Genomic DNA, 109,353 nt, shown 5'->3' with positions numbered 1-109,353 from the left:
CAGGCGGCCGGCCTGTCGCGCATCGGCTTCGTCGCAGAGCGCAAGCCGGCGCGCTGAACCTAAAATCCGGCGGCCGGCCGTAAGCCGCGCGGTTCCCGCCCGTTTTTTGCCCCTTTTCCCGTCTGATCGCGTCGTGCGACGCGCCCAACGCCTCCCCATGCAAGACAAGTACAACCATCTCGAAGTCGAATCCGCCGCCCAGAGCCACTGGCGCGCGCGCGACGCCTACCGCGTGGGCAAGGAGGCCGGCAAGCCCAAGTTCTACGCCTGCTCCATGCTGCCCTACCCCAGCGGCAAGCTGCACATGGGCCACGTGCGCAACTACACCATCAACGACATGCTCACGCGCCAGCTGCGCATGAACGGCCACAACGTGCTGATGCCCATGGGCTGGGACGCCTTCGGCCTGCCGGCGGAGAACGCGGCGCTCAAGAACGGCGTGCCGCCGGCGCAGTGGACCTACGACAACATCGCCTACATGAAGAAGCAGATGCAGGCGATGGGGCTGGCCATCGACTGGTCGCGCGAAGTCGCCACCTGCGATCCGAGCTACTACCAGTGGAACCAGTGGTTGTTCCTCAAGATGCTCGAAAAGGGCATCGCCTACCGCAAGACCCAGGTCGTCAACTGGGACCCGGTGGACCAGACCGTGCTGGCCAACGAGCAGGTGATCGACGGCAAGGGCTGGCGCACCGGCGCCGTGGTCGAGAAGCGTGAGATCCCGGGCTACTACCTCAAGATCACCGACTACGCCGAAGAACTGCTGGACCACGTGGAGAACAAGCTGCCTGGCTGGCCCGAGCGCGTCAAGCTCATGCAGGAGAACTGGATCGGCAAGAGCGAAGGTGTGCGCTTCGCCTTCACGCACGGCATCCACGCGGCCGACGGCCAACTGATCGGCGACGGCCGCATGTACGTGTTCACCACGCGCGCCGACACCATCATGGGCGTGACCTTCTGCGCCGTCGCGCCCGAGCATCCGCTGGCCGCGCACGCCGCCGCCACGAACCCGGCGCTCGCGGACTTCATCGAGCGCTGCAAGCAGGGCGGCACCACCGAGGCCGAACTCGCGCTGCGCGAGAAGGAAGGCATGGCCACCGGCCTGTCCGTCGTGCACCCGATCAGTGGCCAGGACGTGCCGCTGTGGGTCGGCAACTACGTGCTGATGGGCTATGGCGACGGCGCCGTGATGGGCGTGCCGGCGCACGACGAGCGCGACTTCGCGTTCGCGCTCAAGTACCACCTCGCGATCACGCAGGTCGTGCACGTGGATGGCGAGCACTACGACTACCACCAGTGGCACGACTGGTACGGCGACAAGCAGCGCGGCGTGACCATCAACTCCGACATCTTCAGCGGCCTGGAGTACCGCGACGCGGTGGACGCCGTGGCCCGTGCACTGGCTGAGAAAGGCCTGGGCGAGAAGAAGACCACCTGGCGCCTGCGCGACTGGGGCGTGAGCCGCCAGCGCTACTGGGGCACGCCGATCCCCATCATCCACTGCGACGAGCACGGTGCCGTGCCGGTGCCCGAGAAAGACCTGCCGGTGGTGCTGCCGCAGGATTGCGTTCCCGACGGCTCGGGCAACCCGCTGCACAAGCACGTGGGCTTCCACGCCGGCGTGACCTGCCCGGTCTGCGGCCAACCCGCGCGCCGCGAGACCGACACCATGGACACCTTCGTGGATTCGTCCTGGTACTTCATGCGCTACTGCGATCCCAAGCTGGACAGCGCCATGGTCGGCGACGGCACGGCCTACTGGATGCGCGACCAACACCTGCCCACCGGCGGCAGCGGCATGGACCAGTACATCGGCGGCATCGAGCACGCCATCCTGCACCTGCTGTATGCGCGCTTCTGGACCAAGGTCATGCGCGACCTGGGCCTCGTGACCATCGACGAGCCCTTCACCAAGCTGCTGACGCAGGGCATGGTGCTCAACCACATCTACAGCCGGCGCACGGAAAAGGGCGGCAAGGAGTACTTCTGGCCGCACGACGTGGAGCATGTGCTCGACGAGGGCGGCAAGATCGTCGGCGCCAAGCTCAAGAACGCCGTCGGTGACCTGCCCGCGGGCACAGCCATCGACTACGAGGGCGTGGGCACCATGTCCAAGTCCAAGAACAACGGTGTCGATCCGCAGGACCTGATCGAGAAATACGGCGCCGACACCGCCCGGCTCTACACCATGTTCACGGCGCCACCCGAGGCCACGCTGGAGTGGAACGACGCGGCCGTGGAGGGCAGCTACCGCTTCCTGCGCCGGGTCTGGAACTTCGGCGTCAAGCTGGCCGCCAGCGACTTCTCGGCCGCGCTGGAGGCCGCGCACGGCGCCACCAGCCTGAAGGACGTGGCCTTCGGCAAGGAGGCCAAGGCCCTGCGCCTGGAAGTGCACAGCGTGCTCAAGCAGGTCGACTACGACTACCAGCGCATGCAATACAACACCGTGGTGTCCGGCGCCATGAAGCTGCTCAATGCACTGGAGAGCTTCAAGGCCGTGGACGCCGCCGGTGCGCCCATCGCGCTGGCCGAGGGCTTCGGCATCTTGCTGCGCTGCCTGTACCCGGCCACGCCGCACGTCACGCACGCGCTGTGGGCGGAACTGGGCTACGACCAGCGCTTCGGCGAGCTGCTCGACGCGCCCTGGCCGCAGGTCGATGCCGGCGCGCTGGAACAGGACGAGGTCGAACTCATGCTGCAGATCAACGGCAAGCTGCGCGGCGCGATCCGCGTGCCGGCCGGCGCCGACAAGGCCACCATCGAGGCGGCTGCGCTGGCGCACGAGATGTTTGCCAAGTTCGCCGAAGGCGCGACACCCAAGAAGGTGATCGTGGTCCCCGGCCGCCTCGTCAACCTGGTGCTGTGATGGCCAGCCGCCGCCGATTCCTCTCCAGCACGCTCGCCAGTGCCGTCGCCCTGCCGCTGGCCGGCTGCGGCTTCCAGCTGCGCCAGCCACCGGAGTTCGCGTTCAAGACGATCTACGTGGCCATGCCGCCGACCTCGCCCATGGGGCTGGAACTGCGCCGCAACCTGACAGGCACGGGCCGGGTGGAGGTCATCACCGACCCGGTGGCCGGCCAGAAGGCCGACGTGCGCCTGGAGCCGACCATGGACCAGCGCGAGCGCGTGGTCGTGGGCCGCACCTCCTCGGGCCAGGTACGCGAGCTGCAACTGCGCCTGCGCTTTCGCTTCCGGCTGCGCAACGAGCAGGGCACGGAGCTGATCCCGGACACCGAGATCCTGCAGCAGCGCGAACTGAGCTTCAACGAGTCCGTGGTCCTGGCCAAGGACGCCGAGGAGGCCATGCTCTACCGCAACATGCAGTCGGACACCGTGCAGCAGATCCTGCGGCGCCTGGCCGCGGTCAAGGCGATCTGAGCCGGCGTGCGGCCGATGGACCTCGACCGCACCGACCTGCGCCTGCTGGAGCTGCTGCAACGCGATGGCCGCGCCAGCGTGCAATCGCTGTCCGAGCAGGTGCACCTGTCGGCCCGCGCCACGCTGAACCGCGTGCGCAAGCTCGAGCAGCAAGGCCTCATCGACGGCTACCGCGCCGTGCTGAACCGCGGCGCCGTCGGCCCGGCCATCGCCTTCTTCGCGGAGATCGCGCTCAAGGACCAGCGCCAGGCTGCCTCGCGCCAGTTCGAGGCGCGGATGCTGGCCACGCCGCAGGTCGTCGCGTGCTACCTGCTGAGCGGCCGCTACGACTACCTCGTGCGCGTCGCCTGCACCGACCTGGCGCAATACCAGCGGCTGACCAACGGCTGGCTGGAGGACGCAGCGCTGGGCATCGAGAAGATCGTGACCAATACCGAACTGCAGACCGTCAAGGAGTTCGGCGGCTTCCCGCTCGGCTGACGCTCAGCGCAGCACCCAGGCGCCGCGCGCCCAGACCCAGCCGTGCTCGCCCCAGTACCAGTGGCCGCGCACCCAGACGTGCGTCGGCGATGGCGCTGCCGGCACCATCTCCACATAGGGCGGGGGCATCGGCGGCACGGCCGACGCCACGTAGTGGCCGCCCATCCAGCGCCAGTTGCCGTCGCGCCACGCCCAATGGCCCGGCACCCAATGCATGCCGGGACCGGGTGGTCCAGGGATGACTTCCACCAACGGCGCGGGCACCTCGCGCACGACCACCTGCGGGTGCGCGGGCTCCCTGACGACGGTGGTGCAGGCGCCCAGCAAGGCGCTGCCGGCGACGAGCGCGGCCAGGGCCCATCGGCGGGACAGATGCGGTGGGAAGACGCTTGGCATGGCATGGCTCCTGTGATGAAACGCGCCATGCTCGCCAGCGGCCTGCACCGCCGCGTGACGGGCAGCGCCGGGCGTGTTGCAGCTGTAGCGCATCCGGCCACTTCCGAATCGGAAGCGCATGCGCTGGAACTGTGCCGCGCACGGCAGCGCGAAGGCCCTGCATTCACCGCGGTGGCCGCGCGGTTTTCCTACAGTTCTCCATGCGAAAGGAGTACCTGCCATGAACCGCCATCCCATCCGTTCCGAACTGCTGATCGAGGCCGAGCGCCAGCACTGCGCACCCAACTACCAGCCGGTCCCCGTGGTCATCGAGCGCGCGCTCGACTGCCACGTCTGGGATGTGGACGGCAAGCGCTACCTGGACATGATGGGTGCGTATTCCGCCGTCAGCCACGGCCACCTGCACCCGCGCATCGTGGCTGCCGCCCAGCGCCAGCTCGGCCGCGTGGCCGTGACCTCCCGCGCCTACCACGGCGACACGCTGGGCCCCTTCCTCGAAAAGCTCTGCGCGCTCGCCGGCTTCGAGCAGGCGCTGCCGATGAACACCGGCGCCGAGGCAGTGGAGACGGCCATCAAGGCCGCCCGCCGCTGGGGGCACCAGGTGCGCGGCCTGCCGGACGGCACGGCCGAGCTCCTGGTGGCACGGCAGAACTTCCACGGCCGCACCACCACCGCCATCAGCGCCTCCAGCGAACCGTCGTACCGCGCCGGCTTCGGCCCGTTCACGCCGGGCTTTCGCTGGTTCGACTTCGGCGACATGGCCAGCGTGCGCGCCGCCACCACAGCCAGCACCTGCGCCGTGCTGGTCGAGCCGATCCAGGGCGAGGCCGGCATCGTGCTGCCGCCGCCCGGCTTCCTCGCGGGGCTGCGCGCCTGGTGCGACGCCAACCGCATCCTGCTGATCCTGGACGAAGTGCAGTCCGGCCTGGGCCGCACCGGCCGCTGGTTCGCGTTCGAGCACGAAGGCATCCGGCCCGATGCGTTGATCCTGGGCAAGGCGCTGGGCGGCGGCCTGCTGCCGGTCAGCGCCTTCCTGGCCGACCGGTGGCTGATGCAGGTGTTCTCGCCCGGCAGCCACGGCTCCACCTTCGGCGGCAATGCGCTGGCCGCGGCGGTGGCGCATGAAGCCCTGCGCGTGATGGAGGACGAGCAGCTGGTCGCGCGCTCGGCTGCGCTGGGCGCGCACCTGCTGTCGCGCCTGCGCGGCGTGCAGGCGCAGTGGCCAGCGCTGGTGCGTGGCGTGCACGGCCGGGGTCTGTGGGTCGGCGTGGAGCTGGACCCGGCCCGCGCCACCGCACGCGCAGTGGTGGAGCGCATGGCCCAGGCCGGCGTGCTGTCCAAGGAGACGCATGAGACCGTGATCCGGTTCGCGCCGCCACTGACGATCACGCGGGCGCTCATCGACGAAGGCGTGGACCGCTTCGCCGAGGTGCTGGCCGCCCTGCCGGGCGCCGGCGCACCGCACGGCGCCGCTTCGACGCAGGCCGAACCCGCCACGGCGGACATCCACCCGCGCCTGCTGATGAGCGCACCCGCGCATTTCGAGGTCTCCTACGCCATCAACCCGTGGATGGAGCCGGACCGCTGGCGGCCCGACGACGCCACGCTGCGCCAACAGGCACATGCCGGCTGGGACGCGCTGCGCGCCACCTACGAAGGCCTGGGTGCGGTGGTGGAGACCATGCCGCCCGCGGCGGGCCTGCCCGACATGGTGTTCACCGCCAACGCCGCGGTGGTGATCGACCGGCAGGTGCTGCTGGCCCGCTTTCGCCACCCCGAGCGCCAGGGCGAGGAGGCCCACGGCCAGGCGTTGTTCGCGCAACTGCGCGCGCGCAGCCTGGTCGACAGCGTGCACGCGCTGCCCGAAGGCGTCTGCTTCGAAGGCAATGGCGACGCGGTGGTCGACAACACGCGCGGCATCTGCTGGATGGGTTACGGCCCGCGCTCGGACTTGCGTGCGCGCGAGACGCTGCAGGCCGTGGCGCGCCGGCCGGTGCTGGCGCTGGCGCTGGTCGACCCGCGCTTCTACCACCTGGACACCTGCTTGTGCCTGCTGACCGGCGGCGAACTGCTGGCCGTCAAGCGGGCGTTCTCGCCCGAAGGCTGGGCACAGCTGCAGGCCATCGCGGGTCCGCAGCTGGTCGAGGTGCCCGAGGAAGACGCCCTGCAGCTGGCCGCCAACGCGGTCTGCATCGGCCGTGACCTGGTGATGGGTTACTGCAGCGCAACCATGCGCCAGCGCCTGGAAGAGCGCGGCTACCGCGCCCGCGTGGTGCCGCTGGATGCGTTCCGCCGCGCCGGCGGTTCCGCCCGCTGCCTCACCCTGGAACTCGGCACGTAAACTGCCGGCATGCTGCCCCCACGCCCATCGCTCCGCCTACAGCTGCCCCCCGGGGGGGCGTTTCAGCGCCTGCGGGCCGCCGGGCGGCGCTGAAATGCAACTGGCCCCGGCCCAACTCCCGCAGCAGCTGCAGCGCGGCCTGCGTTCGCTCTACACCCTGCATGGCGACGAACCGCTGCTGCTGCAGGAGGCGGCCGACGCCATCCGCGCCGCCGCGCGCGCCCAGGGCCACACCGAGCGCAGCGTCTTCACGGTGGCCGGCGCGCATTTCGACTGGGGCGGCGTGCTGGCCGCGGGCGGCGCCATGAGCCTGTTCGCCGACAAGCAGCTGCTGGACATCCGCATCCCGTCGGGCAAGCCCGGCAAGGACGGCAGCACGGCCTTGCAGCAGCTCGCCGAACAGGCCCAGGGCAACGACAGCACGCTGGTGCTGGTCAGCCTGCCGCGGCTGGACCGCACGACGAAGACCGGCGCCTGGTTCGCCGCGCTGGACGCCAACGGCGTGACGGTGCAGATCGACCCGATCGAGCGCGCCACGCTGCCGGCCTGGATCGCCCAGCGGCTCAAGGCCCAGGGCCAGCAGGTGGCGGCCGGCGAGGAAGGCCAGCGCACGCTGCAGTTCTTCGCCGACCGCGTGGAAGGCAACCTGCTCGCCGCGCACCAGGAGATCAGCAAGCTGGCGCTGCTGCACCCGCCCGGCGAGCTCGGCTTCGAGCAGGTCGAGAGCGCGGTGCTCAACGTGGCGCGCTACGACGTGTTCAAGCTGTCCGAGGCCGTGCTGGGCGGCCAGGTGCTGCGCGTGCAGCGCATGCTGGACGGCCTGCAGGCCGAAGGCGAGGCCGCCGTGCTGGTGCACTACACGCTGGCCGAGGACATCCGCGCACTCAAGCGCGTGAAGGACGCCATGGCCGCCGGCCGCCCGCTGCCCATGGCCCTGCGCGAGCAGCGCGTCTGGGGCATCAAGGAGCGCTTGTTCGAGCGCGTGCTGCCGCGCCTGTCGCCCGCCGCGCTGGCACGGCTGCTGCACGGCGCGCATGCGGTGGACGGCATCGTCAAGGGCCTCAAGGTGCCGGATTGGCCCACCGACGGCTGGCAGGCACTGCACCGCCTGGCGCTGGCGCTGGCGCGCGTGTGCGCGCAGGCGCCGGCACGCTGAACCGGCCCGGCCTGGCCCACCATGGCGGGCAAGCCGGCGGGAAGCCGGCCCAAGGCATCTGCGCGACAATCGCCGCCATGAACGCGTTGAACATCGCCGAATACGCCCAGACGCTGGGCGTGCAGGCCCGCCAGGCCTCTGCCGCCATGGCGCGCGCCAGTGCCGCCACCAAGAACCAGGCCCTGCGCGCACTTGCACGGCTGCTGCGCGAGCACACCGGGCCGCTGCAGGCCGACAACGCCAAGGACATCGCGCGCGCCGAGGCCGCCGGCCTGTCGGCGCCCATGGTGGACCGACTCAAGCTCACGCCCAAGGTGCTGGAGACCGTGGCCCAGGGCTGCGAGCAGCTGGCCGCCATGCCCGACCTGATCGGCGAGATCAGCGGCATGCAGCAGCAGCCCAGCGGCATCCGCGTAGGCCAGATGCGCGTGCCGCTCGGCGTGTTCGCCATGATCTTCGAGAGCCGGCCCAACGTGACCATCGAGGCCGCCAGCCTGTCGGTCAAGAGCGGCAACGCCTGCATCCTGCGCGGCGGCTCCGAGGCCATCGAATCGAACAAGGCGCTGGCCCGGCTGGTGCAGCAGGCGCTGGAAGAAGCCGGCCTGCCGGCCGATGCCGTGCAACTGGTGCAGACCACCGACCGCGAGGCCGTGGGCCACCTGATCGCCATGCCCGAGCATGTGGACGTGGTGATCCCGCGCGGCGGCAAGGGCCTGATCGAGCGCATCAGCCGCGAGGCCAAGGTGCCCGTCATCAAGCACCTGGACGGCAATTGCCACGTGTACGTGGACGACCCCTGCGACATCGCCATGGCCGTGACCGTGGCCGACAACGCCAAGACGCAGAAGTACAGCCCCTGCAACGCGGCCGAGGGCCTTCTGGTGGCGCGCGGCGTGGCGGCCGAGTTCCTGCCGCAGATCGGCGCCGTCTACGCCGCCAAGGGTGTGGAGATGCGCTGCGATGCCGAGGCTGCCGCGATCCTGGCCAGCGTCGGCGATGCCCAGGTCGTGCCTGCCACCGAGCAGGACTGGTCCGAGGAATACCTCGCGCCCGTCATCGCCGTGAAGGTGGTCGAAGGCCTGGACGAGGCCATCGCCCACATCAACCGCTATGGCAGCCACCACACCGACGCCATCCTCACGCGCGACCACATGCACGCGCAGCGCTTCCTGCGCGAGGTGGATTCGGCCAGCGTGATGGTCAACACCAGCACGCGCTTTGCCGACGGCTTCGAATACGGCCTGGGCGCGGAGATCGGCATCAGCACCGACAAGTTCCACGCGCGCGGCCCGGTCGGCCTGCTGGGCCTGACCTCGCTCAAGTACGTGGTGCTGGGCAACGGCGAAACGCGCCGCTGATCCGGTTGCCGGCCAGTTCGGCGCATAGGCCATGAGAGTCATCATCCTGGGCGCCGGGCGCGTCGGCGAGAGCGTCGTGGACAGCCTGGTGTCCGAGAAGAACGACATCACCGTCATCGACACCGATGCGCGCCGCCTGCGCGCGCTGGAAGAGCGCTACGACCTGCGCGGCCTGGTCGGCAGCGGCGTGGACCCGGACGTGCTGGAGGAAGCCGGCGCGCGCGACGCCGACATGCTGATCGCCTGCGCCGCGCTGGACGAGACCAACCTGGTCTGCTGCAAGATCGCGCACCGGCGCTTCAACATCCCCACGCGCATCGCGCGCGTGCGCTCGCAGGCCTTCCGCCACGGCAGCGACCTGGTCGACAAGGAGGGCTTCGCCGTCGACCGCGTGATCTGCCCCGAGGAATCGCTGACGCGCTACATCTTCAAGCTGATCGAGTACCCCGAGGCGCTGCAGGTGCGCGAGTTCGCCGGCGGCCTGGCCTGCCTGGTGTCGGTGCGCGCCGTGGCCGGTGCGCCGCTGGTGGCGCACGACATCGCCGACCTGCGCGACTGCGTGCCGGACGTGCCCATGCGCATCGTGGCGATCTACCGCCGCTTCGAGGACGAGCCCGACCGCTTCATCGCCTGCAGCGGGCGCACCCGCGTGGAGCCGGGCGACGAGGTCTTCGTGCTGGCCGCGCGCGACGACATCCCGCGCGTGCTGCACGCACTGCACCGCGACGAGCACCGCGGCCAGGGCCGGCCCCAGCGCAGCGTGCAGCGCATCATGATCGCCGGCGGCGGCCGCGTGGGCGAGCGGCTGGCGCAGGAGCTGGCCGCGGCCGGCGCGGGCTTCCATGTGAAGGTGATCGACCACGGCGCCGAGCGCTGCATCGAGCTGGCCGGCAAGCTGCCGCACGAGGTGCTGGTGCTGCACGGCGATGCCACCGACGAGAACCTGCTGGAAGACGAAGGCATCGAGACCATCGACCTGTTCCTCGCGCTGACCAACGACGACGAGAACAACATCATGTCCAGCCTGCTGGCCAAGCAGATGGGCGCCAGGCGCGTGCTGGCGCTGATCAACCGGCGCAGCTACGCAGAGCTCATGCACGGCACGCAGATCGACATCGCGCTGTCGCCGGCGCAGGCCATGATCGGCGAGCTGCTGGCCCACGTGCGCCAGGGCGACGTGCAGGCCGTGCACAGCCTGCGCCGCGGCGTGGCCGAGGGGCTGGAGATCGTGGCGCGCGGCGACCGCAAGACCTCGCGCGTGGTCGGCCGCGCGGTGCGCGACCTCAAGCTGCCCGAGCAGGCGCACTTCGGGCTCATCGTGCGCGGTCTGCCCGATGCGCTCGCCGTGGCCGGCGCCGCCGATCCACAGGCCACACCGGTGGAGCCACAGGTCATCATCCCCAGCGCCGACACGGTGATCGAGAGCAACGACCATGTCGTGATCTTCGTGCCGCACAAGCGCCTGATCCGCGATGTGGAGAAGGCCTTCCGCGTCAGCGCGGCGTTCTTCTAGCCCCCTTTTCCATGCGCGACATCTTTCCGATCCTGCGCGTGCTGGGCGTGATGCTCACGTTCATGGCCTTGACCATGGCGCTGCCGCTGGCGGTGTCCTGGTACTGGCAGGACGGCGTGGCCGATGCCTACGTCACCTCGATGCTGCTCACGCTGGCGGCCGGGCTGCTGCTGTGGCGCGGCATGCAGCGCCACCGCCGCGAGTTGCAGCCGCGCCATGGGGTGATGCTGGTCTCGCTGGCCTGGCTGCTGCTGCCGCTGTTCGCGGCGCTGCCGCTGGAGCTGGCGTTCATGAAGATCGACCGGCCGCTGAGCTTCACGCATTCCTACTTCGAGGCCGTGTCGGGGCTCACCACCACCGGCGGCACCGTGCTGACCAAACTCGACACGCTGCCGCTGTCGGTCAACTTCTGGCGCACCTTCCTGCAGTGGGTGGGTGGCATGGGCATCCTGATCCTGGCCGTGGCGGTGCTGCCGCTGCTGGGCGTGGGCGGCAGCCAGCTGTTCAAGGCCGAGGCGGCCGGCCCGATCAAGGACAACAAGCTCACGCCGCGCATGGCGCAGACCGCCAAGGGCCTGTGGGGCGTGTACGCCACGCTCTCGATCGCCTGCGCGCTGGCCTACTGGGCCGGCGGCATGCCGCCGATGGAGGCCGTCATGCACATGTTCGCCACGGTGAGCCTGGGCGGGCTGTCCTCGCACGACGCGAGCTTCGGCTACTTCAACTCGCCGCTGCTGGAGATGACGGCGGTGGTCTTCATGCTGTTCGCCAGCTGCAACTTCGCGCTGTACTTCACGGCCGTGCGCAAGGGGCGGCTCAGCGTGGCGCTGTCCGATCCTGAGCTGCGCGCCACGCTGTCGGTGCTGGTCGGCGGCGGGCTGCTGGCGGCGCTGCTGCTGTGGAGCAAGGGCGTCTACGCGCCGCTGGACGCGCTGCGCCACGGCATGTTCCATGTGGTGTCGGTGGCCACCACCACGGGCTTCGTCACGCAGGACTACCTGCTGTGGCCGGTGTTCCTGCCGGTGTTCATGCTGCTGCTGTCGGGCATCACGACCAGCGCCGGTTCCACCGGCGGCGGCATCAAGATGGTGCGCATGCTGATCCTGCTGCAACAGGCGCGGCGCGAGATCCGCCGGCTGGCGCACCCGCGCGCGGTGCAGCCGGTTCGCCTCGGGCGCGCGGTGGTCGACACGCCGGTGATCTTCGCCGTGCTGGCCTTCATGCTGGTCTACGGCGCCACGGTCATCGTGCTGTCCATGGTGCTGATGCTGACCGACCTGGACCCGGTGACGGCGTTCAGCGCCATCGTCGCCAGCGTCAACTGCATGGGGCCGGGCCTGGGCGCGGTCGGCCCGGCCTCGTCGTTCGCGGTGCTGAGCGATTTCCAGATCTGGGTCTGCACACTGGCCATGCTGATGGGCCGGCTGGAGATGCTGAGCTTCATGGCCCTGCTGATGCCCTCGTTCTGGAAGAACTGATCAGCGCGTCCATCCACCGAAGCGGATGGCCCCTGCGATGACGGCCGCGTACAGCGCCAGGCTGGCCGCCACCACGGCGTAGAACGCACTGGGCGGCGCCTGCAGCCAGCCCACGCAGACCCAGCCGCCCACCGCCACGACCGCGAGACGCGCCAGGCTGCCCACCAGCGGCCACAGCATGCGCCCGGCGCCTTGCGAGGCGAAGAACAGTGCCAGGCCCAGGCCGAACAGCCCATAGCTGGCACCGACGACGCGCAGGTACACGGCCCCCTGGGCGCGCACCTGCGGGTCGGCCGTGAAGGCATCCATCCACAAGCCAGGCGCCACTGCCACGGTCAGGCCGATGGCGCCCGTGATCGCTGCCACCAGGCCGCCGCCCAGCCAGGCCGCGCGCAGTGCGCGGGCGGTCTGGCCGGCGCCCATGTTGGTGGCCACCAAGGTGGTCAGCGCCGTGCCGAAACCGAAGGCAATGGGCACGAGGATGTACTCGAGGCGCGCGGCCACGCCGTAGCCGGCCAGCGCCACCGTGCCGTAGCTGCCGACGACCGCGGTGGCGGCCGCGATCGAGCTGTTGCTGATGACCGGGCTCAGCGAGGCCGGCAAGCCCACGCGCAGGATGCCGGCGAAGGCGGCACGCTCGATGCGCCAGCCCCTGGCCCGCAGCGGCACCGCGCTGCCGGGCCGCAGCAACGCGGCCGCCAGCAGCAGCGCCGACACACCGTTGACCGCAAGCAGGCTGAATGCCGCACCGGCCACGCCGAAGCCCGGCACCGGCCCCCAGCCGAACACCAGCGCCGGGCACAACAGCAGGTGCGCCAGCGTGGCGCCCAGCATGACCGCCGACGGCAGCACCATGTTGCCGGCGCCGCGCACGATGCCCCCGAGCACGTTGACACCCCAGATCGCCAGCGCGCCGCCGAACATCGCGTTCGAGTACGCCATGGCCGCGTCGAGCGCACCGCCGCGCCCGCCCATCGCCGTGTAGACGGTGCGGCCGAAGCCCAGCAGCACCACCATGAACAGCGCCGCCATCGCCAGCCCCACCAACAAGGCATGCCGCGCCAGCTGCCCGGCATCCGCCGTGCGGCCCGCGCCCAGCGCACGCGCCACGGCGGCCGTGGTCGCGCCACCGATGCCACCGGCCGACATCTGCACCATCAGCATCGACAGCGGCAGCACCAGCGCCACGCCGGCCAGCGCCTCGTGCCCCAGACGGCCGAGGATGAAGCCGTCATAGCCGATCTGGATGGTCATGGCGAACAGGCCGATCACGTTCGGCGTGGCCAGGCGCAGCAGCGTGGGCAGCAAGGGCGCATGCAGCAGCTGCTGCGTGCGGCTGGGCGCCTGTGCGGCGGACGCAGGCAGGGCGGCGGCGGCCATGCTCAGCGCGTGATCTCGCCGAGGTAGATGCCCGGCTCGGCCGACAGGCCTTGCTTGACCTGGCGCGTGAGCGCATCGCCCAGGACCTCCTCGGCGCCCGCGGCCAGGCCGTCCAGCGCGGCGCGCACGATCTCTTCGGGGGTGGACTTCGGGCCGTCGATGCCGCGCGTGAGGTCGGTGTCGACGAAGCCCATGTGCAGGCCCAGCACCTGCGTGCCCTGCCCGCGCAGCGCGTGGCGCAGGCCATTGGTGAGCGACCAGGCGGCGGACTTGCTGGAGCCGTAGACCGCCAGCATGGGCGAGCTGATCCAGCTGGCAATCGACAGCACGTTCAGGATGGCGCCGCCGCCGTTGGCCTTGAGCACCGGCGCGAACGCGCGCGCCAGCAGCAGCGGGCCGAAGTAGTTGGCCTCCAGCTGCGTGCGCGCGGCCTCCACGGCGCCATCGGCCAGGAAATCGCCCATCAGCGCGATGCCGGCGTTGTTGACCAGCAGCGTCACGTCGCCGCAGCGTGCTGCCGCCGCAGCCACCTGCTCGGGCCGCGTCACGTCCAGCGCAACGGGTTCCACGCCGGCCAACGTGATGCTGGCCGGATCGCGCGCAGCGGCGTAGACCTTGCGCGCGCCGCGCGCCAGGGCCTCGCGGGCGAAGGCCTGGCCGATGCCGCGGTTGGCGCCAGTGATGAAGACGGTGGCGTTGTCGAGTCGCATGGAAAGCTCCTGGGGGTGATTCATATGACGGTCGTCATATTTCTGGGTGTGCCGATGGGCGGGGTGGACCGGGTGCCGGCTCAGTGCGGGGGCGCGTTGTCGAACTGCGCCAGCACGCTGCGGCGCGTGGCGGCCAGCAGGGCGCGGCCTTCGGCGTTGTCGCCCAGCGCGCGTGCCAGCTGCAATGCGCCGACCAGTTGGCCGGCGACCACGCCCGCCAGCTCGCAGGCATCTTCGGGCAGCACACGCTGCACCGCGGCCACCAGGCGGCGCACGCGCTCGGCGGCGGCCTGGGCCACCTCGGCCGACTGGCGCGGCATTTCGGAAGCCAGGGCGGCCACCGGGCAGCCTTGCGTGGGGGCGCCCAGGTGGCTGTCGGACAGGTAGGCCTCGACCAGCGCACGCAGCGGGCTGGCGCCACGCGCCTGGCGTTGCGCAGTGCTCTTGGCCAGGCGTGCCGCGCTGTCGCGCCCGGCATGCGCGATGGCTTCGCACAGCAGGGCGTCGCGCGAAGCGAAATGGGCATAGAAGCCGCCGTGCGTGAGGCCGGCGCGCTTCATCACGTCGGCCACGCCCACGCCCCAGAAACCGGCCTCGCGCATGACCCCGGCCGCGGTCTCGACGATGCGGTCGTGGGTCAACTGCTTGCGGCTCGGGGCGGTGTCCATGGGCGCGGACGATAGCACGAAATATGATGGTCGTCATATTTGAAGCGCTTGCATCCGGGCCGCTCCACCCCATATCCCTAGAATTCGGTCAAATATTCCATCCGCAAGGATCCCCTTCCATGGTTCCCCACCTCATCACCGCACTGACCGGGCCGATCAACGAGCTCGAGCAGCGCATCCTCGATTCCACGCCGGCCATCGAACGCTGGTTCCGGCTGGAGTGGATGGAACACACGCCGCCGTTCTACTGTTCCGTGGACATCCGCAACGCCGGCTTCAAGCTCGCGCCGGTGGACACCAACCTGTTCCCGGGCGGCTGGAACAACCTCACGCAGCCCATGCTGCCGCTGGCCGTGCAGTCGGCGATGGCAGCCATCGAGAAGATCTGCCCCGAGGCCAAGAACCTGCTGCTGATCCCCGAGAACCACAGCCGCAACACCTTCTACCTGGCCAACGTGGCGCAGCTGCAGCGCATCTTCCACATGGCGGGCCTGAACGTCCGCGTGGGCTCGGTGGACCCGGAAATCAAGGAGACCAAGACCATCCAGTTGCCGAACGGCGAAGAGCTCACGCTGGAACCCGTCGTGCGCGGCAAGCGCCGGCTGGGGCTGAAGGATTTCGACCCCTGCACCATCCTGCTCAACAACGACCTGTCGGCCGGCGCACCCGGCATCCTGGAAGACCTGCACGAGCAATACCTGCTGCCGCCCCTGCACGCGGGCTGGTCGGTGCGGCGCAAGAGCCGGCACTTCCAGAGCTACGAGGAGGTGTCCAAGCGCTTCGGCAAGCTGCTGGGCATCGACCCCTGGCTCATCAACCCGATGTTCGCCAAGTGCGGCGAGGTCGATTTCGCCGAAGGCGCCGGCATGGACTGCCTGCAGACCAACGTCGATGCGCTGCTGACCAAGGTGCGCCGCAAGTACAAGGAGTACGGCATCAACGAGAAGCCGTTCGTGGTCGTCAAGGCGGACAACGGCACTTACGGGATGGGCATCATGACTGTGCACGACGCGGCCGAACTGCAGAGCCTGAACCGCAAGGCGCGCAACAAGATGGCCGTGGTCAAGGACGGCCAGCCGGTGCACGACGTGATCATCCAGGAAGGCGTGCTGACCGCCGAGCGCATGCACGATGCCGTGGCCGAGCCCGTGGTCTACATGATGGACCGCTACGTGGTTGGCGGCTTCTACCGCGTGCATGCCGACCGCGGCACCGACGAGAACCTCAACGCGCCGGGTTCGCGCTTCGTGCCCCTGGCGTTCGCAGAGAGTACGCACTTACCCCAGCACGGCATGAAGCCCGGCGCGAGCGCCCCGAACCGCTTCTACATGTATGGCGTGATCGGCCGGCTGGCGATGGTCGCGGCCAGCTACGAACTTGAAGCCACGGATCCCGAGGCCGAGGTCTACTGAGGCCGTGACAAAAGCAGTTGCTGCGGTGCAACATGCGCACCGCGGCTGCTTGCCGGGCCGGGGCCGAGGCGCACAATAGCTGTCCCGCGAAACACCAGCCGTTGGCCTTGCGGTCGAGCGGCTTGCCTTTGCAACACGCAAAAACCCCGCTCGTGGCGCTCACCTTGGGCGCCATAGGTGTCGTCTACGGCGACATCGGTACCAGCGTCCTGTACGCGGTCAAAGAGATCTTCGGCTCCGGCCATGTGCCGTTCACGGTGGACAACGTCTATGGCGTGCTGTCCATCCTGTTCTGGACGCTGACGGTCATCGTCTCGCTCAAGTACGTCGTGCTCGTGCTGCGCGCCGACAACGCGGGCGAAGGCGGCCTGGTCGCCATGCTGGCGCTGGCCTCGCAGTCGGTGAAGGACAAGCCCAAGCTGCGCCAGGTGCTGCTGCTGGTCGGCATCTTCGGCACCTGCCTGTTCTATGGCGACGGCGTGATCACGCCGGCCATCTCGGTGCTGTCGGCCGTCGAGGGCCTGGAGGTGGTGTCACCCGCCTTCCGCAAGGCCGTGATCCCACTCACCCTGGTCATCCTGTTCGCGTTGTTCGCGGTGCAAAAGCGCGGCACTGCGGGCATCGGCAAGTTCTTCGGGCCGCTCACGCTGCTGTGGTTCATCTCCATCGCGCTGCTCGGCATCTCGCACATCTGGCACCACCCCGAGATCCTGTACGCGTTGAGCCCGCACCATGCGCTGCGCTTCATCTGGAACAACCCGGGCACCACCTTCATCATCCTGGGCGCCGTGGTGCTGGCCGTGACCGGCGCGGAGGCGCTGTACGCCGACCTGGGGCACTTCGGCAAGCGGCCGATCCGGGTTGCCTGGTTCAGCGTGGTCATGCCATCGCTGACGCTGAACTACTTCGGCCAGGGCGCGCTGCTGCTGCGCGAACCCGAGGCCGTGAAGAACCCGTTCTTCATGATGGCGCCGGAATGGGCGCTGCTGCCGCTGGTCGGCATGGCCACGGTGGCCGCCGTGATCGCCTCGCAGGCGCTGATCACGGGTGCGTTCTCGGTCACCAAGCAGGTGATCCAGCTGGGCTACCTGCCGCGTCTGCAGGTCCAGCACACCAGCGTCAAGGCGGCCGGCCAGATCTACATCCCCTTCATCAACTGGGGCCTGTTCCTGGCGATCGTGCTGGCCGTGGTGATGTTCAAGTCGTCCAGCAACCTGGCCGCGGCCTACGGTATCGCCGTGTGCACCGACATGCTGATCACCACCGTGCTGACCTTCTTCGTGGTGCGCTACGGCTGGAAGTACCCGCTGTGGCTGTGCCTGCTGGCCACGGGCTTCTTCTTCATCGTCGACTTCGCGTTCTGGGCGTCCAACCTCATGAAGCTGTTCGACGGCGGCTGGTTCCCGCTGTTCATTGGCGCCACGATGTTCATGATCATGATGACCTGGCACGAGGGCAGGCGCCTGCTCAACGACGCGCTGCGCGCCAACTCCATCGACCTCAAGAGCTTCCTCGAATCGGTGTTCGTGAGCCCGCCCGCGCGCGTGGAGGGCACGGCCGTGTTCCTGACGGCCGAGCCCGGCAGCGTGCCCAACGCGCTGCTGCACAACCTCAAGCACAACAAGGTGCTGCACGAGACCAACCTGTTCGTCACCGTGCGCAGCCACGAGCGCCCCTGGATCGGCATGGACAAGCGCCTGCAGATCGAGGCCCTGGGCCACGACTGCTGGCAGGTGGTGTTGCACTACGGCTTCAAGAACGACCCCGACCTGCCGCGCGCGCTGCAGCAGATGCGCGGGCGCGGCTGCGAGATGGAGGCCATGACGACGAGCTACTTCCTGTCGCGCGACGTGGTGGTGCCCACGCTGGGCACCGGCATGGCGCCCTGGCGCGAGAAGCTGTTCGCGCAGATGCACCTGAACGCGAGCGCCGCGGCCGACTTCCTCAAGCTGCCCAGCAATGCGGTGGTCGAACTGGGCTCCAAGGTCGAGATCTGATCGCCCATGCAAAAAGGCCCGCGCCTTGCGGCGCGGGCCTTTTTCTTTTCGCTGGCAGAGAGGATCAGACTTCGCCGCCGGGCAGGTCGCCGGCGCGCAGCGCACGCACGGCCTCGGCGTGCACGGCTTCGCGGCTCAGCAAGCTCTTGGACGGGCGGTAACCGATGTCGGCACCTTCGCCGGCCGGTGCCAGGCGGTGGTCGCGCGCAGCGGCCAGGTACTCGCCTTGCACTTGCTGGCGCGTCAGCGTGCTGCTGCCGGCGGAGGCCACGTAGCCCGCGTCGGCACCTTCGCCGGTGGCCGGCAGCTGGTGGTTGCGTTGGGCTTGCAGGAATTCGTTGCGCACGGCTTCACGGCTCAGGCCACCCGACGAAGCGGCGGCCACGGGAGGCACGTAGCCGACTTCACCACTGGCGTTGACACCGCCGCCAGCGAATGCGGGCGCTGCGACCAGGCCGGCTGCAGCGAGCAGGGCGGAGGCGAGGATCTTGGTGTTCATGGTGCTTTCCTTCATTGACATTGACGATGGAATGAAGTTTAAAAACGGTGCCCCAGAAGAAAAACCCCGCTCAAGGCAAAGCATCGTTTCCGCTGCAGCAACAGTACGCAGGAACTTTTTGCCCATGCAAAAGGCCCGCGCCGTGCGGCGCGGGCCTTGGTCGGCAGCGGTACCGGAACGATCAGACTTCACCGCCCAGTTGCTGGCCATGGCGCACGGCGTACACGGCTTCGGCACGCACGGCGTCGCGGGTCAGGTTGCTCCTGGCGGTGGCCACCGCGCCGATGTCGGCGCCTTCGCCCACTTCAGGCAGCGTGCCGTTGCGTTCGGCCTGCAGGTATTCGGCGCGCACGGCCTCGCGGGTCAGGCTGCTCTTGGCAGAGCTCACTTGCGGCACGTAACCGACTTCACCGCTGATGTTGTCGCCAGCGAAGCTGGGGGCGGCNACGGCCTCGCGGGTCAGGCTGCTCTTGGCAGAGCTCACTTGCGGCACGTAACCGACTTCACCGCTGATGTTGTCGCCAGCGAAGCTGGGGGCGGCTGCAAAGGCGGCGGCGGCGATCAGGGCGGAGGCGAAAAGCTTGTTCATGATGGTTTCCTTCAAGTGGATGGATGCGACTGCTCATTCGGCGAGGACGGACACCTTTGTCTGCCCCCGTCTCGATGAGTCGTGTGTGCGTCTCATCGATGGCTCCATTGTCGAAGCCGCGACACCAAAGAAAAACCCACGCACGGGCAATGCATCGTTTCTCCCGCAGCAACAGTCGGCGTCTTGATACTTTCCTGATACCGGCGCTGCCAGTCCCTACACCGTCTTGAGGCGCGTCTTCGCACACTGCCTGCCTCGTATTCGATTTGCAGGGAGAGATGCATGGACATCGTCTGGATCGTTGCCACCGCAGGGTTGTGGGTGGCGACCGTGGAGCTGGCCTTCGGGCTGGCCAGGCTCGACAAGGCACGGGAGCCACGGCCATGATCGCGCTCGAAGCCCTGTACGGCCTTGCGGCCCTGATCGCCGTGCTGCTGCTGGCCTACCTGGTCTACGCATTGCTGTGCGCCGAGGAGTTCTGACGCCATGGACTCCCAAGCCTGGACCCTTCTCGCCGTGTTCCTCGTGCTGCTGGGCCTGGCGGCATGGCCGCTCGGCCACTGGCTCGCGGCGCTCTGCGAAGGCCGCCTTCCGGCCTGGCTGCTGCGGCTGGAACGTCCGCTGCTGCGCCTGGCCGGCGTGCAGACCGGTGCCGCCATGGACTGGCGCGGCTACGCGCTGGCACTGCTGGCCTTCAACGCGCTCGGTGCCTTCGCGCTGTACGCGCTGCAGCGCCTGCAAGGCCTGCTGCCGCTGAACCCGGCAGGCATGTCCGCGGTGGCACCGGACTCGGCCTTCAACACCGCCATCAGCTTCGTCAGCAACACCAACTGGCAGGGCTATGGCGGCGAGACCACGATGAGCCACCTCACGCAGATGCTGGGGCTCACGGTACAGAACTTCCTGTCGGCCGCCACCGGCATCGCGGTGGCCTTCGCGCTCGCGCGCGGCTTTGCGGCCCGCCGCGAAGCCGTGGGCCAGGGCATCGGCAACTTCTGGACCGACCTGGTGCGCATCACGCTGTGGCTGCTGCTGCCGCTGTCCTGCGTGCTCGCGCTGTTCTTCGTCGGCCAAGGCGTGGTGCAGAGCCTGGCGGCCAGCATCGAGGTGCACACGCTGCAAGGGGCGGCCACGCAGGCGATCGCGACCGGCCCGGTGGCGTCGCAGGAGGCCATCAAGATGCTGGGCACCAACGGCGGCGGCTTCTTCAACGCCAACTCGGCCCACCCGTTCGAGAACCCCACGGCGCTGGCCAACCTGGTGCAGATGCTGGCGATCTTCTGGATCCCGGCGGCGCTGTGCTTCGCCTTCGGCCGCGTGGTCGGCGACATCCGCCAGGGCTGGGCCTTGCTGGCGGCGATGACGCTGGTCTTCGTGGCGGCCGTCTGGGTCACCACGGCGGCAGAGGCAGCCGGCAATCCGCTGCTGGCCGCGCTGGGCACCGATGGCGCGGCCGGCAACCTGGAGGGCAAGGAACTGCGCTTCGGCATCCATGCCTCGGCGCTGTTCGCGGTCGTCACCACGGCCGCCTCGTGCGGCGCCGTGAACGCCATGCACGACGCCTTCACGCCGATCGGCGGCATGGTGCCGCTCATGCTCATGCAGCTCGGCGAGGTGGTGTTCGGCGGCGTCGGCTCGGGCCTGTACGGCATGCTGGTCTTCGCGGTGCTGGCGGTGTTCATCGCCGGCCTGATGATCGGCCGCACGCCCGAGTACCTGGGCAAGAAGATCGAGGTGCACGAGATGAAGCTGACCTCGGTCGCCATCCTCGTCACGCCGCTGCTGGTGCTGCTGGGCACGGCGCTGGCGGTCAGCCTGGACGCCGGCCGTGCCGGCATCGCCAACCCCGGCGCGCACGGCTTCTCGGAGATCCTGTACGCGCTGAGCTCGGCCGCCAACAACAACGGCAGCGCCTTCGCCGGCCTGTCGGCCAACACGCCCTTCTACAACGCGCTGCTGGGCGTGGCCATGTGGCTGGGCCGCTTCGGCGTGATCGTGCCGGTGCTGGCCCTGGCCGGCGCGCTGGCCAACAAGCAACGCCTGCCCGTCACGGCGGGGACCATGCCCACGCACGGCCCGCTGTTCGTGGTGCTGCTGGTCGGCACCGTGCTGCTGGTGGGCCTCTTGAACTACGTGCCGGCGCTCGCGCTCGGGCCCGTGGTCGAACACCTGATGCTGTGGAAGTGAGAGCCGCCATGTCCAACCCAAGAACCTCTTCGATGTTCGACACGGCGCTGCTCAAGCCGGCGCTGCTGTCGGCCTTCGCCAAGCTCGCCCCGCGTGCGCAGTGGCGCAACCCGGTGATGTTCATCGTCTACGTGGGCAGCATCCTGACCACGCTGCTGTGGCTGCAGGCGCCCGGCGCTGCCGACGCGGGCTTCGTGCTGGCCGTGGCGCTGTGGCTGTGGTTCACGGTGCTGTTCGCCAATTTCGCCGAAGCGCTGGCCGAGGGCCGCAGCAAGGCCCAGGCCGCGGCGCTGCGCGGGCTCAAGCGCGACACCTGGGCCAAGAAGCTGGCCGAGCCACGCCACGGCGCCACCTTCATTCCCGAGCAGGCCAGCAACCTGCGCCTGGGCGACGTGGTGCTGGTCGAGGCCGGCGACACGATCCCGCTGGACGGCGAGGTCATCGAGGGCGTGGCCTCGGTCGACGAGAGCGCCATCACCGGCGAATCGGCCCCCGTGGTGCGCGAGTCCGGCGGCGACTTCTCCTCCGTCACCGGCGGCACGCGCGTGCTGTCGGACTGGCTGGTGGTGCGCATCGCGGTGAACCCGGGCGAATCCTTCCTGGACCGCATGATCGGCATGGTCGAAGGCGCCAAGCGCGGCAAGACGCCCAACGAGACCGCGCTCACGATCCTGCTCGTGGCGCTGACCATCGTGTTCCTCGTCGTCACCGTCACGCTGCTGCCGTTCTCGCAGTTCAGCGTGCAGGCCGCAGGCAGCGGCACCGTGGTCTCGCTGACGGCGCTGGTGGCGCTGCTGGTCTGCCTGATCCCGACCACCATCGGCGGCCTGCTGTCGGCCGTGGGCGTGGCCGGCATGAGCCGCATGCTCAAGGCCAACGTGATCGCCACCTCGGGCCGCGCGGTCGAGGCCGCCGGCGACGTGGACGTGCTGCTGCTCGACAAGACCGGCACCATCACGCACGGCAACCGCCAGGCGAGCAGCTTCCTGCCGGCACCGGGGGTCGCGGCCGACCGGCTGGCACGCGCCGCGCTGCTGGCTTCGCTGGCCGACGAGACGCCCGAGGGCCGCAGCATCGTCGCGCTGGCCCAGCGTCAGCGCATCGACGACCGCGGCGTGGACGCAGCCCAGCCCGTGGCCTTCACCGCGCAGACACGCATGAGCGGGGTCGACCTGCCGGACGGCACGGCGCTGCGCAAGGGCGCCGTCGAAGCCCTGCGCCGCCACGTCGAGGCCCTGGGCGGCCAGCTGCCGCCCGAGGTCGCCCGCAGCGCCGACGAGGTCGCGCGCCGCGGCAGCACCCCGCTGGCCGTGGCCGAGGGCGCACGCGTGCTGGGCATCGTGGAGCTCAAGGACATCGTCAAGACCGGCATCCGCGAGCGCTTCGCCGAACTGCGCCGCATGGGCATCCGCACCGTGATGGTCACGGGCGACAACAAGCTCACGGCCGCCGCCATCGCGGCCGAGGCCGGGGTGGACGACTTCCTCGCCGAGGCCACGCCCGAGGACAAGCTGCGCCTGATCCGCCAGGAGCAATCCGGCGGCAAGCTCGTCGCGATGACCGGCGACGGCACCAACGACGCGCCCGCCCTGGCCCAGGCCGACGTGGCCGTGGCCATGGGCAGCGGCACGCAGGCCGCCAAGGAGGCCGGCAACATGGTCGACCTGGATTCGGACCCGACCAAGCTGCTGGAGGTGGTGGAGACCGGCAAGGCCCTGCTCATGACGCGCGGCGCGCTGACCACCTTCAGCATCGCCAACGATGTGGCCAAGTACTTCGCCATCATCCCGGCCATCTTCGTCGGCACCTACCCGCAGCTGGCGGCGCTGAACGTGATGCGGCTGGAAAGCTCCAGCTCGGCCATCCTGTCGGCCGTGGTGTTCAACGCGCTGGTGATCGTGTTCCTGATCCCGCTGGCGCTCAAGGGCGTGCGCTACCGGCCCGTGGGCGCTGCCGCGCTGCTGCGCCGCAACCTGGCCCTCTACGGCCTGGGCGGGCTCGCCGTGCCCTTCGTGGGCATCAAGCTGATCGACCTCCTGCTGGCCGCACTCGGCCTCGTCTGAAAGCCTTCGCCATGACCAAGATGATCCGCCCCGCACTGGTGCTGTTCGTGCTGCTCAGCGCCATCACCGGCATCCTTTACCCGCTGGCCGTCACGGGCGCAGCGCAGGCCGTGTTCCCTCAGCAAGCCAACGGCAGCCTGGTGCTGCAGGACGGCAAGCCTGTCGGCTCGACGCTGATCGGCCAGGCGTTCAGCGACCCGCGCTACTTCTGGGGCCGCCCCTCCGCCACCGCACCCACGCCCTACAACGCCGCGGCCTCCACCGGTGCCAACCAGGGGCCGCTGAACCCGGCGCTGACCGCGGCCGTGCAGGGGCGCGTGGCGGCGCTGCGCGCGGCCGACCCCGGCAACGCGGCGACGATCCCGCTGGACCTAGTCACCACCTCGGCCAGCGGCCTGGACCCGCACACCAGCTCGGCCGCCGCGCTGTGGCAGGCGGGCCGCGTCGCGCGGCTGCGTGGCCTGCCGCCTGCGCAGGTGCAGCAACTGGTGGCGCGCCACACCGATGCCCGCCTGTGGGGCCTGCTGGGCGAGCCGCGCGTGAACGTGCTGGCGCTGAACCTCGCGCTCGACGGCGCGGCCCGCTGAGGAAACGCCATGGCCTACGCTGCCTACCGGGAACACAGCGGCGCACCGCGGCCGCGCTGCCTGCAGCCTTCGCACGTGCTCGACGTGGTCGTGCCCTGCACCGTGGCCGCCCAGGTGCGCCGTGCGCTGGCGCGCTGCGAAGGCGCAGGCGTGTTGCGCTGCGAACCGCTGCTCGATGCCCAGGCCCAGGCCGACGACGACGTGCTGCGCGTGCGCCTGGTGGTGAGCCTGCCGCTGCCCAGCTATGGGGCGGTGCTGCACGGCGTGCTGTCGGCCGCGCCCTGCGGCGAGATCGGCCGGCTGCTGACCTGGCACGAGCACCTGGCCCGCTGCGGCCTGCGCCATGGCTGAGCTGCTGCAATTCCTGTTCGCGCTGGCCGTGCTGTTCCTGCCGCTGGCCTGCGCGTGGCTCATCGTGCGGCGTGGCGCACGGCACGGCGCGCGCCGCCACCGGCGGCCAATGCGCTAACCTGCCGCGCCGATGACCGCCACCGCCCGCCCCGACCCCGACGCCCTGCTGGCGCAGCTGCAGTCCGATGCCGCGCGCGACCAGCGCGGCCGGTTGCGCATCTACTTCGGCGCCAACGCCGGTGTCGGCAAGACCTGGGCCATGCTGACGGCCGCGCAACGGGCGCTGCAGGCCGGGCGCGACGTGGTGATCGGCGTGGTCGAGACGCACGGGCGCAGCGAGACCGCCGCGCTCGTCGCCGGCCTGCCGGCGCTGGCCCTGCGCAGCGCGCCGCACCGCGGCCACGTGCTGGCCGAGTTCGACCTGGACGCCGCGCTGGCCCGCCGTCCCGCGGTGCTGCTGGTTGACGAACTCGCGCACAGCAACGCGCCCGGCTCGCGCCACGCCAAGCGCTGGCAGGACGTGGAGGAACTGCTGGCCGCCGGCATCGAGGTCTGGTCCGCGCTCAACGTGCAGCACCTGGAGAGCCTGAACGGCACGGTGGGCGCCATCACCGGCATCCGCGTGCACGAGACCGTGCCCGACAGCGTGCTGGACGGCGCCGACGAGGTGGTGCTGGTGGACGCCACGCCCGACGAACTGGCCGCGCGCCTGGCGGCCGGCAAGGTCTACCTGCCACAGCAGGCCGAACGCGCCGCGCAGAACTTTTTCCGCAAGGGCAACCTGATCGCGCTGCGCGAGATCGCCCTGCGCCGCACCGCCGAGCACGTGGAGGACGACGTGCGCGACTGGCGTGTGGAGCAGTCCGGCGCGCCACCGGCCTGGAACACGTCGGGCGCGGTGCTGGCCGCGGTCGGTCCCGGCATGGGCGCGGCGCAGACCGTGCGCGCGGCCGCGCGTCTGGCCGGGCAGCTCAACGTGCGCTGGCATGCCGTGTACGTGGAGACGCCCGCGCTGGCGCGGCTGCCGGCCACGCAGCGCGACCGCATCCTCGCCGTGCTGCGGCTGGCCGACGAGCTGGGCGCCGAGACCGCCGTGCGCACCGGGCAGGACATCGCCGCCGAACTGGCCGCCCAGGCCCGGCAGCTGAACTGCGCCACGCTGCTCTTCGGCCGCAGCGCGGCGCCGGCGTGGTGGCGGCGCTGGCGCATGCCGCTGGCCCTGCAGCTGGCGCGCGCCGCCCCGGGCCTGGACCTGCTCAGCGTGGCCCGCAACGACAGCGCCCGCCGCCTGCCGCACCAGCGCCTGGCGGCCGAACCGGCGGTCGGCGCCGCGCCCTGGCCGGGCTATGCCTGGGCCGGCGCGGCCAGCGTGGCCGTCACCCTTCTCGCCACGCCGCTGTCGGGCGTGCTGGAGCTGACCAACATCGTCATGCTGTTCCTGCTGGGCGTGGTCGGCGTGGCCTGGCGCTTCGGCCGCGGGCCGGCAGCGTTCGCTGCCGCGCTGAACGTGCTGGCCTTCGACTTCTTCTTCGTGCAGCCGGCGTTCTCGTTCGCCGTCAGCGACGTGCAGTACCTGCTGACCTTCGCCGTGATGCTGGGCGTGGGCCTGCTCGTGGGCCAGCTGACGGCCGGCCTGCGCTTCGCGGCCAGCGTCTCGGCCAGCCGCGAGCGCCGCGCGCACTCGCTGTTCGAACTCACGCGGGAACTGTCCGCGGCACTCGAGAGCGGCCAGGTGGCCGCGCTGGGCGCGGCCGCGGTGCAACGCCATTTCGGCGGCGAGGCGCTGGTGCTGGTGGCCGACCAGGCCGAGCGGTTGCGGCTGCCGGCGCAGCCGCCGGCCGGCTTCGACGCGAGTGTGGCCGACTGGACCTGGCGCCAGGCGCAGCCGGCCGGCCTGGCCACCGCCACACTGGCGGCACAGCCCTGGCACTACGTGCCGCTGCAGGCGCCGATGCGTGTGCGCGGCGTGCTGGCGCTGCGGCCGGCGCAGCCCCGCTGGCTGCTGATCCCCGAGCAGGCACAGCAGCTGGACACGCTGGCGCGGCAGATCGCCATTGCCATCGAGCGCGTGCACTACGTGGAGGTGGCGCAGCAGGCCCAGCTGGACATCGAATCCGAGCGCCTGCGCAACGCGCTGCTGAACGCGCTGTCGCACGATGTGCGCACCCCGCTGACGGCCTTGATCGGCCTGGCCGAGTCGCTGCGCAGCCTGCCTGCGGCCGAGCAGGTGCAGGCCGCCGGCGCCATCGTGGCGCAGGCCCACGCACTGCACGCACTGGTCGGCAACCTGCTGGACATGGCGCGGCTGGAGAACGACATGCACCTGCGGCGCGACTGGCAATCGGTCGAGGAGGCCGTGGGCGCGGCGATCCGTGCGGCGCAACCTGCGTTGCAGGGCCTGGCGGTGCAGACGGCGCTGCCGGCCGACCTGCCGCTGGTGGAGTTCGACGCGGTGCTGATGGAGCGCGTGCTGGTGAACCTGCTGGAGAACGCCGCGCGCTACGGTGCGCCGCCCATCGTCATCTCCGCGCAGGCGCTGCCGCAGGCCCTGCAGCTCGCAGTGCGCGACCATGGCCCCGGCCTGCCGCCGGCACTGCGCGGGCGCGAGCAGCAGCTGTTCGACAAGTTCACGCGCGGCCAGGCCGAATCCGCCACGCCCGGCGTGGGCCTGGGCCTGGCGATCTGCAAGGCCATCGTGCAGGCGCACGGCGGCGAGATCGCCGCCAGCGACGCGGCCGGCGGCGGCGCAGAATTCCGCATCACCCTGCCGCGCCGCGAGCCACCCGACCTTCCCGCATGAAAAGCCATCCCGTCGCCGTCGTCGTCGAGGACGAACCGCAGATCCGCCGCTTCGTGCGTGCCGCGCTCGAGGCCGAGGGCTGGCAGGTGCACGAGGCCGGCACGCAGCGCGAAGGGCTGGCAGCGGCCGGCACGCGCCAGCCCGACCTCGTGGTGCTGGACCTGGGCCTGCCCGACGGCGACGGCCTGGCACTGATCCGCGACCTGCGCGGCTGGTCGGGCGTGCCGGTCATCGTGCTGTCGGCCCGCGTGGACGAGGCTGACAAGATCGCCGCGCTGGACGCCGGCGCCGACGACTACCTGACCAAGCCTTTCGGCACCGGCGAGCTGCTCGCGCGCGTGCGCGCCAACCTGCGCCGCCCGCGCGCGCCGGCCGGCGACGGGCCCGCGCAGGACGAAGCCGTGCTGCGCTTCGGCGAGGTGGCGCTGGACCGCGCGGCCCGGCTCGTGCACCGCGCCGGCGCACCGGTGCACCTGACGCCCACCGAGTACCGCCTGCTCGCGGTGCTGGCCGCCAACGCCGGCCGCGTGCTCACGCAGCGCCAGCTGCTGCGCGAGGTCTGGGGCCCCAGCCATGTCGAGCACAGCCACTACCTGCGCGTCTACATGGCGCAGTTGCGGCAGAAGCTGGAGGTGGACCCGGCGCAGCCGCGCCACCTGCTGACCGAAACCGCCGTGGGCTACCGGCTGGTGCCTTGAAAGCAAAAGGCCCGCACCTTGCGGTGCGGGCCTTGCGCGGCCTTCGCGGGCCGCCGGTCAGCGCGTCTGGCGCTCAGACTTCGCCGCCCAGTTGCTGGCCATGGCGCACGGCGTACACGGCTTCTGCACGCACGGCGTCGCGGGTCAGGTTGCTCCTGGCGGTGGCCACGGCGCCGATGTCGGCGCCTTCGCCCACTTCAGGCAGCGTGCCGTTGCGTTCGGCCTGCAGGTACTCGGCGCGCACGGCCTCGCGGGTCAGGCTGCTCTTGGCAGAGCTCACTTGCGGCACGTAACCGACTTCACCGCTGATGTTGTCGCCAGCGAAGCTGGGGGCGGCGGCGAACGTTGCGGCGGCGATCAGNGCGCACGGCCTCGCGGGTCAGGCTGCTCTTGGCAGAGCTCACTTGCGGCACGTAACCGACTTCACCGCTGATGTTGTCGCCAGCGAAGCTGGGGGCGGCTGCGAAAGCGGCGGCGGCGATCAGGGCGGAGGCAAAAAACTTCGTGTTCATGGTGTTCATCCTTGCAAATCGGTGGATCGATCCGGTCGCCAGGCCATCCTGGCGACCGCTTCGATGAACCGTTTTGCGTGTGGCTCATCGATGGGATGAACTGTAGAAGTTGTGCCTCGAAAGAAAAACCGCCCTTCAGACAATGGATCGTTTCGCCAAAGGAAACAGTGAGCGGGTCAACCTGCGCGGTAGAAGGCCTCGACCGCGCCCTTGAGCTTGATCAGCAGCGGCTTGCCCTTGCGGTCCACGGTCTTGCCGGCGGCCACCTTGATCCAGCCTTCGGACAGGCAGTACTCCTCGACATCGTGGCGCTCCTTGCCATTGAAGCGGATGCCGATGTCGTGCTGGAACACGGCCGCGACATGGTGCGGGCTGCGCGGGTCGACGGACAGGTGGTCGGGCAGCGGGGGACGGGTGCTTGCTTCTTGGTTCATGGCCGCAATTAGACCGCAGCCGGCGACCGGTTCAGCCCAGCGTGCGCAGCCCTGCCGGCGTGCGCACCTGCGCGAGCAAGCCGGGCGTGTGCGCCATGCGCACCGACAGGGCAACCGCAGGCTCGGCCACGCCCAGGCGGGCCAGCAAGGCTTGTAAGCGTTGTGGCTCAGGATGCTGCAGTTCGAGTGCCACCAGCGTGCAGCCCAGGTCGGGCAGCGCAGCCGCAGGGTGTGCGGCGGTGTCCCACTGGATCAGCGTGGGCGCGGCGCCGCCCAGCGGCAGGCTGCCATCGGCCGGCACCGTGATGCGCCAGTCGAGCGTGCCGCGCGACATGGGCAGCACCTCGCCCAGAAGCACGGCAGCGGCGGCCTCCACGACGTCGTCGGTGCGCGCCACCCAGCAGGCCAGGCGCGGCGGCGCATCGGCCGCCAGCGCATCGAGCCCGAACCAGCGCGGCCGCGCCGGCGCAGGGGCCTCCGGATCGATGGCGATGACCTCCAGGTACACCGCCTCGCCCAGGCGCAGCAGCAGGTTGTGCGTGCCCATGCGGGCATGCTGGCCTCCCGCCTGCGGGCGCACGCCGAGCTGCGCGTACAGCGCATCGCTGCCGGCCTGCAGCGTGGGCGCCACGATGGCAAGGTGGTCGATGCGGCAGCCGGGCATGTCAGTGGCGCCCGGCCGCCTGAAGCCGCTGACGCACCCCCTCGGGGGGCAGCGGACCTCGCGAAGCGGGGAAGCGTGGGGGCAGTTGCATGTCAGCCGCCCGACGGCCGCAGCAGCACCTTCTCGCCGGTCGCCTGCTTGCCGTACACGCCGATGGCCTCCAGCGTCAGCGCCTCGGCCAGGCCGACCTCGCGCGTGTAGTGGCTCGCGAAGGTGGTCGTGAGTTCGGCCGCCACGCGCGCCTTGAGCTGCTGCACATGGTGCGGGCCGATCTTCTGCAGGAACGGGAACAGCAGCCAGCCGCCCACGCCCCAGGTCATGCCGAAGCCGCGCGCGATCTCGATCGGCCCGCGGTCCAGGCTGCCATAGACGTAGACCTGTTTGTGCACGTTGCTGCCGTAGCGGCTGTAGGCGGCCTGCTCCTTGCGCGCGATGGCGGCCTCCATGGCCACGAGGATCTGGCCTGCCAGCTTGCCGCCGCCGATGGCGTCGAAGGCCAGCGTGGCGCCGGTCGCGGCGATCGCCTCGGTCAGCGCGGCCTGGAAGTCGCCCTGGCTGCTGTCGACCACATGCTGCGCGCCCTGGCTGCGCAACAGCGCGGCCTGCTCGGGCTTGCGCACGACGTTGACGAGCGGCACGCCGTCCTTCAGGCAGATGCGGTTGAGCATCTGCCCCAGATTGGACGCAGCCGCCGTGTGCACCAGCGCATGGTGGCCTTCGCGCCGCATGGTCTCCACCATGCCCAGCGAGGTCAACGGGTTGACGAAGCACGAGGCGCCCTGCGCCGCGCTGGCCCCCTCGGGCAGCGGCAGGCATTGCGCGGCCGGGATGGCGCGGTACTCGGCGTACATGCCGCCGCCCAGCAGCGCGACCTTCTTGCCCAGCAGGGCCTGGGCCGCAGCGGAGGCGCCGGCCGCCACCACGGTGCCCGCGCCCTCGTTGCCCACCACCATGGACTGGCCGACCCGGGCGCCCGCCGCGGCCAGGGCCGCGGGCGACAGGCTGGCCGTGACGACGGGACGCTCGGCCGTGCCCGATACCCGGGCCGTGGCCATGTCGGCACCGCCGAACAGCAGGCCGAGGTCGGAGGGGTTCAGCGGCGCGGCCTCCAGGCGGACCACGACCTCGTCGTCCTGCGCGGGTTGGGGCTGCGGGACTTCGGCCAGCGAAAGTTCCAGCGTGGCATCGGGGCGGATCAGCGAGCGCAGTTGCAAGGGCATGGGCGGTCCTTGGGTGGGTGGTTTCGGTGAGCCGCCCAGTATAGGAACCGCCCCGCAGTGGCGGGATCAGCCGAACCGGACCTTGTCCAGGCCAAAGGCCTTGTCGGCCGCGCCGGGCACGTTGCGAAAGGCCACGCTGAGCCGGTTCCAGGCGTTGATGCCCATCACGTTGTGCGTGAGCTCCACGATCTCCTGCTCCGAGAACTGGGCGCGCACTTCCTCGTACACGGCATCGGGCACGCCGTGGGCCGGCAGGTGCGTGAGCACCTCGGTCCAGGCGAAGGCGGCGCGCTCGCGGGCGCTGAACAGCGGCGACTCGCGCCAGATCGCCACATGGTGCAGGCGCAGCTCGCCCTCGCCGTGCAGCTTGGCCTGCTTGACGTGCATGTCCAGGCAGAAGGCGCAGCCGTTCATCTGCGAGGCGCGGATCTCGACCAGCGCCAGCAGCCTGGCGTCGAGCGGGCCCTTCTTGGCCGCGATGCTGTAGTCGGACAGTTTCTTGTAAAGCTCGGGGGCTTGCTGCAGCGCGTTGAGGCGGGGGGTCATGGTGGTTCCTTTCGGGGTGGATGGATCGGTCTCTTCCCTCCTAGACGGGCCAGCCCGGCGGTTTGTGACAGGCCGGCCGAAAAGATCCGGCGCGTGGGCACAATCCGCCGCCATGCGTTTCCTGAAAGATGTAAGCCTGCCCGCATTCACGGCCGGCTTCGTGGCCGTGCTGGTCGGCTTCACGAGTTCGGTGGCCATCGTGTTCCAGGCCGCGCTGGCCTTCGGCGCCACACCCGAGCTCATCAGCTCCTGGATGTGGGCGCTGGGCCTGGGCATGGGCTTGTGCACCGCCATTCCGTCGCTGCTGTGGCGCATGCCGGCGATGGTGGCCTGGAGCACGCCGGGCGCCGCCGTGCTGGCCGTGGCCGGTGCGGGCTACGGCATGGGCGAGGCCGTGGGCGCGTTCATGCTCAGCGCGCTGGCCATCGCGCTGGCCGGCATGACGGGCTGGTTCGAGCGCGTCATGAACCGCATCCCCGTGGCCATCGCCTCGGCCCTGCTGGCCGGCGTGCTCGCGCGCTTCGGGCTGGACGCATTCCTGGCGGCCAGGACTGCGCTCGGCCTGGTGCTGCTGATGCTGCTGGTCTACCTGCTCGGGCGCCGGCTGCTGCCGCGCTACGCCGTGCCGCTCACGCTGCTGGCCGCCATCGCCTACTGCGGCCTGCGCGGCGAACTGGCCTGGGCCGGCGTGCACCTGGGGCTGGCGGTGCCGCAGTTCACCATGCCGGTCTTCAGCTGGCAGGCCGCCGTGAGCCTGGCGGTGCCGCTCTTCGTGGTCACCATGGCCTCGCAGAACCTGCCCGGCGTGGCCGCCATCCGCGCTGCCGGCTACGGGCGCATGCCGATCTCCAGGCTGCTCAGCATCACCGGCCTGGCCACGCTGGTGCTGGCGCCGTTCGGCGCGTTCGCGCTGAACCTGTCGGCCATCACGGCGGCGATCTGCATGGGCCGCGAGGCGCACGAGGATCCGGACAAGCGCTACACGGCGGCCGTCAGCTGTGGCCTGATCTACGTGCTGATCGGCATCTTCGGCGCCACGGTCACGGGGCTGCTGACGGCCTTCCCGCGCGAGCTGGTCGCGGCCATCGCCGGCCTGGCGTTGCTGGGCACCATCGGCAACGGCCTGGCCACGGCGCTGGCCGACGAGCGCCACCGCGAGCCGGCGCTGATCACCTTCCTGGTCACGCTCTCGGGCGTGGCAATCGCCGGCATCGGCTCGGCCTTTTGGGGCGTGGTGGCCGGCGCCCTGGCGTTGTTTGTGCAACAGTACGCCCCTTCCCGAAAGAGCCAGGCATGAACATCCTTTTCGTCGTCGACCCGCTGGACAGCTTCAAGATCTACAAGGACACCACGTTCTCGATGATGCGCGAGGCCCAGCGCCGCGGCCACCGCATCTGGTCCTGCGAGCCGCGCCACATCGGCTGGCGCACCGGTGGCAAGGTGCAGGCGCAGGTGCAGGCGATCACGCTGACCGGCGATGCCGAAGCCTGGTACCGCACCGACGAGACGCCGCTGCGCGCGCTGGCCGAGTTCGACGCCGTGCTCATGCGCAAGGACCCGCCCTTCGACAGCGAGTTCTTCTACGCCACGCACCTGCTGGAGCAGGCCGAGCGCGAAGGCGCCCGCGTCTTCAACAAACCGGCCGCGCTGCGCGACCACCCGGAGAAGCTGGCCATCATGGAGTTCGCGCAGTTCACCAGCCCCACGCTCGTCACGCGCAGCGCGGCCGAGGTGCGCGCCTTCCATGCCGAGCACCAGGACATCATCCTGAAGCCGCTGGACGGCATGGGCGGCATGGGCATCTTCCGCGTCAAGGCCGACGGATTGAACCTGGGCTCCATCGTCGAGACGCTGAACAAGGACGGCGCCGAGACCATCATGGTGCAGCGCTTCGTTCCCGAGATCGTGCAGGGCGACAAGCGCATCCTGGTCATCGGCGGCAAGCCCGTGCCGTTCTCGCTGGCGCGCATTCCGCAGGGCAGCGAGGTGCGCGGCAACCTGGCGGCCGGCGGCAAGGGCGTGGCGCAGCCGCTGTCGGCGCGCGACCGCGAGATCGCCGAAACGCTGGGCCCGGTGCTGGCCGCACGCGGCCTGCTGCTGGTGGGGCTGGACGCCATCGGCGACTGCCTGACGGAGGTCAACGTGACCAGCCCGACCTGCTTCCAGGAGATCAGCGACCAGACCGGCTTCGACGTGCCGGCGATGTTCATCGACGCGCTGGAGGCGGCGCTGGCGGGCTGACGCTCAGGCGGCCAGCGCCGCCACGGTCTGCTGCAGCACCTCGGCCACGGCCGCCATGCCCGCATCCTCCAGCGTGGTCGCGCGGCACCACAGGTAGATCGGCCGGGGCCGGGGCGGCGCCGGCAGCGCCAGTTCCAGCAGGCCGAAGCGTTGTGCCAGCCGCTGCAGCGGAAAGCGCGGGAGCACCGCCAGGTGCCGCCCGTGCGCCAGCGTGTCGAGCAGCACGAAGGCCTCGCCCAGCACCGTGACATCCACGCGCATGGCCTGCACGCCTGCGGCGGCCAGCATCTCGCGCACCTCCTGGTCGAAGGGCGAGGCCGAGCCCAGGCTGATCCAGCGCTGCGCGTCGAGCGCACCGCTGCCCTGGGCCAGCGGGTGCGTGCGCGCGCAGAACACGCCCAGCGCGTCGGCCACGAGCAGCCGGCGCTCGATGCCGGGCGGCGGGCGCTCCAGCCAGGCGGGTGCGACCACGAACTCGTGGTGGCCATCGATGAGCTGCTCGAGCAGCAGGTGCGGCCGGTCGCTCCGCACCGACAGCGCGAGATCGGGAAAGCGCTCCAGCAGCACGCGCACCAGGTCGCCCGCCACCGCCGCGCCCACCATTGGCCCGGCGCCGATGCGCACCTGCTTGCGGATGCCGCTGCGGTGGCGCGCCGTGACCTCGGCCGCGTCCTTGAGCCGCCTGCCAATGGCGCGGCCCTCGCGCGCCAGCATCTCGCCCAGCGGCGTGCTGCGCACGCCGTAGCGGCTGCGCTCGAACAGCGCGCCGCCGGCCTGCATCTCCAGCGTCTGCATGTTGTGCGTGAGCGTGGGCTGGGTCAGGTGCAAGTGCCGGCTGGCCTGCGTGATGGAGCCCTTCTCGAGGATCGTGGCGAGCTGCACGAGGTGGCGCGGGTCCATAGAAATTCTTTGGTTTGGGCTGCAATTTTCAATTTTACGGATAGCTTGCGGCCGCCTAAGCTCCCCACCCACCACGTCCAGCGCCCCATGCAACCCAACCTCATCTTCATCGTCGCCGACGACCTCGGCTATGCCGACCTGGGCTGCTACGGCGGCCGGCCGGCCGGCTTCGGCCCCGTGTCGCCGCACATCGACGCGCTGGCCGCCGGCGGCCTGCGCTTCACCGAGGGCTACAGCAACTCGCCGGTCTGCTCGCCGACGCGCTTCGCGCTCATGACCATGCGCTACCAGTACCGGCTGCGCGGCGGCATGGAGGAGCCCATCAACAGCCGCAGCAAGGGCAGCCCCACGCTGGGCCTGCCGCCCGCCATGCCGACCCTGCCCTCGCTGCTGCGCGAGGCCGGCTACGCCACCGCGCTGATCGGCAAATGGCACCTGGGCTACCCGCCGGCCTTCGGCCCGCAGCGCTCGGGCTACGACGACTTCTACGGGATCATGGCCGGCGGGGTGGACTACTTCAGCCACTGCTCGGGCAAGGGCGACCACGACCTCTACGAGAACGAGTCCGAGCGGCACGACGTGGGCTACCTGACCGATCTGCTCTCGCGCCGCGCCGTGGACCATGTGAAGGCCCGTGCCGCGGCGGCCCGCGACGGAAAGCCGTTCTTCCTGAGCCTGCACTACACGGCGCCGCACTGGCCCTGGGAAACCCGCGACGACGCGCACCTGGCGGCCGAGGTGGCCGGCAACCTGTTCCACCTGGACGGCGGCGACGTGGAGACCTACCGCCGCATGGTCCACCACATGGACGAGGGCATCGGCTGGCTGGTGGCCGCGCTGCGCGAAGAGGGCCTGCTGGAGAACACGCTGATCGTCTTCACGAGCGACAACGGCGGCGAGCGCTTCTCGGACAACTGGCCGCTCGTGGGCGGCAAGATGGACCTGACCGAAGGCGGCATCCGCGTGCCCTGGATCGCGCACTGGCCGGCCGCCATCCCGGCCGGAACCACGAGCGCGCAGCACTGCATGAGCATGGACTGGTCGGCCACGCTGCTGGAACTCGGCGGCGGCATGCCGCACCCCAACTACCCCATCGACGGCGTCTCGCTGGCCGCCGTGCTGCGCAATCCGGGCCAGACCTTCGAACGCCCGCTGTACTGGCGCATGCACCACCGCCACCAGCGCGCGCTGCGGCGCGGCGACTGGAAGTACCTGCAGGTCGACGGCAACGAGTACCTGTTCAATGTGCGCCAGGATGCGCGCGAGCGCGCCAACCTCGCGCACAAGCACCCCGAGCTGCTGGAGACCTTGCGCGCGGACTGGCTGGCCTGGGAGGCCACGGTGCCCGCCATCCCCGAGGACGCAGCCGTGAGCCTGGGCTATTCGGTCAAGGACATGCCGCAGCGCTGACCCCTTCTTCCCACCACATCTGGAGACGAACCATGACCATCCCCCGCCGCGCGCTCTGCGCCGCCGCGCTGCTCGCCATCGCCGCCCTGCCGACGCAAGCCCAGACCTGGCCCGAGCGCCCGATCAAGCTCATCACCCCGTCCACGCCGGGCGGCCCGCCCGACGCCTACGCACGCGCCCTGGCCGACCTGCTGGTCAAGGAACTGGGCCAGCCCGTGGTGGTGGAGAACTCGCCGGCCGTGGGCGGCATGGTCGCGGCCCAGGTGATGACGCGCACGCCGCCCGACGGCTACACGCTGCTGGTCAGCACGGCCGGCATGATGACCATCACGCCCAACGCCAACCCGCGGGCGCGCTACGTGCCGGCCGACTTCACGCCGATCTGCCAGGGCGTGGAGGCCGGCCTGGTGCTGGCCAGCCACCCGAGTCTCGGAACGCACAACTTCGCCGAGCTCGCGCAGTGGATCAAGGCGCAGAAGACGCCGCCGACCTACTCGTCCTTCGCGCCGGGCTCGCCCGCGCACTTCCTGGGCTACCAGCTGGCCGAGGCGCTCAAGGTGGAGATGACGCACGTGCCCTACCGCAGCAGCCCGAACCAGATCACCGACATGGTGGGCGGCACGGCGCCGCTGGGCTTCGTGCAGACCGCCACCGCCGGCCCGCAGATCAAGGCCGGCAAGCTCGTGGCCTATGCGACGACGGCGGCCCAGCGCTCGGCCGAGCTGCCCGATGTGCCCACCGTGGCCGAGATCGGCCTGCCGCAGTTGCAGACGACGGTGTGGTTCGGCCTCTCAGCGCCCAAGGGCCTGCCCGCGCCCATCGTGCAGCGGCTCGTCGCGGCGCACCAGAAGGTGCTGGCCTCGCCGGACTTCCGCCAGCGCATGGCCACCTCGGGCCTGGCACCGGCGGCCCCGCTGTGCGGCGATGCCTTCCTGCAGCAGATGAACGCGGAATCGGCGCGCTGGGCGCGCATCGTCAAGGCGACGGGCTTCGTCGCCGACTGAGCGCTTCAGCCCTTGGGCGCCGTGTAACGCTCCACGCGCTGGCCGGCCAGCGCGTAGCCGCTGACACCGTGCACGGTGGTGGCGCGCGCGACCCGCATGCGGCCGCTGATCCACACCGTGTCCATGGTGCTCAGCGACTTGCTGGGTTGGTCCAGCCGCACATGCACGATCTGGTTGGACGGGGGCGGCGGCGTGTGGATGCAGGCGCCGAAATGCGGCACCAGCAGCAGCTCGCGCAGGCCCTGCGCCGTCGTCTCCAGCGGCACCACGTAGCCAGGGATGCGGATGGCCATGCCGTCCAGCGCGGCGACCAGCGGCGCCTCGTCCCACACCTTGCGCAGGCGCTGCAGCGCGGCGGCTGCGCGCGGGTCGTCGTCGGGCAGGCGGCGCAGGTCCACGCCCGCGCCCGCGCCCTGGAAGTCGGCCCAGGGATCCCAGTCCCTGGGCAGCAGGTCGTCCCAGGCGATGGTGCGGAAGGCGGCTTCCTTGGCGAAGGCTGGCGCCAGCCACAGGCAGGCCAGCGCCGTGCAGGCACGGCGACGGGTGGTGTTCATGGCAGGGCTTTCGGCGGTGGAGAGAAAGGCGCGAGTTTCTGGAACAGCAGTGGGCCGGCAAAGCTCGGCAGGTCGTGCTCGTGGTCGTCGTGCGGGGCCACGCCCTCGCGCGACTTGCGCAGCCACACGCGCGCCAGGTCGGGGTCGCGCGCCACGCCTTCGCCGCGGTCGTAGGCCCGGCCCAGCGCGCGCTGGGCGCGCGGGTTGCCGGCGTCGGCCGCCTGCTGCAGCCAGTCGATCGCCAGCTTCATGTCGCGCGGCACCCCGGTGCCCTCGGCATGGGCGCGGTACAGCGCGTATTGCGCGCGCGAGGCACAGGCATCGGTGGCAGCGGCGCTGCGCCGGTACCAGCGCACCGCCTCGGCCGGGTCCTTGCGGGCGCCACCCCAGCCGTTGAGATAGAAGTCGCCCAGCATGCACTGGGCCGGCACTGCGCCCCGCGTCGCCGCCTTGTGGAACCAGTGGAACGCGGCGGCCGGGTCCTTGGGCACTTGGGCATTGCCGTCCAGGTACAGGTAGCCCAGGTCGACCTGCGCGGGCAGGTGTCCGCGCTCGGCCGCCTGGCGCAGGTAGGCGTGGGCCTGCGCCAGGTCCACCACCTGGCCGGTCAGGCCGGCGTAGTGGCGGGCCTGCGCGTAGAGGGCCTGCGCCGACGCGTCGGACGGGGCCTGGGCCTGCGCCTGGGCCGCGCAGGCCGCCGCCACGCAGGCGGCTGCCAGCGCGCACCGCAGGGCCCGTGGCAGGCTGCGCATCAGCGGAAGGTCTGCGTCACATCCGCGGGCACCACGATCTCGCTGGCGGGCGTCAGCGTCATCGTCACCTGGCGTCCCTGGGCGATCGTGGCCAGCACGGCCTGGGCCTCGGCCAGCGAATTGAGGCGCTTGGTGCGCAGCACCTCGCCCGGCTTGGCATGCACCGATTCGACCGGGCCGCCGCGGTAGGTGATGGTCTGGTTCACGCCGGGGCTGTACTGCACGAAGTTGTTCGGCAGGTAGCCCTGGTAGCCATCGTTGACCTGCACCGCCACCTGCACGTAGTAGCCCGTCGGGTCGTTCACGTACTGGTCGGTGGCGGTCACGATGCCGCTGGCCAGCAGCGGGATGGCCGGGTTCTTGTTCTGCGGACCGACGAAGCCCTGCACGATCTTGCCGCCGTCCAGCAGCGTGGCCGTGACCGTGGGACCGGCCTCGCGCCCGGGCTTGTACGGGCCCGAGGTCTCGATGCTCTTGTACGACGCGTTGGCCGCGTCGCTGGCCGCGTAAGAGATCACCGAGCGGCGCTTTTCCAACTGGTTGGCGAACTCGCTCGTGATGTTCGTGCCGTTGATGGCCGGCGAGTCGAACACCTTGGAGCGCATCGCCTCCATCATGGTCAGCTGCTTGCCGGCGTTGGCCGGGTCGCGGTTGTAGGCCTTGAGCGCCTGGTACACCTCGACGATGGGGAACTGGTTGGTGTGCTGTGGCGAGACGAAGTCCACGTCCAGGCTTTGCTGCAGGTAGCTGAAGCCGGCCTGGAACGACAGCCGCAGGAAGCCGTTGGCCGCGGTCGGCGTGGTCAGCCCGTTGACGCCGTAGCCGCCGTGGTAGCCGAAGGTGACGAACTTGCCGTCTGTCGGGTTCTTCACGCGGAACAGCATGTTGGTGGTGCCCGGCGTGTGGCCCGGCGACCAGATCACCATGATCTGCACGTTGCCGTAGTCGTACCAGGTGTCGTACCGGTAGAAATCGGTGGTGCGCGCGCGGATCTCGGTCTCCGAGGCGGGCAGCGCGCCGGCGATGTTCCAGGTGTTGCCGCGCTGGTCCTGCGTGATGCCGGTCACGTCCTCGCGCGAGGCCCACAGCTTCACCGCCTTGCCGGCGTTGTCGGCCATGCGCAGCTGTTCGACCACGGTGCCGTAGTGGTCGCCGTGGCCGTGCGTCAGCCAGATGTCGGTCACGGCGCGCGGGTCCAGGCCCAGCAGCTCCATGTTCTTCCAGTACTGGTAGCCGCTGTTGGCCCAGCCCGCGTCGATCTTGATGATCTTGTCGTCCGACTTGTCGTTGGGCGTGCCCATGTCGGCCTTCAGGATGTACGAGGCGACTTCGTTGTCGCCCACGTAGTACATCGTGTCCTTGACCATCTCGAAGGGCTCGGTGCTGCGCGTGTAGGGTGCGGCCGTGACGCCCGTGGCGTTGATGGCCATGTAGGCCTGGCCGGAGACCGGGTCCGTGCCCTTGTCGGCCAGCAGCGGGCTTTGCGAAGGCACGTCCCACACGGGCTTGCCGTCGCTGGTCGACTGTGGCGTGAAGTACCAGATCGCCACCACCTTGGCCTTCTCGGACTCGGTGTGGTTGGTGTCGAACAGCAGGTAGGCGGCCTGGCGCGCCGTGGTGCTGTAGGCGTAGTCGGCCGTGACCGGGATGGCCGCGACGGTGGAGGCTGCGCTCTTGCCGTAATCGCTGGTGTCGACGTTGAAGACCTTCACGTCGGACGCGAGGGTGTAGGTCTCCTCGTAGCGCTTGATCGGCGTGGCGTAGGCCCGGCCGGCCATGTCGGCCAGCACGATGCGGCCGTCGCCCACGGTGATGGTGCCCGCCGACTTGGCGTAGACCCAGCCGGCCGCGACCATGGGGCCGGGCACGTCCTTGTTGCGCGTGACCTCGGGGCCGTACTTGGCGACGGCGAACTGCGCCGCAGCCGAGCTGCCCTTGGCCAGCACCACGTTGAAGGTCTGGGCGGCGTCGGTGGCCACGGCGACCTGGTTGGCCTGGGCGGCGGGCACCCAGTCGACCAGGTTGCCCGGCACCAGCTTGGCGCTGATCGCGGCGGCGGCAGCGGAAGAGACCGCCGTGGTGCTCAGCGTCTTCACGCCGTCCTTGGCCAGCACCGCCACGCTCACGGTCTGGTTGCCGGCGGCATCGGTGGTGGTTTGCGGCGCGGCGTAGACCATGCCGGCGGCACGGAAGGCGCTGCGGTCCACGCCCTTGTCGTCGCTGCCGCCGCAGGCGACGAGCGTGGCGGCGGCGATGGCGGCGGGCAGCAGGCGCCAGTGTCGGGGTAGTGTGTTCACTCAGGTCTCCTCTTGTTGAAATGGGCAGGCCGCAGCAGGCGGCCCGTGGTGCCCGCGGCGCAGGCCGCGGGCCGGGGTCAGCGGACCATGCAGGGCCGCTTGTTGTCGAACTTCCAGTTCGGGATGAGGTACTGCATGGCCACGCCGTCGTCGCGCGAACCCAGGCCGTGCTGCAGGTACAGCTGGTGCGCCTTCTCGACCTCGGCCATGTCCAGCTCCACGCCCAGGCCCGGCTTCTTGGGCACCTGCACGTAGCCGCCTTCGATCCTGAACGGNTACAGCTGGTGCGCCTTCTCGACCTCGGCCATGTCCAGCTCCACGCCCAGGCCCGGCTTCTTGGGCACCTGCACGTAGCCGCCTTCGATCCTGAACGGCTCTTTCGTGAGGCGCTGGCCGTCCTGCCAGATCCAGTGCGTGTCGATGGCCGTGACCTTGCCAGGCGCCGCCGCGCCCACGTGCGTGAACATGGCCAGCGAGACGTCGAAGTGGTTGTTGCTGTGCGAGCCCCAGGTCAGGCCGAAGGCCTGGCACAGCTGGGCCACGCGCACSGAGCCGGCCATGGTCCAGAAGTGCGGGTCGGCCAGCGGGATGTCGACCGACTGCAGCGACAGGCTGTGCGCCATCTCGCGCCAGTCGGTGGCGACCATGTTGGTGGCGGTGGGCAACCCGGTGGCGCGGCGGAACTCGGCCATGACTTCGCGGCCGCTGAACACGCCTTCTGCGCCACAGGGGTCTCCATTTGCCGTCGAAGTACACATTGGCCNGCTGTGCGCCATCTCGCGCCAGTCGGTGGCGACCATGTTGGTGGCGGTGGGCAACCCGGTGGCGCGGCGGAACTCGGCCATGACTTCGCGGCCGCTGAAGACGCCTTCTGCGCCACAGGGGTCTTCGGCATAGGCGACGACGCCGCGCATGCGTTGGCCCAGGCGGATGGCGTCTTTCATCAGCCAGCCGCCGTTGGGGTCCAGCGTGACGCGGGCCTCGGGGAAGCGTTCGTGCAGGGCGGTGACGGCGTCGACCTCTTCGTCGCCACGCAGCACGCCGCCCTTGAGCTTGAAGTCCTGGAAGCCGTAGCGCTCCTGGGCCGCCTCGGCCAGGCGCACGATGGCTTCGGGCGTCATGGCCTTCTCATGGCGCAGGCGGAACCAGGCGTTGTCGGCCTCCGGTTCGCGGCGGTAGGCCAGGTCGGTCTTGCCCTGGTCGCCCACGTAGAACAGGTAGCCCAGCATCTGCACGGCATCGCGCTGCTGGCCTTCGCCGAGCAGGGCCGCGACGGGCACTTCCAGGTGCTGGCCCAAGAGGTCGAGCAAGGCAGATTCGGCGGCCGTGACGGCGTGGATGGCCACGCGCAGGTCGAAGGTCTGCAGGCCGCGGCCGCCGCTGTCGCGTTCGGCGAACTGCGTGCGCATGGCGTTCAGGATCGCCTGGTAGTTGCCGATGGGCTGGCCGACGATGAGTGCGCGCGCGTCTTCCAGCGTCTGGCGGATCTTCTCGCCGCCGGGCACCTCGCCCACGCCGGTGTGGCCGGCGTTGTCGGTGAGGATCAGCAGGTTGCGCGTGAAGTACGGGCCGTGGGCGCCCGACAGGTTCATGAGCATGTCGTCGTGGCCCGCTACGGGCACGACACGCAACTCGGTGACGACAGGGGTGGACATGCAGCTTCCTGGAGAGAGTGGGTTCAGACCGGCGGACGCACGGCCTGGCGGGCCAGCAGTTTCCACTGTCCGCCCTGCTTTTGCCACACGTGCAGGATCTTGATGTTGACCTTGCCGGGCTTGCCAGAGTCGTTCGTGTCCGCGACCAGCGTGTGACGCACGATGGCGGCGTCGCCCACGACCTTGACGGTCTGCTCGCTGATGGCGATGGTCACGAAGTCGGACTTGGCGTCCAGCAGGTCGGCGATGAAGCTGGCCTTGGTGTCGACCTTGCCGCCCGAATGGCCGTAGCTGAGATCGTCGGCGACCAGCGCGGACAGCGCCTCGCGCGTGGGGTCGACCATGGCGATGCGCAGCTTTTCAGCGGCAGCCGCCACAGCCGCGGTGTCGTCGGCTGTGCCGGCCGGCATGCCGGCACAGCCGGACAGGATGGCGGCCGCAGCCGCCACCAGACAGAGTTTGCGGAACATGCGCGTGTCTCCTCGTGTTGTGTGTTGTGCGCGCGGGCGTTGCGCTTACTGCGGGCCGAGCTTCTTGATCAGCACGGCCAGCTCTTCCATCTCGCTGGGCTTGAGGTCGGACAGCGGTGCGCGCACCGGGCCGCCATCGTGGCCGACGATCTTGGCGCCGGCCTTGATGATGGAGACGCCATAGCCCTCCACGCGGTTGCGGATGGCCAGGTAGGGCATGAAGAACTCTTTCAGCAGCTTGTGCTGCGTCGGCAGGTCGTCGGCCGCCACGGCCTTGTAGAAGTCCATCGCCGTCTTCGGGATGAAGTTGAACACGGCCGAGGAGTACACCGGCGTGCCCAGCGCCTTGTAGGCCGCGGCATAGACCTCGGCCGTCGGCAGGCCACCCAGGTAGGAGAAGCGGTCGCCCATGGCCATGAAGATGGAGGACATGGTCTCGATGTTGCCCACGCCGTCCTTGAAACCGATCAGGTTCGGGCAGCGGTCGGCCAGGATGCGCAGCGATTGCGGCGTGAGCTTGGTGCGGTCGCGGTTGTAGACGATGACGCCGAACTTCACGCTGTTGCAGACCTGGGCCACGTGCTCGATCAGGCCTTCCTGGCCGGCTTCGGTCAGGTAGTGCGGCAGCAGCAGGATGCCGTGGGCGCCCAGGCGCTCGGCTTCCTGGGCATGGGCGATGGCGGTGCGGGTCGGGCCGCCGGCGCCGGCAATGATCGGCACCTTGCCGCGGCAGGTGTCCACCGCGGTCTTGATGACCTGGCTGTATTCCTCACCGGCCAGCGAGAAGTATTCGCCCGTGCCGCCGGCGGCGAACAGCGCGCTCGCGCCGTAGGGGGCCAGCCATTCCAGGCGCTCGATGTAGGTCTTGGGGCGGAAGTTGCCTTGTTCGTCGAAGTCCGTGATCGGGAACGACAGCAGGCCGGAGCCCATGATGGATTTGAGTTCTTGCGGATTCATGTTGGTGTCCTCGTTGTAGGGTGGGTCGAAAAATCAGTCGAGCTTGATGCCGGCGGCCTGCACCACGGTGGCCCAGCGGGCGCGTTCCTTGGCGAAGAAGGTCTCTTCTTCCGCCGGGGCCATGGTCACCACCTCGGCGCCCTGCCCGGCCAGGCGCGAACGGATGTCGGCCGAGCGGATCACGGTGATGAGTTCCTTGTTCAGGCGCTGCACGATGGCGTCCGGCGTGCCGCGCGCCACGCGCACGCCCTGCCAGGTGCCCGACTCGTAGCCCGGCACGCCCTGCTCGGCGATGGTCGGCGTGTCGCCCACGAGCGGCATGCGCGTGCCCTTGGAGACGGCCAGCAGCTTGAGCTTGCCGCTCTGCACGTGCGGCAGCGTGGCCAGCATGCCGTTCATGAGCACCTGGGTCTGGCCGCCCACGGTGTCCTGGATCGCCTGCACGCCGCCCTTGTAGGGCACGTAGACCCACTTGGCCTGGGTGGCACGCTCCAACGCCACGCCGGCCAGGTGCGGCGCGCTGCCCGTGGCGGTGACGGCGAAGTTCAGGTCGGTGGTCTTGGACAGCGCGATCAGTTCCTTGAGGTTGTTGGCCTTCACGGACGGATGCACCACCAGCAGGTGCGGCGAGTAGGCCAGCATGGTCACGCCACGCAGGTCCTTGGACGGATCGAACGGCAGCTTGGTGTAGACCGAGGGGCTGATCGCCAGCGCACCCACGTCGCACAGCAGCAGCGTGTAGCCGTCCGGTGCGGACTTGGCAACGAAGTCGGCGCCCAGGTTGCCGTTGGCGCCGGCCTTGTTTTCCACGATGACCGTCTGCTTGAGCGCATCGGCCAGCGGCACGCTGATGGCGCGCGCGATGATGTCCGACGACCCGCCCGGCGGGTACGGCACGACGATGCGGATCGGCTTGCTGGGCCAGTTGTCCTTGCCCTGCGCGAAGCTGGGCAAGGCGACGGTGGCGGCAGCGGCGGCCAGCCATTCGCGGCGTTTCAGTTGCATCTGGGTCTCCTGGGTCGGTGGGTCGCGATGAAGTCAGTCATCGTACAACCAAAGCCGAAGCACCGCCAGGTTTTTTTCGTAACGGGTCAGTCGGCCGTGCCGGCCGAACGCTGCGCCGCTTCCTGCGCCAGGCGCAGCCGCTCGCGGCTGTTGGTCAGGTGGATGCGCATGGCCGCGCGGGCCGAATCGGGATCGCGCCGCGCGATGGCGGCGTAGATCTCCTCGTGCTCGCGGTTCACGCGCACCAGGTATTCGCCGCGCCGGTCGTGGTTGCGGATGGCGCTCACGCGGGTGCGCGGGATCAGGCTGGTGCCCAGGTGGCCCATGATGTCGGCGAAGTAAGGGTTGCCCGTGGCCTGGGCGATCTGCAGGTGGAAGCTGAAGTCGTGCTTGACGGTGTCGCCGCCGGCCGCCACGTTGGCCTCGAACGCGTCGAGCGCCTCGCGCAGCCCCTGCAGCTGCTCTTCCGTGCGGCGCAGCGCGGCCAGGCCGGCGGACTCCGTCTCCAGGCTGATGCGCAGCTCCAGCACGGCCAGCACGTCCACCGTGGTGGCGATGTCCGACCCCTCCAGCCGGAACATGCCGGCCGCGCGCGGCGGCAGCACGAAGGTGCCCACGCCATGGTGCGTCTCGACCAGGCCGGACGCCTGCAGCTTGGACAAGGCCTCGCGCACCACCGTGCGGCTGACGCCGTAGGCCTGCATGATGGCCGACTCGGTCGGCAGCTTGTCGCCGGTGCGCAGCTGCTGGCTGCGGATCTTCTCCGACAGGTCGTCCACCAGGCCGTGCGCCAGGCCGCGCCCCCGTTGGCGCGGGACGGCCGCCGCGAACGGCGGCGCGGTGGCGGCTTCGGGCACCGGGGCCGGCCCGGTTGACAGCGTGGACATGGGGCCATCATAGTTCTTCGGCAGTTGTACGACAACCTACCACAACCGCCCGATGCGTTTGCGGCCTGGCCGATCTGTGGCATGGTTCGCGCCCTGCGTCACTTCCGTGCAAGAAAGCCATGACAGTCCAGCGCAAGCGCGCCGCCACCCTCCGCGACGTGGCCGAGGCCGCCCAGGTCTCGACCGCCACGGTGTCCAAGTTCGTCAATGGCAACCAGCGCTTCACCGCCGAAGTGGAGGCGCGCGTGGCCCAGGCCGTGCGCGAGCTGGGCTACTCGCTGAACCCCATGGCGCGCGGCATGATCACCGGCAAGACCGGCAATGTCGGCATCGTCATCCTGGACGTGCGCAACCCCTACTTCACGAGCCTCGTGAAAGGTGCCGCACGCCAGGCCGCCAGCGCCGGGCTGAACCTGATCATCGCGGACGCGGAGGAAAGCACCTCGCCCGAACTGGGCGTGCTGCAGTCGCTGCACCGGCGCGTCGACGGGCTGATCGTGAGTGCGCGGCTGCCCGCGCCGGCCATCGAACCGCTGTTCGAGAGCGGCACGCCGGTGGTGTTCTACGGCCGCCCTTCCCCCTATGCGAAGAACCACAACGTGGGCTGCGACAACTACGCCGCCGCGCTCATGCTGGGCCGCCACCTGCGCGAGCTGGGGCACCGCCGCATCAGCTACCTGGGCTTCTCGGGCGCGCGCTGGAGCTTCGAGCGCGAGCGCGGCCTGAAGGACGCCTTCAAGGGCGTGGACGCGCGCTTTCGCACCTTCGACGCCACCGCCCCGTCGGCCGAGGAAGGCGAGCGCCTGGCCTCGACCATCCTGCTGTCGCAGGAGATGGACGACGCCATCGTGGCCTACAACGACCTGCTGGCCATGGGCCTGCTGGTGGAGGCCAAGTCGCTCGGCATCCGCGTGCCCGAGCAGGTCTCGGTGGCCGGCTTCGACAACCTGGCCTATGGCCGCCTCGTGAGCCCTGCGCTGACCAGCGTCGACATGATGGGCGAGGCCACGGGCGAGCTGGCCATGCGCAAGCTGGTCGGCGTGATCCACGGAACGCCCTCCACGCACGACGACGACGTACTGCAGAGCCGCATCGTGGCGCGCGAATCCACCAGCATGCGCCGACCTAGGGTAAACGATTAGCCTGCAGGGATTGACGACGCCACCGTGCTGAACGAGCATCAACCCGTTCGCCACGTGGCGTATTTTTTTCAAGGCCAGTTAAACGTTTACCTTGTTTTCGCTGTCAGGAAACTTTTGGGAAAACCCGGACCGGCCTGCCGCCCTGATCAACGTCAAATCCTCTGCTGCCATGTCCTCTACGACCTCCTCCGCCGCATCGGCACCCCGCCTGCAGCGCCTGCTCCTGACCGGTGCCGCCGGCGGCCTTGGCAAGGTGCTGCGCGAACGCCTGGTGCCCTGCGCGCAGGTGCTGCGCGTGTCCGACATCGCCGCGCTCGGCGAGACGCGTGGCGCGCACGAGGAAGTCGTGCCCTGCGACCTGGCCGACAAGCAGGCCGTCCATGCGCTGCTGGCCGGATGCGACGCCATCGTGCACCTGGGCGGTGTCTCGGTGGAGCGGCCGTTCGAGGAGATCCTCGAAGCCAACATCAAGGGCATCTTCAACGTCTACGAGGCCGCGCGCCGCCATGGCGTCCAGCGCGTGGTGTTCGCCAGCTCCAACCACGTGATCGGCTTCTACAAGCAGACCGACACGCTGGACACCAGCGCGCTGCGCCGGCCAGATGGCTACTACGGCCTGTCCAAGTCCTTCGGCGAGGACATGGCGCAGTTCTACTTCGACCGCTACGGCATCGAGACCGTCAGCATCCGCATCGGCTCCTCGTTCCCCGAGCCGCTGAACCGCCGCATGATGAGCACCTGGCTCAGCTACGACGACCTGACGCAGCTGATCGAGAAGGCGCTGTTCACGCCGCACGTGGGCCACACGGTGGTCTACGGCGCCTCGGCCAACAAGGACGTCTGGTGGGACAACCATGCCGCCGCCAAGCTCGGCTGGACCCCGCGCGACAGTTCGGAACCCTTCCGCGCCAAGGTCGAGGCGCAGCCGCCCGTGGCCGCCACGGATCCGAACGCCATCTACCAGGGCGGCGCGTTCACGGCCCAAGGCCCTTTCGGTGATTGAGATGGCGGAGTTGATCCTCGACGCCCGCAACGGCACCGGCGAAAGCCCGGTCTGGCACACGGGCGAGCAGGCGCTGTACTGGGTCGACATCCCCGGCAAGGCCATCCACCGGTGGTCGCCCGTGCAGGGCCACCGCCACTGGGCCACCGCGGAGATGCCGGCCTGCATCGCCGCCACCGCCACGCCCGGCCGCTGGATCGCGGGCATGGAGAGCGGCATGTTCGCGCTGCAACTGCACGACGACGGCACGGTGGGCGCGGAGCGCCTGGCGGCGGTGGCGCATGCCGCGCCCGCCATGCGCTTCAACGACGGCCGCTGCGACCGCCAGGGGCGCCTGTGGGCCGGCACCATGTGCCTGGACATGGGCGCCGCCATCCGCGCCGGCGCCTGGTACCGCTACGGCGCGGACGACTCCGCGCTGCCGGCACAGCTGACCGACTTCATCGTGCCCAACGGCCTGGCCTTCAGCCCCGACGGCCGGACCATGTACGTGTCCGATTCCCATCCGCAGGTGCAGAGCATCTGGGCATTCGACTACGACACCGCCAGCGGCACGCCCTCCAACCGCCGCCTCTTCGTCGACATGCATGCGCTGCCCGGCCGCCCCGACGGCGCCGCCATCGACGTGGACGGCGGCTACTGGATCTGCGGCAACGACGCAGGGCTGGTGCACCGCTTCACGCCCGACGGCCGGCTCGACCGATCGCTCGCCGTGCCGGTCAAGAAGCCGGCCATGTGCGCCTTCGGCGGACCGCGGCTGGACACCCTGTACGTGACGTCGATCCGACCGGCTGGCGACCTGTCGGACCAGCCGCTGGCCGGCGGCGTCTTCGCGTTGATGCCCGGCACCCAGGGCATCGCCGAACCGGCTTTCGCCGCCTGAGCCCCCACCCCTTTCACCACCACCACAGAGGACGACAAATGATCCGCAACAAGACCCTTATCGCGCTCGCCGCCAGCGCCTTCGCCCTGTCGGCGCAGGCCGTCGAGTTCCGCTCGGCCGACGTGCACAACAGCGACGACTACCCCACCGTCGCGGCGGTCAAGCACATGAGCCAGGTGCTGGCCAAGGAAAGCGGCGGCAAGTACACCATCAAGGTGTTCAACAAGAGCGCCCTGGGGTCGGAGAAGGAGACGCTGGACCAGGTCAAGATCGGCGCGCTGGAGATGAACCGCGTCAACATCAGCTCGCTGAACTCGATCTGCCCGAAGACGCTGGTGCCCACCATGCCCTTCCTGTTCGACTCCATCGCCCACATGCGCAAGACGCTGGACGGCCCCATCGGCGAGGAGATCCTCAAGGGCTGCGAAGGCCAGGGCCTGGTCGGCCTGGCGTTCTACGATTCCGGCGCCCGCTCGATCTACGCCAAGAAACCCGTCAAGAGCCTGGCCGACGCCAAGGGCCTGAAGATCCGCGTGCAGCAGTCCGACCTGTGGGTGGCCCTGGTCGGCGCCATGGGTGCCAACGCCACGCCCATGCCCACCGGCGAGGTCTACACGGCGCTCAAGACCGGCCTGATCGACGCGGCAGAGAACAACATCCCCTCGTACGAAGGCTTCAAGCACTACGAGGCCGTGAAGTTCTACTCGCACACCGAGCACTCGATGGCACCGGAAATGCTGGTCATCTCCAAGGCCATCTTCGACAAGATGAGCCCGGCCGACCAGGCCATGTTCCGCGCCGCCGCCAAGGAATCGGTGACCTTCCAGCGCCAGAAGTGGGATGAGCAGGAAGCCAAGGCACTGGACATCGTCGTCAAGGCGGGCTCGACCATCGTCAAGGACGTGGACAAGGCCTCCTTCAAGGCCGCGATGCAGCCCGTCTACGCCAAGTTCATCACCACGCCCGATCTGCAGCGCCTGGTGAAGGCCGTGCAGGACAACAAGTAACACGCGCCGCGTGCCGCCATCGCACCGCGTGCAACGGCGGCACGCCTCTCACCGGAAGCAGCCATGAACACCCCCATGCCGTCGGCCTCGGCCGCCGCCACCAGCGCGGCCGCCGCGCCGGTCGCCCTAGGCCTCGACCCCACCCACGACCGCCCGCCCGCCACGCACTGGTATTCGCGCCTGTGCGGCTGGCTCAGCAAGGCCAGCCTGATCCTGGCCATCTTCGGCCTGGTCGGCATCATCGTCAGCGTGCAGGTCCAGGTGGTCGGCCGCTACGTCTTCAACGACACGCCGACCTGGGCCGAGGCGCTGGCACTGCAACTCGTGCTCTACGTGACCGCGCTGGGCGTGGCCGTGGGCGTGCGCGATGCAGGCCACATCGGCCTGGAGTCGCTGGTCTCGCTGCTGCCCGACGGGCTGCGGCTGAAGATCGAGATCCTGATCCACGCGCTGGTCGCGCTGTTCGGCTGCATCATGGTGCAGAGCGGCTGGCTCTGGACCCGCCTGAAGTGGGACGAGCTCGATCCCATGCTGCAGATGCCCGTGGGCATCGACTACCTCTCGCTGGTCATCGCCGGCGTGCTGATCGTGATGTTCAGCATCGAGCACATCGTCGCGCTGGTGCGCCACGAAGAAGTCGTTCCATCCTGGTACTGAACGTAGGTTGAAAGAACAACATGGAACTGACCGTTCTCTCCATCGTCTTCGCGGTGCTGCTGGTGCTCGGCGTGCCGGTGGCCTTCTCCATCGGCCTGGCCTCGGTGGCCACGGTGCTGTACTCGGGCATGCCCATTGCCATCGTCTTCCAGAAGATGGTGGGCGGCATGCAGATCTTCTCGTTCCTGGCGATCCCGTTCTTCGTGTTCGCCGGTGAGCTCATGCTGTACGGCGGCATCGCCGACCGCATCGTGCGCTTCGCCAACAGCCTGGTGGGCCATGTGCGCGGCGGCCTGGGCATGAGCAACGTGCTGGGCTGCACGCTGTTCGGCGGGGTCGCCGGCTCGCCGCTGGCCGACGTCTCGGCCATGGGCTCGGTGATGATCCCGCTCATGAAGAAGGAAGGCTACGACGCCGACTACGCGGTGAACGTGACCACCCACGCCGCCCTGGTCGGCGCGCTGATGCCGACCTCGCACAACCTGATCATCTTCACGCTGGCCACCACGGGCATCGCCTCGGTCAGCGTGTTCAGCCTGATCCTGGCGGGCGTGATCCCGGCCCTGCTGCTGACCATCTGCAACCTGATCGCCGCCTACTACGTGGCCGTCAAGCGCGGCTACCCCACGCGCGGCAAGTTCCCGGGCTGGGGCGAAGTCATCAAGTCCTTCCTGGGCGCGATGCCGGGCCTGCTCATCGTCGTGATCATCCTGGCGGGCATCCTGTCGGGCATCTTCACGGCCACCGAATCGGCGGCCACGGCCGTGCTGTGGGCGCTGCTGGTCACGGTGCTGGTCTACCGCTCGCTGTCGTGGAAGGACTTCCTGAAGGCCTGCGCCAAGGCCTGCAAGACCACCGGCGTGGTGCTGCTGCTGATCGGCATCAGCTCGGCCTTCGGCTACTTCATGGCGCTGTACGAGGTGCCGCAGAAGACCGGCGAGCTGATGCAGTCCGTCACCACCAGCCCGTGGATGATCTTCCTGATGATCAACGTGCTGCTGTTCGTGCTGGGCACCTTCCTGGACATGGCCGCCACCATCCTGATCTGCACGCCGATCTTCCTGCCCATCGCCGCCCAGTTCGGCATGGACCCGGTGCAGTTCGGCATCGTCATGCTGATCAACTGCGCGCTGGGCCTGAATACGCCGCCCGTGGGCGTCACGCAGTTCGTGGGGTGCGCCATCGGCGGGGTATCGGTGGGGCAGGTGATGAAATCCATCCTGCCCTTCTACGGCGCGTTGACGGCCTGCCTGATGCTGGTGACCTACGTGCCCGCGTTCTCGCTGTGGCTGCCGGGGATGTTCAAGTAGGCATGGCGATGCGCATCGCCGTGATCGGCGCCGGCGTGGCCGCGCCGCCGCACCTGCGCAGCCTGCACGACCTGCGCGGCCAGGCCGAGGTGGCCTGGGCCTGGGGCCGCGACCTGCAACGCCTGGCAGCGGCCGGGCTGCCGGCCGGCACGCGCACGACGACGCGGCTGGACGACGTGCTGGAGGACGCGAGCGTCACCGCCGCCCTCGTGCTCACGCCGCCCCACACCCACCTGGAGATCGTCGAACGGCTGGCCGCGGCCGGCAAGCATGTGCTGGTCGAGAAGCCCGTGGACACCACGCTGGCAAGGGCCGAAGCCCTGGTTGCCGCCTGCGCGCGCCACGGCGTGCGCCTGGCCGTGATGCTGCAGCACCGCGCCAGCCCCGCCGCGCTGCAGCTCGCGGCGCTGGTCCGCGGCGGCAGCTTGGGCCAGCTGCTCGGGGCCAGCGCCACCGTGCGCTGGTGGCGCCCGCAGAGCTACTACGACGTGCCCGGCCGCGGCACGCTCGCGCGCGACGGCGGCGGCGTGCTCATGACCCAGGCCATCCACACGCTGGACCTGCTGCTGCACCTGGTCGGCGCGCCGCAGCGCGTGCTGGGCCTGGCCACCACCTCGCCCGTGCACAGCATGGAGACCGAGGACCGGGCCGCCGCCCTGCTGCACTGGGGCAACGGCGCCATTGGCGTGCTGGACGCGACCACGGCCGCCTACCCGGGCTACCCCGAGCGCATCGCGCTCGACTTCACCCAGGGCACGGCCACGCTGGAAGCCGGCGCCCTCGTCGTGGAACGCCCCGGCCAGGACACGCTGCGCGTGGGCCAGCCCCAGGCCTCGGGGTCGGGCGCCAACCTCATGGGTTTCGACCATGCGGGCCACCGCGTCGTGATCGCCGACTTCCTGGCCGCCATCGCCGAGCAGCGGGCGCCGCTCACGGACGGCGCCTCGGCCCTGGCCGTGCAGCGGCTCATCGAGGCGGTGCTGCGCTCCTCCAGAGAGGGCGTTGCCGTCACGCTGTAGGGCGTCATTCCTGCGGGGCATGGCGGTGTTGCCGCAATGCCATTGGTCAAGGAGGCCGGCGGTGCCTAGAGTCGCCGCATCTGCCACCCACCGACCGGAATGCCACGCACCATGCGACGCCAACGCCACGGAAAGATCATCGCCACGCTCGGTCCCGCCAGCTCGGACCGCGCCACCATCGCCGCCCTGTTCGACGCCGGGGCCGACGTGTTCCGGCTCAACTTCAGCCACGGCAGCCACACCGACCACCAGGCCCGCTACGACCTGATCCGCGCCATCGAGCGCGAACGCAGCCGGCCCATCGCCGTGCTGCTGGACCTGCAGGGCCCCAAGCTGCGCATCGGCCGCTTCGCCGACGGGCCGGTCATGCTGGCCGAGGGCGCGCGCCTGCGGCTCGACCTGGACGCCGCTCCCGGCGACGCCACCCGCGCCCCGCTGCCCCACCCCGAGATCTTCGCCGCGCTCCGGCCCGGCCACGACCTGCTGCTGGACGACGGCAAGCTGCGCCTGCGCGTGCTGGCCTGCGGCGCCGACTTCGCCGAGACCGAGGTCATCGCGGGCGGCCTGCTGTCCGAACGCAAGGGCGTCAACGTGCCCTCGGTGCTGCTGCCGATCTCCGCGCTCACGGCCAAGGACCGGGCCGACCTGGCCTTCGGGCTGGAACTCGGCGTGGACTGGGTGGCCCTGTCGTTCGTGCAGCGGCCGGAGGACGTGCAGGAGCTGCGCGCGCTGGTACAGGGCCGCGCCGCCATCCTGTCCAAGCTGGAGAAGCCCGCCGCCATCGACGGCCTGGAGGCCATCGTCGCGCTGTCCGATGCGGTGATGGTGGCGCGCGGCGACCTCGGCGTGGAGATGCCGGCCGAGCAGGTGCCGCCCATCCAGAAGCGCATCGTGCGCAGCTGCCGCCAGGCCGGCAAGCCCGTCGTCGTGGCCACGCAGATGCTGGAGTCCATGGTCGGCGCGCCCGTGCCCACGCGGGCCGAGGCCTCCGACGTGGCGACCGCCGTCTACGACGGCGCCGACGCCGTGATGCTGTCGGCCGAATCGGCCTCGGGCCGCTACCCGCGCGAGGCCGTCGCCGTCATGGACGCCATCGTCCGCGCGGCCGAGGCCGACCCGCACTGCCGCACCGTGGTCGAGGCCTCGGGCTTCGCGCCGCAACCCACCGTGGGCGATGCGATCTGCGCCGCCTTGCAGCAGTCCGCCGAACTGCTCGGCGCGGCGGCCATCGTGACGTTCACGCGCTCGGGCTTCACCAGCCTGCGCGCGGCGCGCGAGCGGCCACATGCGCCCATCGTGAGCGTGACGCCCGACCTGGCGACCGCGCGCCGCCTGGCGCTGGCCTGGGGCGTGCATTCGGTGCACGTGCCGCACGACGTGGACGACGTGCCCGGCATGGTGCAGGCCGCGTCGGCCCTGGCGCGTGCCGAAGGCTTCGCACGGCCTGGCGACACCATCGTGGTCGCGGCCGGCATGCCTTTCGGCAAGGCCGGCACCACCAACCTCCTGCACATCGCGCAGGCTTGACACGCGGTGAACACCATGCGGATCGTCATCGCACCGGATTCGTTCAAGGAAAGCCTCGGCGCGCTGCAGGTCTCGCTCGCCATCGAGGCCGGCTTGCGCGAGGTGTTTCCCCACGCCCACTACCGCAAGCTGCCCATGGCCGATGGCGGCGAGGGCACGGTGCAGGCGCTGGTCGACGCCACCGGCGGCCGGCTGCGCGAGATCGTGGTGACGGGCCCCACGGGCCGGCGCACCGCGGCCCGCTACGGCTTGGCCGCGGACGACACCCTGGCGGTCATCGAGATGGCGGCCGCGAGCGGCCTGGAGGGCGTGCCGCCGGCCGAACGCGACCCGCGCAGCGCCACCAGCTTCGGCACCGGTGAGCTGATCGCCGACGCGCTCGATGCCGGCGCCCGGCGCTTCGTCATCGGCCTGGGCGGCAGCGCCACCAACGACGGCGGCGCCGGCATGCTGCAGGCCCTGGGCGCGCGCCTGCTCGACGCGGATGGGCGGGACATCGGCCACGGCGGCGCGGCGCTCGCGCGCCTGCACCGCATCGACGTGGGCGGCCTGGATGCGCGCATCGCGCAATGCCGCATCGACGTGGCCTGCGACGTGACCAACCCGCTGCTGGGCCCGCGCGGCGCATCGGCCGTGTTCGGCCCGCAGAAGGGCGCCACGCCCGCGATGGTGGAGGAACTCGACCGCTGCCTGCAGCGCCTGGCCGACGTGCTGCGGCGCGACCTGGGTCAGGACGTGGCCGACGTGCCCGGTACCGGCGCGGCCGGCGGCATGGGCGCGGCCCTGCTCGCGGTGCTGGGCGCGCGCCTGCGGCCCGGCAGCGAGGTGGTGGCCGACGCGCTGGGCCTGGACGCCGCGGTGCGCGAGGCCGACCTCGTGGTCACCGGCGAAGGGCGCACCGACGGCCAGACCATCCACGGCAAGGCGCCCATCGGCGTGGCGCGCGTGGCGGCACGCCATGGCGTGCCCGTGATCGGCTTGTCCGGGGCGCTGGCGCCCGATGCCCGTGCCGTGCACGAGCACGGCATCGCCGCCCTGTTCAGCGCCGTGCGCAGTGTGTGCACCGTGGAAGAAGCGCTGCGCGATGCCGCCGCCAACGTGCAGGCGGCCGCACGCAACATCGCCATGGCGCTGCGGCTGGGCCAGCAGCTCGCCCAACGCGCCGAAGCACCTACGCCTGCACCGCCGCCGGCCACACGCTGAAGACGCGCTCGCGCAGCGCGGCCAGCAAGGGCCGCGCTGCATCCTCGGCCCGCACCAGCAGCGATAGCGGGCAGGCGATGCGCTCGCCGTCCCAGGCCACGAGCCGGCCGGCCGCGAGCAGATCGTGCGCACGCCGCTCGCGCGCCAGGCACAGGCCCACGCCGGCCTGCACGAGGTCGAGCATCGAGGATTCCTGGTCGGCCTCGGCCACGGTCTGCCGGGTGAGGCCGTGCTGGCGCAGCAGCCGCTCCACGATGGCCGTCTGCGAGCTGCCGCGCGGCGTGCCGATCCAGGGCAGCGCCGCCAGCGCCGGCCAGCCCTGGCCCATCACGCGCGGCGCCCAGGCCGGCGGCAGCACCACGGCATAGGACTCCACATGCAGGGCGATGGCCGAGACCTGCGCATCGTCCACCTCGCCGAGGAAGAAGCAGGCATCGAGCTCGCCCGCCTTGAGTTGCTGCAGCACCGTGCCCGAGATGCCGTGCGCGAGCCGCACGTCCACCTGCGGGCAGTGCTGCTGCATCTCGCTGAGCAACTCGCCCAGGCGGATCGAGGCGGGATCGACGATCGTGCCCAGCCGCAAGGTGCCCGACAACTGGCCTTGCAACTGCCGGGCCGCCGCCGCGAGTTCGCCCGCGGCGTCCAGCGTGCGCTGGGCCAGCGGCAGCAGCCGCCGGCCGATGGCGCTGGGGGCCATGCCCGACGTGGTACGGTCGAACAGCGGGCCGCCCAGCTCCTCCTCGAGCGCCTTGAGCTGTTTGGACACCGCCGATTGCGTCAGGTGCAGTTGCTCGGCCGCACGGGTCACATGCCCCGTGCGGGCGACGGCGACGAACGCGCGCAGTTGGTAGATTTCCATGTCCGAAGGCCTTGGCTTGCCGCGGCAGTTTGACACAGGGCCCCGGCCTTCCCCACCACCCCCAACCCACAAGGAGTTACCTGATGAACGGTGCCCACAGCCTGGTCCACACCCTGCTCGCCGCCGGCGTCGACACCTGCTTCGCCAACCCCGGCACGAGCGAGATGCACTTTGTCGCCGCGCTGGACCAGATCCCCGGCATGGACTGCGTGCTGGGCCTGCAGGAGAACGTGGTCACCGGCATGGCCGACGGCTACTGGCGCATCGCGCGCAAGCCGGCCTGCACGCTGCTGCACTGCGGCCCCGGCCTGGCCAACGGCCTGGCCAACCTGCACAACGCGCGCCGCGCCCATGCCGGCATCGTGAACATCGTGGGCGACCAGGCGACCTACCACCGCCCGCACGACGCACCGCTGACGGCCGACACCGAGGCCATGGCGCGCACCGTCTCGCAGTGGGTGCGCACCAGCACCCGCGCCGAGGACGTGGGCCGCGACGCGGCCGCCGCCGTCCAGGCCGCACGCAGCGGCCCGGGCCAGGTGGCCACGCTGATCCTGCCGTCCGACGCGTCCTGGAACGAGGGCGCCGCCGCGGCCGCACCGCTGGCCATTCCCGCGCTGGCGCCGCTGGACCCGTTCGCCGTCGACAACGCCGCGCGCGTGCTGCGCGCGGCCGGCCGCGACACGCTGATCCTGCTGGCCGACAGCGCCGTGCGCGGCCCGGCCCAGGCCCTGGCCTGGCGCGTGGCCCAGGCCACCGGCGCCACGCTGCTGGCCGACTTCATGAACGCGCATGTGGAGCGCGGCCGTGGCCGCCTGCCGCTCGAACGCGTGCCCTATGTCACCGACCTGGCGATCAAGACGCTGGCGCGCTTCAAGCACATCGTGCTGGTCGGCGCCAAACCGCCCGTGGGCTTCTTCGCCTACCCGGGCAAGCCGTCGACGCAGTACGCGCCCGAGGCCCAGCTGCACCGGCTCTCACGCCTGGACCAGGACCCCACGGCCGCGCTGCGCGCCCTGGTGGAAGCGCTGGCCGCGCCCGAGGTGGCCCTGCCCGATCCCGGACCGCGGCCCGCGCCGGCGCAGGGCCAGCCCACGCCCGAAGGCCTGGCCCAGACCGTGGCCGCGCTGATGCCCGAGCACGCCATCGTCTCCGACGAGAGCGTCTCGTTCGGCCGCGGCTTCTACGCCCACACGCATGCCGCGCCCGCGCACGACTGGCTGCACCTGGCCGGCGGCGCGATCGGCGACGGCCTGCCCGTGGCCACGGGCGCGGCCATTGGCGCCCGGCGCGAGCGACGGGTGATCAGCCTTCAGGCCGACGGCTCGGCCATGTACTCGCTGCAGGCGCTGTGGACGCAGGCGCGCGAGCAGCTGCCCTGCACCACGATCATCCTGTCCAACCGCAAGTACAACATCCTGATCGGCGAGTACGCCGGCGTGGGCGCCACGCCGGGCGCCACCGCCATGCGCATGCTGGACCTGGGCAACCCCGACATCGACTGGGTGCGCCTGGCCGGCGGCATGGGGGTGGAGGCCGCCCGCGCCGAGACACTGGAGCAGTGCGCCGACCTGATGCGCGCGAGCTTCGCGCGCAAGGGGCCCTTCCTGATCGAGCTGGTGGTCTAGGCCCAGTCCGGCGAGCGGGCCGCACGCTCAGGCCCATGCGCTGTGGCGCCGTCCGCGCGCTTGCCGCGCCTGTTGCTGCGGCGATGTGCGACGAAACATGAGCGAGTCCAGGCGAATCCGGCGCCGGCCCCCGCATGTGTTGCAAACGGTCAACGCCGCAGCGCAGCGCCCGGGCCCGGCGGCGGATTTCGCAGGTAAGCTCCCGGCCGGACGCGGCACCGTGGAGACCGGTTCCCGCCCGATCCGCGCACACCCTCCCCGGAGTACAACAACCATGCATCGCCGCCTCTTCACCGCCCTTCTCGCCACCGGCCTGGCCTTCGCCGGCGCCGCCCACGCCGACCAGCTGGCCGACATCAAGCAGAAGGGCCAGCTCGTCGTCGGCGTGCTGGGCACCGACGAGCCCAACAGCTTCCTCGATCCCAAGACGCGCGAACTGGTGGGCTACGAGGTCGACCTCGGCAACGCCGTGGCCAAGGCGCTGGGCGTGAAGGCCGTGTTCAAGCAGATCGCCGTTGCGGCCCGCATTCCCGAGCTGCAGCAGGGCCATGTGGACCTGCTGGCCGCCTCGCTCACGCACAACAAGGAGCGCGAGGCGCAGATCGACTTCTCGCTGACCACGTTCGTGACCGGCCAGAAGGCGCTGGTCAAGAAGGCCAGCGGCGTCAAGGACGTGCCCGAACTCGCCGGCAAGCGCGTGCTGACGGCCAAGGGCGGCACGCAGGAGCCCAACATCCGCAAGGCCGTGCCGACCGCGGAGGTCGTGACCTACGAGAACTCGCAGCAGGCCTTCCTGGCGCTGCAGCAGGGCAAGGGCGTGGCCTACGTCAACGACGAGCTGAGCCTGCTGGTGGACATCGCCAAGCTCGGCCCCAAGGGCCAGGAGTACGTGATCCTGCCGACCAACCTCAGCGTGGAACCGCTGGCGCTGGGCATCAAGAAGGGCGAGGCCGGCTTCAAGGCGGTGGTCGACGACACCCTGCGCGCGCTGGAGAAGTCCGGCGATGCGGGCAAGCTCTACATGAAGTGGTTCGGGCCGGGCACCAAGACCAACTCCGGCACGCGCTCGTTCAAGTTCGAAACGGACAAGATCGACGGCTGATCGCGCGGCGCCTCTCGATCCGCGGCGCCCTTTCGCGGCGCCTGGTTCCCAGGCGTGACCCGCATGCCCGTCTTCGACTACTCCCTGCTGCTCAAGGGCCAGTACCACGACATGCTCGTGGCCGGCCTGGTGCTGTCGCTGCAACTGGCGGCGGCCACGCTGGTGCTCGCGCTGCCGCTGGCGCTGCTGGTGGCCCTGCTGCGGCTGGCACCGGCCGCCGCGCTGCGCTGGACCGGCTTTGCCTTCGTGGAATCCATCCGCAACATCCCGCTGCTGGCCCACATGCTGTTCTGGTACTTCGCCGCGCCCGAGCTGTTGCCCGAGGCCGTCAAGGCCTGGCTGTACAGCGGCAACATCGAGGCCGCCAGCGCCGTCGTCGCGCTCACGCTGTACACGGCCGCCTATATGTCAGAGGACATCCGCAGCGGCATCCGCGCGATCCCTGCGGTGCAGTTCGAGGCCGGGCGCGCGCTGGGCTTCGGCTTCCTGGCCACCATGCGGCGCATCATCCTGCCGCAGGCCTTGCGCATCACGGTGCCGCCGCTGATCTCGCAGACGCTGAACCTGTGGAAGAACACCAGCATCGCCACCGTGATCGGTGCGGCCGAGCTGATGTACCAGGCCGGCCAGGTGGAAAGCGCCACGTTCCGCAGCTTCGAGTCGTTCGCTTTCGCCACGGCGGCCTACCTCACTGTGTCGCTGGCCATCACCGGCCTGGCGTCGTGGTACCAGTCGCGCTATCCGGCGCGCACGGCCTAGAAAGCGCGCGATGCTCGAACTCATCGACACCTACTGGCTGTACTTCCTGATCGGGCAGTACCCGAACGGGCCGCTGGGCGGGCTGGCGCTCACGCTGCTGCTGGCCTCGCTCGGCCTGCTGCTGGGCCTGCCGCTGGGCATCGTGCTGGGGATGGCGCGGGTCAGCCCCTACGCCTGGCTGCGCCTGCCGGTCACGGCGCTGGTGTTCGTGGTGCGCGGCATTCCGCTGCTGATGGTGGTGTTCTGGGCCTACTTCTTCCTGCCCAGCGTCACCGGCGTCAAGACCGACCAGTTCGCCACGATGCTGATCGCGCTGGTGGTGTTCGACGCGGTGTACCTGGCCGAGATCGTGCGCGCCGGCATCCAGGGCGTGCCGCGCGGCCAGGTGGAGGCGGCGCGTTCGCTGGGCCTGGGCTGGTGGCGCACCATGCGCACGGTGGTGCTGCCGCAGGCCACACGCGCCATGCTGCCCTCGCTGGTCAACCAGTTCGTCTCCACCATCAAGGAGACGTCGCTGGGCTACATCATCGGCCTGAACGAAGTGGCCTTCATCACCACGCAGATCAACACCCAGGTGTTCACGCGGCCGGCCGAGCTCTACGCGATCCTGGGCCTGACCTACTTCATCCTGTGCTTCGGCCTGTCGCGCCTGGCCTACTGGCTGGAACGCCGGCTCGCGCGCAGTCCGCAGGCCGGTGCCACGCGGCCCCGCCCCGCCCAGCCCCAAGCGAGCGCCCCATGATCCAGTTCGACAAGGTCAACAAGTGGTATGGCGCCTACCAGGCGCTGACCAACGTCACCGAGACCATCGCCAAGGGCGAGGTCGTCGTCGTGTGCGGGCCGTCCGGCTCGGGCAAGTCCACGCTGATCCGCACCGTGAACCGGCTGGAGCCGATCCAGTCGGGCACCATCACCGTGGGCGGCCAGGACATCCATGCGCGCGGCATCGACCTGAACGACTTCCGCTCGCGCATCGGCTTCGTGTTCCAGCAGTTCAACCTGTTCCCGCACCTGACGGTGCTGCAGAACTGCACGCTGGCGCCGGTGCAGCTGCGCGGCCTGTCGCGCCCGCAGGCCGACGAACGCGCCAGGGCGCTGCTGGCGCGCGTCGGCCTGGCGCACAAGGCGGCCGCCTATCCGGCGGACCTGTCGGGCGGCCAGCAGCAGCGCGTGGCGATCGCACGCGCGCTGGCCATGCAACCGCCGCTGATGCTGTTCGACGAGCCCACCAGCGCGCTGGACCCGGAGATGGTGGGCGAGGTGCTGCTGGTCATGCGCGACCTGGCCCGCGAAGGCATGACCATGGTCTGCGTGACGCACGAGATGGGCTTCGCGCGCGAGGTGGCCGACCGCGTGCTCTTCATGGACGAGGGCCGCGTGCTCGAGCGCGCCACGCCGCAGGAGTTCTTCAACAGGCCGCAGCATCCGCGGGCGCAGCAGTTCCTGTCGGACATCCGCACGCCGTTTGCGCAGGCCCCGGCCCACGGGGCCGGCCTGGCGCCCTGACCTGGCGGCCCCCAGGCGTCCCGCGCCGTTCATGCTTTTTGAATCTAAAAAGCAATTTCATTGAAACTTCGCGCACGTAGCCGACTCTAGGATCAGGCCAACAACAAAGTGCGGCATCCTGCCGCCCCGATCCCATGCCCCCAACCCCTGCCGCGCGCTACAGCGCCACGGCGATCGTCCTCCACTGGCTGCTGGCCGCTGCGCTGGTCGGCATCTTTGCCGTGGGCCTGTACATGACCAGCCTGCCGTTCTCGCCGGCACGGCTCAAGCTCTACAACTGGCACAAGTGGGCCGGCGTGACGATCCTGGCACTGTCCGCGCTGCGGCTGCTGTGGCGGCTGACGCACCGCCCGCCCGCGCTGCCGGCCGCCGTGCAGGCCGGCATGCCGCGCTGGCAGCAGATCGCCCACCACGGCACACACCACCTGCTGTACCTGCTGTTCTTCGCCGTGCCGCTGATCGGCTGGGCCTACAGCTCGGCGGCGGGCTTCCCCATCGTGTTCCTCGGCCTGGTGCCGCTGCCCAGCTTTGTGCCGGCCAATCCCGAGCTTGCCGAGCTGATCAAGCCCTGGCATGAGATCAGCGCCTACGCGCTGGCCGCGCTGGTGGTGTTGCACGTGGCGGCCGCACTCAAGCACCATTTCATCGACCGCGACGGCCTGCTCTCGCGCATGCTGCCCGGCCGCGGCTGACCCATTCCTTTCCTCCCGGAGTTGCCATGAAGCTCATCACCACCTTCGCCGGCCTGATGCTGGCCGCCACCGCCGCGCTGGCGCAGCAGGCCCTGGTTCCCGCACAGAGCGAGATCGCCTTCGTCAGCAAGCAGATGGGCGTGCCCGTCGAGGGCCGCTTCAAGAAGTTCGACGCCCAGGTCGCCTTCGACCCGGCCAAGCTGGCCACCAGCAAGGTCGCCTTCACGGTCGACATGGGCAGCGCCTCGCTGAGCAAGGAGGCCGATGGCGAACTCGTCAAGCCGGTCTGGTTCAACACGCCCAAGTTTCCGCAGGCCAAGTTCCAGTCCACCGCCATCAAGGCGCTGGGCGGCGGCAAGTACGAAGTGGCCGGCAAGCTCGACATCAAGGGCAATGCGCAGGACGTCGTCGTGCCCGTCACGCTGACGCAAAGCGGCGCCACGACCATGGCCGCAGGCAGCTTCACGATCAAGCGCCTGGCCTTCAAGATCGGCGAGAACGAATGGACCGACACGTCCATGGTCGCCGACGACGTGCAGGTCAAGCTCAAGCTGGCCCTGACCGGCGTGCCCAAGCTCTGATTTCCCTCAACCGCTCACCTTTTTCACCCCAACTGGAGATTCCTGGATGCAACGTATTGCCCTGACCGCCCTGGCCACCGCCGCCGCTTCGATCCTGCTGGCCGCCGGCAGCGCCCACGCGCAGAGCGCCACCTACGTGGTCGAGCCGACGCACACCTTCGCCACCTTCGAGATCAGCCACTTCGGCGCCGCCGTGAACCGTGGCCGCTTCGAGAAGAAGGAAGGCCAGATCACGCTGGACAAGGCGGCCAAGACCGGCAAGGTCGAGATCACGTTCCAGATCGGCTCCATCAGCACCGGCACGCCGCCGTTCGACAAGCACCTGCAAAGCGCCGACATCTTCGACGCCGCCCAGTTCCCGACCGCCACCTTCGTGGGCGACAAGTTCACGTTCAACGGCGACAAGGTCAGCGAAGTGGCCGGCACCCTGACCCTCAAGGGCAAGAGCCAGCCCGTGACCTTCAAGGCCAAGCAGTTCAACTGCTACGAAAGCCCCATGCTCAAGCGCGAAGTCTGCGGCGGCGACTTCGAGACCACCATCGACCGCACCGCCTTCGGCGTGGACTACGGCATCAAGTTCGGCATCCCGAAGGAAGTGCGCATCGTGGCGCAGATCGAGGCCATCAAGCAGTAACGACAGGCCCGGTGCCGTCGGCCAGCCCCGGCGGCACCACTGTCAACCAGGGCCAGCGCGCCCGGTAGCTCTCGGCCTTGCGCAGGAACAGCGCAGGCGCCGGATGCCAGGGGTTCATGCGCAGCACCCCGGCGCCCAGTTCCTCCAAACCGTGCGGCGCGTACAGCGCGCCGCCGGCCAGCTCCAGGCCCACGCAGGTGCAGGCGACCAGGTAGCGGTCGATGCCGTCGCGCGTGCTTGCCAGCTGCGGATAGTCCATGCCGAAGCGCTGGCGGTACCACAGGTGCACGCGCGCCTGGTTCCTGACCTCGACCTCCACGCCCAGATCGGCCGTCAGCGCACGCACCGCGCGGATCACGGCGTCCTCGGCCTCCCAGGACAGATCGCGGCCGTCGAAGTAGAAGACGTCGTAGTCCTTCACGCCCCAGCCCGACGCGCGGCCGTCGCGCCGGTTCCAGACGGCCTGGAACAGGCAGCCGGCCACCAGGAACCCTTGCGGCAGCGCCAGCCGCGCCAGGCGTTCAAAGAGCGCGGTGTTGACCGGATTGGCCATGGCGCCCGCGACCAGGCCCTCGGCAGTGAGCCGCATGCCGGCCCGCTTACTTGATCAGCGCGTGCACGGCCTTGAATGCAGGATGCTCGGCCGTCTCCAGCCACTCGAACAGCACCATCTCGGTGGTGACGAGTTCAGCGCCCGCGCCGGCCAGGCGGTCGAAGGCGGCGTCGCGGTTGCGGTCGGTGCGCGAGCCGCACGCGTCCGTCACGACCCAGACCTCCATCTCTTCCTCCAGCAGCTCCAGCGCGGTCTGCAGCAGGCAGACATGGGCCTCGCAGCCGGCGATGACGATGCTGCCGTGCTCCGATTCGGCGGGCTTCTGCAGGTGCTTGGGCAGGCTGCGCGCGTTGCCGGCGGCCGGCTTGGCGGGCGGCTGCAGCCATTCGCCCAGGCCCTCGGCCACGCCGCTGAAATGCATCTTGGCCAGCGTGCGTTTGCACAGCGCGCGCAGCTCGGGCAGGTTGGGGCCCAGCTTGGACGGGTTCTGCTCCGTGCCCCAGACCGGCACCTGCAGCAGTTGCGCGGCCTGCGCCAGCCTGAGTGCGTTGGCCACCACCTCGGCATGGCCGGCGATGGCCGGCATCAGCTTTTGCTGGTAGTCGACCAGCACGAGTTGGGAGGTGGAGGCTTGCAGCAGCATGGGCGTCTTTCGGTGCGAGGGGCGCTATTAAACCCCAGGCACCAGCCGCAGCAGCTGGCCGTTGCTGGCGTCGGTCAGCACGTAGAGCAGCCCGTCCGGCCCCTGGCGCACGTCGCGGATGCGCTGGTCCACATCCTCCAGCAGCGGCTGCTCGCGCACGACCTTGCCATCGGCGCCGATCTCCAGCCGATACAGGCGGCTGAACTTGAGCGAGCCCACGAACAGGTTGCCCTGCCAGGCCTTGCCGTAGCGATCGCTGGTCAGGAAGGCCATGCCCGAGGGTGCGATCGAAGGCACCCAATACTTGAGCGGCTGCTCCATGCCGGCCTTCTCGCGCAGGCCCTGGCCGATGGGCGCGCCGCCATAGTTCACGCCGTGCGTGATGACGGGCCAGCCATGGTTGCGGCCGGGCTGCGGCACGTTGATCTCGTCTCCGCCCTGCGCGCCGTGCTCGTGCGTCCAGAGCTGGCCGTCCGGTGCCAGCGTGGCGCCCTGCACGTTGCGGTGGCCGAGGCTCCAGATCTCGGGCAGCACGCCGGCGCGGCCGGTGAAGGGGTTGTCCTTGGGCACGCTGCCGTCCTTGCCCACGCGCACGATCTTGCCGTGGTGGTTGTCCAGCGTCTGCGCGTCGGCCATGCGGCTGTAGCGGTCGCCCAGCGTGAGGAACAACGTACCGTCGGGCTTGCCGTTCACCTGGCGCTCGACGATGCGGCAGCCGAAATGCGCGCTGCTCGATACCTTGGGCTTCTGGCTGAAGAGGACGCGCACGTCCTGCAACTGCGTGCGGTCCTCCGACAGCGTGGCGCGCGCCAGCGCCGTGCTGTTGCCACCGCCGCTTCCGGCCGGCTCGCTGTAGCAGAAGTACAGCGTGCGGTTGGCGGCGAAGCCGCTGTCCAGCGCCACGTCGAGCAGGCCACCCTGGCCGCCAACGGCGATGGCGGGCAGGCCGGCCAGCGGCGCGCCCAGCTTGCCGTCGGCCTCGACCACGCGCATGCGGCCGGGCCGCTCGGTGACGAGGAAGCGGCCTTCGGGCAGGAAAGCCAGGCCCCAGGGGTTCTGCAGGCCGGCGGCCACGGGCTGCACGCGCGCCGGCGCCTGGGCGGCGGCCGGCAGCGCGGCCACCAGCGTCAAGCCGGCCAACAACAGGCCGATCCGGCGGGACAGAAGGGGCAGGCGCGGGAACGAAGGGAGCAAGAGTGGGGACAAGGGCATGCGTCGAATCCTGGGCAACAAGTGGTGCACGCCGGCCACCGCGCCGGCATTCGCACGCCGCTTGGAGCAATGCAGCACATGATTCGTTCGGCCGCGATTTCATCCGTTTGTAGGACCACAGGCCTTGCTTTTGTCCGACAAAGCGCCTCGCTGTTACAAATTTAATTTGCAAATCATTACGAATCAATCACTTACAATGGCTTTTTCGCTTGACGCCTGAATAGCGCAGGCCTTACTCTCCCGCCCCATGCCCCGCTGGACCGCCGTCTTCCTCCTCGCCTGCTGCGTCGCCAGCGCCACCCAAGCCGCCCCACTGGACCCGTCCCTGCCGACCGCGTCGCCCGAGATGCCGGCCGACATGCAGCGCGTGCTGGCCGAGCGTGGCCTGATCCAGCAGACGCTGGGCCACCTGGAGCAGGTCGGCCAGACCATGCGCGACACCACCTCCGACCTGGTCGGCACCGCCATGGGCTTTCTGGGCGTGCCCTACCGCCGAGGTGGCAATTCGGCCGAATCGGGCTTCGACTGCAGCGGCTTCGTGCGCGCGGTCTATTCGCAGACCGTCGGCCTGGTGCTGCCGCGCCGCGCCAACGAGCAGGCCGCCGCCACCGACACGATCGAAAAGCGCGACCTGCAACCGGGCGACTTGGTGTTCTTCAACACCATGCGCAAGGCCTTCAGCCACGTGGGCATCTACGTGGGCGACGGCAAGTTCGTGCACGCCCCGCGCAGCGGCGCCAAGGTCCGCGTCGAGGACATGGACAGCAGCTACTGGAAGCGGCGCTTCGACGGTGCACGCCGTGTCGAGACCGACACGCCGCTGGACACCAGCGCGCTGACCAAGCTGGGCGCCGGCGGCAACTGAGCCGCCCCACCCCTCACCCCCCGAATTCCTGCGCCGCCAACTGGCGCATGCGCTGCACCGCCGGCTTGCTGGTGCCCGGCCGGTAGGCCAGCGCCAGGGCGACCAGGGGCTGGTCCGCCAGGTCGCGCAGCGGGCGGAAAACCAGCTGGTCGTTCGGCAGGTCGGCCATCATCGACGGCACCAGCGCAATGCCCAGGCCGGTCTGCACCAGGGCCAGCACGGTCTGGATCTGGATCGCCTCCTGCGTGGCGCGCGGCACGAAGCCGGCGCGCTGGCACAGCATCATGCAGACGCTGCGCATGCCTTCGGCCTGGGTGCGGTCGTAGAGGATGAAGTTCTCGCCCTGCAGGTCGGCCAGCAGCAGGCTGCGCCGCCGGGCCAGCGCGTGGCCCTGGGGCAGCGCCGCCACCAGGGTCTGGCGCTGCAGCGTGAGGAACTCCGCGCCCATGGCGTCGAGCACCGGTGTCCAGAGCAGGCCGACGTCGATGCTCTCGTCGGCCAGGCCGCGCAGGATCTGCATCGACGAGCTGTCCCGCAGCAGCAGCTCGACCTGGGGATGCCCGGCCCGAAAGCGCGGGATCAGCCGCTGCAGCAGACCATGCGTGGCCGAGCCGACGAAGCCCACGCGCAGCAGCCCGGCCATGCCGCTTTGCGCCAGCGCCGCCATTTCGGAGAACGATTCGGCGTGGTGCAGCATCTGGCGCGCGTCGTCCAGCGCAGCCTCGCCGCTGGGCGTCAGGCGCACGCCCTTGGCACTGCGCTCGAACAGCCGCACGCCGAGCTCGGTCTCCAGCTTCTGGATCGACACCGTGAGCGGCGGCTGCGTCATGTGCAGCAGCTGCGCGGCGCGGTGGAAGTTCAACGTGTCGGCCAGCACCACGAAGTGGCGGATGCGGCGCAGGTCCACGCTGCGCAGGGGCGAGATCGTCATGCCGCCGACGCTAGCACGATTCGATCTGGCAATCGGCAAGCCGCAAATCGGTATTGGACGCCCTATCGCCACGGCGGTATGGTCGCGCACCGATTCCGCCACGGAGACAACCGCATGCCAAGCCCCTGCCGCCGCGCCCTGCTGGCCCTGGCCGCCCTGCCTTTCATCGCCTGCATTGCCAGCCTGCCTGTGCAGGCGCAGGACTTCCCGCACAAGCCGATCAAGTTCGTCGTGCCCTTCCCGCCCGGCAGCGGCACCGACACCTCGGCCCGCTACTTCGGCAAGAAGCTCTCGGAGCTGACCGGCCAGCCCGTGGTGGTCGAGAACAAGGCCGGCGCCAACGGTTTCCTGGCGGTGCAGGCCGTGCTGGCCGCGCCGGCCGATGGCTACACGGTGTTCGTCGGCAGCAACTCCACGCTGGCGGTGAACGTGGCGCTGTTCAAGTCGCTGCCCTACGACCCGGTCACGGACTTCGCGCCGCTGAGCATGATGATGCGTTCGCCCGCGCTGCTGATCGTGCCGGGCTCGTCGCCGCACAAGACCCTGGCCGAGCTGATCGCCGCGGCCAAGGCGAAGCCTACGGCACTGAACTACGGCGCCGGCTCGGCCGGCTACCAGCTCATGGCCGAACTGTTCAACGACGCGGCCAAGGTGCAGACCACGCACGTGCCCTTCAAGGGCGCCAACGAGGCCGTGGCCGCCGTCGCGGCCGGCACGGTGGACCTGGCCTTCGCCGAGATGACCAGTGCGCAGGAGATGGTCAAGGGCGGGCGCATCCGCGCGCTGGCTGTCGCGTCCGACAAGCGCACGGTGGCGCTGCCCGACGTGCCCACCGCGGCCGAGTCCGGCCTGCCCGGCTTCACGGCCTACACCTGGGTGGGTGCCATGGTCGCGGCCAGGACGCCCAAGGCCGAGGCCGACAAGCTGGCCGCGCTGCTCACGCAGATCGAACGCCTGCCGGAGACGCGTGCCTTCTACGAGCGCATCGGCGCCGAGGTCATGCAGGGCGGGCCGCAGGAGATGCGCGCGTTCCAGGCCGAGGAGATCCGGCTGTGGAAGCGCATCGCGGCGCAGGCCAAGGTGGAGCTGCAATGACGCAAGCGCAAGGCGCCCTGTCCGGCATCCGCGTGCTGGACCTCTCGCGCGTACTGGCCGGCCCCTGGGCCGCGCAACTGCTGGGCGACCTGGGAGCAGAGGTCGTCAAGGTCGAGCGCCCGGGCGCCGGCGACGACACCCGCACCTGGGGCCCGCCCTTCGTGCGCGATGGCCAGGGCGAGCCCACCACGGACGCGGCCTACTACCTTTGCACCAACCGCAACAAGCGCTCCATCACGGTGGACATGCAGACGCCCGAAGGCCAGCGGCTCTTGCAGGAACTGGCCCAGCACAGCGACGTGGTGGTCGAGAACTTCAAGACCGGCAGCCTGGCCCAGTACGGGCTCGACTACGCCACACTGTCGGCGCTGAACCCGCGGCTGGTCTACTGCTCGATCACCGGCTTCGGCCAGACCGGGCCGTACGCGCAGCGCGCGGGCTACGACTTCCTGATCCAGGGCATGGGCGGGCTCATGAGCATCACCGGCCAGCCCGATGGCGCGCCCGGCGCCGGCCCGATGAAGGTGGGCGTGGCGCTGACCGACATCCTGACCGGCCTGTATGCGGCCAACGCCATCCAGGCCGCGCTGCACGCGCGCACGCGCACCGGCCGCGGCCAGTACATCGACCTGGCGCTGCTCGACGTGGGCGTGGCCTGCCTGGGCAACCAGGCCATGAACTACCTGCACGGTGGCAAGGCGCCGCAGCGCATGGGCAACGCACACCCCAACACCGTGCCCTACCAGGACTTCCCGACGGCCGACGGCCACATGATCCTGGCCACCGGCAACGACGGGCAGTACGCGCGCTTCTGCGAGGCTGCCGGCCATCCGGAATGGGCGAGCGACCCGCGCTTTGCGCGCAACACGGGCCGGCTGCAGCACCGCGATGTGCTGATTCCGCTGCTGCGCGCGGCCACCGTGCAGCGCACCACGGCCGACTGGATCGCACTGTTGGAGAAGGCCGGCGTGCCCTGCGGCCCGATCAACAGCATCGCCGACGTGTTCGCCGACCCGCAGGTGCGCGCACGCGGCCTGCAGATGGCCATGCCGCATGCCGCCGGCGCCGACGTGGCGCTGGTGGCCAACCCGATCCGCATGTCGGACACGCCCGTGCAATACCGCGAAGCCCCGCCGCAGCTGGGCCAGCACACGCGCGCGGTGCTGCACGACATCCTGAAGATGAGTGAGGAGGACATCGATGCACTGCAAAGCAAAGGAGCACTGGGATGAGCGCGCTTGACTCCCTGACCCTGACCGCGATCCCGCCCGAGGACGAGGCCCTGCGCGCACCCGTGCGTGCCTTCCTGGCCGAAGCCTTGAAGGACGTGCCAGCGCATGTGCGCGCCAAATCCTGGAGCGGCTACGACCCGGAATTCAGCCGCAAGCTCGGCAAGCAGGGCTGGCTGGGCATCACGCTGCCGCCGGCCTACGGTGGCGGTGGCCGCAGCGCGTTCGCGCGCTACGTGCTGGTCGAGGAATTCCTGAACTGGGGCGCGCCCGTCGGCTCGCACTGGATCGCCGACCGCCAGAGCGCGCCGCTGGTCCTGCGCTACGGCACCGAGGCGCAGAAGCAGCGCTACGTGCCGGCGATCTGCCGCGGCGAGTCGTACTTCTGCATCGGCATGAGCGAGCCCGGCGCCGGCTCCGACCTGGCCAGCGTGCGCACGCGCGCCACGCCCAACGAGGCGGGCTGGCTGCTCAACGGCCAGAAGATCTGGACCACCAACGCCCACCACTGCAGCCACATGATCGCGCTGGTGCGCACCTCGGGCACCACCGACGACCGGCAAAAGGGCCTGTCGCAGCTGATCGTGGACCTGAAGCTGCCCGGCGTGCGCGTGCGGCCCATCACCGACCAGTCGGGCGACGCGCACTTCTGCGAGGTGTTCTTCGACAACGTGCAGCTGGACCACGACGCGCTGGTCGGCGCCGAAGGCAAGGGGTGGGAGCAGGTCAACGCCGAGCTGGCCTTCGAGCGCAGCGGGCCCGAGCGGCTGTTCTCCAGCATCGTGCTGTTCGACCAGTGGGCCGCCTGGGCGCGCACGCCCGCGGGCCGCACGCCCGAGGCCGAGCGCCTGGCCGGCCGCATCGTCTGCGCGCTGGCACCGCTGCGCGCGATGTCGGTGGCCGTGACCGAGAAGCTCACGCGCGGCGAGAGCCCGCTGGTGGAGGCCGCGCTGGTCAAGGACCTGGGCACGGGCGTGGAGCAGCTGATCCCTGCCGCCATCGCCGACGACCTGTTCTCCCGGCCCGACGGCAGCGTGCCGCTGGAGTTGCTGCACACGCTGGACTACGTGACCCAGGTCGCGCCCTCGTTCTCGCTGCGTGGCGGCACGCGCGAGATCCTGCGCGGCATGATCGCGCGCGGCCTGGGCCTGCGCTGAGAAGGACGACAAGACCATGGACGATCTGCTTGAAGACGCGGCCGCGCAGCTGCTGCGCGACCTTTCCACCCCCGACGCATTGCGCGCCATCGAAGCCGGCGGCGACCACCGTGCGCTGTGGCAGGCCATCGAGGACGCCGGCTTCGCCGACGCGCTCGTGCCCGAAGCCCAGGGCGGCGCGGGCCTCGCGCTGCACGAGGTCTTCGGCCTGCTGCGCCTGTGCGGCACGCATGCCGTGCCCGTGCCGCTCGGCGAGACCGTGCTGGCGCGCGGCTGGCTCGCGCGCGCCGGCGTGGCCGTGCCCCGAGGCGGCACCGTGTTCGCCGAAGCCGAGGCCACCGCGGACGGGGTCGTCTGCCCGCTCGTGCGCACAGGCCGCGTGGCCGACCAGGTGCTGGTTGCGCGCGGTGGCGCGGTGCGCCTGCTGCCCGTGGCCACGGCCCAGGCCACGCCGGCGGGCTTCGTGCTCGACATGGCGCTGCGCTGGCCCGCACAGGCCTGGGAGGCCGCAACGCCTGTCAGCGGCGACGCGCAGGAACTGCGCCTGCTGCAGGCGGCCCTGTACGCGGCCCAGCTGGCCGGCGCCTTGCGCGCGGCCTTCGACCGCACGCTGGCCTATGCCAACGAGCGCCAGCAGTTCGGCCGGCCCATCGGCAAGTTCCAGGCGATCCAGCACCAGCTGGCCCAGATGGCCGAGCATGTGTTCGCCGCACGCACGGCTGCGCAGCTGGGCTGCCGTGCCACCGGGATCGTGCCCGAACGGCTGAACGCGGCCATCGCCAAGGCGCGCACGAGCGAAGCCGCACTGGAAGTGGCCAGCATGGCCCACGCCATCCACGGCGCCATCGGCTTCACAGCCGAGTTCGATCTGCAGCTGTACACGCGCCGCCTGCACGCCTGGCGCCAGGCCGCGGGCAGCGAGTCCTACTGGCACGGCGTGGCCGGCCGTCACCACCTGGACAGCGGCGAGGCCCTCGTGCTCGATACGATCCGCGCCGCCACCACCGTCCACTGAACCGCGAGACCACCATGAGCTTCCTGACCACCGAGCGCGACGGCGCCATCCTGACCCTGACCATGAACCAGCCGGCCACGCGCAACGCGCTGACCGGCAACACGGCCGTCGACGAGTTCGTGCAGGCCTGCGACGCGATCCGCCGCGACACCTCGGTGCGCGCAGTGATCATCACGGGCACCGGCCCCGTGTTCAGCTCGGGCGGCAACGTCAAGGACATGCAGCGCTTCTTCGGCGACACGCTGTCGCCCGAGGTCATCCGCGAGGAATACCGCAACGGCATCCAGCGCATCCCCAAGGCGCTGTACAACCTGGACGTGCCGACCATCTGCGCCGTCAACGGCCCGGCCATCGGCGCCGGCCTGGACCTCACCTGCATGTGCGACATCCGCATCGCGTCGGAGAACGCCACCTTCGCCGAGAGCTTCGTGAAGGTCGGCATCGTGGCCGGCGACGGTGGCGCCTGGCTGCTGCCGCGCGCCGTGGGCATGTCCAAGGCGGCCGAGATGGCGTTCACGGGCGAGGCGCTCGATGCGCGGCAGGCGCTGGCCTGCGGGCTGGTCTCGCGCGTGGTGCCGGCCGAGGCGCTGATGGCCGAGGCGCGCGCGCTGGCCGCCAAGATCGCGGCCAACCCGGGCGGCGTGCTGCGCATGACCAAGCGGCTGCTGCGCGAAGGCCAGAACAGCACGCTGGAGTCGCTGCTGGAGATGTCGGCCGGCTACCAGGCCATCGCGCACAAGACGGCCGACCACGAAGAGGCCGTGCGCGCCTTCATCGAGAAGCGTGCGCCCAAGTTCAGCTGATCAATCGAACAGGCCGGGTGCGCCGAACGCGGCGTGCTCGGCCAGCAGCATGCGCAGCTTGGTGTCCACGCCGCCGGGCGCCGAAAAGCCGCCCGAGCGCGCGCCTGCGGCGAGGATGCGGTGGCAGGGCACGATGGGCGCGAAGGGGTTGAGGCCCAGCGCCTGGCCCACCGCGCGCGCGGCGCCGGGCTCGCCGATGTCGGCTGCCAGTTCGCCGTAGGTCATGGTGCGGCCCGGCGCAATGGCGCGGGCGCGGGCGTACACGCGCCGGTGGAAGGGTGCGATGCCTTCCATGTCGAGCGCGATGTCCAGCAGGTCGTCGCGCGCGCCGGCGAGCAGCGCGGTCGTGCGTTCGGCTGCGCGTTGCACATCCTCTGGCGGTGGCGCAACCGGGGCGTCCGGCAGGCGCTGGCGCAACCGGGCCAGCAGGCGCGACGCGCTGCGGTCGGGCAGTTGCACCGACGCGATGCCACGTGGACCCCAACCGATGCCGCAGCGGCCGATGGCCGTGTCGAACAGGTACAGGCCGCCCGTGGCCATGGTGGAAAGCTCAGGCCAGATTCGGCGCGGCGTCCACCGCGGGCGCGGTGCCGAGCCGCGTGACGGTCCAGCCCGCGCCGACGCGGTCGAAACGCAGCGGCGTGGCGTTGGCGAGCAACGCCGCATCGAGCACGACGCCCAACGCGCAGGCCAGCACATGCAAGGTGCCGCCGTGCGCCACGACGACGACGGGCGCGGGATGGGCGACGGCCTCGGCCAGCGCGGCCAGGCTGCGCTCGACGAACTGGTCCAGCGTCTCCCCGCCCTCGGGTGCGCAGTCCCAGTCGATGTTGGCCGACGACGAGCCGATCAGCGCGCCGAAATGGCGTTCGCGCAGGCCCGCGTGCAACCGCTCCTCGCGCGCGAGGTGGCGTGCGACCGTGCGCGCCGTGGCCAGCGCGCGCGGTGCATCGCTGCAGACGATGTGCACGCCTTCGCGACCGGCCAGTTCCTCGGCCAGCAAGGCAGCGGCCTGCTCGGCCTGGGCCAGGCCCGTGTCGTTGAGCGGCTCCTCGATGCTCTGGAAGATCCGCAGGGCATTGCGCGCCGTCTGCCCATGGCGCAGGAAATAAAAGCGCTGCAAATCCTCGGGCAGCTTGCAGCCCGCGGCGCACAGCACCGGCAGGCGCTCCAGGCCACGGCTCACATGCAGCGGTGCGGCTGTGGCCATGGGCGACCTACTTGTCGGCCTTGGTGTCGTTGAAGCGGCCGTAGCTCTGCAGCCGCTCGTAGCGCCGGTCCGTCAGTTCCTTGACCTTGAGGTCGCTGACCTGGCGGAAGGCATCGTTGAGGCCGCGCTTGAGGAAGGCGGCCATCTGCTTGTGGTCGCGGTGCGCGCCGCCCACGGGCTCGTTGACGATCTTGTCGATCAGGCCCAGGGCCTTGAGCCGGTGCGCCGTGATGCCCAGCGCGTCGGCGGCATCCTGCGCGCGGTCGGAGGTCTTCCAGAGGATGGAGGCGCAGCCCTCGGGGCTGATGACCGAATAGATCGAGTACTGCAGCATCAGCACCTGGTCGGCGACCGCGATGGCCAGCGCGCCGCCGGAGCCGCCCTCGCCGATGATGGTGGTGATGATGGGCACCTCGAGCTGCGCCATCTCGAAGATGTTGCGGCCGATGGCTTCGGACTGGCCGCGCTCCTCGGCGTCGATGCCGGGGTAGGCCCCCGGTGTGTCGACGAAGGTGAACACGGGCAGCTTGAACTTCTCGGCCGTCTTCATGAGCCGCAGCGCCTTGCGGTAACCCTCGGGCTTGGTCATGCCGAAGTTGCGCAGCGCACGCTCCTTGGTGTCGCGGCCCTTCTGGTGGCCCAGCACCATGCAGGCATGGCCATTGAAGCGTGCCAGGCCGCCGACGATGGACAGGTCGTCGGAGAAATGCCGGTCGCCGTGCATCTCCACGAAGTCCGTGAAGATCTCGTTGACGTAGTCCAGCGTGTAGGGCCGCTCGGCATGGCGGGCGATCTTGGTGATCTGCCACGGCGTCAGCACGCCGTAGATGTCCTTGGTCAGCTGCAGGCTCTTCTTGCCGAGCTGGTCGATCTCGGCCGAGATGTCGACCGCGGACTCGGTCTGCACATAGCGCAGTTCTTCGATCTTGGATTCGAGGTCCGCAATGGGTTGTTCGAAATCGAGGAAGGTTCTTTTGGGCAAAGCCGCTCTCCTTCTTTCCTGTTCAGTACCCGACCGGCAGCGGGTCGAGCGATCGCCAAATATACCAAGTGGCCACGCTGGCAAAGGGGGCCCAGGCGGCCGCCACTTCACGCAGGTCGCTGCGGCTCACGGGGTCTCCGGAAAAGTAGTTCTGGCTCACGCCGTTGATGAGCCCGATGTCGTCCAGCGGCAGCACGTTGGGCCGCATGAGGTGGAAGATCAGGAACATCTCGGCCGTCCAGCGGCCGATGCCGCGGATCGCGACCAGCTCGGCGATGATGGCTTCGTCCTCCATCGCATGCCAGTCGCGCACGTGCAGCGCACCGGATTCGAAATGCAGCGCGAGGTCGACCAGGTACTCCACCTTGCGCACCGACAGGCCGGCCGCGCGCATGTCGTCCACCTTGAGCTTGAGCACGCTGGCCGGCGTCAGCTGGCGCGGCAGCAGCGCGAAGCGGTCCCACACGGTCTGCGCGGCCTTGACGGAGATCTGCTGGCCGATGATGCTGCGCGCCAGCGTGATGAAGGCGTCGCCGCGCGTCTCCAGGCAGGCGTCGCCGAACTGGGGAATCAGCCGCTTCATGACGCGGTCCTTGCGCACCAGGTGGCGGCAGGCGTCCTGCCAGTATTCCGGCGTGTAGACCTGCACCACGGGCATGTCGGCCATCTTGCGTGCCCTAGCCGCCATGGGCCATCCTCGCCGCGCCACCGCGCGGCGCCAAGGGAGCGTGCGTCACTGCGCTGCCTCCCAGGTGGTGCCGCTGGGGCTGTCCTTGAGCACCACGCCCTGCTCCAGCAGGCTCTTGCGGATGCGGTCGGCCTCGGCGAAGTCCCTGGCTGCCTTGGCGGCAGCGCGTGCGGCGATGGCCGCGGCGATGGCATCGGGCGACAGTCCTGCGGCCGCGTCGGCGGCGGCATCCGCGGCGCGCCACTGCTTGAACGCCACCGGGTCGCCCTGCAGCAGGCCGAGCGTGCCGGCCAGGGCCTTGAGCAGGCCGGCGGTCTCGGCCGAGCGCGTGCGGTTGACCTCGGCTGCGAGGTCGAACAGCACGGCCACGGCCTCCGGCGTGCCGAAGTCCTCGTCCATCGCGGCCTTGAAGCGGGCGGCTTGGGGCTGGGCCCAGTCGATGGCCACGTCTGCTGGCACGACCGATTCGAGTGCCGTGTACAGGCGGCGCAAGGCGCTGCGCGCGTCGTCCAGATGCGCATCGCTGTAGTTCAGCGGGCTGCGGTAGTGCGTGCGCACCATGAAGAAGCGCAACGTTTCAGCGTCGTACTTCTTGAGCACGTCGCGGATGGTGAAGAAGTTGCCCAGGCTCTTGGACATCTTCTCGTTGTCCACGCGCACGAAGCCGTTGTGCACCCAGAAGCGCGCCAGCGGCCTGCCGCTCGCGCCTTCGCTCTGGGCGATCTCGTTCTCATGGTGCGGGAACTGCAGGTCGGCGCCGCCACCATGCAAGTCGAAGCTCTCGCCGAGCAAGGCGCAGCTCATGGCCGAGCACTCGATGTGCCAGCCGGGACGGCCGCAGCCGAAGGGGCTGTCCCATTGCGCATCGGCCGGCTCCTCGGGCTTGGCGGCCTTCCAGAGCACGAAGTCGAGCGGGTCGTCCTTGCCATCGAGCACGGCCACGCGCTCACCGGCGCGCAGCTCGTCCAGCGACTTGCCCGACAGCTTGCCGTAGCCCGGGAACTTGCGCACCGAGAAGTTCACGTCGCCGCTGCCCGCGCGGTAGGCCAGGGCCTTGCCCTCCAGCGCCTCGATCAGGCCCAGCATCTGCGGCACGTAGTCGGTGGCGCGCGGCTCGTGCGTGGGCGGCTCGATGCCCAGCGCGCCGATGTCGGCGTGCATGGCCGCGGTCATCTCGTCGGTCAGCGCACGAATGGAGATGCCGCGCTCGACGGCACGGCGGATGATCTTGTCGTCGATGTCGGTGATGTTGCGCACGTAGGTCACGCGCAGGCCGCTGCACTTCAACCAGCGCTGCACCACATCGAAGGCCATCATCATGCGGGCATGGCCCACATGGCACAGGTCATAGATGGTCATGCCGCAAACGTACATGCGGACATGGCCAGGCTCGATCGGCGAAAAAACGTCCAACGCACGCGTCAGCGTGTTGAAGATGCGCAAACTCATGGAATCCGGGAATACACAGGATCGTACGGGGACATCCTGGGGGTCGACCGGGCCGTCAAGGCCCGCTTTCACGAGGGTGGCTGCACTGGCGCTGCGCCGGGCCGCACACCCCCCTCGGCTAGAATCGCCGGCATTCTATAGCCGCGTGCGCAGGCTGTCTTTACGTATTCCGCAAGAGGTTCTATGAAGCAAGCGCTGTCCCGCATCCTGCCTTTCACGCGCGTGCTGGTGGTCGCCGGCGCGGCGTGGGCCGGCCAGGCCGCCATGGCGCAAGCCGACCCCTATGCCGAGGTGGGCCAGCTCGTGCGCAGCGGCAAGCTGGCCGAGGCCGGCACCAAGGTCGACCAGTACCTGGCCAGCAAGCCGCGCGACCCGCAGATGCGCTTCCTGAAGAGCGTGGTGCAGACCGAACTCGGCAAGCCCGACGAAGCCGTCGAGACGCTCACGCAGATCACGCAGGAATTCCCCGAGCTGCCCGAGCCGTACAACAACCTGGCCGTGCTGTACGCGGGCCAGAACCAGTACGACAAGGCGCGCGCGGCGCTCGAGATGGCGATCCGCCTAAACCCGAACTACGCCACGGCGTACGAGAACCTGGGCGACGTCTACGCCAAGCTGGCCAGCCAGTCCTATGGCCGCTCGCTGCAGCTGCAGGCCAACAACCCGCAGGCCACGCAGAAGGCCGCGACGCTGACAACGATGCTGGCGCCCCAGGCGGCCAAGCCGCGCACGGCCGGCAAGTAAGCGCGCCCGCCAGCGCGCCGGGCCGCAAGGCCGCGGCGCGCTTTCTTTTCCCAACCACCCAGTCGCCCCATGACCGCTCGCCCGTTCCCGTTGTCGCGCCGTGCCCTCGTGCTGGCCGCCAGCCTTGCCTTCGCCCCGCTGACCCAGGCCGCCGATGCGCCACGCGTGCTGTTCAAGACCAGCGCCGGCGACTTCACCGTCGAGCTCTATCCCGACAAGGCGCCCAAGACGGTGGAGAACTTCCTGCAGTACGTGCGCGACAAGCACTACGACGGCACCATCTTCCACCGCGTGATCCCGAACTTCATGGCACAGGGCGGCGGCTACGACCAGAACTACCGGGAAAAGCCGACGCGCGCGCCGATCCCCAACGAAGCCAACAACGGCCTGAAGAACGAGACCTATACCATCGCGATGGCGCGCACGGGCGAGCCGCATTCGGCCACGTCGCAGTTCTTCATCAACGTCAACGACAACGCCTTCCTGAACCACACCGCCCCCACGCCCCGGGGCTGGGGTTACACCGTGTTCGGCAAGGTCGTCGCCGGCATGGACGTGGTACAAAAGATCAAGGCCGTCCCGACCGGCCCGGGCGGCCCCTTCCCTACGGATGTGCCTCAGAAGCCCATCCTCATCCAATCCGCAACCCTGGTGAAATGACATGAGCCAACCCCAAGTCGAACTGCACATTGCCAACTACGGCGTCATCACGCTCGAACTGGACGCCGAGAAAGCGCCCAAGTCCGCCGAGAACTTCCTGGCCTACGTGAAGAAGGGCCACTACGACAACACCGTGTTCCACCGCGTGATCCCGGGCTTCATGGTCCAGGGCGGCGGCTTCGAGCCCGGCATGAAGCAAAAAGGCACCGACGCGCCGATCAACAACGAGGCCAACAACGGCCTAAAGAACGACAAGTACACGGTGGCCATGGCGCGCACCAACGATCCGCACTCGGCCACGGCCCAGTTCTTCATCAACGTGGTCGACAACGCCTTCCTGAACCACACCGCGCCCTCGGCCCAGGGCTGGGGTTATGCCGTCTTCGGCAAGGTCGTCAAAGGCACCGAGATCGTCGACAAGCTCAAGGCCGTGAAGACGGGCCGCAAGGGCTTCCACGACGACGTGCCGGTCGAAGACCTGGTCATCGAGAAGGCCGTCGCGCTCTGATGCGGCCACAGCCGGCCCTGCCGACGTTCGCCGAGCTCGTCGCGCCCGGCGGCTGGCGCAGCATCGAACTGCTGTCCGACGTGCATCTGCGGCCGGAAGAGCCGGCCACGTTCGCCGCATGGCGGCAGGCCGTCACGCAGAGCCGTGCGGATGCGCTGTTCATGCTGGGCGACCTGTTCGAGGTCTGGGTCGGCGACGATGCCTTGGACCCGGCTGCCGGTGACGACAGCCCGCTGGGCCAGTTCGAACGCCAGTGCGCCGAGGCGATCCGGTCCGTCGCGGCGCAGCGGCCCGTGTACTTCATGCACGGCAACCGCGACTTCCTGTTCGGTGGCGCAGGTCTGGCCGCCACCGGCATGCAGTTGCTGCACGACCCCACGGTGCTGGTCTTCGGCGGCCGCCTCTGGCTGTTGAGCCATGGCGATGCGCTGTGCCTGGATGACGTGGCCTACCAGCAGTTCCGCCTGCAGGTGCAGAACCCGGCCTGGCAGAAGGCCTCGCTGCAGCATCCTCTGGCCATGCGCCGGCAGATGGCACGGCAGATCCGCCAGGCCAGCGAGCAGCGCAAGGACCAGGGGCTGGGTTATGCCGACGTCGATGCGGACGCCGCGCGCGCTTGGCTGCGCGCAGCAGGCAGCGACACGCTGATCCATGGCCACACCCACATGCCGGCCGAACACGACCTTGGCGAAGGCCTGTCGCGCATCGTCATGAGCGACTGGGAGGCCACCACCCAGCCGCCGCGGCTGGAACTGCTGCGCCTGGCCGTCGACGCCCCACCCCGGCGCATCGGCCTCCCGCTCGCCGCATGAACGGCGGCTGGCGCCGGCTGCTGCGCTGGTGGCAGCGCGCGCCGCGGAACATTCCCGATCCGCTCTGGCAGGCCGTGCTGGCCGACTACGGCTTCCTGCAGGCACTTTCCCCCGAGGATCGGCAAGGCCTGCGCGCATTGAGCGCGGAATTCCTCGCCGAGAAGGAGTTCCACGGCGCGGGCGGCCTGCAGGTCACCGATCCGATGGCCGTCGCCATCGCGGCGCAGGCCTGCCTGCCCCTGCTGCACCTTGCGGCACGCCCGGACGGCGGCACGCCGGGCCGCGGCTCCGTGCTGCGCTGGTACGCAGACTTCGTCGGCATCGTGGTGCAACCCGGCGAGGTCGTGGCGCGCCGCGAATCCATCGACGAAACCGGCGTCGTCCATGCCTACGACGAAGTGCTGGCCGGTGAGGCCATGGACCAGGGTCCGGTGATGCTGAGCTGGCAGGCCGTTCTGGAGGCCGGCGACAGCGCGGAAGCGGGCTACAACGTGGTCATCCACGAGTTTGCGCACAAGCTGGACATGGCCGATGGCGCGCCCGATGGCTGCCCGCCCTTGCCGCCCGGCTTCATGGGCGCGCGCAGCGCCATGCAGGCGCGCCGGCAATGGCTTGAGGTCTGGGAAGAAGCCTACGCGCAGTTCTGCGACCAGGTGGTGGTCGCCGAGCGCTTCGGCGGTGCGATGCCCTGGTTGGACAGCTATGGCAGCCAGAGCCTGGACGAATTCTTCGCGGTGGCCTGCGAGGCCTACTTCGTGAACCGTCCACGCTTCAGCGCGGACTTCGCGCCCTTGCTGCCGCTGCTGGACGCATTCTTTCGGCCAGCTTGATCACTTGGCCCACAGGGGCGTCGCGCCCAGACGCTGCGTGAGGAAATCCAGCAGCGTGCGCAGGCTGGCGGGTTGGTGCCGGCGCGAGATGTAGAAGGCATAGATGCCCAGTTCGTCGGCATGCCAGTCGGGCAGCACGCTGACCAGTTCGCCGTCGCGCAGCATCGACGCCACCACGTAGTTCGGCAGCACGGCCAGGCCGCCACCGGCACGCACAGCCTCCACCAGGCTCATGGTGTCGTTGGCGCTGAAACTGCCCGACACCTGCACCAGGCATTCCTCGCCCTGGCGCGAGAAGCTCCACTGGCTCTTCTCCACGCGCGAGTGGGACAGGCAGTTGTGCTGCGTCAGATCGTCCGGCGTCTTTGGCGCACCGTTCTTTTCCAGATAGGCCGGCGTGCAGCACAGCACGGCACGACAGGTGCTGAGCTTCTTGGCGATCAGCGCAGGATCCAGTTCGTTGGTCATGCGGATGGCCAGGTCGATGCGCTCATCGACCAGGCTCAGCGACTGGTCGCTCAGCACCAGATCGATCTTGGTCCGCGGGTACTTGGCCAGGTAATCGACCAGGATCGCCGACAGGTACGCCTGCCCGAACGCCGGATTGCACTGCACCCGGATCTGGCCATGCGGCTCGGTGTCGCGCTGGCCCACCACCTGCTCCACATCGTTGACCAATTCCAGCAATTGGCGGCTGCGCACCACGCAGGCTTCGCCAGCCTCGGTCAGCGACAAACGGCGCGTGGAGCGCTGCAGCAGGCGCGCACCCAGCCAGCGTTCAAGTTCACCGATGTGACGCGTCACCATGGCACGGGACATGCCCAAAGTATTGGCGGCTGCCGTGAAGCTGCCGCGTGTCACCACCTCACTGAACACACGCATTGCGGAAATTCGATCCATCGCACACCTGTAGGAAACAACTTGCTCGGCCCACTGGAAGACCCGATTCGCCACCAGAGTGAGCAAATCTTAGCGGTGCAGCCCGCAATTCAGTACACAACAAAATCACATTTCAGGATGAATACACCCATTTTTGTGACTAAACAAAAAAATATGGCCGCACTTATGTATGCAATTATATGCAAATGCGCAAGTATGCAGACCCCGCTCAAGCGTTGCGCTGACGCAACCAACGGTCCAATCGCTCAGCGCCCAGCACCAATCGCTGCGGATCGCGGGAGGCGAAGCACCACCGCAACCAGCCCTGGGCCTCTGGAGCAAAGGCCGTTCCCGGGGCCAGGCCCAATCCTGCCTCGCGGACCAGTCGCTTGGCCACGGCCAGGGAATCGTCTGCGCACTCCAGGCGGAAGAATGCGTACATGCCACCGTGCGCAGCCGAGACGGCCACCTGCGGCATGGCGGCCAGCAAGGGAACCAGCGTGTCGCGGCACAGGCGCAAATGAGCCACCACGCGCGGCGTGACCTCATCCTGCCGGGCCAGCGCCGCCAGGGCAGCGCGCTGCGTGAACACGCTGGCGCAGGACGTGTTGAACTCGATCAGCTTGCCCATCGCCTGCACCAGCGTGGCGGGCATGACCAGCCAGCCCAGCCGCCAGCCCGTCATCAGAAAACTCTTGGAAAAGCTGTGCACGACCACCAGCCGGTCGTCGGGCTGCGCCTGGTCCAGGAAACTGGGCGCGCAGGCACCTGGCGCATCAGCGTAGTAGAGGCGTTCATACACCTCGTCCGCCAGGATCCAGGTGCCCGTGCGGCGGCAATGCGCAAGCAACGCGGCCTGCTCCTCAGCCCGCAGCGTCCACCCTGTGGGGTTGTTCGGCGCATTGACGATCAGCATGCGGGTGGCCGGCGTGATGGCTGCCAGCAGCGCTTCCAGGTCCAGCGTCCATTGACCATCCACCGGCCGCAGGGGCACGCAGCGCAGGCGCGCGCCCATGATGGCCGGCTGCGCCGTGAGATTGGGCCAGACCGGCGTGACCGCGACCACCTCGTCGCCCGGATCGACCAGGCACTGGACCGCCAGCATCAGTGCGTTGACGCCGCCCGACGTCACAGCGATGCGCTCCGCCGGGATCGGCCCGTGCAGGGCCGACATGTAGCGCGCGATGGCTTCGCGCAGTTCCGGCAGACCCAGGTTGTGCGCGTAGAAGGTCTCGCCCCGCTGCAGCGATTCGATCGCCGCCTGCCGGATGAATTCGGGCGTGACCTCGTCGCTCTCGCCGAACCAGAACGGCAGCACGTCGTCGCGGCCGATCCCGGCGTTGGCCACCTCCCGGATCTGGGATTCGGCAAGGTCTTGGATGGCTTTTCTCATGGATTCGGGCAAAGGTTCACGGGGCGGCCCATGGTAGCGGCCGGCCGGCCCGCGGACACTGCGCAGTCCCTGGGAGAAACCATCATGCACATGTCCATGCCCCTGTCTGCAGCCTGCCTGGCGCTGAGCCTGCTGACCACCCTGCCAGCGGTCGCCGCGAAGGCACAGGAGGGCGCCGCGACGAAGAAGAAAGCGGCTGCGCCCAAGTTCATCCCCAACAGTGCGCAGGAGAGCGCCCGCGAACGCGAACGCCGCCTGCTGCGCGAATGCAAGGGCCGGCCGAACGCCGGCGCCTGCTCAGGCTACGCCAGCTGACCGTCAGGCGGTCGGCCGCACCATCTGGCAGCTGGTCGGCATCTCGGCGCGGCTGGCTGCGACCTGCTTGATCACGCGGAACCCGTAGCCAGAACCTTCCACGTCGAACTTGACGCCAGGCGCGCCCTGGCGGTCCATCACGCCCACGACCAGGGTCTGCTGGAACTGGTGATCGGACGCCCGCATGCGGCCGGTCTGCCCATGGAGCGTCACATGGGCCTGCTCCAGCGCCAAACCCACCTGCACCGCATCCAGGCTGCCGGCCTTCTCAATCGCCTGGGCCAACGCCTCCACCATAAGCTGCATGCGCATGTGGACGTAGTCGTCCGCGGGCTTGGGATAGCGCTGGCGAAAGGCCTGGTAGAACGCCTCGCTCTGCGCGCCCGACAGGTTGGGCAGCCAGTCGGCCACGGCGATGACCTTGCCGATGCCCGCATCGCCCAGCGCGGCTGGCGCGCCCAGCGCGTTGCCGTAGAAGGTGTAGAACTTTCCTTCGAAGCCCGATTCGCGCGCGGCCTTCACCAGCAGCGTGAGGTCGTTGCCCCAATTGCCCGTGACCACGGCGCCGGCGCCGCTGGCCTTGATCTTGGCGGCATAGGGCAAAAAATCCTTCACGCGGCCCATGGGGTGCAGTTCGTCGCCGACGATGGCCACGTCGGGCCGCTGCGCCTGCAGCTGCCGGCGCGCCTCGCGCAGCACGGCCTGGCCGAAGCTGTAGTCCTGCCCCAGCAGGTAGACGCTCTTGACCGCATCGTCGTCGCGCAGCACCTCCATGAGCGCAGCCATGCGCATGTCGGCATGGGCGTCGAAACGGAAATGCCAGAAGCTGCAGCGCTCGTTGGTCAGGGCGGGATCGACGGCCGAATAGTTCAGGTACAGCGCACGGCGCGCAGGTTCGCGCTCGTTGTGCTTGTTCAGCGCATCCAGCAGGGCCGCTGCCGTTGCCGACGAGTTGCCCTGGGCCACGAAGGCCACGCCATCGTCGACGGCGGAACGCAGCGCGCTCAGGGCCTCCTCGTTCTGGCCCTTGCTGTCATAGCGTGCAATGGCCAGCTGGCGGGCACCGCCAGGCAGCTTGACGCCACCGCGCGCGTTGATGCGCTCAGTGGCCCACACAAGGTTGCGGAAGACGGCCTCGCCGGTGTTGGCGAACGGCCCGCTCAAGGTCTCGACCATGGCCACGCGCACCGGTGCGGGCTGCGCCACCACGTAGGGAAAAGCTGTCACAGATAGCGCTGCCGCAGCGCTTTTCAAGACCCGCCGACGCGGAAGATACATTCAAAAATCCTCTTGAAAATCAAAGCGATGCACGCAGATTGGATGCATGCGGCGCTCATGGTGAGAGCCGCGGAGTGTAAAGAGCAAAGGACCCGCATCATGTTTTTCGCCCCCGTCATCCGTCAGGCCAACTACAGCCCCGCCGTGCGTTCGCTGGACCGCAGCTTCGAGCGTTTCTTCAACGACGTGGCCTACGTGCGCCAGAGCGGCACCAAGGGCCACAGCCTGAGCCAGGACGAGAGCAGCTGGACCCTGTCGGTCGACCTGCCCGGCGTGGCCAAGGACCAGCTGAACATCGGCATCGAAGGCGCCGTGGTGCGCATCGAGAGCACCGAAGCAGCCGCCCGCAAGGTCAAGGCCGCCTACGAACTGCCGCTGGAAATCGACGCCGCCGCCAGCAACGCCACGCTGGAAAACGGTGTGCTGACGCTCAAGCTGGCCAAGAAGCTGCCGCAGAGCAACGTCACCGCGTTGGCCATCCAATAAGCACCTTCGCGCTCCGCACCGCTCGGCGCGACCTCACTGGAGGGCGTCGAGCGGCCAGCGCGGCTTCACGTCGAAGGCATAGCGCTTCTCGGGCTGTTGCACGCCCGCCTGCATGCGCATGGCTGCAGCCATGGCGATCATGGCGCCGTTGTCGGTGCACAGCGCCAACTCCGGGTAATGCACCCGCACCCTTTTCTTCGCGCACGCGGCATCGAGCTGCGCACGCAACTCACGGTTCGCCCCCACGCCGCCGGCCACCACCAGCCGCTGCAGGCCGCTTTCCTTCAACGCCGCCAGCGACTTGCGCACCAGCACGTCGACGATGGCCGCCTGTGTCGACGCGGCCAGGTCTGCATTGCGCGCCTGCAGCTGGTCGCCCAGTTTCTTGGCCTGCGTCAGCACCGCGGTCTTCAGGCCGGCGAAGGAAAAGTCCAGGTCGCCGCTGTGCAGCAGCGGGCGCGGCAGTGCGAACGCCTTGGCATCGCCCTGCTCGGCCAGCCGCGCCAAGGCCGGCCCGCCCGGGTAACCCAGCCCCATCAGCTTGGCCGACTTGTCGAAGGCCTCGCCAGCGGCGTCGTCGATGGTCTCGCCCAACATCGCGTAGCGGCCCACGCCGTCCACCTGCATCAGCTGCGTGTGGCCGCCCGAGACCAACAGCACCACGAACGGAAACTCCGGCGGATCGGCGCTCATGAACGGCGACAGCAGGTGCCCCTCCAGGTGGTGCACGCCCAGCACCGGCTTGTCCAGCGCCGCGCCCAACGCACATGCCACCCCGGCACCGACCAGCAGCGCGCCCGCCAGGCCCGGCCCGCGTGTGTAGGCCACGACATCGACCTCTGCGACACTGCGGCCCGCCTCGCGCAGCACGGTCTCGGCCAGCGGCAGCGCACGGCGGATGTGGTCGCGGCTCGCCAGCTCGGGCACCACGCCGCCATAGTCCGCGTGCATGCGCACCTGGCTGTGCAGTGCGTGCGCCAGCAATTGCGGCAGCTGCGCGCCCTGCGACTGCACCAGTGCCACGCCGGTCTCGTCGCAGGAAGATTCGAATCCCAGTACCAACATGGGGCGCGAGTGTAGTGAGCCCGCAGGGCGCGGCACGGTTGTTGCTCGGAATTCCATGGCCCCTACGATGAAATCAGGACTTCACTTTTTGATCGCCGCGCGCGAATGCGAGATCGGCGACCTCGAGCAACTCGCTCTCACCGGCGAGCTGGTGGGATTGATCGGCCAGCTCGTGCACGCGTTGCAGCGCGAGCGCGGCCTGTCCAATCTGTTCCTCGGCTCGCGTGGCACGCGCTTCGCGCAGGCGCGCGACCAGCAGTTGCTGCAATGCGATGCCGCCGCGCTCGAACTGCGCCGGCACTTCGACGCGATGGACACGCAAGGCACGGCGGTGCGCAACGGCGCGAGGTTGTTCGGCCGCATCGCCACGGTGCTGCAGGCACTGGATGCGCTGCCGGCCCTGCGCCAGGAGATCGCTGTCCAGACCGTCACCCCGCCGGCCGCCACGGCCGCATTCGTCCGGCTCGTCGCGGGGTTGCTGCAGGTGGTGTTCGAGGCCGCCGACAGCGCCACCGACCCGCAGATCTCGCGCGCACTGGTGGCCTTGTTCAATTTCATGCAGGGCAAGGAGTTCGCCGGCCAGGAACGCGCGTTCGGCGGCGCCTGCTTCGCCGAAGGCCATCTGGAGAGCGGCCGCGCCCAGCAATGGCTGGAGTTGATCGAATCGCAGGAGCGGTGCTTCCGCATCGCGCTCGACTTCTCCGATGCGGCCATCCAGGCCGCATGGCGCGGCGCCGTCGACACGCGCACCCAGGCCGAACTCGAACGGCTGCGGCGCATCGGCTGCACGCTGCGCGCCGACGGCCTGCTCGATCCGGAACTGGCCCAGGTCTGGTATGACTGCTGCACGCAGCGCATCGACGCGATGCGCGCGGTGGAGGAATTGCTGGCCGCCCAGCTGCTGCAGCTGTGCGCATCGCGCATCGCCAAGGCGCGCGACGAGTTGCGCAACCACGAGGCGATCCGCGACGCGCTGGTGCGCACGGCCAGCGCAGCCGACACCGGGGAGCCCGTGCCCAATTACGGCCCGCACCTGGAGCGTTCCATCATCGACCTGGTGCAGGAACAGGCGCGCCGCCTGCAGCAGATGGCCGACGAGCTGGACACCGTGCGCGCCTCGCTCAACGAACGCAAGATCATCGAGCGCGCCAAGGGCCTGCTCATGGCCACGCGCAAGCTCAGCGAGGCCGACGCGCACAAGATGCTGCGCCAGACCGCGATGAACCAGAACCGCAAGCTGCTGGATGTGGCGCAGTCGGTATTGGCGCTGTCCGACTACCTCTGAACGGTGCGTGCTGCGCCGCACAAGTTTTGTGCCTGGGCTGCGCCGCGCACCATCTTCGATCACACGCCCTGGGCCAGGCACATCGTCAGAAATCAGTCGCAAGCATTTGATATCTATGAACAAATCCCGTTGACCGCCGCCATCGCCCGAGCTGGCACGCGAACTGCATAGCACCAGCACATCCCGGCCAAAGGCGGCCAGGATTCAAGGCTTCAGGGCCAACTGGACAACGGCGTCCATTTCTCGAACCGCGATGTTTCGCGGCCAGGAAATGGGCGCCGTTTTTGTTTTTCCGCTTCCCTTCTTCGATCCAGGAGTTCGCATGACCCCACACGCTTCCGCCCGCCCGGCACCGGCACGGCGCGACTTCATCCGCAAAGCCGGCGCCGTGGCAACCACCGCCCTGCTGGGCGACCTGGTCACGCGCGGTGCGTGGGCCGCCGGCTCCGATGCGCCCGAGAAGAAGGAAGTGAAGATCGGCTTCATCCCCCTGACCGACTGCGCCAGCGTGGTGATGGCCTCGGTTCTGGGCATCGACCAGAAGTACGGCGTCAAGATCATCCCGAGCAAGGAAGCCAGCTGGCCCGGCGTGCGCGACAAGCTGGTCAACGGCGAGCTCGACATGGCCCACGTGCTGTGGGGCCTGGTCTACGGCGTGCACCTGGGCGTCTCCGGCCCCAAGAAGGACATGGCCGTGCTCATGAACCTGAACCACAACGGCCAGGCCATCACGCTGTCCAAGAAGCTGGCCGACAAGGGCGCGGTGGACGCCGGCACGCTGGCCCAGCTGATGGCCAAGGAAAAGCGCGAATACACCTTCGCGCAGACCTTCCCCACCGGCACACACGCGATGTGGCTGTACTACTGGCTGGCTTCGGCGGGCATCAACCCGATGAAGGACAGCAAGATCACCACCGTGCCGCCGCCGCAGATGGTGGCCAACATGCGCATCGGCAACATGGACGGCTATTGCGTGGGCGAGCCCTGGGGCCACCGCGCCGTGGCCGACGGCATCGGCATCACCGCCGTGACCTCGCAGGACATCTGGAAGGACCACCCCGAGAAGGCGCTGGGCACCACCGGCGAGTTCGCGCAGAAGAACCCCAACACCTGCCGTGCCGTGGTGGCCGCCATCCTGGAGGCCAGCAAGTGGATCGACGCCAGCCTGTCCAACAAGATGAAGATGGCCGAGACCGTGGCCGACAAGGCCTATGTCAACACCAGCGTGGACGTGATCAACCAGCGCATCCTGGGCCGCTACCAGAACGGCCTGGGCAAGACCTGGGACGACCCGAACTACATGAAGTTCTACAACGACGGCCTGGTCGGCATGCCCTACCTGTCCGACGGCATGTGGTTCCTGACGCAGCACAAGCGCTGGGGCCTGCTGAAGGAGCACCCGGACTACCTGGCCGTGGCCAAGCAGATCAACAAGATCGATCTGTACAGGGAAGCCGCCACGGCTGCCAAGGCCAACGTGCCCAAGGACGTGATGCGCAGCAGCAAGCTGCTGGACGGCGTGGTGTGGGACGGCAAGGACCCGCAGAAGTACGCCGACGGTTTCAAGGTCAAGGTCTGAAGGAGAACTCCCCATGGTGTCCGCTGTCTTCCATTCCCCCATCGAGGCCGTGCCGCCCGATGCCGCACCGCGCGACCTGAAGGTCGTGCCCAAGGCCGCCGCCAACGACGCGGCGCCGACCCCGGCCCCGGTGCGCAAGCAGCCGTTCGACTGGCGCGGCCTGTGGCTGCGCGTGCTGCCGCCGCTGGCCGGCCTGGGCCTGTTGGTCGTGCTGTGGGAGATCGTGTCGGTCGCCACGGCCGGCAGCATCCCGACGCCGCGCGACACCTGGGCGCAGGCGGTCGACGTCTTCAGCAACCCGTTCTACCGCAACGGCCCGAACGACCAGGGCGTGGGCTGGAACGTGCTGTCCTCGCTGCAGCGCGTGGCCATGGGCTTCGGCCTGGCGGCGCTGGTTGGCATTCCGGCCGGCTTCGCGATCGGGCGCTTCACCTTCCTGTCGCGCATGTTCAACCCGCTGATCAGCCTGCTGCGGCCGGTCTCGCCGCTGGCCTGGCTGCCGATCGGCCTGCTGGTGTTCAAGGGCGCCAACCCGGCCGCCATCTGGACCATCTTCATCTGTTCGATCTGGCCCATGATCATCAACACCGCCGTGGGTGTGCAGCGCGTGCCGCAGGACTACATGAACGTGGCCCGCGTGCTGAACCTGTCGGAATGGAAGATCGTCACCAAGATCCTGTTCCCCGCCGTGCTGCCGTACATGCTGACCGGCGTGCGCCTGGCGGTGGGCACTGCCTGGCTCGTGATCGTGGCGGCCGAGATGCTGACCGGCGGCGTGGGCATCGGCTTCTGGGTCTGGGACGAGTGGAACAACCTCAACGTCAAAAACATCATCATCGCCATCTTCGTGATCGGCATCGTCGGCCTGCTGCTGGAGTACGCACTCATCAAGCTGGCATCGGCATTCACTTTCGAAGAGGTCCGGTCATGAGCGGCGACAAGAAGTTCATCGAGATCCAGGGCGTCGAGCAGGCCTTCAACACGCCGCGCGGCCGCTTCCTCGCGCTGCGCGACATCCACCTCACCGTGGCCAAGGGCGAATTCGTCGCGCTGATCGGCCACTCGGGCTGCGGCAAGTCCACGCTGCTGAACCTGATCGCCGGCCTGACGCAGCCGACCCAGGGCACGCTGCTGTGCGCCAACAAGGAGATCGCCGGCCCCGGCCCCGAGCGCGCCGTGGTGTTCCAGAACCACTCGCTGCTGCCCTGGCTGACCTGCTTCGAGAACATCCACCTGGGCGTGGAGCGTGTGTTCGGCGCCAAGGAGACCAAGGCGCAACTCAAGGAACGCACCGAGGCCGCGCTGGCGCTGGTCGGCCTGACGCCCGCCACCCACAAGCGCCCGGGCGAGATCTCCGGCGGCATGAAGCAGCGCGTGGGCATCGCCCGGGCCCTGGCCATGGAGCCCAAGGTGCTGCTCATGGACGAGCCCTTCGGCGCACTGGACGCGCTGACGCGCGCCAAGCTGCAGGACGAGCTGCTGGCCATCGTGCAGAAGACCCAGAGCACGGTGGTGATGGTCACCCACGATGTGGACGAGGCCGTGCTGCTGTCCGACAAGATCGTGATGATGACCAATGGCCCTGCGGCCACCATCGGCGAGGTGCTGTCGGTGAACCTGCAGCGCCCGCGCAACCGCGTGGAACTGGCCGAGGACCGCCACTACGTGATGTATCGCAAGGCCGTGATCGACTTCCTCTACACGCGCCAGGCGCACGTAGAGAAGACCGCTGCCTGAAAGCGCGCGCGATGGCCCGCAAGACCTTCATCCGTGCCGCGGAGTTCTGGCTGCCCAGCCCGGACGGCAGCCTGCTGGAATTCGGCGGCGGCGTCTTCGGCGACTGCAAGCGCTTCGAAGCCGCGACGCGCAGCCTGCGGTTCGGTCGTGGCGATGGGCTGCCCGGCATGGCCTGGGACAAGGGCCACCCCATCGTGCTGAGCGACCTGGCCGATCCGCTGTTCCGCCGCAGCGCCGTCGCGCAGGCGGAAGGCCTGAGCTGCGGCATCGCGCTGCCGCTGTTCCAGCATGGAGCGCTGCGCGCGGTGGTGCTGCTGTTCTGCGGGGACGACGAGGACCATGCCGGCGCCATCGAGCTGTGGCGCAACGGCCCGGAGCCCTCGCCCGACCTGACCCTGGTGGACGGCTACTACGGCAGCACCGGCGACACCTTCGCCTTCATCTCGCGCGCGACCGCATTCCGCCGCGGCACCGGCCTGCCGGGCCGGGTGTGGGCCGAGGGCGGGCCCGTTTTCCTGGGCGACCTGGGCAAGGGCTCAGGCTTCTTGCGCGCGGACAGCGCCGTGAAGGTCGGCATCAACCGCGGCTTTGCCCTGCCCTGCCCGTCGACCGACGGCGCCGAGTATGTGATCGCCTTCCTGTCCGCGCTGGCCACGCCCATCGCGCGCTCGGTCTCGGCCTGGGAAAGCGATGGCACGGCCGCCGGCGTGCGCCGCCGCTTCGCCTTCGCAGAGCCTGAAGGCCGGCTGGAAGGCCCGGGGCCGCAGCACGAGGCGGCGCTGGCAGCGCAGGCGCTGCATGGCGCGCGGCCGGTGGCTGGCGCCAACCTGGTCGCCATGCCGTTCATGCCCATTGGCATGCCCACCACCGTCCTGATGCTGCAGCTGGACTGAAGACGGCCGGCCCGTATCCGCAGGAAGACAAGCCTCATGAAGAAGATGAAACTCGTGATGGTCGGCAACGGCATGGCCGGCGTGCGCACGCTGGAAGAGCTGCTGAAGATCGCGCCCGACCTGTACGACATCACGGTCTTCGGCGCCGAGCCGCACCCCAACTACAACCGCATCCTGCTGTCGCCGGTGCTGGCGGGCGAGCAGACCCTCGAGCAGATCGTGCTGAACTCCTGGGAGTGGTACAGCGCGAACGGCATCACGCTGCACGCGGGCAAGAAGGTGGTGGAGGTGGACCGGACACGGCGCGTGGTGCGCGCCGAGGACGGTACCGAGGCTGGATACGACAGGCTGCTGCTGGCCACGGGCTCCAACCCTTTCATCCTGCCGCTGCCGGGCAATGACCTGGAAGGCGTGATCGCCTACCGCGACATCGCCGACACCCAGACCATGATCGAGACCGCCAAGACACACCGGCACGCGGTGGTGATCGGCGGCGGCCTGCTGGGGCTGGAGGCGGCCAACGGCCTGATGCTGCGCGGCATGCAGGTCAGCGTGGTGCACCACGGCGACTGGCTCATGGAGCGCCAGCTCGACAAGGTGGCCGGCGGGCTGCTGCGCAGTGCGCTGGAGCAGCGCGGCCTGAACTTCCTGCTCAACGCGCACACGGCGGAGTTGCTGGGCAACGGTGCGGGCCGCGTGCGCGCGGTGCGCTTCCAGGACGGCCGCGAGGCGCCGGCCGACCTGGTCGTCATGGCCGTGGGCATCCGTCCCAACATCGCGCTGGCGCAGCGCATGCGGCTGCACTGCGAGCGCGCCATCGTCGTCAACGACACCATGCAGACCGTGACCGACGCGCGCGTGTATGCGGTGGGCGAGTGCGCGCAGCACCGCGGCATCGCCTACGGCCTGGTGGCCCCGCTGTTCGAACAGGGCAAGGTGGCGGCCAACCACCTGGCGCACCACGGCATCGGCCGCTACCAGGGCTCGCTGACCTCCACCAAGCTCAAGGTCACGGGCATCGACCTGTTCTCGGCCGGCAACTTCCAGGGCGGCGAGGGCACGGAGGAGATCGTCATGAGCGATGCGCTGGGTGGCGTCTACAAGAAGCTCGTGATCCAGGGCGACAAGTTGGTCGGCGCGTGCCTTTACGGCGACACGGTGGACGGCAACTGGTACTTCCAGCTGCTGCGCGAAGGGCGCAGCGTCGAGCAGATCCGCGACCAGCTGATGTTCGGCCAACCCACCCCGTGACGCCATGACCACCGAGACACGCTCCACCTGCCCCTACTGCGGCGTCGGCTGCGGCGTGGTGATCGCATCGCACGCCGGGCAGATCGTCGGTGTGCGCGGCGATCCGCAGCATCCGGCCAACTTCGGGCGCCTGTGCACCAAGGGCTCGACGCTGCACCTGACGGCCAGCGCCGAAGTGACGCGCCAGACGCGTTTGCTGCAGCCCATGCAGCGCGCAGCGCGCGGCGCTGCACCACAGCCGCTGGGCTGGGACGCAGCCCTGGACGGCGCGGCCGAGCGCTTCGCCCGCGTCATCGCCGAGCACGGTCCGGATGCCGTGGGCTTCTACCTCTCGGGCCAGCTGCTGACCGAGGACTACTACGTCTTCAACAAGCTGGCCAAGGGCCTGATCGGCACCAACAACCTGGACACCAATTCGCGCCTGTGCATGAGCAGCGCCGTGGCCGGCTACAAGCAGACGCTGGGCGCCGATGCGCCGCCGGCCTGCTACGACGACCTGCAGCACGCCGACTGCCTGTTCATCGTGGGCAGCAACACGGCCTGGGCCCATCCCATCCTGTTCCGCCGCATCGAGGACGCGAAACGCGCCAACCCGGCCATGCAGATCGTGGTGGTCGACCCGCGCCGCACCGACACCTGCGAGATCGCCAATCTGCACCTGGCATTGCAGCCCGGCACCGACGTGATGCTGTTCCACGGCATGCTGCACCTGATGCTGCGCGAGGGCTGGACGCAGCCGGGCTACATCGCCGCCCACACCAGCGGCTTCGACGCACTGCAGACCCTGGTGCGCGACTGCACGCCCGACGCGGTGGCGCAGGTGTGCGGCATCACGCAGGAGGCGCTGGTGCAGGCCACGCGCCTGTTCGCCACCTCGCCGGCCACGCTGAGCCTGTACTGCATGGGCATGAACCAGTCGTCCAGCGGCACGGCCAAGAATGCGGCGCTGATCAACCTGCACCTGGCCACGGCCCAGATCGGCCGCGCCGGCGCAGGCCCGTTCTCGCTGACCGGCCAGCCCAACGCCATGGGCGGCCGCGAAGTGGGCGGGCTGTCCAACCTGCTGCCCGCGCACCGCGACATGGCCAATGCCGCGCACCGTGCCGAGGTGGCGGCGTTCTGGGGCGTGGACCGCATCCCGGCCCTGCCTGGCAAGAGCGCCATCGAGATGTTCCAGGCCGCCGCCGACGGCGAGATCCGCGCGCTGTGGATCGCCTGCACCAACCCCGCCCAGTCCATGCCGGACCAGGCCACGGTGCGCCGCGCGCTGCAGCGCGCGGAGTTCGTCGTGCTGCAGGAGGCCTTCGCCGGCACCGCCACCTGCGCCTTCGCCGACCTGCTGCTGCCGGCCACGACCTGGGGCGAGAAGGAAGGCACGGTCACCAACAGCGAGCGGCGCATCTCGCGCGTTCGGGCGGCCGTGCCCGCGGCGGGCGCGGCCCGCCACGACTGGCACATCGCGGCCGAGTTCGCCCGCCGTCTGGCAGGCCGGCTCGGGCGCGGCACGGCGCTGTTCCCCTACGAGACGCCCGAATCGGTCTGGAACGAACACCGCGAGACCACGCGCGGGCGCGACCTGGACATCACCGGCATGGACTACGCCATGCTGGAGGCCACGCCGCAGCAATGGCCGCTGCCCGCGGGTGCCACGCAGGGGCGCCCGCGCCTGTACGAGGACGGCCGCTTCGCCACCGAGGATGGCCGCGCGCGCTTTGCCGCCACGCCCTACCGCCCCGTCGCGGAGGCGCGCAGTGCGCGCTATCCGTTCTCGCTGAACACCGGCCGCCTGCGCGACCAATGGCACGGCATGAGCCGCACGGGCACGCTGGGCCGGCTGTTCGGCCACGTGCCCGAACCCGTGGTGCAGATGCACCCGCAGGACATGGCGCTCCAGCAATTGGCCGATGGCGACCTGGTCTACCTCACCTCGCAGCGCGGCAGCATCGTGGTGCCGGTGGCGGCGAGCGCCGACCTGGGGCTCTCGCAGGCCTTCATCGCCATGCACTGGGGGCCGGAGTACCTGGGCGGGCGCAGCAGCACCGGCACGGCCCTCGCCGGCGTGAACGCGCTGACGACGCCCGTGCACTGCCCCGTCTCCAAGCAGCCCGAGCTCAAGCACACGCCGGTCAAGATCCTCAAGGCCGAATTGCCCTGGTCGCTGCTGGCCATGGCCTGGTTGCCACAAGACGAAGCCCTGCACGTGCGCGCACGGCTGCGCGCGCTGGCCGACGCCCTGCCCTTCGTGAGTTGCGTTCCGTTCGGCGACCAGGGCGCCGGGGCCGGACGCACCGGCGTGCTGCTGCGCGCCGCCGGCCACGAGCCACCGGCCGATGGCTTGCTGGCGCAGATCGAACAGCTGCTGGGCCTGTCGGGCCTGGACACGCTGCGCTATGCCGATCCGCGCCGCGGCCAGCGCCGTGCCGTGCGGCTCCAGCGCACCGGCGAGGCAGCCCATGTGGTCGGCGTGCTGCTGGCCGGCGACACGCGCGCCGAAGCCTGGATCCGCGCGCTGCTGCAGGACCAGTTGCCGGCGCAGGACTTCGGCCGCCAGTTGCTGTCGTTCCAGGCCAAGGCTCCAGTGGGCGTCAAGCCGCGCGGCAAGGTCGTCTGCAGCTGCTTCGGGGTCAGCGAATCGGCCATCTGCGACAAGCTGGCGCAATGCAGCGGCACCGGCGAAGAACGCCTGGCCGCGCTGCAGGGTGCGCTGCAATGCGGCACCAACTGCGGCTCCTGCGTGCCCGAGCTCAAGCGCATGGTGCGCGCGACGGAACCGGTCGCATGACGCTCCTGCCCGCCACCGATGGCATAAGCCGACTCACGATCCGGCATAAGCCCTGCGGGACAATCGCGCCACCCATGGGAAGCATTGCACACTACATCAAGGAAATCGGCCGCGGCGCGCGCGGTGCCAAGCCGCTCGCGCGCGAGCAGGCCGCCGACCTGTTCGGCCAGATCCTGGACGGTACGGTGACCGACCTGGAGATCGGCGCCTTCTGCCTGGCCATGCGCGTGAAGGGCGAGACCACGTCGGAGATGGCCGGCTTCCTGGACGCCACGCACGCACGGGTCGCCAGGCTGGCGGCCAGTGACCGCGCGGTCGTCGTACTGCCCAGCTACAACGGCGCCCGCAAGCTGCCGGTGCTGACGCCGCTGCTGGCCTTGCTGCTGGCGCGCGAAGGCCTGCCGGTGCTGGTGCATGGCAGCGCCACGGAATCGAGCCGCGTGCTGGCCAGCGAGGTGCTCGCGTTGCTCGATGTGCCGGCCTGGACCAGCGTGCGCAGGATCGCCTGTGGCGAAGTGGCGGTGGTCGGTACCGAATTGCTGCACCCCGGACTCAAGCGCCTGCTCGACGTGCGCCGCGTCGTCGGCCTGCGCAATGCCGGGCACAGCGTGGTCAAGCTCATGCAACCGGTCGACGGTCCGGCGGTGGTGGTCGGCAGCTACACCCATCCGGCGTTTGCCACGGTCATGACCGAGCTGTTCGAACTGCTGGGCATGACGGCCCTGCTTTCGCGCGGGCTGGAAGGCGAGGTCGTCAGCGATCCGCGCCGCACGCCGCAGCTCGACGGCTTCGTGCGCGGCCAGCCGGTGGTGCTGCAGGCCCAGCAACCCGGCACGCAGGCCCAGGTGCCCGGGCTGCCGACCTCCGTCGACGCGCCGGATACCGCCGACTACACGCGCAGCGTGCTGGCCGGCCGGCTCCCCGTCCCGCCAGCCATTGCGGCGCAAGTCGACCACATCCTCCAATTGACGTCCCACGCATGAAAACGACCACCATCCCGACGCTTGGCTCCTGCACGCTCGTCGGCGCAGGACCCGGTGATCCAGAACTCCTGACGCTCAAGGCCGTCAAGGCGATCCAGGCCGCGACGGTGCTGCTGGTCGACGACCTGGTCAACGAAGAGGTGCTGGCGTGGGCCAGGCCCGAGGCCCGCATCGTCCATGTGGGCAAGCGCGGCGGCTGCAAGAGCACGCCCCAGGCGTTCATCGAGAAGCTCATGGTCACGGCAGTGCGCGAAGGCGAGCATGTGGTGCGCCTCAAGGGCGGTGACCCTTTCATCTTCGGCCGCGGCGGCGAAGAAGTGGAGCACCTGCGCGCCGAAGGCATCGCTTGCCAGGTCGTCAACGGCATCACGGCGGGCCTGGCGGCCACGACCGCCATGGGTGTACCGCTGACGCACCGCGACCACGCGCAGGGCACCGTCCTGCTGACCGGACATGCCAAACCCGGCCAGGACGCAACCGATTGGCAGCAGGTGGGCGCCATGGCGCACACCTTGCGCCTGACGCTCGTGATCTACATGGGCGTCAGCAATGTCGAGCGCATCGCGCAGCAACTGCAGCAGGCCATGCCGGGCGCGACGCCCGTCGCCATCATCCAGAACGCGACCCGGCCGTCGCAGCGCCATGTGGTCACCACGCTGGATGCGCTTGCACGAACGATGCTGAACACGGGAATGGGCAGCCCGTCCGTGATCGTCGTCGGCGACGTGCTGCTGCAGGCCATGACGCTGCCCGCTGAACTGCCAGATTTGATCGCCCAAGAAAAACGCCGCCAGGGCTGAAGCCCCGGCGGCGTGATCATGTTCGGCCGCAGCGACGGACGGCGGTCAGTAGAACATCGCCTGCAGATGCACCCGGCATTCGTCCGCCGTCCACGTTCTCGTGCCGGTCTTGAAAGGCGTGATGCCAAGCGCGCCCTTGTACAGGCCGACCGCTGAAGCCATCGTGATGTGGTAGTCGCTGAAATTCTTGGCGTTGAGGTAGGCACACGTGGCAGCCAGCAGCAACGGAGGGTCTGAAATCGGGCTTGCCGAATAGTCTTCGCCGTTCAGGATCTGATCGAAGGTCGCCGAACCGAAGGTGCTTTCACGGCAGTTGGTACTGGCACGTTTGTGCTTGGAAACAGCCCGCCATCCGTACCCGGTGGTCTCCGTCTTGCCCTTGTAATCGAGGTCCGTGCCGAAACAGCTCTTGAAGGTCGTCGTGTCGCCCTTGCACTTCTGCTGCCAAGTGGCACAGGAATTACCGCCATTGCGGCAATCCTTGTCGGTGCCATGGCCGGACATGTTTCCGGACGCCTTGCCGGACACCGTGCAATGGTATTTGCCGGCCAGCGCGTTCTTGGCCGTCAACGATGCGATCACGGCAGGTGCCGCCACAGCGCCCTTCGCCAGGCGACGACGGGCAGAATTTTGAGGCCGGGTGGTGTTCGTCATGGATGGATCTTGCATGTATGTATTTGTATCCCAAGCAAGCCGCATGCCGAAAAAAAATTCCTTTCAAATCAGCAAGCTATTCACATCCCCCCGAATTTATAACAGGTCGATGTAAGATACATCGACACACAACTCATGCCTCACGCCTCACGTTGCGTGGTCGCCTGGTGCAGCAAATGCGGTATCAGCAGATGCATGGGCATGCGAAGCCAATGGCTGCGCACGTACAAGGCGAACTGCGCCGCAGAGGCGCCAGCAGTGCGCAAGGTGGAATGTGCCCCCGACATCGCTGCCAGGAACGTGGTCTGCATCCAGGCCCTCGTGACCGGCAACCCTTCCTGCAATCCATCGGGCAAGCGCGTATGGAACACAGTGGCCGCGCAGTGCACCGCGTAGGTCAGGGGCATCAGCAGATTCAGGACACGCGCTCGCTCGATGAGTTGCTGCGCCGAACCGCCTTGCATGTGGAAAGCACTCAACAGCAGGTGCAGGTCGCTGAGGTCGCGCAAACCGTTTTCCCACTCCCCCTCATGGAACAGGTGGCATGCGGAATGCAGGATCTGGTCGACCTCGCTGGGCACGTGGATCAGCGGCCAGCGCGTCAGCGCAACGGCCTGCGCCAGCAACAACTCCGGCCTGGTACGGATGCGTGCCGTCTCGGGCAGCAGGTTATGGTGCACATCCAGGGTCGTCCTGCGCTGCACGTGGACCATGGGCGGAAGCTCATGCATCCACCGGCGGTAGTAGCGCTCGTCGTAGGCACTGCTGGCTTCCACGAGCCAGCCGTGCACGTGCAACGCGTGCTCCACATCGGCCAACTGGGCCTTCGGCACGAGGATGTCCACGTCGTTGAAGGTTCGTCCTGCGGCGGCCGGCCCGTTGCTGGCGGCATAGGCGGCGCCCTTGAGCAACATGACGGGGGCGCCCGTTCGTTCCAGCGCCTCGGATATCTGCTGCACCTCCCATTGCACGGCATTGCGCTGGCGCGCCACGATGCAATCCTGGGCGGTGAAGTGGCGGTCTGCTCCTTCGGGCAGCCGCAGCCGGTCAGCCCTCGCCCGGGCCAGCAACCCGAGACGGCCTAGCAGTCCTGCGCTGCGCGCCTGGCTGATGGCCAGGTGCCAGTCCACCGCGGAGAAGTCGTCCATCGCCTCCGGCGTGCGCAGCGCCCGCAGCAAAGGCGCGTCCAGCCAATTCATCGCACCAGGCTTTCGAACAGCGCGATCGCATCAGGCAGTTGCGCATACCGGAAATCGAGGCATTCGCACTGGTCGACCAAGGCCGCCACCATGTCGAAACCGGTGCTGCCCAACACCTCGTAGTTGAACGCGTGCGTCGCGGTGTGCATGAAGGCATCGGCCTTCGGCCGCGGCGTCAGCGCACACGGGGCATCGGCCGACCAGCGTGGATAGATGATGAAGGCCGGCCGCGCGCGCCGTGCAACATGGAGCACGCTGTCCGTGGGCGGCTTCAAGTGGGCGACCGTGCCCTTGTGGGTATCGCGTGCGGGTTCGCCGAAGACGGCGTCCGTCGAGAAGGCGCGCACGATATCGATCGAATCATTCTTGAGGTTGACGGGCCGCGCCAAGCCCACGAGCAGGCCGTCGTCGCGGTCGATCAGCGCAATCTCGTCGGAAAGCAGGCGCCAGCCGCTCAGCGCCAATGCCGCGGTCAACGTGCTTTTTCCGGCGCCCGGGTCTCCCGGCAGGATGACCGCGCGCCCGTTGCGCTCCAGCACCGCCGCGTGGATGAGCAGGTAATGGTGCGCCTGCCCGCCGATGCACCAGTTCATGCCCCATTCAAGCAGTGCGAAGGCGTGGTCGGCCGGCAAGGGCTTGAAGGGCTGGTAGCCATCGAAGCTGAAACTGATCTGCGGGCGCCAGACGGCCCTGGGACCATGCACGCGATTGACTTCGACCACGTAGTCGGCAAAAGCCGGATCGGGCAGGGAAAAATCGGCGTAGAGGCGCCGTAACCCATGGAAGACCTCATCGGTCCGCGAGTGGATGCGGAAGCGGAAAGGGCCGGTCTCCAGGACCAGCCCCTGGTGCAGCGAGGCCCGCAGCGCCTCGTCCGACAGTGCGCCCAGCTTCACAGGCGCTCTGCGATGCCCAGACGCAGCATCTCCTGCAAGACCTGGTCGACATCGCCACGGTCCAGGTCGATGCGTTCGGAAATCTGCTCTGGCGTCGCCTGCACCGACTGCAGCAGTTCGAGCATCTCGCCCACGGGCAGGGCCAGGCGGTGCGTGCTGCCCGACGCGCCGTGGTAAACCACGGATTCATCGCCCCAATGACGCATGCGCAGCCGTGCATCGGGATGCACCCGCCACAAGCCTTGCATGTCCGCTGATCCGTCGTTCTGTGCCACGCCGGATAGCATAACCGCCTGACCCATGAACCCATTCGACGTCGTCATCATCGGCGCTGGCGCCGCCGGCCTGTTCTGCGCGGGCATCGCCGGCCAACGCGGCCTGCGCGTCCTCCTGCTGGACCACAGCGCCAAAGTCGCGGAGAAGATCCGCATCTCCGGTGGCGGCCGCGCCAACTTCACGAACCTGGATGTCGGTCCGCGCAACTTCCTGTCCGAGAACCCCAATTTCTGCCGAGGTGCGCTGGCGCGCTTCACGCCCAAGCAGTTCATCGCGCTGCTGCAGCGCGATGGCATCGGCTTTCACGAAAAGCACCGGGGCCAACTGTTCTGCGACCGCTCAGCCGAGGACCTGATCGAACTGCTGCTGCGCGAATGCGCCGCCGGCGGCGTGACGCGCTGGCAGCCCTGCGCCGTGCACGAAGTGCGCGCGCTGACCGAAGGATCCGCCCGTTACGCCTTGGCGACCGATCGTGGCGAGGTGCTGGCCCATTCCGTGGTGATCGCGACCGGCGGTTTGTCCATCCCCAAGATCGGCGCCAGCGACTACGGCTACCGCATCGCGCGGCAGTTCGGCCTGCGCCTGGTCGAACAGCGGCCGGCGCTGGTGCCGCTGACCTTCGACGAGAACGCCTGGAAGCCGTTCGCACAACTGGCGGGGCTGTCCCTGCCCGTCGACATTTCGACCGGCGAGAAGAAGGCACGCGCCAGCTTTTCCGAAGACCTGCTGTTCACCCACAGGGGCCTGAGCGGCCCGGCGGTGCTGCAGATCTCCAGCTACTGGAAACCAGGCACGCCGGTCGGTGTCGACCTCTCGCCGCAGACCACGCTGCAGCCCGCGTTGCAGGAGGCCAAGCTGACGACGCGCCGCCTTCTCGCCAACGTGCTGGGCGAGCACCTGCCGGCGCGCCTGGCCGCCGCCTGGACCGGCGCGGATGCGGCCTGGCAGCGGCCAGTCAACGAGACCGCCGACAAGGCACTCGCGGCGCTGGCCAGCAGCCTGCATGCCTGGCAACTGACCCCCACCGGCACCGAGGGCTACCGCAAGGCCGAAGTCACGGCAGGGGGCGTGGACACGCGCGAGTTGTCGTCCCAGACCATGGAGTCGCGCCAGCCCGGCCTGTACTTCATCGGTGAAGTGGTCGATGTGACGGGCTGGCTCGGTGGCTACAACTTCCAATGGGCATGGTCCAGCGCCTACAGTTGCGCGCAGGCATTGGCGGCGCGCTGAATCACGCTATAATGCCCGGCTAACTTTGGCCTACCCTCAGCGGGCCCTATGTTATTCAGTTGAGGACCCCCCGGCCACGGCTTTCGATCTTGCCAGGCCAAATTCAGCCAACGAGATACATGACCACCATTCGCGTTAAAGAAAACGAGCCGTTCGACGTGGCACTGCGCCGCTTCAAGCGCACCATCGAAAAACTGGGCCTGCTGACCGACCTGCGCGCCCGCGAGTTCTATGAGAAGCCGACGGCCGAACGCAAGCGCAAGAAGGCGGCTGCCGTGAAGCGCCATTACAAGCGCGTGCGCAGCATGCAGCTGCCCAAGAAGCTGTACTGATCCAGCACCCGACCGGCCACACCGGTTGAAGGCCCGCCCTGGTCCGTCCAGCGCGGGCTTTTTTCATTCACAGGACTGCACCATGGACACCACCGCCCCCCTCAAGGACCGCATCACCCAGGACATGAAGGACGCCATGCGGGCCAAGGACGCCGAGCGCCTGGCCACCATCCGCCTGCTGCTGGCCGCCATCAAGCAGAAGGAAGTGGACGAGCGCGTGACGCTGCACGACGCTGCCGTCGTCGCCATCGTCGACAAGCTGATCAAACAGCGCAAGGACTCCATCACCGCCTTCGAGCAGGCGGGCCGCCAGGATCTGGCCGACAAGGAAGCTGCCGAGCAGCGTGTGCTGCAGGCCTACCTGCCCGAGCGCATGGACGCCGAGGCCGTGCTGGCCGCCGTGCGCGCGCTGGTGGCCCGGCTGGACGCCAAGGGTCCGGCCGACATGGGCCGCGTGATGGCCGCAGCGAAGGCTGAACTGGCTGGCAAGGCCGAGATGGCCCAGGTGTCGGCCGCAGTCAAACAGGCCCTGGCCGGTTGAGGGATCCAAGGGTTCAAAGGTTTACAGGTCTTTGCAGAACAGCAGGCGAACCAAAACGCGCCCTCGCGCGTTCTAAGCTGGAAAGGAGGCCCCCATGGCCGCACGGATCTGGAGAACTTGGGCCACCGTCGCCGCGCTGGTGCTGGCCGCCGCCGTCAGCGCGCCTGCCATCGCCCAACAGGAACCACCGGGCCGCGCCGCGCGGCTTTCGCAGCCCGACGGCGGCGTTCAATGGTCCGGCCCGGACGGCAATTGGCAGGCCGGCGATCCCAACTGGCCATTCACGGCCGGCGACAGCATCCGCGTGGCCGCCGGCAGCCGGGCCGAACTGCACGCGGGCGCCCATGCCCTGCGCCTGCAGGGCCCGGCCGAACTGTCCATCGACGCGCTCGACGACAACGATCTGCGCCTGACGCTGCGGCAGGGCAGCCTCAACCTGCGTGCGCGCGACATGGCGCCCGACGAGCGCATCGAAGTCAACACGCAGAACCTGGCCATGCTGGTGGACCGCTCCGGCGAATTCCGTGTCGATTCAGAGCCAGGCAGCACCCGCGTGCTGGCCCGCTCCGGCACCGCCACGCTGTACGGAGAGAACGGGGAATCCGCCACGCTGGCCCCTGCGCAGCAGGCCCGTTATGTCGGCCGCGACCTCAGCGCTGCTGCGGTACAAGGCGCCGGCCCGCGCGACGCGCTGGACCAATGGGCGGCGGACCGCAACCTGGCCGAAGACCGCTCGCCCAGCGCACAGTACCTGTCGCGCGAAGTCCTGGGCTACCAGGAACTGGACACCCATGGCGAATGGGCCAGCACCGTGGAGTACGGCACCGTGTGGTATCCGCGCACCACGATCGCCAATTGGGAGCCCTACCGCCATGGCCAGTGGCGCTGGGTCGATCCCTGGGGCTGGACCTGGTTCGACGACGCGCGCTGGGGCTTCGCGCCTTTCCACTATGGCCGCTGGGTACAGATCGGCCCGCGCTGGGCCTGGGTACCCGGGCCACGCGGCCCGCGCCAGTTCTATGCGCCCGCGCTGGTCGGGTTTGCTGGCACGCCGGCGCCGCGGCCACCGGGCTTCGAACGGCACCGCACGCCCGGCACCGACTGGTTTCCGCTGGCGCCAGGCCAGCCCTGGCGCCCCGGCTTCGGCGCGGGCCCGCGCGACCCCGGCCGCGGCAACTTTGGCCTCCCACCGCCGGCTCCCTTGCGCAGCACCCAGCGCGAGCGCCCACCGGGACCGTCCATGGCCATGCCGGCACCCGGCTTTCAGCCGGGCCGGGCCGAACAGGAACGCCGCGATCGCTGGCAGCGCGACCAGGAATGGCAACAGCAGCAGCGGCGCCAGCGGCAGGAGGACCAGGGCCGCAACGAGCTGCACCAGCGCCACGAGCAGATCAGGCAGGAGCAGTTGCAGCGCCAGGACCAGATGCAACAGCAGCAGCGCGCGTTGCAGGAGCAGCAGATGCGCCAGATGCAGCAGTTGCGCCAACAGCAGGATCAGCAGCAGCGGCAATTGCAGGAGCCGCAGCGCCAGCAGGAACGCTTCATGCGCGACCAGCGCGAACAACGCGGCCAGATGGAGCGGCGGGAACAGCGCGAGCAGCGCCAGGACCGGCCTCCACCGCCGCGCGCCGCTCCACCGCAGGAGTTGCGGCAACCACCCGGCGACCGCGGCGAGCGCGGCGGCCGCCCCGGCAATCGCGATTAGCTGCCGGCGACCTTCATGCGCTCGACCAGCACCGAGCCGACCGTCTTGGCGCCGTAGTTGTAGGCATCTGCGCCCACGGCGGCGATGCCTTGGAACATGTCCTTGAGATTGCCGGCGATGGTGATTTCCTCGACCGGGTGGACGATCTGGCCGTTCTCCACCCAGAAGCCGCTGGCGCCGCGCGAGTAGTCGCCGGTCACGTAGTTCACGCCGTGGCCCATGAGCTCGGTCACGAACAGCCCACGGCCCAGCTTGCGCAGCATCGCATCGAGGTCATCGCCGGCCTCGGTCAGGCGCGACTGCAGCACCAGGTTGTGCGAGCCGCCTGCATTGCCGGTCGTGCGCATGCCCAGCTTGCGCGCCGAATAGGTCGACAGGAAGTACCCTTGCACGCGACCCGCGTCCACGACCTTGCGCGCCGCAACACGCACGCCCTCCTCGTCGAACGGCGAGCTGCCCTTGCCGCGCGCGACAAACGGGTCTTCCAGCAGGTCGATGTGCTCTGGGAACACGGCCTTGCCCAGGGCATCGACCAGGAAACTGCTGCGCCGGTACAGCGCGCCACCGCTGATCGCCTGCACGAAGCCACCGACCAGCCCGGCCGCCAGCGGTGATTCGAACAGCACCGGGCACTCCACCGTCTTGATCTTGCGCGCCTTCAGGCGCGACAGCGCGCGCTCGGCGGCATAGCGGCCCACGGCCTCGGGCGAGGCCAGTTCCTCGGCCTTGCGCATCGAGCTGTACCAGGCGTCGCGCTGCATCTGCGCGCCGCGCCCGGCGATCGGCGCCACCGAGATCGAATGGCGCGAGCTGGCGTAGCCGCCACGGAAACCCGAGCTGTGGCCCGTGAAGAAATGCGACTGCTGGGCCGAGACGCCCGCGCCCTCGCTGTTGGTGATGCGCTTGTCGGTGGCGAAGGCCGCCGCCTCGCAGCGCAGTGCCAGCGTGGCCGCGCCTTCGGAATCGATGTCCCAGGGATGGAAGAGGTCCAGGTCGGGCTGCTCGGTCGCCACGTCCTGCGCATCGGGCAGGCCGGATGCAGGGTCCTCGGCGGTGAAGCGGGCGATGTCGAACGCAGCCTGCACGGTCTGGCGGATCGCCGCGGGCGAGAAGTCCGAAGTGCTGGCATTGCCGCGGCGCTTGCCGGCGTAGACCGTCACGCCCAGCGATTTGTCGCGGTTGCGCTCCACGTTCTCGAGTTCGCCCTTGCGCACCGAGACCGACAGGCCGCAGCCCTCGGACGCCTCGGCCCCGGCGTCGGTGGCGCCGATCTTCCTGGCATGGGCCAGGGCCTGCTCCACGAGTTCCTGGAAGAACGGTCGGCTGTAGCTGAAGCCGGCCTCGGCTGCTTGGGAAGATGCATTCATGTTGCCGGCTATGATACCGGCCGCACCGGCTTGGCCCGGCCGCCCGGGCATTGTCCAAGCCCTCACCCTTCCCCACCGTTTTCCCGATGTCGCGCAAACCCAAAAAAGGCTATTTCGTGCGGGGCCAGTTCGTCGCCGAAGGCAGCGAACTGGACCTGGAGCTCAAGGCCGAGCTCAAGGGCACGGACGGCGCCAGCCGCACCGACATGAAGCGCGAGAGCGACGCGCTGCAAGACCTGGGCGAGGAACTGCTGGATCTGCGGGCCGACCGTCTCGAGCGCCTGGCCCTGCCCGAGAAACTGGTGGATGCGCTGGCGGAGCTGCGCCGCATCACCAACTTCGAAGGCCGTCGCCGTCAGGCGCAGTTCGTCGGCAAGCTCATGCGCAAGCTGGACGAAGACACCGTGGACCAGGCCCGCGCGGCGCTGGCGGAACAGCGCCGCGGCCCGGCGCGCGAGGCCGCCCTGCTGCACCACACCGAGCAGTGGCGCACGCTGCTGCTGGAAGGCGACGAGGCCCTGGCGCGCTGGATGACGCAGTACCCCGCGACCGATGCGCAACAGCTGCGTGCCCTGGTGCGCCAGGCGCGCAAGGACGCGGTGCCGGAAAAGCCCGGCCTCGCCCCGCGCCATGGGCGCGCCTACCGCGAGATCTTCCAGCTGCTGCGCGAACAGCTGAACCAGCCCGACGACACGGCACCAGAGGGCGAAGACGATGGCGCATGAAGCCGCGCGCATCGGCCTGGTTTCCATCAGCGACCGCGCCTCGGCCGGCATCTACGAAGACAAGGGCCTGCCCGCACTGCGCGATTGGCTGGGCCGGGCGCTGCGCAACCCGCTCACGTTCGACGAACGCCTGATTCCCGACGAGCAGGCCGGCATCAGCGCCACGCTCATCGCGCTGGTCGATGCCGGCTGCAACCTCGTGCTGACCACGGGCGGCACCGGCCCTGCCCCGCGCGATGTGACGCCCGAGGCCACGCTCGCCGTGGCCGACAAGGAACTGCCGGGCTTCGGCGAGCAGATGCGCCAGATCAGCCTGCGCTTCGTGCCCACGGCGATCCTGTCGCGCCAGGTGGCGGTCGTGCGCGGCAGCTGCCTCATCGTCAACCTGCCGGGCCAACCCAAGGCGATCCAGGAAACGCTGGAAGGCCTCAAGGACGCACAGGGCGCCCAGCTGGTGCCCGGCATCTTCGCAGCCGTGCCTTACTGCATCGACCTGATCGGCGGGCCTTACCTGGAAACCGACGACGCCGTCTGCGCGGCATTCCGGCCCAAGTCGGCCCGGCGCCCCACGGCCGCCTGAGCGGGCCCGCAAGCGGCCTGCGAGCGGCCTATTTGCCGACCAGCTGCGCGAGCTTCTCGGCCTCGAAGCACTCGTCGCGCGCCGCGTCCTGCGGCACGCAATCGCCCTGCCCATCGGCCGGGCTGCGCTGGCGCGACAGTTGCTCGATGGCCTGCCACAGCAGCGCGATCTGGCGGTCCTGCGCGGCCGTGCTGTCGATCAGGCCGCGCATGGCCTGGCTCAGCGGATCGTCCTCGGGCGTGACGCCATAGGCCGAGAAGCGCGGCGTGGACATCGCGGCATCGCCCGCGTTCTCGCCCTTGGGCATGATGATGCGCGCGGGGATGCCCACGGCCGTGGCACCGGCCGGCACCGGCTTGATGACCACCGCGTTCGAGCCGATCTTGGCACCGTCGCCCACCGTGAAACCGCCCAGCACCTTGGCACCGGCACTGACCACCACATCGCGCCCCAGCGTCGGATGGCGCTTGGTGCCTTTGTAGAGCGACGTGCCACCCAGCGTCACGCCCTGGTAGATCGTGCAGCCGTCACCGATCTCGGCCGTCTCGCCGACCACCACGCCCATGGCATGGTCGAAGAACACGCGCTCGCCGACCTTGGCGCCCGGATGGATCTCGATGCCCGTGAGCCAGCGCGACAGCTGCGATGTGGCCCGCCCCAACCACTTGAAGCCATGGTTCCAGAACCAATGGGCGCGCCGGTGCAGGATCAGCGCATGGATGCCCGGGTAACACGTGAGCACTTCCCAGCCACTGCGCGCGGCGGGATCGCGCTCGAGGATGCAACGGATGTCGGTGCGCAGGCGGGCGAACAGCATCGGGCGAGTCTAGCGATTTGCCCGTTCCGCTGTTTTGAGCATGGCCTTGGCGATGCCGCGCAGGATGTGGATCTCCTCCTGGCTGGGCTGCGCGCGGTTGAACAGTTGGTTCAGCCGCGGCATGAGCTTCTTCGGTGCCTCGGGATCGAGGTAGTCGAGTGCGACCAGCGCCTCGCGCCAATGCTCCAGCATGCCGTTCAGGTGGCGCGCATCGGCGCTCTGGTGCGGGGCCGTGGCCGACTCCACCGCATATCCGCCCAGCGCCTGGCGCCATTCGTAGGCCACGACCTGGATCGCCGCGCCCAGGTTCAGCGAGCCGAAGGACGGATTGGTCGGGATGCTCATGGCCACATGGCAGCGGTAGACATCCTCGTTGGCCATGCCGAAGCGTTCGGAGCCGAACAGGAAGGCCACGCCGCCGGGCCGCGCGGCGCCGGGGGCCAGCAGCGCCTCGAAGTGGGGCCGCGGCGCGCGCGTGGGCGGGCCGAAGTCGCGCGGCGTCATGGCGGTGGCACACAGGTGGTCCATGCCGTCCAACGCCTCGTCCAGCGTCTCGACGATGCGCGCCTTCTCCAGCACGTCCAGCGCGCCGCTCGCGCGCTGGATGGTTTCCTGGCGGCGCAGCACGTTGGGCCAGCGGGGCGCGACCAGCACCAGGTCGTCGAAACCCATGACCTTCATGGCGCGCGCGGCGGCGCCCACGTTGCCGGCATGGCTGGTGCGGATCAGGACAAAACGGGTGCGCATGGCGGGAATGGCTCGGGCATCGGTAAAATCCCGCGATTCTCGCCGGCCTGATCGCAGGCCGGCCCGCTTGGCTCCTCTTCACAAACCATGTCGTTCAACCAGCACCCCATGCTCAATGTGGCCGTCAAGGCCGCTCGCGCCGCCGGCGCCATCATCAACCGCGCCGCGCTGGACGTCGAGGCCGTGCGCGTCTCGCAAAAGCAGGTGAACGACTTCGTGACCGAGGTCGACCAGGCCAGCGAGGCCGTCATCATCCAGACGCTGCTGGAGGCCTACCCCGGCCACGGCATCCTGGCCGAGGAATCGGGCTCCGAGCACGGCGCCAAGGATTCCGAGTTCGTCTGGATCATCGATCCGCTGGACGGCACCACCAACTTCATCCACGGCTTCCCGTTCTACTGCGTGAGCATCGCGTTGGCCGTCAAGGGCCGCATCGAGCAGGCGGTGGTCTACGACCCCACGCGCAACGACCTGTTCACGGCCACGCGTGGCCGCGGCGCCTACCTGAACGACCGCCGCATCCGCGTCTCGCGCCGCGTGCGCCTGGGCGAGTGCCTGGTCTCCACGGGCTTCCCGTTCCGCCCGGGCGACAACTTCAAGGAATACATGTCGATGATGGGCGACGTGATGCAGCGCACGGCCGGTATCCGGCGTCCCGGGGCCGCGGCGCTGGACCTCGCCTATGTGGCGGCCGGCTACACCGATGGGTTCTTCGAGAAGGGCCTGTCGCCCTGGGATGCCGCAGCGGGCTCGCTGCTCGTGACCGAAGCGGGCGGCCTGATCGGCAACCTGTCGGGCGAGGCCGACTTCCTGGACCAGAAGGAATGCCTGGCCGCCAACCCGAAGATCTACGGCCTGCTCGTGGGCCTGGTCGGCAAGTACAGCAAGTTCGCCAGCGCCGGCGAAAAGGCCGGCGTGCGCCAAAAGCTGTCGCTGCCGGACGGCGCTGCGTCCGAAGCCCCGGATGCCACGGCCGACGGCGGCGCCGCACCGGGCGACAGCGGCGAGTGAGTCACTCCTCGTCGCGGTGGGTTTCCGCGATGGTACGGAAGTCCTCGGCCACGGCCAGGAAGGCATCGACCACGTCCGGGTCGAAGTGCTTGCCGCGCCC

110 protein-coding genes and 4 pseudogenes (1 of these 114 only partly in view) are annotated in these 109,353 nt (G+C 69.5%); 70 read left to right on the top strand and 44 right to left on the bottom strand.

Annotation, left to right across the window (positions count from 1 at the left end; all coding sequences use genetic code 11):
- The 4 genes from ASF44_RS07310 to ASF44_RS07295 form a co-directional block, all read left to right on the top strand.
- Positions 1–57 carry the 3' portion of a biopolymer transporter ExbD gene (locus tag ASF44_RS07310; RefSeq protein WP_056898557.1) on the top strand. It extends 366 nt beyond the left edge of the window, so the window shows 57 of its 423 coding nt (coding positions 367–423); its start codon lies beyond the left edge, outside the window; its stop codon occupies positions 55–57.
- A gap of 100 nt (positions 58–157) precedes the next feature.
- Positions 158–2,866: a leucine--tRNA ligase gene (gene leuS, locus ASF44_RS07305; RefSeq protein ID WP_056898556.1), complete on the top strand. Its 2,709-nt coding sequence runs from the start codon at positions 158–160 to the stop codon at positions 2,864–2,866.
- Complete coding sequence (lptE, locus tag ASF44_RS07300; protein ID WP_056898555.1) at positions 2,866–3,378, top strand: LPS assembly lipoprotein LptE; 513 nt, start codon at positions 2,866–2,868, stop codon at positions 3,376–3,378. Before leuS ends, lptE begins: the two co-directional genes overlap by 1 nt.
- A 15-nt stretch (positions 3,379–3,393) precedes the next feature.
- Complete coding sequence (locus ASF44_RS07295) at positions 3,394–3,858, top strand: Lrp/AsnC family transcriptional regulator (RefSeq protein WP_056898554.1); 465 nt, start codon at positions 3,394–3,396, stop codon at positions 3,856–3,858.
- Between the two features lie 3 nt (positions 3,859–3,861).
- Here the strand turns inward: ASF44_RS07295 and ASF44_RS31575 are convergent, their stop codons facing one another.
- A complete protein-coding gene (locus ASF44_RS31575) occupies positions 3,862–4,254 on the bottom strand; it encodes a YXWGXW repeat-containing protein (protein WP_156374388.1) in 393 nt (130 codons plus the stop codon).
- Between the two features lie 220 nt (positions 4,255–4,474).
- Here ASF44_RS31575 and rocD point away from each other — a divergent pair.
- The 6 genes and pseudogenes from rocD to ASF44_RS07265 form a co-directional block, all read left to right on the top strand.
- Positions 4,475–5,719, top strand: a pseudogene (gene rocD / locus ASF44_RS33245) (ornithine--oxo-acid transaminase); the annotation flags it as partial.
- A 57-nt stretch (positions 5,720–5,776) separates the two neighbouring features.
- Entirely contained in the window at positions 5,777–6,595 is an 819-nt protein-coding gene (locus ASF44_RS33240; protein WP_369820909.1) for a dimethylarginine dimethylaminohydrolase family protein, read from the top strand.
- A 94-nt stretch (positions 6,596–6,689) separates the two neighbouring features.
- The gene (holA, locus tag ASF44_RS07280) at positions 6,690–7,751 is read left to right on the top strand and encodes a DNA polymerase III subunit delta (RefSeq protein ID WP_056898553.1); all 1,062 of its coding nucleotides are present in this window, start codon (positions 6,690–6,692) and stop codon (positions 7,749–7,751) included.
- A 77-nt stretch (positions 7,752–7,828) separates the two neighbouring features.
- Positions 7,829–9,109, top strand: a complete 1,281-nt coding sequence (locus ASF44_RS07275) for a glutamate-5-semialdehyde dehydrogenase (RefSeq protein WP_056898730.1) — start codon at positions 7,829–7,831, stop codon at positions 9,107–9,109.
- Positions 9,110–9,140: 31 nt separating this feature from the next.
- Positions 9,141–10,622 carry a Trk system potassium transporter TrkA gene (gene trkA / locus ASF44_RS07270; RefSeq protein WP_056898552.1) on the top strand — a complete coding sequence of 494 codons (1,482 nt, stop codon included), beginning with the start codon at positions 9,141–9,143 and terminating at the stop codon, positions 10,620–10,622.
- Positions 10,623–10,633: 11 nt separating this feature from the next.
- Positions 10,634–12,100 carry a TrkH family potassium uptake protein gene (locus ASF44_RS07265; protein ID WP_056898551.1) on the top strand — a complete coding sequence of 489 codons (1,467 nt, stop codon included), beginning with the start codon at positions 10,634–10,636 and terminating at the stop codon, positions 12,098–12,100.
- Here the strand turns inward: ASF44_RS07265 and ASF44_RS07260 are convergent, their stop codons facing one another.
- From ASF44_RS07260 to ASF44_RS07250, 3 genes are all read right to left on the bottom strand, one after another.
- Entirely contained in the window at positions 12,101–13,480 is a 1,380-nt protein-coding gene (locus ASF44_RS07260) for an MATE family efflux transporter (protein WP_056898550.1), read from the bottom strand. It abuts the gene before it with no gap.
- Positions 13,481–13,482: 2 nt separating this feature from the next.
- Positions 13,483–14,190 (bottom strand): SDR family oxidoreductase, encoded by a 708-nt coding sequence (locus ASF44_RS07255; RefSeq protein WP_056898549.1) that lies wholly within the window; start codon positions 14,188–14,190, stop codon positions 13,483–13,485.
- Positions 14,191–14,270: 80 nt separating this feature from the next.
- A complete protein-coding gene (locus ASF44_RS07250) occupies positions 14,271–14,858 on the bottom strand; it encodes a TetR/AcrR family transcriptional regulator (RefSeq protein WP_056898548.1) in 588 nt (195 codons plus the stop codon).
- 119 nt (positions 14,859–14,977) lie between these two features.
- Here ASF44_RS07250 and gshA point away from each other — a divergent pair, with 119 nt between their 5' ends.
- A complete protein-coding gene (gene gshA / locus ASF44_RS07245) occupies positions 14,978–16,270 on the top strand; it encodes a glutamate--cysteine ligase (protein WP_056898547.1) in 1,293 nt (430 codons plus the stop codon).
- A gap of 32 nt (positions 16,271–16,302) precedes the next feature.
- Positions 16,303–18,267: a potassium transporter Kup gene (locus ASF44_RS07240; RefSeq protein WP_369820905.1), complete on the top strand. Its 1,965-nt coding sequence runs from the start codon at positions 16,303–16,305 to the stop codon at positions 18,265–18,267.
- 64 nt (positions 18,268–18,331) lie between these two features.
- Here ASF44_RS07240 and ASF44_RS07235 read toward each other — a convergent pair whose 3' ends face one another.
- The 3 genes from ASF44_RS07235 to ASF44_RS33235 form a co-directional block, all read right to left on the bottom strand.
- Positions 18,332–18,766 (bottom strand): hypothetical protein, encoded by a 435-nt coding sequence (locus ASF44_RS07235; RefSeq protein WP_056898545.1) that lies wholly within the window; start codon positions 18,764–18,766, stop codon positions 18,332–18,334.
- A gap of 181 nt (positions 18,767–18,947) precedes the next feature.
- Positions 18,948–19,154: a DUF4148 domain-containing protein gene (locus ASF44_RS32800; RefSeq protein WP_056898536.1), complete on the bottom strand. Its 207-nt coding sequence runs from the start codon at positions 19,152–19,154 to the stop codon at positions 18,948–18,950.
- A 58-nt stretch (positions 19,155–19,212) separates the two neighbouring features.
- Positions 19,213–19,355 (bottom strand): hypothetical protein (locus ASF44_RS33235; RefSeq protein ID WP_369820908.1); only part of this gene is annotated, 143 nt, incomplete at its 3' end.
- A 383-nt stretch (positions 19,356–19,738) separates the two neighbouring features.
- Here ASF44_RS33235 and kdpF point away from each other — a divergent pair.
- The 8 genes from kdpF to kdpE are packed head-to-tail and all read left to right on the top strand — an operon-like array spanning position 19,739 to position 28,041.
- Positions 19,739–19,837 carry a K(+)-transporting ATPase subunit F gene (gene kdpF, locus ASF44_RS07225; protein WP_056898543.1) on the top strand — a complete coding sequence of 33 codons (99 nt, stop codon included), beginning with the start codon at positions 19,739–19,741 and terminating at the stop codon, positions 19,835–19,837.
- A gap of 4 nt (positions 19,838–19,841) precedes the next feature.
- On the top strand, positions 19,842–21,542 hold the full coding sequence (kdpA, locus tag ASF44_RS07220) for a potassium-transporting ATPase subunit KdpA (RefSeq protein ID WP_056898542.1): 1,701 nt from the start codon (positions 19,842–19,844) through the stop codon (positions 21,540–21,542).
- An 8-nt stretch (positions 21,543–21,550) separates the two neighbouring features.
- Positions 21,551–23,605: a potassium-transporting ATPase subunit KdpB gene (gene kdpB, locus ASF44_RS07215; protein ID WP_056898541.1), complete on the top strand. Its 2,055-nt coding sequence runs from the start codon at positions 21,551–21,553 to the stop codon at positions 23,603–23,605.
- An 11-nt stretch (positions 23,606–23,616) separates the two neighbouring features.
- The gene (gene kdpC, locus ASF44_RS07210; RefSeq protein WP_056898540.1) at positions 23,617–24,192 is read left to right on the top strand and encodes a potassium-transporting ATPase subunit KdpC; all 576 of its coding nucleotides are present in this window, start codon (positions 23,617–23,619) and stop codon (positions 24,190–24,192) included.
- 9 nt (positions 24,193–24,201) lie between these two features.
- The gene (locus ASF44_RS07205; RefSeq protein ID WP_056898539.1) at positions 24,202–24,543 is read left to right on the top strand and encodes a hypothetical protein; all 342 of its coding nucleotides are present in this window, start codon (positions 24,202–24,204) and stop codon (positions 24,541–24,543) included.
- The gene (locus tag ASF44_RS33075) at positions 24,536–24,661 is read left to right on the top strand and encodes a hypothetical protein (protein WP_255358192.1); all 126 of its coding nucleotides are present in this window, start codon (positions 24,536–24,538) and stop codon (positions 24,659–24,661) included. The genes ASF44_RS07205 and ASF44_RS33075 overlap by 8 nt, the downstream gene beginning before the upstream one ends.
- Before the next feature lie 12 nt (positions 24,662–24,673).
- On the top strand, positions 24,674–27,343 hold the full coding sequence (locus tag ASF44_RS07200; RefSeq protein ID WP_056898538.1) for a DUF4118 domain-containing protein: 2,670 nt from the start codon (positions 24,674–24,676) through the stop codon (positions 27,341–27,343).
- Positions 27,340–28,041, top strand: a complete 702-nt coding sequence (kdpE, locus tag ASF44_RS07195) for a two-component system response regulator KdpE (RefSeq protein WP_056898537.1) — start codon at positions 27,340–27,342, stop codon at positions 28,039–28,041. The genes ASF44_RS07200 and kdpE overlap by 4 nt, the downstream gene beginning before the upstream one ends.
- Positions 28,042–28,114: 73 nt before the next feature.
- Here kdpE and ASF44_RS33230 read toward each other — a convergent pair whose 3' ends face one another.
- From ASF44_RS33230 to ASF44_RS07170, 5 genes are all read right to left on the bottom strand, one after another.
- Positions 28,115–28,399 carry a DUF4148 domain-containing protein gene (locus ASF44_RS33230; RefSeq protein ID WP_369820907.1) on the bottom strand — a complete coding sequence of 95 codons (285 nt, stop codon included), beginning with the start codon at positions 28,397–28,399 and terminating at the stop codon, positions 28,115–28,117.
- Positions 28,400–28,729: 330 nt separating this feature from the next.
- Positions 28,730–28,987 carry a DUF3297 family protein gene (locus ASF44_RS07185; protein ID WP_056898535.1) on the bottom strand — a complete coding sequence of 86 codons (258 nt, stop codon included), beginning with the start codon at positions 28,985–28,987 and terminating at the stop codon, positions 28,730–28,732.
- Positions 28,988–29,018: 31 nt separating this feature from the next.
- Positions 29,019–29,651 (bottom strand): VOC family protein, encoded by a 633-nt coding sequence (locus ASF44_RS07180; protein WP_056898534.1) that lies wholly within the window; start codon positions 29,649–29,651, stop codon positions 29,019–29,021.
- 92 nt (positions 29,652–29,743) lie between these two features.
- Positions 29,744–30,871, bottom strand: coding sequence for a zinc-binding dehydrogenase (locus ASF44_RS07175; protein ID WP_056898533.1), 1,128 nt, complete (start codon positions 30,869–30,871; stop codon positions 29,744–29,746).
- Between the two features lie 66 nt (positions 30,872–30,937).
- A complete protein-coding gene (locus ASF44_RS07170) occupies positions 30,938–31,417 on the bottom strand; it encodes a carboxymuconolactone decarboxylase family protein (protein ID WP_056898532.1) in 480 nt (159 codons plus the stop codon).
- A gap of 112 nt (positions 31,418–31,529) precedes the next feature.
- On the opposite strand from ASF44_RS07170, the gene ASF44_RS07165 reads away from it, so the two are divergent.
- Entirely contained in the window at positions 31,530–32,714 is a 1,185-nt protein-coding gene (locus ASF44_RS07165) for a benzoate/H(+) symporter BenE family transporter (protein ID WP_056898531.1), read from the top strand.
- Positions 32,711–33,658 carry a glutathione synthase gene (gshB, locus tag ASF44_RS07160; protein WP_056898530.1) on the top strand — a complete coding sequence of 316 codons (948 nt, stop codon included), beginning with the start codon at positions 32,711–32,713 and terminating at the stop codon, positions 33,656–33,658. Before ASF44_RS07165 ends, gshB begins: the two co-directional genes overlap by 4 nt.
- Before the next feature lie 3 nt (positions 33,659–33,661).
- Here the strand turns inward: gshB and ASF44_RS07155 are convergent, their stop codons facing one another.
- Complete coding sequence (locus ASF44_RS07155) at positions 33,662–34,558, bottom strand: LysR family transcriptional regulator (RefSeq protein ID WP_056898529.1); 897 nt, start codon at positions 34,556–34,558, stop codon at positions 33,662–33,664.
- An 87-nt stretch (positions 34,559–34,645) separates the two neighbouring features.
- Here ASF44_RS07155 and ASF44_RS07150 point away from each other — a divergent pair, with 87 nt between their 5' ends.
- Positions 34,646–35,968, top strand: coding sequence for a sulfatase (locus tag ASF44_RS07150; RefSeq protein WP_056898528.1), 1,323 nt, complete (start codon positions 34,646–34,648; stop codon positions 35,966–35,968).
- A gap of 32 nt (positions 35,969–36,000) precedes the next feature.
- The gene (locus ASF44_RS07145) at positions 36,001–36,972 is read left to right on the top strand and encodes a tripartite tricarboxylate transporter substrate binding protein (RefSeq protein ID WP_056898527.1); all 972 of its coding nucleotides are present in this window, start codon (positions 36,001–36,003) and stop codon (positions 36,970–36,972) included.
- A 5-nt stretch (positions 36,973–36,977) separates the two neighbouring features.
- On the opposite strand, the gene ASF44_RS07140 is transcribed toward ASF44_RS07145, so the two are convergent.
- The 10 genes and pseudogenes from ASF44_RS07140 to ASF44_RS07105 all read right to left on the bottom strand — a co-directional run bounded on the left by ASF44_RS07140 (position 36,978) and on the right by ASF44_RS07105 (position 45,549).
- Entirely contained in the window at positions 36,978–37,526 is a 549-nt protein-coding gene (locus ASF44_RS07140) for a DUF3299 domain-containing protein (RefSeq protein ID WP_056898526.1), read from the bottom strand.
- Positions 37,523–38,278 (bottom strand): tetratricopeptide repeat protein, encoded by a 756-nt coding sequence (locus ASF44_RS07135; RefSeq protein WP_056898525.1) that lies wholly within the window; start codon positions 38,276–38,278, stop codon positions 37,523–37,525. The genes ASF44_RS07140 and ASF44_RS07135 overlap by 4 nt, the downstream gene beginning before the upstream one ends.
- Entirely contained in the window at positions 38,278–40,575 is a 2,298-nt protein-coding gene (locus tag ASF44_RS07130) for an MBL fold metallo-hydrolase (RefSeq protein ID WP_056898524.1), read from the bottom strand. The genes ASF44_RS07135 and ASF44_RS07130 overlap by 1 nt, the downstream gene beginning before the upstream one ends.
- A 77-nt stretch (positions 40,576–40,652) precedes the next feature.
- Positions 40,653–40,850: pseudogene (gudD, locus tag ASF44_RS32795) on the bottom strand (glucarate dehydratase); the annotation flags it as partial.
- Between the two features lies 1 nt (position 40,851).
- Positions 40,852–41,338: pseudogene (locus ASF44_RS32515) on the bottom strand (enolase C-terminal domain-like protein); the annotation flags it as partial.
- A gap of 1 nt (position 41,339) precedes the next feature.
- Positions 41,340–42,230 (bottom strand): enolase C-terminal domain-like protein (locus ASF44_RS32510; RefSeq protein WP_235579158.1); only part of this gene is annotated, 891 nt, incomplete at its 3' end.
- Between the two features lie 23 nt (positions 42,231–42,253).
- Positions 42,254–42,700: a nuclear transport factor 2 family protein gene (locus ASF44_RS07120; protein WP_056898522.1), complete on the bottom strand. Its 447-nt coding sequence runs from the start codon at positions 42,698–42,700 to the stop codon at positions 42,254–42,256.
- A gap of 45 nt (positions 42,701–42,745) precedes the next feature.
- Positions 42,746–43,657 carry a 5-dehydro-4-deoxyglucarate dehydratase gene (gene kdgD / locus ASF44_RS07115; RefSeq protein ID WP_056898521.1) on the bottom strand — a complete coding sequence of 304 codons (912 nt, stop codon included), beginning with the start codon at positions 43,655–43,657 and terminating at the stop codon, positions 42,746–42,748.
- Positions 43,658–43,690: 33 nt separating this feature from the next.
- Positions 43,691–44,662: a tripartite tricarboxylate transporter substrate binding protein gene (locus ASF44_RS07110; protein ID WP_056898520.1), complete on the bottom strand. Its 972-nt coding sequence runs from the start codon at positions 44,660–44,662 to the stop codon at positions 43,691–43,693.
- Between the two features lie 86 nt (positions 44,663–44,748).
- Positions 44,749–45,549, bottom strand: coding sequence for a FadR/GntR family transcriptional regulator (locus ASF44_RS07105; protein ID WP_056898519.1), 801 nt, complete (start codon positions 45,547–45,549; stop codon positions 44,749–44,751).
- A 119-nt stretch (positions 45,550–45,668) separates the two neighbouring features.
- Between ASF44_RS07105 and ASF44_RS07100 the strand changes: the two genes are divergently transcribed.
- The 9 genes from ASF44_RS07100 (at position 45,669) to ASF44_RS07060 (ending at position 55,300) form a co-directional block, all read left to right on the top strand.
- Entirely contained in the window at positions 45,669–46,691 is a 1,023-nt protein-coding gene (locus ASF44_RS07100; protein ID WP_056898518.1) for a LacI family DNA-binding transcriptional regulator, read from the top strand.
- 169 nt (positions 46,692–46,860) lie between these two features.
- Positions 46,861–47,694, top strand: coding sequence for an NAD(P)-dependent oxidoreductase (locus ASF44_RS07095; RefSeq protein WP_056898517.1), 834 nt, complete (start codon positions 46,861–46,863; stop codon positions 47,692–47,694).
- 1 nt (position 47,695) lies between these two features.
- Entirely contained in the window at positions 47,696–48,577 is an 882-nt protein-coding gene (locus tag ASF44_RS07090; RefSeq protein ID WP_056898516.1) for an SMP-30/gluconolactonase/LRE family protein, read from the top strand.
- A 38-nt stretch (positions 48,578–48,615) separates the two neighbouring features.
- Entirely contained in the window at positions 48,616–49,584 is a 969-nt protein-coding gene (locus ASF44_RS07085) for a TRAP transporter substrate-binding protein (protein WP_056898515.1), read from the top strand.
- Positions 49,585–49,647: 63 nt separating this feature from the next.
- Entirely contained in the window at positions 49,648–50,241 is a 594-nt protein-coding gene (locus tag ASF44_RS07080) for a TRAP transporter small permease (RefSeq protein ID WP_235579157.1), read from the top strand.
- A gap of 20 nt (positions 50,242–50,261) precedes the next feature.
- Complete coding sequence (locus ASF44_RS07075; protein WP_056898514.1) at positions 50,262–51,551, top strand: TRAP transporter large permease; 1,290 nt, start codon at positions 50,262–50,264, stop codon at positions 51,549–51,551.
- Positions 51,552–51,553: 2 nt separating this feature from the next.
- Positions 51,554–52,570, top strand: a complete 1,017-nt coding sequence (locus ASF44_RS07070) for a Gfo/Idh/MocA family protein (RefSeq protein WP_056898513.1) — start codon at positions 51,554–51,556, stop codon at positions 52,568–52,570.
- Between the two features lie 111 nt (positions 52,571–52,681).
- Positions 52,682–54,097: a pyruvate kinase gene (gene pyk / locus ASF44_RS07065; RefSeq protein WP_056898512.1), complete on the top strand. Its 1,416-nt coding sequence runs from the start codon at positions 52,682–52,684 to the stop codon at positions 54,095–54,097.
- A 15-nt stretch (positions 54,098–54,112) separates the two neighbouring features.
- On the top strand, positions 54,113–55,300 hold the full coding sequence (locus tag ASF44_RS07060) for a glycerate kinase (RefSeq protein WP_056898728.1): 1,188 nt from the start codon (positions 54,113–54,115) through the stop codon (positions 55,298–55,300).
- On the opposite strand, the gene ASF44_RS07055 is transcribed toward ASF44_RS07060, so the two are convergent.
- Positions 55,269–56,159: a LysR family transcriptional regulator gene (locus ASF44_RS07055; protein WP_056898511.1), complete on the bottom strand. Its 891-nt coding sequence runs from the start codon at positions 56,157–56,159 to the stop codon at positions 55,269–55,271. The genes ASF44_RS07060 and ASF44_RS07055 overlap by 32 nt on opposite strands.
- A gap of 83 nt (positions 56,160–56,242) precedes the next feature.
- Between ASF44_RS07055 and ASF44_RS07050 the strand changes: the two genes are divergently transcribed.
- The 8 genes from ASF44_RS07050 (at position 56,243) to ASF44_RS07015 (ending at position 63,061) form a co-directional block, all read left to right on the top strand.
- Positions 56,243–57,787: an acetolactate synthase large subunit gene (locus tag ASF44_RS07050; protein ID WP_056898510.1), complete on the top strand. Its 1,545-nt coding sequence runs from the start codon at positions 56,243–56,245 to the stop codon at positions 57,785–57,787.
- Positions 57,788–58,061: 274 nt separating this feature from the next.
- On the top strand, positions 58,062–58,889 hold the full coding sequence (locus ASF44_RS07045) for an ABC transporter substrate-binding protein (RefSeq protein ID WP_056898509.1): 828 nt from the start codon (positions 58,062–58,064) through the stop codon (positions 58,887–58,889).
- A gap of 63 nt (positions 58,890–58,952) precedes the next feature.
- Complete coding sequence (locus ASF44_RS07040) at positions 58,953–59,648, top strand: amino acid ABC transporter permease (RefSeq protein WP_056898508.1); 696 nt, start codon at positions 58,953–58,955, stop codon at positions 59,646–59,648.
- Positions 59,649–59,658: 10 nt separating this feature from the next.
- Complete coding sequence (locus ASF44_RS07035) at positions 59,659–60,390, top strand: amino acid ABC transporter permease (protein WP_056898507.1); 732 nt, start codon at positions 59,659–59,661, stop codon at positions 60,388–60,390.
- Positions 60,387–61,154, top strand: coding sequence for an amino acid ABC transporter ATP-binding protein (locus tag ASF44_RS07030; protein ID WP_056898506.1), 768 nt, complete (start codon positions 60,387–60,389; stop codon positions 61,152–61,154). The genes ASF44_RS07035 and ASF44_RS07030 overlap by 4 nt, the downstream gene beginning before the upstream one ends.
- A 134-nt stretch (positions 61,155–61,288) precedes the next feature.
- A complete protein-coding gene (locus ASF44_RS07025) occupies positions 61,289–61,846 on the top strand; it encodes a cytochrome b (RefSeq protein WP_056898505.1) in 558 nt (185 codons plus the stop codon).
- A 26-nt stretch (positions 61,847–61,872) separates the two neighbouring features.
- Positions 61,873–62,427, top strand: coding sequence for a YceI family protein (locus ASF44_RS07020; RefSeq protein WP_056898504.1), 555 nt, complete (start codon positions 61,873–61,875; stop codon positions 62,425–62,427).
- A gap of 46 nt (positions 62,428–62,473) precedes the next feature.
- Positions 62,474–63,061 carry a YceI family protein gene (locus ASF44_RS07015; protein ID WP_056898503.1) on the top strand — a complete coding sequence of 196 codons (588 nt, stop codon included), beginning with the start codon at positions 62,474–62,476 and terminating at the stop codon, positions 63,059–63,061.
- Here ASF44_RS07015 and ASF44_RS07010 read toward each other — a convergent pair.
- From ASF44_RS07010 to ASF44_RS07000, 3 genes are read right to left on the bottom strand one after another with little or no spacing between them, the layout of a single operon-like run.
- Complete coding sequence (locus ASF44_RS07010; RefSeq protein WP_056898502.1) at positions 63,051–63,650, bottom strand: nucleotidyltransferase family protein; 600 nt, start codon at positions 63,648–63,650, stop codon at positions 63,051–63,053. The two genes, ASF44_RS07015 and ASF44_RS07010, sit on opposite strands and share 11 nt — an antisense overlap.
- Positions 63,651–63,660: 10 nt before the next feature.
- Positions 63,661–64,257, bottom strand: coding sequence for an isochorismatase family protein (locus ASF44_RS07005; protein ID WP_056898501.1), 597 nt, complete (start codon positions 64,255–64,257; stop codon positions 63,661–63,663).
- 27 nt (positions 64,258–64,284) lie between these two features.
- Positions 64,285–65,469 (bottom strand): PQQ-dependent sugar dehydrogenase, encoded by a 1,185-nt coding sequence (locus ASF44_RS07000; RefSeq protein WP_082524579.1) that lies wholly within the window; start codon positions 65,467–65,469, stop codon positions 64,285–64,287.
- A gap of 247 nt (positions 65,470–65,716) precedes the next feature.
- On the opposite strand from ASF44_RS07000, the gene ASF44_RS06995 reads away from it, so the two are divergent.
- Entirely contained in the window at positions 65,717–66,334 is a 618-nt protein-coding gene (locus tag ASF44_RS06995; protein WP_056898500.1) for a C40 family peptidase, read from the top strand.
- Between the two features lie 13 nt (positions 66,335–66,347).
- On the opposite strand, the gene ASF44_RS06990 is transcribed toward ASF44_RS06995, so the two are convergent.
- A complete protein-coding gene (locus ASF44_RS06990) occupies positions 66,348–67,265 on the bottom strand; it encodes a LysR family transcriptional regulator (RefSeq protein ID WP_235579156.1) in 918 nt (305 codons plus the stop codon).
- 114 nt (positions 67,266–67,379) lie between these two features.
- Here ASF44_RS06990 and ASF44_RS06985 point away from each other — a divergent pair, with 114 nt between their 5' ends.
- The 5 genes from ASF44_RS06985 to ASF44_RS06965 are packed head-to-tail and all read left to right on the top strand — an operon-like array spanning position 67,380 to position 72,564.
- Positions 67,380–68,360, top strand: a complete 981-nt coding sequence (locus ASF44_RS06985; RefSeq protein ID WP_056898499.1) for a tripartite tricarboxylate transporter substrate binding protein — start codon at positions 67,380–67,382, stop codon at positions 68,358–68,360.
- Positions 68,357–69,592, top strand: a complete 1,236-nt coding sequence (locus ASF44_RS06980; protein WP_056898498.1) for a CaiB/BaiF CoA-transferase family protein — start codon at positions 68,357–68,359, stop codon at positions 69,590–69,592. The genes ASF44_RS06985 and ASF44_RS06980 overlap by 4 nt, the downstream gene beginning before the upstream one ends.
- Entirely contained in the window at positions 69,589–70,746 is a 1,158-nt protein-coding gene (locus ASF44_RS06975; RefSeq protein WP_056898497.1) for an acyl-CoA dehydrogenase family protein, read from the top strand. The genes ASF44_RS06980 and ASF44_RS06975 overlap by 4 nt, the downstream gene beginning before the upstream one ends.
- 16 nt (positions 70,747–70,762) lie before the next feature.
- The gene (locus ASF44_RS06970; protein ID WP_056898496.1) at positions 70,763–71,761 is read left to right on the top strand and encodes an acyl-CoA dehydrogenase family protein; all 999 of its coding nucleotides are present in this window, start codon (positions 70,763–70,765) and stop codon (positions 71,759–71,761) included.
- Between the two features lie 14 nt (positions 71,762–71,775).
- Positions 71,776–72,564, top strand: coding sequence for a crotonase/enoyl-CoA hydratase family protein (locus ASF44_RS06965; RefSeq protein ID WP_056898495.1), 789 nt, complete (start codon positions 71,776–71,778; stop codon positions 72,562–72,564).
- Here the strand turns inward: ASF44_RS06965 and ASF44_RS06960 are convergent, their stop codons facing one another.
- The 5 genes from ASF44_RS06960 to cysS are packed head-to-tail and all read right to left on the bottom strand — an operon-like array spanning position 72,565 to position 76,893.
- Complete coding sequence (locus tag ASF44_RS06960) at positions 72,565–73,104, bottom strand: methylated-DNA--[protein]-cysteine S-methyltransferase (protein WP_056898494.1); 540 nt, start codon at positions 73,102–73,104, stop codon at positions 72,565–72,567.
- Between the two features lie 10 nt (positions 73,105–73,114).
- Positions 73,115–73,774, bottom strand: a complete 660-nt coding sequence (locus ASF44_RS06955) for a histidine phosphatase family protein (protein WP_056898493.1) — start codon at positions 73,772–73,774, stop codon at positions 73,115–73,117.
- A gap of 7 nt (positions 73,775–73,781) precedes the next feature.
- On the bottom strand, positions 73,782–74,756 hold the full coding sequence (locus ASF44_RS06950) for an acetyl-CoA carboxylase carboxyltransferase subunit alpha (RefSeq protein ID WP_056898492.1): 975 nt from the start codon (positions 74,754–74,756) through the stop codon (positions 73,782–73,784).
- A gap of 22 nt (positions 74,757–74,778) precedes the next feature.
- Entirely contained in the window at positions 74,779–75,444 is a 666-nt protein-coding gene (locus ASF44_RS06945; protein WP_235579155.1) for a DNA-3-methyladenine glycosylase, read from the bottom strand.
- A 45-nt stretch (positions 75,445–75,489) separates the two neighbouring features.
- Positions 75,490–76,893, bottom strand: coding sequence for a cysteine--tRNA ligase (cysS, locus tag ASF44_RS06940; protein WP_056898491.1), 1,404 nt, complete (start codon positions 76,891–76,893; stop codon positions 75,490–75,492).
- 183 nt (positions 76,894–77,076) lie between these two features.
- Here cysS and ASF44_RS06935 point away from each other — a divergent pair, with 183 nt between their 5' ends.
- The 5 genes from ASF44_RS06935 to ASF44_RS06915 all read left to right on the top strand — a co-directional run bounded on the left by ASF44_RS06935 (position 77,077) and on the right by ASF44_RS06915 (position 80,447).
- Entirely contained in the window at positions 77,077–77,637 is a 561-nt protein-coding gene (locus ASF44_RS06935) for a tetratricopeptide repeat protein (protein ID WP_056898490.1), read from the top strand.
- A 69-nt stretch (positions 77,638–77,706) separates the two neighbouring features.
- Positions 77,707–78,297: a peptidylprolyl isomerase gene (locus tag ASF44_RS06930; RefSeq protein ID WP_056898489.1), complete on the top strand. Its 591-nt coding sequence runs from the start codon at positions 77,707–77,709 to the stop codon at positions 78,295–78,297.
- 1 nt (position 78,298) lies between these two features.
- Positions 78,299–78,805: a peptidylprolyl isomerase gene (locus ASF44_RS06925; RefSeq protein WP_056898488.1), complete on the top strand. Its 507-nt coding sequence runs from the start codon at positions 78,299–78,301 to the stop codon at positions 78,803–78,805.
- Complete coding sequence (locus tag ASF44_RS06920; RefSeq protein ID WP_056898487.1) at positions 78,805–79,617, top strand: UDP-2,3-diacylglucosamine diphosphatase; 813 nt, start codon at positions 78,805–78,807, stop codon at positions 79,615–79,617. The genes ASF44_RS06925 and ASF44_RS06920 overlap by 1 nt, the downstream gene beginning before the upstream one ends.
- Positions 79,614–80,447 (top strand): zinc-dependent peptidase, encoded by an 834-nt coding sequence (locus ASF44_RS06915; protein WP_056898486.1) that lies wholly within the window; start codon positions 79,614–79,616, stop codon positions 80,445–80,447. The genes ASF44_RS06920 and ASF44_RS06915 overlap by 4 nt, the downstream gene beginning before the upstream one ends.
- Here the strand turns inward: ASF44_RS06915 and ASF44_RS06910 are convergent, their stop codons facing one another.
- Together ASF44_RS06910 and ASF44_RS06905 are read right to left on the bottom strand one after the other, a co-directional pair.
- Entirely contained in the window at positions 80,448–81,329 is an 882-nt protein-coding gene (locus ASF44_RS06910; protein WP_235579154.1) for a LysR family transcriptional regulator, read from the bottom strand. It lies immediately after the preceding gene.
- 226 nt (positions 81,330–81,555) lie between these two features.
- The gene (locus tag ASF44_RS06905; RefSeq protein WP_255358191.1) at positions 81,556–82,731 is read right to left on the bottom strand and encodes a pyridoxal phosphate-dependent aminotransferase; all 1,176 of its coding nucleotides are present in this window, start codon (positions 82,729–82,731) and stop codon (positions 81,556–81,558) included.
- An 84-nt stretch (positions 82,732–82,815) separates the two neighbouring features.
- On the opposite strand from ASF44_RS06905, the gene ASF44_RS06900 reads away from it, so the two are divergent.
- The gene (locus ASF44_RS06900; RefSeq protein ID WP_235579153.1) at positions 82,816–83,034 is read left to right on the top strand and encodes a hypothetical protein; all 219 of its coding nucleotides are present in this window, start codon (positions 82,816–82,818) and stop codon (positions 83,032–83,034) included.
- Between the two features lie 3 nt (positions 83,035–83,037).
- On the opposite strand, the gene ASF44_RS06895 is transcribed toward ASF44_RS06900, so the two are convergent.
- Complete coding sequence (locus ASF44_RS06895) at positions 83,038–84,312, bottom strand: branched-chain amino acid ABC transporter substrate-binding protein (protein ID WP_056898482.1); 1,275 nt, start codon at positions 84,310–84,312, stop codon at positions 83,038–83,040.
- 99 nt (positions 84,313–84,411) lie between these two features.
- Here ASF44_RS06895 and ASF44_RS06890 point away from each other — a divergent pair, with 99 nt between their 5' ends.
- Positions 84,412–84,798, top strand: a complete 387-nt coding sequence (locus ASF44_RS06890) for an Hsp20/alpha crystallin family protein (protein ID WP_056898481.1) — start codon at positions 84,412–84,414, stop codon at positions 84,796–84,798.
- 33 nt (positions 84,799–84,831) lie between these two features.
- Here the strand turns inward: ASF44_RS06890 and tsaD are convergent, their stop codons facing one another.
- Entirely contained in the window at positions 84,832–85,863 is a 1,032-nt protein-coding gene (gene tsaD / locus ASF44_RS06885; protein ID WP_056898480.1) for a tRNA (adenosine(37)-N6)-threonylcarbamoyltransferase complex transferase subunit TsaD, read from the bottom strand.
- A gap of 67 nt (positions 85,864–85,930) precedes the next feature.
- On the opposite strand from tsaD, the gene ASF44_RS06880 reads away from it, so the two are divergent.
- From ASF44_RS06880 to cobA, 9 genes and pseudogenes are all read left to right on the top strand, one after another.
- Positions 85,931–87,148, top strand: coding sequence for a nitrate regulatory protein (locus tag ASF44_RS06880; protein WP_056898479.1), 1,218 nt, complete (start codon positions 85,931–85,933; stop codon positions 87,146–87,148).
- A gap of 322 nt (positions 87,149–87,470) precedes the next feature.
- On the top strand, positions 87,471–88,727 hold the full coding sequence (locus tag ASF44_RS06875; protein ID WP_056898478.1) for a CmpA/NrtA family ABC transporter substrate-binding protein: 1,257 nt from the start codon (positions 87,471–87,473) through the stop codon (positions 88,725–88,727).
- 13 nt (positions 88,728–88,740) lie between these two features.
- Positions 88,741–89,658, top strand: a complete 918-nt coding sequence (gene ntrB / locus ASF44_RS06870; protein ID WP_056898477.1) for a nitrate ABC transporter permease — start codon at positions 88,741–88,743, stop codon at positions 89,656–89,658.
- Positions 89,655–90,464: an ABC transporter ATP-binding protein gene (locus tag ASF44_RS06865; protein WP_056898476.1), complete on the top strand. Its 810-nt coding sequence runs from the start codon at positions 89,655–89,657 to the stop codon at positions 90,462–90,464. The genes ntrB and ASF44_RS06865 overlap by 4 nt, the downstream gene beginning before the upstream one ends.
- An 11-nt stretch (positions 90,465–90,475) precedes the next feature.
- Positions 90,476–91,357 carry a GAF domain-containing protein gene (locus ASF44_RS06860; protein WP_056898475.1) on the top strand — a complete coding sequence of 294 codons (882 nt, stop codon included), beginning with the start codon at positions 90,476–90,478 and terminating at the stop codon, positions 91,355–91,357.
- Between the two features lie 36 nt (positions 91,358–91,393).
- Positions 91,394–92,596: pseudogene (locus tag ASF44_RS06855) on the top strand (NAD(P)/FAD-dependent oxidoreductase); the annotation flags it as partial.
- A gap of 16 nt (positions 92,597–92,612) precedes the next feature.
- Positions 92,613–95,390, top strand: a complete 2,778-nt coding sequence (locus ASF44_RS06850) for a nitrate reductase (RefSeq protein WP_056898474.1) — start codon at positions 92,613–92,615, stop codon at positions 95,388–95,390.
- Positions 95,391–95,464: 74 nt separating this feature from the next.
- Positions 95,465–96,373 (top strand): DNA-binding protein YbiB, encoded by a 909-nt coding sequence (gene ybiB / locus ASF44_RS06845; RefSeq protein WP_056898473.1) that lies wholly within the window; start codon positions 95,465–95,467, stop codon positions 96,371–96,373.
- A complete protein-coding gene (cobA, locus tag ASF44_RS06840; protein WP_056898472.1) occupies positions 96,370–97,173 on the top strand; it encodes a uroporphyrinogen-III C-methyltransferase in 804 nt (267 codons plus the stop codon). Before ybiB ends, cobA begins: the two co-directional genes overlap by 4 nt.
- Before the next feature lie 45 nt (positions 97,174–97,218).
- On the opposite strand, the gene ASF44_RS06835 is transcribed toward cobA, so the two are convergent.
- From ASF44_RS06835 to ASF44_RS06820, 4 genes are all read right to left on the bottom strand, one after another.
- Positions 97,219–97,827, bottom strand: coding sequence for a hypothetical protein (locus ASF44_RS06835; RefSeq protein ID WP_156374384.1), 609 nt, complete (start codon positions 97,825–97,827; stop codon positions 97,219–97,221).
- Positions 97,828–97,967: 140 nt separating this feature from the next.
- Positions 97,968–99,026, bottom strand: a complete 1,059-nt coding sequence (locus ASF44_RS06830; protein WP_056898470.1) for a nucleotidyltransferase family protein — start codon at positions 99,024–99,026, stop codon at positions 97,968–97,970.
- Entirely contained in the window at positions 99,023–99,922 is a 900-nt protein-coding gene (locus ASF44_RS06825; protein ID WP_082524578.1) for an HprK-related kinase A, read from the bottom strand. The genes ASF44_RS06830 and ASF44_RS06825 overlap by 4 nt, the downstream gene beginning before the upstream one ends.
- Positions 99,919–100,170, bottom strand: a complete 252-nt coding sequence (locus ASF44_RS06820) for an HPr-rel-A system PqqD family peptide chaperone (RefSeq protein ID WP_156374383.1) — start codon at positions 100,168–100,170, stop codon at positions 99,919–99,921. Before ASF44_RS06820 ends, ASF44_RS06825 begins: the two co-directional genes overlap by 4 nt.
- Before the next feature lie 52 nt (positions 100,171–100,222).
- Between ASF44_RS06820 and ASF44_RS06815 the strand changes: the two genes are divergently transcribed.
- The 4 genes from ASF44_RS06815 (at position 100,223) to ASF44_RS31565 (ending at position 104,006) form a co-directional block, all read left to right on the top strand.
- The gene (locus tag ASF44_RS06815; RefSeq protein ID WP_056898468.1) at positions 100,223–101,428 is read left to right on the top strand and encodes an NAD(P)/FAD-dependent oxidoreductase; all 1,206 of its coding nucleotides are present in this window, start codon (positions 100,223–100,225) and stop codon (positions 101,426–101,428) included.
- Positions 101,429–101,547: 119 nt separating this feature from the next.
- Positions 101,548–101,760, top strand: coding sequence for a 30S ribosomal protein S21 (gene rpsU, locus ASF44_RS06810; RefSeq protein WP_007833691.1), 213 nt, complete (start codon positions 101,548–101,550; stop codon positions 101,758–101,760).
- An 82-nt stretch (positions 101,761–101,842) separates the two neighbouring features.
- Positions 101,843–102,301 (top strand): GatB/YqeY domain-containing protein, encoded by a 459-nt coding sequence (locus ASF44_RS06805; RefSeq protein ID WP_056898467.1) that lies wholly within the window; start codon positions 101,843–101,845, stop codon positions 102,299–102,301.
- A gap of 94 nt (positions 102,302–102,395) precedes the next feature.
- Positions 102,396–104,006 (top strand): DUF6600 domain-containing protein, encoded by a 1,611-nt coding sequence (locus ASF44_RS31565; RefSeq protein ID WP_056898466.1) that lies wholly within the window; start codon positions 102,396–102,398, stop codon positions 104,004–104,006.
- Here the strand turns inward: ASF44_RS31565 and pmbA are convergent.
- Positions 104,003–105,373: a metalloprotease PmbA gene (pmbA, locus tag ASF44_RS06795; protein ID WP_056898465.1), complete on the bottom strand. Its 1,371-nt coding sequence runs from the start codon at positions 105,371–105,373 to the stop codon at positions 104,003–104,005. The two genes, ASF44_RS31565 and pmbA, sit on opposite strands and share 4 nt — an antisense overlap.
- A gap of 86 nt (positions 105,374–105,459) precedes the next feature.
- On the opposite strand from pmbA, the gene yjgA reads away from it, so the two are divergent.
- Both yjgA and mog read left to right on the top strand, forming a co-directional pair.
- A complete protein-coding gene (gene yjgA, locus ASF44_RS06790) occupies positions 105,460–106,098 on the top strand; it encodes a ribosome biogenesis factor YjgA (RefSeq protein WP_056898464.1) in 639 nt (212 codons plus the stop codon).
- Positions 106,088–106,678, top strand: a complete 591-nt coding sequence (gene mog, locus ASF44_RS06785) for a molybdopterin adenylyltransferase (protein ID WP_056898463.1) — start codon at positions 106,088–106,090, stop codon at positions 106,676–106,678. The genes yjgA and mog overlap by 11 nt, the downstream gene beginning before the upstream one ends.
- Positions 106,679–106,706: 28 nt before the next feature.
- Here the strand turns inward: mog and cysE are convergent, their stop codons facing one another.
- Positions 106,707–107,492: a serine O-acetyltransferase gene (gene cysE, locus ASF44_RS06780; protein ID WP_056898723.1), complete on the bottom strand. Its 786-nt coding sequence runs from the start codon at positions 107,490–107,492 to the stop codon at positions 106,707–106,709.
- Positions 107,493–107,504: 12 nt separating this feature from the next.
- Positions 107,505–108,242: an RNA methyltransferase gene (locus ASF44_RS06775; protein WP_056898462.1), complete on the bottom strand. Its 738-nt coding sequence runs from the start codon at positions 108,240–108,242 to the stop codon at positions 107,505–107,507.
- 87 nt (positions 108,243–108,329) lie between these two features.
- Between ASF44_RS06775 and ASF44_RS06770 the strand changes: the two genes are divergently transcribed.
- A complete protein-coding gene (locus ASF44_RS06770; RefSeq protein WP_056898461.1) occupies positions 108,330–109,253 on the top strand; it encodes an inositol monophosphatase family protein in 924 nt (307 codons plus the stop codon).
- Positions 109,254–109,353: the final 100 nt, after the last annotated feature.

The organism is Pseudorhodoferax sp. Leaf274 (assembly GCF_001422445.1).
In the GTDB taxonomy this organism is placed as follows: domain Bacteria; phylum Pseudomonadota; class Gammaproteobacteria; order Burkholderiales; family Burkholderiaceae_C; genus Pseudorhodoferax.
Note: the sequence above shows the minus strand (reverse complement) of the source record. Positions and strands in the feature narration are given on the sequence as shown.

What these genes read in the sequence shown, in the direction of transcription:
- leuS (WP_056898556.1), top strand. Translation starts at nt 158, where the DNA reads ATGCAAGACAAGTACAACCATCTCGAAGTCGAATCCGCCGCCCAGAGC.
- lptE (WP_056898555.1), top strand. Translation starts at nt 2,866, where the DNA reads ATGGCCAGCCGCCGCCGATTCCTCTCCAGCACGCTCGCCAGTGCCGTC.
- ASF44_RS07295 (WP_056898554.1), top strand. Translation starts at nt 3,394, where the DNA reads ATGGACCTCGACCGCACCGACCTGCGCCTGCTGGAGCTGCTGCAACGC.
- ASF44_RS31575 (WP_156374388.1), bottom strand. Translation starts at nt 4,254, where the DNA reads ATGCCAAGCGTCTTCCCACCGCATCTGTCCCGCCGATGGGCCCTGGCC.
- ASF44_RS33240 (WP_369820909.1), top strand. Translation starts at nt 5,777, where the DNA reads ATGAGCGCACCCGCGCATTTCGAGGTCTCCTACGCCATCAACCCGTGG.
- holA (WP_056898553.1), top strand. Translation starts at nt 6,690, where the DNA reads ATGCAACTGGCCCCGGCCCAACTCCCGCAGCAGCTGCAGCGCGGCCTG.
- ASF44_RS07275 (WP_056898730.1), top strand. Translation starts at nt 7,829, where the DNA reads ATGAACGCGTTGAACATCGCCGAATACGCCCAGACGCTGGGCGTGCAG.
- trkA (WP_056898552.1), top strand. Translation starts at nt 9,141, where the DNA reads ATGAGAGTCATCATCCTGGGCGCCGGGCGCGTCGGCGAGAGCGTCGTG.
- ASF44_RS07265 (WP_056898551.1), top strand. Translation starts at nt 10,634, where the DNA reads ATGCGCGACATCTTTCCGATCCTGCGCGTGCTGGGCGTGATGCTCACG.
- ASF44_RS07260 (WP_056898550.1), bottom strand. Translation starts at nt 13,480, where the DNA reads ATGGCCGCCGCCGCCCTGCCTGCGTCCGCCGCACAGGCGCCCAGCCGC.
- ASF44_RS07255 (WP_056898549.1), bottom strand. Translation starts at nt 14,190, where the DNA reads ATGCGACTCGACAACGCCACCGTCTTCATCACTGGCGCCAACCGCGGC.
- ASF44_RS07250 (WP_056898548.1), bottom strand. Translation starts at nt 14,858, where the DNA reads ATGGACACCGCCCCGAGCCGCAAGCAGTTGACCCACGACCGCATCGTC.
- gshA (WP_056898547.1), top strand. Translation starts at nt 14,978, where the DNA reads ATGGTTCCCCACCTCATCACCGCACTGACCGGGCCGATCAACGAGCTC.
- ASF44_RS07240 (WP_369820905.1), top strand. Translation starts at nt 16,303, where the DNA reads ATGCGCACCGCGGCTGCTTGCCGGGCCGGGGCCGAGGCGCACAATAGC.
- ASF44_RS07235 (WP_056898545.1), bottom strand. Translation starts at nt 18,766, where the DNA reads ATGAACACCAAGATCCTCGCCTCCGCCCTGCTCGCTGCAGCCGGCCTG.
- kdpF (WP_056898543.1), top strand. Translation starts at nt 19,739, where the DNA reads ATGATCGCGCTCGAAGCCCTGTACGGCCTTGCGGCCCTGATCGCCGTG.
- kdpA (WP_056898542.1), top strand. Translation starts at nt 19,842, where the DNA reads ATGGACTCCCAAGCCTGGACCCTTCTCGCCGTGTTCCTCGTGCTGCTG.
- kdpB (WP_056898541.1), top strand. Translation starts at nt 21,551, where the DNA reads ATGTCCAACCCAAGAACCTCTTCGATGTTCGACACGGCGCTGCTCAAG.
- kdpC (WP_056898540.1), top strand. Translation starts at nt 23,617, where the DNA reads ATGACCAAGATGATCCGCCCCGCACTGGTGCTGTTCGTGCTGCTCAGC.
- ASF44_RS07205 (WP_056898539.1), top strand. Translation starts at nt 24,202, where the DNA reads ATGGCCTACGCTGCCTACCGGGAACACAGCGGCGCACCGCGGCCGCGC.
- ASF44_RS33075 (WP_255358192.1), top strand. Translation starts at nt 24,536, where the DNA reads ATGGCTGAGCTGCTGCAATTCCTGTTCGCGCTGGCCGTGCTGTTCCTG.
- ASF44_RS07200 (WP_056898538.1), top strand. Translation starts at nt 24,674, where the DNA reads ATGACCGCCACCGCCCGCCCCGACCCCGACGCCCTGCTGGCGCAGCTG.
- kdpE (WP_056898537.1), top strand. Translation starts at nt 27,340, where the DNA reads ATGAAAAGCCATCCCGTCGCCGTCGTCGTCGAGGACGAACCGCAGATC.
- ASF44_RS07185 (WP_056898535.1), bottom strand. Translation starts at nt 28,987, where the DNA reads ATGAACCAAGAAGCAAGCACCCGTCCCCCGCTGCCCGACCACCTGTCC.
- ASF44_RS07180 (WP_056898534.1), bottom strand. Translation starts at nt 29,651, where the DNA reads ATGCCCGGCTGCCGCATCGACCACCTTGCCATCGTGGCGCCCACGCTG.
- ASF44_RS07175 (WP_056898533.1), bottom strand. Translation starts at nt 30,871, where the DNA reads ATGCCCTTGCAACTGCGCTCGCTGATCCGCCCCGATGCCACGCTGGAA.
- ASF44_RS07170 (WP_056898532.1), bottom strand. Translation starts at nt 31,417, where the DNA reads ATGACCCCCCGCCTCAACGCGCTGCAGCAAGCCCCCGAGCTTTACAAG.
- ASF44_RS07165 (WP_056898531.1), top strand. Translation starts at nt 31,530, where the DNA reads ATGCGTTTCCTGAAAGATGTAAGCCTGCCCGCATTCACGGCCGGCTTC.
- gshB (WP_056898530.1), top strand. Translation starts at nt 32,711, where the DNA reads ATGAACATCCTTTTCGTCGTCGACCCGCTGGACAGCTTCAAGATCTAC.
- ASF44_RS07155 (WP_056898529.1), bottom strand. Translation starts at nt 34,558, where the DNA reads ATGGACCCGCGCCACCTCGTGCAGCTCGCCACGATCCTCGAGAAGGGC.
- ASF44_RS07150 (WP_056898528.1), top strand. Translation starts at nt 34,646, where the DNA reads ATGCAACCCAACCTCATCTTCATCGTCGCCGACGACCTCGGCTATGCC.
- ASF44_RS07145 (WP_056898527.1), top strand. Translation starts at nt 36,001, where the DNA reads ATGACCATCCCCCGCCGCGCGCTCTGCGCCGCCGCGCTGCTCGCCATC.
- ASF44_RS07140 (WP_056898526.1), bottom strand. Translation starts at nt 37,526, where the DNA reads ATGAACACCACCCGTCGCCGTGCCTGCACGGCGCTGGCCTGCCTGTGG.
- ASF44_RS07135 (WP_056898525.1), bottom strand. Translation starts at nt 38,278, where the DNA reads ATGCGCAGCCTGCCACGGGCCCTGCGGTGCGCGCTGGCAGCCGCCTGC.
- ASF44_RS07120 (WP_056898522.1), bottom strand. Translation starts at nt 42,700, where the DNA reads ATGTTCCGCAAACTCTGTCTGGTGGCGGCTGCGGCCGCCATCCTGTCC.
- kdgD (WP_056898521.1), bottom strand. Translation starts at nt 43,657, where the DNA reads ATGAATCCGCAAGAACTCAAATCCATCATGGGCTCCGGCCTGCTGTCG.
- ASF44_RS07110 (WP_056898520.1), bottom strand. Translation starts at nt 44,662, where the DNA reads ATGCAACTGAAACGCCGCGAATGGCTGGCCGCCGCTGCCGCCACCGTC.
- ASF44_RS07105 (WP_056898519.1), bottom strand. Translation starts at nt 45,549, where the DNA reads ATGTCCACGCTGTCAACCGGGCCGGCCCCGGTGCCCGAAGCCGCCACC.
- ASF44_RS07100 (WP_056898518.1), top strand. Translation starts at nt 45,669, where the DNA reads ATGACAGTCCAGCGCAAGCGCGCCGCCACCCTCCGCGACGTGGCCGAG.
- ASF44_RS07095 (WP_056898517.1), top strand. Translation starts at nt 46,861, where the DNA reads ATGTCCTCTACGACCTCCTCCGCCGCATCGGCACCCCGCCTGCAGCGC.
- ASF44_RS07090 (WP_056898516.1), top strand. Translation starts at nt 47,696, where the DNA reads ATGGCGGAGTTGATCCTCGACGCCCGCAACGGCACCGGCGAAAGCCCG.
- ASF44_RS07085 (WP_056898515.1), top strand. Translation starts at nt 48,616, where the DNA reads ATGATCCGCAACAAGACCCTTATCGCGCTCGCCGCCAGCGCCTTCGCC.
- ASF44_RS07080 (WP_235579157.1), top strand. Translation starts at nt 49,648, where the DNA reads ATGAACACCCCCATGCCGTCGGCCTCGGCCGCCGCCACCAGCGCGGCC.
- ASF44_RS07075 (WP_056898514.1), top strand. Translation starts at nt 50,262, where the DNA reads ATGGAACTGACCGTTCTCTCCATCGTCTTCGCGGTGCTGCTGGTGCTC.
- ASF44_RS07070 (WP_056898513.1), top strand. Translation starts at nt 51,554, where the DNA reads ATGGCGATGCGCATCGCCGTGATCGGCGCCGGCGTGGCCGCGCCGCCG.
- pyk (WP_056898512.1), top strand. Translation starts at nt 52,682, where the DNA reads ATGCGACGCCAACGCCACGGAAAGATCATCGCCACGCTCGGTCCCGCC.
- ASF44_RS07060 (WP_056898728.1), top strand. Translation starts at nt 54,113, where the DNA reads ATGCGGATCGTCATCGCACCGGATTCGTTCAAGGAAAGCCTCGGCGCG.
- ASF44_RS07055 (WP_056898511.1), bottom strand. Translation starts at nt 56,159, where the DNA reads ATGGAAATCTACCAACTGCGCGCGTTCGTCGCCGTCGCCCGCACGGGG.
- ASF44_RS07050 (WP_056898510.1), top strand. Translation starts at nt 56,243, where the DNA reads ATGAACGGTGCCCACAGCCTGGTCCACACCCTGCTCGCCGCCGGCGTC.
- ASF44_RS07045 (WP_056898509.1), top strand. Translation starts at nt 58,062, where the DNA reads ATGCATCGCCGCCTCTTCACCGCCCTTCTCGCCACCGGCCTGGCCTTC.
- ASF44_RS07040 (WP_056898508.1), top strand. Translation starts at nt 58,953, where the DNA reads ATGCCCGTCTTCGACTACTCCCTGCTGCTCAAGGGCCAGTACCACGAC.
- ASF44_RS07035 (WP_056898507.1), top strand. Translation starts at nt 59,659, where the DNA reads ATGCTCGAACTCATCGACACCTACTGGCTGTACTTCCTGATCGGGCAG.
- ASF44_RS07030 (WP_056898506.1), top strand. Translation starts at nt 60,387, where the DNA reads ATGATCCAGTTCGACAAGGTCAACAAGTGGTATGGCGCCTACCAGGCG.
- ASF44_RS07025 (WP_056898505.1), top strand. Translation starts at nt 61,289, where the DNA reads ATGCCCCCAACCCCTGCCGCGCGCTACAGCGCCACGGCGATCGTCCTC.
- ASF44_RS07020 (WP_056898504.1), top strand. Translation starts at nt 61,873, where the DNA reads ATGAAGCTCATCACCACCTTCGCCGGCCTGATGCTGGCCGCCACCGCC.
- ASF44_RS07015 (WP_056898503.1), top strand. Translation starts at nt 62,474, where the DNA reads ATGCAACGTATTGCCCTGACCGCCCTGGCCACCGCCGCCGCTTCGATC.
- ASF44_RS07010 (WP_056898502.1), bottom strand. Translation starts at nt 63,650, where the DNA reads ATGCGGCTCACTGCCGAGGGCCTGGTCGCGGGCGCCATGGCCAATCCG.
- ASF44_RS07005 (WP_056898501.1), bottom strand. Translation starts at nt 64,257, where the DNA reads ATGCTGCTGCAAGCCTCCACCTCCCAACTCGTGCTGGTCGACTACCAG.
- ASF44_RS07000 (WP_082524579.1), bottom strand. Translation starts at nt 65,469, where the DNA reads ATGCCCTTGTCCCCACTCTTGCTCCCTTCGTTCCCGCGCCTGCCCCTT.
- ASF44_RS06995 (WP_056898500.1), top strand. Translation starts at nt 65,717, where the DNA reads ATGCCCCGCTGGACCGCCGTCTTCCTCCTCGCCTGCTGCGTCGCCAGC.
- ASF44_RS06990 (WP_235579156.1), bottom strand. Translation starts at nt 67,265, where the DNA reads ATGACGATCTCGCCCCTGCGCAGCGTGGACCTGCGCCGCATCCGCCAC.
- ASF44_RS06985 (WP_056898499.1), top strand. Translation starts at nt 67,380, where the DNA reads ATGCCAAGCCCCTGCCGCCGCGCCCTGCTGGCCCTGGCCGCCCTGCCT.
- ASF44_RS06980 (WP_056898498.1), top strand. Translation starts at nt 68,357, where the DNA reads ATGACGCAAGCGCAAGGCGCCCTGTCCGGCATCCGCGTGCTGGACCTC.
- ASF44_RS06975 (WP_056898497.1), top strand. Translation starts at nt 69,589, where the DNA reads ATGAGCGCGCTTGACTCCCTGACCCTGACCGCGATCCCGCCCGAGGAC.
- ASF44_RS06970 (WP_056898496.1), top strand. Translation starts at nt 70,763, where the DNA reads ATGGACGATCTGCTTGAAGACGCGGCCGCGCAGCTGCTGCGCGACCTT.
- ASF44_RS06965 (WP_056898495.1), top strand. Translation starts at nt 71,776, where the DNA reads ATGAGCTTCCTGACCACCGAGCGCGACGGCGCCATCCTGACCCTGACC.
- ASF44_RS06960 (WP_056898494.1), bottom strand. Translation starts at nt 73,104, where the DNA reads ATGGCCACGGGCGGCCTGTACCTGTTCGACACGGCCATCGGCCGCTGC.
- ASF44_RS06955 (WP_056898493.1), bottom strand. Translation starts at nt 73,774, where the DNA reads ATGGCCACAGCCGCACCGCTGCATGTGAGCCGTGGCCTGGAGCGCCTG.
- ASF44_RS06945 (WP_235579155.1), bottom strand. Translation starts at nt 75,444, where the DNA reads ATGGCGGCTAGGGCACGCAAGATGGCCGACATGCCCGTGGTGCAGGTC.
- cysS (WP_056898491.1), bottom strand. Translation starts at nt 76,893, where the DNA reads ATGAGTTTGCGCATCTTCAACACGCTGACGCGTGCGTTGGACGTTTTT.
- ASF44_RS06935 (WP_056898490.1), top strand. Translation starts at nt 77,077, where the DNA reads ATGAAGCAAGCGCTGTCCCGCATCCTGCCTTTCACGCGCGTGCTGGTG.
- ASF44_RS06930 (WP_056898489.1), top strand. Translation starts at nt 77,707, where the DNA reads ATGACCGCTCGCCCGTTCCCGTTGTCGCGCCGTGCCCTCGTGCTGGCC.
- ASF44_RS06925 (WP_056898488.1), top strand. Translation starts at nt 78,299, where the DNA reads ATGAGCCAACCCCAAGTCGAACTGCACATTGCCAACTACGGCGTCATC.
- ASF44_RS06920 (WP_056898487.1), top strand. Translation starts at nt 78,805, where the DNA reads ATGCGGCCACAGCCGGCCCTGCCGACGTTCGCCGAGCTCGTCGCGCCC.
- ASF44_RS06915 (WP_056898486.1), top strand. Translation starts at nt 79,614, where the DNA reads ATGAACGGCGGCTGGCGCCGGCTGCTGCGCTGGTGGCAGCGCGCGCCG.
- ASF44_RS06910 (WP_235579154.1), bottom strand. Translation starts at nt 81,329, where the DNA reads ATGCGTGTGTTCAGTGAGGTGGTGACACGCGGCAGCTTCACGGCAGCC.
- ASF44_RS06900 (WP_235579153.1), top strand. Translation starts at nt 82,816, where the DNA reads ATGCCCCTGTCTGCAGCCTGCCTGGCGCTGAGCCTGCTGACCACCCTG.
- ASF44_RS06895 (WP_056898482.1), bottom strand. Translation starts at nt 84,312, where the DNA reads ATGTATCTTCCGCGTCGGCGGGTCTTGAAAAGCGCTGCGGCAGCGCTA.
- ASF44_RS06890 (WP_056898481.1), top strand. Translation starts at nt 84,412, where the DNA reads ATGTTTTTCGCCCCCGTCATCCGTCAGGCCAACTACAGCCCCGCCGTG.
- tsaD (WP_056898480.1), bottom strand. Translation starts at nt 85,863, where the DNA reads ATGTTGGTACTGGGATTCGAATCTTCCTGCGACGAGACCGGCGTGGCA.
- ASF44_RS06880 (WP_056898479.1), top strand. Translation starts at nt 85,931, where the DNA reads ATGAAATCAGGACTTCACTTTTTGATCGCCGCGCGCGAATGCGAGATC.
- ASF44_RS06875 (WP_056898478.1), top strand. Translation starts at nt 87,471, where the DNA reads ATGACCCCACACGCTTCCGCCCGCCCGGCACCGGCACGGCGCGACTTC.
- ntrB (WP_056898477.1), top strand. Translation starts at nt 88,741, where the DNA reads ATGGTGTCCGCTGTCTTCCATTCCCCCATCGAGGCCGTGCCGCCCGAT.
- ASF44_RS06865 (WP_056898476.1), top strand. Translation starts at nt 89,655, where the DNA reads ATGAGCGGCGACAAGAAGTTCATCGAGATCCAGGGCGTCGAGCAGGCC.
- ASF44_RS06860 (WP_056898475.1), top strand. Translation starts at nt 90,476, where the DNA reads ATGGCCCGCAAGACCTTCATCCGTGCCGCGGAGTTCTGGCTGCCCAGC.
- ASF44_RS06850 (WP_056898474.1), top strand. Translation starts at nt 92,613, where the DNA reads ATGACCACCGAGACACGCTCCACCTGCCCCTACTGCGGCGTCGGCTGC.
- ybiB (WP_056898473.1), top strand. Translation starts at nt 95,465, where the DNA reads ATGGGAAGCATTGCACACTACATCAAGGAAATCGGCCGCGGCGCGCGC.
- cobA (WP_056898472.1), top strand. Translation starts at nt 96,370, where the DNA reads ATGAAAACGACCACCATCCCGACGCTTGGCTCCTGCACGCTCGTCGGC.
- ASF44_RS06835 (WP_156374384.1), bottom strand. Translation starts at nt 97,827, where the DNA reads ATGACGAACACCACCCGGCCTCAAAATTCTGCCCGTCGTCGCCTGGCG.
- ASF44_RS06830 (WP_056898470.1), bottom strand. Translation starts at nt 99,026, where the DNA reads ATGAATTGGCTGGACGCGCCTTTGCTGCGGGCGCTGCGCACGCCGGAG.
- ASF44_RS06820 (WP_156374383.1), bottom strand. Translation starts at nt 100,170, where the DNA reads ATGCAAGGCTTGTGGCGGGTGCATCCCGATGCACGGCTGCGCATGCGT.
- ASF44_RS06815 (WP_056898468.1), top strand. Translation starts at nt 100,223, where the DNA reads ATGAACCCATTCGACGTCGTCATCATCGGCGCTGGCGCCGCCGGCCTG.
- rpsU (WP_007833691.1), top strand. Translation starts at nt 101,548, where the DNA reads ATGACCACCATTCGCGTTAAAGAAAACGAGCCGTTCGACGTGGCACTG.
- ASF44_RS06805 (WP_056898467.1), top strand. Translation starts at nt 101,843, where the DNA reads ATGGACACCACCGCCCCCCTCAAGGACCGCATCACCCAGGACATGAAG.
- ASF44_RS31565 (WP_056898466.1), top strand. Translation starts at nt 102,396, where the DNA reads ATGGCCGCACGGATCTGGAGAACTTGGGCCACCGTCGCCGCGCTGGTG.
- pmbA (WP_056898465.1), bottom strand. Translation starts at nt 105,373, where the DNA reads ATGAATGCATCTTCCCAAGCAGCCGAGGCCGGCTTCAGCTACAGCCGA.
- yjgA (WP_056898464.1), top strand. Translation starts at nt 105,460, where the DNA reads ATGTCGCGCAAACCCAAAAAAGGCTATTTCGTGCGGGGCCAGTTCGTC.
- mog (WP_056898463.1), top strand. Translation starts at nt 106,088, where the DNA reads ATGGCGCATGAAGCCGCGCGCATCGGCCTGGTTTCCATCAGCGACCGC.
- ASF44_RS06775 (WP_056898462.1), bottom strand. Translation starts at nt 108,242, where the DNA reads ATGCGCACCCGTTTTGTCCTGATCCGCACCAGCCATGCCGGCAACGTG.
- ASF44_RS06770 (WP_056898461.1), top strand. Translation starts at nt 108,330, where the DNA reads ATGTCGTTCAACCAGCACCCCATGCTCAATGTGGCCGTCAAGGCCGCT.